This window comes from Granulicella mallensis (assembly GCF_014203225.1).
In the GTDB taxonomy this organism is placed as follows: domain Bacteria; phylum Acidobacteriota; class Terriglobia; order Terriglobales; family Acidobacteriaceae; genus Granulicella; species Granulicella mallensis_A.
In genome coordinates this window covers 57,672-173,014 of record NZ_JACHIO010000010.1, presented here as the reverse complement: position 1 = coordinate 173,014, position 115,343 = coordinate 57,672, and the positions used below count along the sequence as shown (strand labels likewise).

The 115,343-nt window shown below is 59.0% G+C and carries 96 protein-coding genes and 2 tRNA genes (2 of these 98 cut by a window edge); 46 read left to right on the top strand and 52 right to left on the bottom strand.

The window, feature by feature from the left end:
• Positions 1-358, top strand: the 3' end of a protein-coding gene (murQ, locus tag HDF15_RS13185; protein WP_184256243.1) for an N-acetylmuramic acid 6-phosphate etherase. 569 nt of this gene lie to the left of the window's left edge; 358 of the gene's 927 nt are visible here — the last part of the coding sequence; its start codon lies beyond the left edge, outside the window; the stop codon is at positions 356-358.
• Between the two features lie 124 nt (positions 359-482).
• Here murQ and HDF15_RS13180 read toward each other — a convergent pair whose 3' ends face one another.
• Together HDF15_RS13180 and HDF15_RS13175 are read right to left on the bottom strand one after the other, a co-directional pair.
• On the bottom strand, positions 483-956 hold the full coding sequence (locus tag HDF15_RS13180; RefSeq protein ID WP_184256241.1) for a DUF3368 domain-containing protein: 474 nt from the start codon (positions 954-956) through the stop codon (positions 483-485).
• A complete protein-coding gene (locus HDF15_RS13175) occupies positions 953-1,243 on the bottom strand; it encodes a UPF0175 family protein (protein ID WP_184256239.1) in 291 nt (96 codons plus the stop codon). The genes HDF15_RS13180 and HDF15_RS13175 overlap by 4 nt, the downstream gene beginning before the upstream one ends.
• Positions 1,244-1,341: 98 nt before the next feature.
• Between HDF15_RS13175 and HDF15_RS13170 the strand changes: the two genes are divergently transcribed.
• A complete protein-coding gene (locus HDF15_RS13170) occupies positions 1,342-1,773 on the top strand; it encodes a hypothetical protein (RefSeq protein ID WP_184256237.1) in 432 nt (143 codons plus the stop codon).
• A 160-nt stretch (positions 1,774-1,933) separates the two neighbouring features.
• Here HDF15_RS13170 and HDF15_RS13165 read toward each other — a convergent pair whose 3' ends face one another.
• A complete protein-coding gene (locus tag HDF15_RS13165) occupies positions 1,934-2,446 on the bottom strand; it encodes a DUF302 domain-containing protein (protein WP_184256235.1) in 513 nt (170 codons plus the stop codon).
• 76 nt (positions 2,447-2,522) lie between these two features.
• A complete protein-coding gene (locus HDF15_RS13160) occupies positions 2,523-3,275 on the bottom strand; it encodes a hypothetical protein (RefSeq protein ID WP_184256233.1) in 753 nt (250 codons plus the stop codon).
• Positions 3,276-3,560: 285 nt separating this feature from the next.
• On the opposite strand from HDF15_RS13160, the gene HDF15_RS13155 reads away from it, so the two are divergent.
• The 7 genes from HDF15_RS13155 to HDF15_RS13125 all read left to right on the top strand — a co-directional run bounded on the left by HDF15_RS13155 (position 3,561) and on the right by HDF15_RS13125 (position 11,117).
• The gene (locus HDF15_RS13155; protein WP_311733096.1) at positions 3,561-5,606 is read left to right on the top strand and encodes a pyrroloquinoline quinone-dependent dehydrogenase; all 2,046 of its coding nucleotides are present in this window, start codon (positions 3,561-3,563) and stop codon (positions 5,604-5,606) included.
• A gap of 78 nt (positions 5,607-5,684) precedes the next feature.
• Positions 5,685-6,965 (top strand): UDP-N-acetylglucosamine 1-carboxyvinyltransferase, encoded by a 1,281-nt coding sequence (gene murA, locus HDF15_RS13150; protein ID WP_014265357.1) that lies wholly within the window; start codon positions 5,685-5,687, stop codon positions 6,963-6,965.
• A gap of 44 nt (positions 6,966-7,009) precedes the next feature.
• Entirely contained in the window at positions 7,010-7,555 is a 546-nt protein-coding gene (locus tag HDF15_RS13145; protein WP_184256229.1) for a Uma2 family endonuclease, read from the top strand.
• A gap of 8 nt (positions 7,556-7,563) precedes the next feature.
• On the top strand, positions 7,564-9,168 hold the full coding sequence (locus HDF15_RS13140) for a tetratricopeptide repeat protein (protein WP_184256227.1): 1,605 nt from the start codon (positions 7,564-7,566) through the stop codon (positions 9,166-9,168).
• A gap of 61 nt (positions 9,169-9,229) precedes the next feature.
• Entirely contained in the window at positions 9,230-9,718 is a 489-nt protein-coding gene (locus HDF15_RS13135) for a hypothetical protein (protein WP_184256225.1), read from the top strand.
• Complete coding sequence (locus tag HDF15_RS13130; protein WP_184256223.1) at positions 9,715-10,395, top strand: outer membrane beta-barrel protein; 681 nt, start codon at positions 9,715-9,717, stop codon at positions 10,393-10,395. The genes HDF15_RS13135 and HDF15_RS13130 overlap by 4 nt, the downstream gene beginning before the upstream one ends.
• Before the next feature lie 23 nt (positions 10,396-10,418).
• A complete protein-coding gene (locus tag HDF15_RS13125; protein WP_184256221.1) occupies positions 10,419-11,117 on the top strand; it encodes an SPOR domain-containing protein in 699 nt (232 codons plus the stop codon).
• A 38-nt stretch (positions 11,118-11,155) separates the two neighbouring features.
• On the opposite strand, the gene HDF15_RS13120 is transcribed toward HDF15_RS13125, so the two are convergent.
• Positions 11,156-11,842: a 1-acyl-sn-glycerol-3-phosphate acyltransferase gene (locus HDF15_RS13120; protein WP_184256327.1), complete on the bottom strand. Its 687-nt coding sequence runs from the start codon at positions 11,840-11,842 to the stop codon at positions 11,156-11,158.
• A gap of 116 nt (positions 11,843-11,958) precedes the next feature.
• On the opposite strand from HDF15_RS13120, the gene HDF15_RS13115 reads away from it, so the two are divergent.
• On the top strand, positions 11,959-12,618 hold the full coding sequence (locus tag HDF15_RS13115) for a leucine-rich repeat domain-containing protein (protein ID WP_221314408.1): 660 nt from the start codon (positions 11,959-11,961) through the stop codon (positions 12,616-12,618).
• Here HDF15_RS13115 and mpl read toward each other — a convergent pair.
• From mpl to HDF15_RS13065, 10 genes are all read right to left on the bottom strand, one after another.
• Positions 12,615-14,081 carry a UDP-N-acetylmuramate:L-alanyl-gamma-D-glutamyl-meso-diaminopimelate ligase gene (mpl, locus tag HDF15_RS13110; RefSeq protein ID WP_184256219.1) on the bottom strand — a complete coding sequence of 489 codons (1,467 nt, stop codon included), beginning with the start codon at positions 14,079-14,081 and terminating at the stop codon, positions 12,615-12,617. The two genes, HDF15_RS13115 and mpl, sit on opposite strands and share 4 nt — an antisense overlap.
• 2 nt (positions 14,082-14,083) lie before the next feature.
• Positions 14,084-14,977, bottom strand: coding sequence for an LD-carboxypeptidase (locus tag HDF15_RS13105; RefSeq protein WP_184256217.1), 894 nt, complete (start codon positions 14,975-14,977; stop codon positions 14,084-14,086).
• A 55-nt stretch (positions 14,978-15,032) separates the two neighbouring features.
• The gene (dapF, locus tag HDF15_RS13100) at positions 15,033-15,848 is read right to left on the bottom strand and encodes a diaminopimelate epimerase (protein WP_184256215.1); all 816 of its coding nucleotides are present in this window, start codon (positions 15,846-15,848) and stop codon (positions 15,033-15,035) included.
• Complete coding sequence (locus HDF15_RS13095; protein WP_184256213.1) at positions 15,845-16,621, bottom strand: MgtC/SapB family protein; 777 nt, start codon at positions 16,619-16,621, stop codon at positions 15,845-15,847. Before HDF15_RS13095 ends, dapF begins: the two co-directional genes overlap by 4 nt.
• Before the next feature lie 66 nt (positions 16,622-16,687).
• A complete protein-coding gene (locus tag HDF15_RS13090) occupies positions 16,688-18,409 on the bottom strand; it encodes a hypothetical protein (RefSeq protein ID WP_184256211.1) in 1,722 nt (573 codons plus the stop codon).
• Positions 18,406-19,332, bottom strand: a complete 927-nt coding sequence (locus tag HDF15_RS13085; RefSeq protein WP_184256209.1) for a PfkB family carbohydrate kinase — start codon at positions 19,330-19,332, stop codon at positions 18,406-18,408. The genes HDF15_RS13090 and HDF15_RS13085 overlap by 4 nt, the downstream gene beginning before the upstream one ends.
• A gap of 212 nt (positions 19,333-19,544) precedes the next feature.
• On the bottom strand, positions 19,545-20,408 hold the full coding sequence (mtnP, locus tag HDF15_RS13080; protein WP_184256207.1) for an S-methyl-5'-thioadenosine phosphorylase: 864 nt from the start codon (positions 20,406-20,408) through the stop codon (positions 19,545-19,547).
• 59 nt (positions 20,409-20,467) lie between these two features.
• Positions 20,468-21,151 carry an acyloxyacyl hydrolase gene (locus tag HDF15_RS13075; RefSeq protein ID WP_184256205.1) on the bottom strand — a complete coding sequence of 228 codons (684 nt, stop codon included), beginning with the start codon at positions 21,149-21,151 and terminating at the stop codon, positions 20,468-20,470.
• Positions 21,152-21,229: 78 nt separating this feature from the next.
• The gene (locus HDF15_RS13070) at positions 21,230-22,819 is read right to left on the bottom strand and encodes a UbiD family decarboxylase (RefSeq protein WP_184256203.1); all 1,590 of its coding nucleotides are present in this window, start codon (positions 22,817-22,819) and stop codon (positions 21,230-21,232) included.
• Positions 22,820-22,867: 48 nt separating this feature from the next.
• The gene (locus HDF15_RS13065) at positions 22,868-24,166 is read right to left on the bottom strand and encodes an acyltransferase family protein (protein ID WP_409254876.1); all 1,299 of its coding nucleotides are present in this window, start codon (positions 24,164-24,166) and stop codon (positions 22,868-22,870) included.
• A gap of 88 nt (positions 24,167-24,254) precedes the next feature.
• Here HDF15_RS13065 and HDF15_RS13060 point away from each other — a divergent pair, with 88 nt between their 5' ends.
• Positions 24,255-24,995 carry an energy transducer TonB gene (locus tag HDF15_RS13060; RefSeq protein ID WP_184256199.1) on the top strand — a complete coding sequence of 247 codons (741 nt, stop codon included), beginning with the start codon at positions 24,255-24,257 and terminating at the stop codon, positions 24,993-24,995.
• Positions 24,996-25,260: 265 nt separating this feature from the next.
• Here HDF15_RS13060 and HDF15_RS13055 read toward each other — a convergent pair whose 3' ends face one another.
• The 3 genes from HDF15_RS13055 to HDF15_RS13045 form a co-directional block, all read right to left on the bottom strand.
• Positions 25,261-26,217: a VTT domain-containing protein gene (locus HDF15_RS13055; RefSeq protein ID WP_184256197.1), complete on the bottom strand. Its 957-nt coding sequence runs from the start codon at positions 26,215-26,217 to the stop codon at positions 25,261-25,263.
• A gap of 172 nt (positions 26,218-26,389) precedes the next feature.
• Positions 26,390-27,631, bottom strand: coding sequence for an HlyD family secretion protein (locus HDF15_RS13050; RefSeq protein WP_184256195.1), 1,242 nt, complete (start codon positions 27,629-27,631; stop codon positions 26,390-26,392).
• 2 nt (positions 27,632-27,633) lie between these two features.
• Positions 27,634-29,130, bottom strand: coding sequence for a TolC family protein (locus HDF15_RS13045; RefSeq protein WP_184256193.1), 1,497 nt, complete (start codon positions 29,128-29,130; stop codon positions 27,634-27,636).
• Between the two features lie 501 nt (positions 29,131-29,631).
• Here HDF15_RS13045 and HDF15_RS13040 point away from each other — a divergent pair.
• The 4 genes from HDF15_RS13040 (at position 29,632) to ybaK (ending at position 32,492) form a co-directional block, all read left to right on the top strand.
• Positions 29,632-30,750, top strand: a complete 1,119-nt coding sequence (locus tag HDF15_RS13040) for a Gfo/Idh/MocA family oxidoreductase (RefSeq protein WP_184256191.1) — start codon at positions 29,632-29,634, stop codon at positions 30,748-30,750.
• An 80-nt stretch (positions 30,751-30,830) separates the two neighbouring features.
• Positions 30,831-31,280, top strand: a complete 450-nt coding sequence (locus HDF15_RS13035; protein ID WP_184256189.1) for a cytochrome c maturation protein CcmE — start codon at positions 30,831-30,833, stop codon at positions 31,278-31,280.
• Between the two features lie 7 nt (positions 31,281-31,287).
• The gene (locus HDF15_RS13030) at positions 31,288-31,992 is read left to right on the top strand and encodes an ATP-binding cassette domain-containing protein (RefSeq protein WP_184256187.1); all 705 of its coding nucleotides are present in this window, start codon (positions 31,288-31,290) and stop codon (positions 31,990-31,992) included.
• Positions 31,993-32,009: 17 nt separating this feature from the next.
• Positions 32,010-32,492: a Cys-tRNA(Pro) deacylase gene (gene ybaK / locus HDF15_RS13025; protein ID WP_184256185.1), complete on the top strand. Its 483-nt coding sequence runs from the start codon at positions 32,010-32,012 to the stop codon at positions 32,490-32,492.
• 535 nt (positions 32,493-33,027) lie between these two features.
• Here the strand turns inward: ybaK and HDF15_RS13020 are convergent.
• A complete protein-coding gene (locus tag HDF15_RS13020) occupies positions 33,028-33,525 on the bottom strand; it encodes an NADH-quinone oxidoreductase subunit I (RefSeq protein ID WP_014265330.1) in 498 nt (165 codons plus the stop codon).
• A gap of 81 nt (positions 33,526-33,606) precedes the next feature.
• Entirely contained in the window at positions 33,607-33,891 is a 285-nt protein-coding gene (locus tag HDF15_RS13015) for a helix-turn-helix transcriptional regulator (protein ID WP_223295510.1), read from the bottom strand.
• A gap of 139 nt (positions 33,892-34,030) precedes the next feature.
• Between HDF15_RS13015 and HDF15_RS13010 the strand changes: the two genes are divergently transcribed.
• From HDF15_RS13010 to HDF15_RS13000, 3 genes are read left to right on the top strand one after another with little or no spacing between them, the layout of a single operon-like run.
• The gene (locus HDF15_RS13010; RefSeq protein ID WP_184256181.1) at positions 34,031-37,207 is read left to right on the top strand and encodes an efflux RND transporter permease subunit; all 3,177 of its coding nucleotides are present in this window, start codon (positions 34,031-34,033) and stop codon (positions 37,205-37,207) included.
• A complete protein-coding gene (locus tag HDF15_RS13005; RefSeq protein ID WP_184256179.1) occupies positions 37,204-38,457 on the top strand; it encodes an efflux RND transporter periplasmic adaptor subunit in 1,254 nt (417 codons plus the stop codon). Before HDF15_RS13010 ends, HDF15_RS13005 begins: the two co-directional genes overlap by 4 nt.
• A 52-nt stretch (positions 38,458-38,509) precedes the next feature.
• Entirely contained in the window at positions 38,510-39,934 is a 1,425-nt protein-coding gene (locus tag HDF15_RS13000; protein WP_311733095.1) for an efflux transporter outer membrane subunit, read from the top strand.
• 2 nt (positions 39,935-39,936) lie between these two features.
• On the opposite strand, the gene HDF15_RS12995 is transcribed toward HDF15_RS13000, so the two are convergent.
• Positions 39,937-40,773 (bottom strand): hypothetical protein, encoded by an 837-nt coding sequence (locus HDF15_RS12995; RefSeq protein WP_184256175.1) that lies wholly within the window; start codon positions 40,771-40,773, stop codon positions 39,937-39,939.
• 86 nt (positions 40,774-40,859) lie between these two features.
• On the opposite strand from HDF15_RS12995, the gene HDF15_RS26245 reads away from it, so the two are divergent.
• Complete coding sequence (locus HDF15_RS26245; RefSeq protein ID WP_184256173.1) at positions 40,860-43,106, top strand: lipopolysaccharide assembly protein LapB; 2,247 nt, start codon at positions 40,860-40,862, stop codon at positions 43,104-43,106.
• A gap of 269 nt (positions 43,107-43,375) precedes the next feature.
• On the opposite strand, the gene HDF15_RS12985 is transcribed toward HDF15_RS26245, so the two are convergent.
• On the bottom strand, positions 43,376-44,965 hold the full coding sequence (locus HDF15_RS12985; protein WP_184256171.1) for a hypothetical protein: 1,590 nt from the start codon (positions 44,963-44,965) through the stop codon (positions 43,376-43,378).
• Between the two features lie 153 nt (positions 44,966-45,118).
• Between HDF15_RS12985 and HDF15_RS12980 the strand changes: the two genes are divergently transcribed.
• The 4 genes from HDF15_RS12980 to HDF15_RS12965 all read left to right on the top strand — a co-directional run bounded on the left by HDF15_RS12980 (position 45,119) and on the right by HDF15_RS12965 (position 48,635).
• Positions 45,119-46,072, top strand: a complete 954-nt coding sequence (locus tag HDF15_RS12980; protein WP_184256169.1) for a folate-binding protein YgfZ — start codon at positions 45,119-45,121, stop codon at positions 46,070-46,072.
• Between the two features lie 116 nt (positions 46,073-46,188).
• Positions 46,189-46,860, top strand: a complete 672-nt coding sequence (locus HDF15_RS12975) for a DUF1844 domain-containing protein (RefSeq protein WP_184256167.1) — start codon at positions 46,189-46,191, stop codon at positions 46,858-46,860.
• 3 nt (positions 46,861-46,863) lie between these two features.
• Complete coding sequence (locus HDF15_RS12970; protein ID WP_184256165.1) at positions 46,864-47,667, top strand: MBL fold metallo-hydrolase; 804 nt, start codon at positions 46,864-46,866, stop codon at positions 47,665-47,667.
• A complete protein-coding gene (locus HDF15_RS12965) occupies positions 47,667-48,635 on the top strand; it encodes a bifunctional riboflavin kinase/FMN adenylyltransferase (protein WP_184256163.1) in 969 nt (322 codons plus the stop codon). Before HDF15_RS12970 ends, HDF15_RS12965 begins: the two co-directional genes overlap by 1 nt.
• Positions 48,636-49,213: 578 nt before the next feature.
• Here HDF15_RS12965 and HDF15_RS12960 read toward each other — a convergent pair.
• The 3 genes from HDF15_RS12960 to HDF15_RS12950 all read right to left on the bottom strand — a co-directional run bounded on the left by HDF15_RS12960 (position 49,214) and on the right by HDF15_RS12950 (position 53,335).
• Positions 49,214-51,694 (bottom strand): penicillin-binding protein 1A, encoded by a 2,481-nt coding sequence (locus HDF15_RS12960; RefSeq protein ID WP_184256161.1) that lies wholly within the window; start codon positions 51,692-51,694, stop codon positions 49,214-49,216.
• Positions 51,695-51,880: 186 nt separating this feature from the next.
• A complete protein-coding gene (locus HDF15_RS12955) occupies positions 51,881-53,122 on the bottom strand; it encodes a S41 family peptidase (RefSeq protein WP_184256159.1) in 1,242 nt (413 codons plus the stop codon).
• A gap of 136 nt (positions 53,123-53,258) precedes the next feature.
• A tRNA-Met gene (locus HDF15_RS12950) sits at positions 53,259-53,335 on the bottom strand.
• A 216-nt stretch (positions 53,336-53,551) separates the two neighbouring features.
• Between HDF15_RS12950 and HDF15_RS12945 the strand changes: the two genes are divergently transcribed.
• From HDF15_RS12945 to HDF15_RS12935, 3 genes are all read left to right on the top strand, one after another.
• Positions 53,552-53,695 carry a hypothetical protein gene (locus tag HDF15_RS12945; RefSeq protein ID WP_184256157.1) on the top strand — a complete coding sequence of 48 codons (144 nt, stop codon included), beginning with the start codon at positions 53,552-53,554 and terminating at the stop codon, positions 53,693-53,695.
• Positions 53,695-54,465 carry a 3-deoxy-manno-octulosonate cytidylyltransferase gene (gene kdsB / locus HDF15_RS12940; protein ID WP_184256155.1) on the top strand — a complete coding sequence of 257 codons (771 nt, stop codon included), beginning with the start codon at positions 53,695-53,697 and terminating at the stop codon, positions 54,463-54,465. The genes HDF15_RS12945 and kdsB overlap by 1 nt, the downstream gene beginning before the upstream one ends.
• Before the next feature lie 246 nt (positions 54,466-54,711).
• Entirely contained in the window at positions 54,712-58,077 is a 3,366-nt protein-coding gene (locus HDF15_RS12935; RefSeq protein WP_184256153.1) for a TonB-dependent receptor, read from the top strand.
• On the opposite strand, the gene HDF15_RS12930 is transcribed toward HDF15_RS12935, so the two are convergent.
• From HDF15_RS12930 to HDF15_RS12900, 7 genes are all read right to left on the bottom strand, one after another.
• Complete coding sequence (locus HDF15_RS12930) at positions 58,074-58,742, bottom strand: HAD-IA family hydrolase (protein WP_184256151.1); 669 nt, start codon at positions 58,740-58,742, stop codon at positions 58,074-58,076. The genes HDF15_RS12935 and HDF15_RS12930 overlap by 4 nt on opposite strands.
• Positions 58,739-60,181, bottom strand: a complete 1,443-nt coding sequence (locus tag HDF15_RS12925; protein ID WP_184256149.1) for a phosphoglucomutase/phosphomannomutase family protein — start codon at positions 60,179-60,181, stop codon at positions 58,739-58,741. The genes HDF15_RS12930 and HDF15_RS12925 overlap by 4 nt, the downstream gene beginning before the upstream one ends.
• Before the next feature lie 14 nt (positions 60,182-60,195).
• Complete coding sequence (locus HDF15_RS12920) at positions 60,196-61,344, bottom strand: mannose-1-phosphate guanylyltransferase (protein WP_184256147.1); 1,149 nt, start codon at positions 61,342-61,344, stop codon at positions 60,196-60,198.
• A gap of 57 nt (positions 61,345-61,401) precedes the next feature.
• Positions 61,402-62,595: a pyridoxal phosphate-dependent aminotransferase gene (locus HDF15_RS12915; protein ID WP_184256146.1), complete on the bottom strand. Its 1,194-nt coding sequence runs from the start codon at positions 62,593-62,595 to the stop codon at positions 61,402-61,404.
• A 48-nt stretch (positions 62,596-62,643) separates the two neighbouring features.
• Positions 62,644-63,270 carry a bifunctional 2-polyprenyl-6-hydroxyphenol methylase/3-demethylubiquinol 3-O-methyltransferase UbiG gene (locus HDF15_RS12910; RefSeq protein WP_184256145.1) on the bottom strand — a complete coding sequence of 209 codons (627 nt, stop codon included), beginning with the start codon at positions 63,268-63,270 and terminating at the stop codon, positions 62,644-62,646.
• Positions 63,263-63,760 carry a pantetheine-phosphate adenylyltransferase gene (coaD, locus tag HDF15_RS12905; protein WP_184256144.1) on the bottom strand — a complete coding sequence of 166 codons (498 nt, stop codon included), beginning with the start codon at positions 63,758-63,760 and terminating at the stop codon, positions 63,263-63,265. The genes HDF15_RS12910 and coaD overlap by 8 nt, the downstream gene beginning before the upstream one ends.
• 232 nt (positions 63,761-63,992) lie before the next feature.
• Positions 63,993-65,141, bottom strand: a complete 1,149-nt coding sequence (locus HDF15_RS12900) for an acyl-CoA dehydrogenase (protein WP_184256323.1) — start codon at positions 65,139-65,141, stop codon at positions 63,993-63,995.
• A gap of 217 nt (positions 65,142-65,358) precedes the next feature.
• On the opposite strand from HDF15_RS12900, the gene HDF15_RS12895 reads away from it, so the two are divergent.
• Positions 65,359-67,533, top strand: a complete 2,175-nt coding sequence (locus HDF15_RS12895; RefSeq protein ID WP_184256143.1) for a hypothetical protein — start codon at positions 65,359-65,361, stop codon at positions 67,531-67,533.
• Between the two features lie 203 nt (positions 67,534-67,736).
• Here the strand turns inward: HDF15_RS12895 and HDF15_RS12890 are convergent, their stop codons facing one another.
• Both HDF15_RS12890 and HDF15_RS12885 read right to left on the bottom strand, forming a co-directional pair.
• Positions 67,737-68,885, bottom strand: a complete 1,149-nt coding sequence (locus tag HDF15_RS12890) for a PLP-dependent aspartate aminotransferase family protein (RefSeq protein WP_184256142.1) — start codon at positions 68,883-68,885, stop codon at positions 67,737-67,739.
• A gap of 209 nt (positions 68,886-69,094) precedes the next feature.
• Positions 69,095-73,642 carry a glutamate synthase-related protein gene (locus HDF15_RS12885; protein WP_184256141.1) on the bottom strand — a complete coding sequence of 1,516 codons (4,548 nt, stop codon included), beginning with the start codon at positions 73,640-73,642 and terminating at the stop codon, positions 69,095-69,097.
• 203 nt (positions 73,643-73,845) lie between these two features.
• On the opposite strand from HDF15_RS12885, the gene HDF15_RS12880 reads away from it, so the two are divergent.
• The 9 genes from HDF15_RS12880 (at position 73,846) to HDF15_RS12840 (ending at position 82,740) form a co-directional block, all read left to right on the top strand.
• Entirely contained in the window at positions 73,846-74,286 is a 441-nt protein-coding gene (locus HDF15_RS12880; RefSeq protein ID WP_184256140.1) for an arginine repressor, read from the top strand.
• The gene (gene argC / locus HDF15_RS12875; protein WP_184256138.1) at positions 74,279-75,361 is read left to right on the top strand and encodes an N-acetyl-gamma-glutamyl-phosphate reductase; all 1,083 of its coding nucleotides are present in this window, start codon (positions 74,279-74,281) and stop codon (positions 75,359-75,361) included. Before HDF15_RS12880 ends, argC begins: the two co-directional genes overlap by 8 nt.
• Entirely contained in the window at positions 75,358-76,140 is a 783-nt protein-coding gene (argB, locus tag HDF15_RS12870) for an acetylglutamate kinase (protein ID WP_184256136.1), read from the top strand. Before argC ends, argB begins: the two co-directional genes overlap by 4 nt.
• Positions 76,137-77,399 (top strand): aspartate aminotransferase family protein, encoded by a 1,263-nt coding sequence (locus tag HDF15_RS12865; protein ID WP_184256135.1) that lies wholly within the window; start codon positions 76,137-76,139, stop codon positions 77,397-77,399. Before argB ends, HDF15_RS12865 begins: the two co-directional genes overlap by 4 nt.
• A complete protein-coding gene (argF, locus tag HDF15_RS12860; protein ID WP_184256133.1) occupies positions 77,392-78,528 on the top strand; it encodes an ornithine carbamoyltransferase in 1,137 nt (378 codons plus the stop codon). The genes HDF15_RS12865 and argF overlap by 8 nt, the downstream gene beginning before the upstream one ends.
• 36 nt (positions 78,529-78,564) lie before the next feature.
• Positions 78,565-79,905 carry an argininosuccinate synthase gene (gene argG, locus HDF15_RS12855; protein ID WP_184256131.1) on the top strand — a complete coding sequence of 447 codons (1,341 nt, stop codon included), beginning with the start codon at positions 78,565-78,567 and terminating at the stop codon, positions 79,903-79,905.
• A gap of 217 nt (positions 79,906-80,122) precedes the next feature.
• The gene (locus tag HDF15_RS12850) at positions 80,123-80,632 is read left to right on the top strand and encodes a hypothetical protein (protein WP_184256129.1); all 510 of its coding nucleotides are present in this window, start codon (positions 80,123-80,125) and stop codon (positions 80,630-80,632) included.
• A gap of 43 nt (positions 80,633-80,675) precedes the next feature.
• Positions 80,676-82,196, top strand: coding sequence for an argininosuccinate lyase (gene argH, locus HDF15_RS12845; RefSeq protein ID WP_184256127.1), 1,521 nt, complete (start codon positions 80,676-80,678; stop codon positions 82,194-82,196).
• On the top strand, positions 82,189-82,740 hold the full coding sequence (locus HDF15_RS12840; protein ID WP_184256124.1) for an N-acetyltransferase: 552 nt from the start codon (positions 82,189-82,191) through the stop codon (positions 82,738-82,740). Before argH ends, HDF15_RS12840 begins: the two co-directional genes overlap by 8 nt.
• A gap of 196 nt (positions 82,741-82,936) precedes the next feature.
• Here HDF15_RS12840 and HDF15_RS12835 read toward each other — a convergent pair whose 3' ends face one another.
• Positions 82,937-83,728, bottom strand: coding sequence for an ATP-binding cassette domain-containing protein (locus HDF15_RS12835; protein ID WP_184256122.1), 792 nt, complete (start codon positions 83,726-83,728; stop codon positions 82,937-82,939).
• Positions 83,729-83,746: 18 nt separating this feature from the next.
• Positions 83,747-84,346, bottom strand: coding sequence for a histidine phosphatase family protein (locus HDF15_RS12830; RefSeq protein ID WP_184256120.1), 600 nt, complete (start codon positions 84,344-84,346; stop codon positions 83,747-83,749).
• Positions 84,347-84,377: 31 nt separating this feature from the next.
• Between HDF15_RS12830 and uvrB the strand changes: the two genes are divergently transcribed.
• Complete coding sequence (gene uvrB / locus HDF15_RS12825; protein WP_184256117.1) at positions 84,378-86,369, top strand: excinuclease ABC subunit UvrB; 1,992 nt, start codon at positions 84,378-84,380, stop codon at positions 86,367-86,369.
• A gap of 208 nt (positions 86,370-86,577) precedes the next feature.
• Here uvrB and HDF15_RS12820 read toward each other — a convergent pair whose 3' ends face one another.
• The 3 genes from HDF15_RS12820 to HDF15_RS12810 are packed head-to-tail and all read right to left on the bottom strand — an operon-like array spanning position 86,578 to position 87,723.
• Positions 86,578-86,781, bottom strand: a complete 204-nt coding sequence (locus tag HDF15_RS12820) for a hypothetical protein (RefSeq protein ID WP_184256115.1) — start codon at positions 86,779-86,781, stop codon at positions 86,578-86,580.
• Between the two features lie 17 nt (positions 86,782-86,798).
• Positions 86,799-87,143 carry a hypothetical protein gene (locus tag HDF15_RS12815; protein ID WP_184256114.1) on the bottom strand — a complete coding sequence of 115 codons (345 nt, stop codon included), beginning with the start codon at positions 87,141-87,143 and terminating at the stop codon, positions 86,799-86,801.
• 10 nt (positions 87,144-87,153) lie between these two features.
• Positions 87,154-87,723, bottom strand: a complete 570-nt coding sequence (locus tag HDF15_RS12810) for an RNA polymerase sigma factor (protein WP_014265287.1) — start codon at positions 87,721-87,723, stop codon at positions 87,154-87,156.
• Positions 87,724-87,896: 173 nt separating this feature from the next.
• Between HDF15_RS12810 and HDF15_RS12805 the strand changes: the two genes are divergently transcribed.
• Together HDF15_RS12805 and HDF15_RS12800 are read left to right on the top strand one after the other, a co-directional pair.
• Complete coding sequence (locus tag HDF15_RS12805) at positions 87,897-88,400, top strand: GNAT family N-acetyltransferase (RefSeq protein WP_184256112.1); 504 nt, start codon at positions 87,897-87,899, stop codon at positions 88,398-88,400.
• A 94-nt stretch (positions 88,401-88,494) separates the two neighbouring features.
• The gene (locus HDF15_RS12800) at positions 88,495-90,357 is read left to right on the top strand and encodes an APC family permease (protein WP_184256110.1); all 1,863 of its coding nucleotides are present in this window, start codon (positions 88,495-88,497) and stop codon (positions 90,355-90,357) included.
• Positions 90,358-90,413: 56 nt separating this feature from the next.
• Here HDF15_RS12800 and HDF15_RS12795 read toward each other — a convergent pair whose 3' ends face one another.
• The 4 genes from HDF15_RS12795 to HDF15_RS12780 all read right to left on the bottom strand — a co-directional run bounded on the left by HDF15_RS12795 (position 90,414) and on the right by HDF15_RS12780 (position 99,506).
• Positions 90,414-92,072, bottom strand: a complete 1,659-nt coding sequence (locus tag HDF15_RS12795; RefSeq protein WP_184256108.1) for an FAD-dependent oxidoreductase — start codon at positions 92,070-92,072, stop codon at positions 90,414-90,416.
• Positions 92,073-92,204: 132 nt separating this feature from the next.
• Positions 92,205-92,296 (bottom strand) — tRNA-Ser (locus tag HDF15_RS12790).
• Positions 92,297-92,690: 394 nt separating this feature from the next.
• Complete coding sequence (locus HDF15_RS12785; RefSeq protein ID WP_260331044.1) at positions 92,691-96,551, bottom strand: Ig-like domain repeat protein; 3,861 nt, start codon at positions 96,549-96,551, stop codon at positions 92,691-92,693.
• A 117-nt stretch (positions 96,552-96,668) separates the two neighbouring features.
• Positions 96,669-99,506: an S-layer family protein gene (locus HDF15_RS12780; protein ID WP_184256104.1), complete on the bottom strand. Its 2,838-nt coding sequence runs from the start codon at positions 99,504-99,506 to the stop codon at positions 96,669-96,671.
• 298 nt (positions 99,507-99,804) lie between these two features.
• Here HDF15_RS12780 and HDF15_RS12775 point away from each other — a divergent pair, with 298 nt between their 5' ends.
• Positions 99,805-102,048, top strand: a complete 2,244-nt coding sequence (locus HDF15_RS12775; protein ID WP_260331051.1) for a winged helix family transcriptional regulator — start codon at positions 99,805-99,807, stop codon at positions 102,046-102,048.
• A gap of 131 nt (positions 102,049-102,179) precedes the next feature.
• Here HDF15_RS12775 and HDF15_RS12770 read toward each other — a convergent pair whose 3' ends face one another.
• A complete protein-coding gene (locus HDF15_RS12770; protein ID WP_184256100.1) occupies positions 102,180-103,127 on the bottom strand; it encodes a CPBP family intramembrane glutamic endopeptidase in 948 nt (315 codons plus the stop codon).
• Between the two features lie 349 nt (positions 103,128-103,476).
• Entirely contained in the window at positions 103,477-104,550 is a 1,074-nt protein-coding gene (gene recA / locus HDF15_RS12765; RefSeq protein WP_014265278.1) for a recombinase RecA, read from the bottom strand.
• Between the two features lie 135 nt (positions 104,551-104,685).
• On the opposite strand from recA, the gene HDF15_RS12760 reads away from it, so the two are divergent.
• On the top strand, positions 104,686-105,390 hold the full coding sequence (locus HDF15_RS12760) for a queuosine precursor transporter (RefSeq protein ID WP_184256096.1): 705 nt from the start codon (positions 104,686-104,688) through the stop codon (positions 105,388-105,390).
• 87 nt (positions 105,391-105,477) lie between these two features.
• On the opposite strand, the gene HDF15_RS12755 is transcribed toward HDF15_RS12760, so the two are convergent.
• The gene (locus HDF15_RS12755) at positions 105,478-105,867 is read right to left on the bottom strand and encodes a GxxExxY protein (protein WP_184256094.1); all 390 of its coding nucleotides are present in this window, start codon (positions 105,865-105,867) and stop codon (positions 105,478-105,480) included.
• A gap of 7 nt (positions 105,868-105,874) precedes the next feature.
• Positions 105,875-107,452, bottom strand: coding sequence for an FAD-dependent thymidylate synthase (locus HDF15_RS12750; protein WP_184256092.1), 1,578 nt, complete (start codon positions 107,450-107,452; stop codon positions 105,875-105,877).
• Between the two features lie 84 nt (positions 107,453-107,536).
• On the opposite strand from HDF15_RS12750, the gene fabG reads away from it, so the two are divergent.
• Positions 107,537-108,283, top strand: coding sequence for a 3-oxoacyl-[acyl-carrier-protein] reductase (fabG, locus tag HDF15_RS12745; protein WP_184256090.1), 747 nt, complete (start codon positions 107,537-107,539; stop codon positions 108,281-108,283).
• A gap of 183 nt (positions 108,284-108,466) precedes the next feature.
• On the top strand, positions 108,467-108,880 hold the full coding sequence (locus HDF15_RS12740) for a helix-turn-helix domain-containing protein (protein WP_014265274.1): 414 nt from the start codon (positions 108,467-108,469) through the stop codon (positions 108,878-108,880).
• Positions 108,881-109,004: 124 nt separating this feature from the next.
• Here HDF15_RS12740 and HDF15_RS12735 read toward each other — a convergent pair whose 3' ends face one another.
• The 5 genes from HDF15_RS12735 to HDF15_RS12715 form a co-directional block, all read right to left on the bottom strand.
• On the bottom strand, positions 109,005-109,916 hold the full coding sequence (locus HDF15_RS12735; protein WP_260331043.1) for a rhomboid family intramembrane serine protease: 912 nt from the start codon (positions 109,914-109,916) through the stop codon (positions 109,005-109,007).
• Positions 109,917-109,942: 26 nt separating this feature from the next.
• Entirely contained in the window at positions 109,943-110,452 is a 510-nt protein-coding gene (locus HDF15_RS12730; RefSeq protein WP_184256088.1) for a hypothetical protein, read from the bottom strand.
• 95 nt (positions 110,453-110,547) lie between these two features.
• Positions 110,548-111,501, bottom strand: coding sequence for an MBL fold metallo-hydrolase (locus HDF15_RS12725; RefSeq protein WP_184256086.1), 954 nt, complete (start codon positions 111,499-111,501; stop codon positions 110,548-110,550).
• A gap of 52 nt (positions 111,502-111,553) precedes the next feature.
• Positions 111,554-112,009 carry a MaoC family dehydratase gene (locus tag HDF15_RS12720; protein WP_014265270.1) on the bottom strand — a complete coding sequence of 152 codons (456 nt, stop codon included), beginning with the start codon at positions 112,007-112,009 and terminating at the stop codon, positions 111,554-111,556.
• A gap of 62 nt (positions 112,010-112,071) precedes the next feature.
• Positions 112,072-112,938, bottom strand: coding sequence for a 3-hydroxybutyryl-CoA dehydrogenase (locus HDF15_RS12715; RefSeq protein WP_184256084.1), 867 nt, complete (start codon positions 112,936-112,938; stop codon positions 112,072-112,074).
• 174 nt (positions 112,939-113,112) lie between these two features.
• Here HDF15_RS12715 and HDF15_RS12710 point away from each other — a divergent pair, with 174 nt between their 5' ends.
• The 3 genes from HDF15_RS12710 to HDF15_RS12700 form a co-directional block, all read left to right on the top strand.
• Positions 113,113-113,949 carry a site-specific DNA-methyltransferase gene (locus HDF15_RS12710; RefSeq protein ID WP_184256082.1) on the top strand — a complete coding sequence of 279 codons (837 nt, stop codon included), beginning with the start codon at positions 113,113-113,115 and terminating at the stop codon, positions 113,947-113,949.
• An 88-nt stretch (positions 113,950-114,037) separates the two neighbouring features.
• Positions 114,038-115,276, top strand: a complete 1,239-nt coding sequence (locus HDF15_RS12705) for an AAA family ATPase (RefSeq protein WP_184256080.1) — start codon at positions 114,038-114,040, stop codon at positions 115,274-115,276.
• Positions 115,273-115,343 carry the 5' portion of a DUF4276 family protein gene (locus HDF15_RS12700; RefSeq protein ID WP_184256078.1) on the top strand. The gene runs 532 nt beyond the window's last position, so 71 of the gene's 603 nt are visible here — the first part of the coding sequence; its start codon is at positions 115,273-115,275; the stop codon falls past the right edge of the window. Before HDF15_RS12705 ends, HDF15_RS12700 begins: the two co-directional genes overlap by 4 nt.

The window sequence follows — 115,343 nt, the reverse complement described above, 5'->3', positions numbered from 1 at the left end:
GGGCCCTGAGATCGTCTCCGGTTCTACCCGCATGAAGGCCTCCAGCGCGCAGAAGATGATCCTGAACATGATCACCACCGGCGCGATGACTCGGCTCGGCTATGTGTACGACAACCTGATGGTGAACGTTCACATGAAGAACGCAAAGCTCGTCGAACGCGGTATCCGCGTTCTGATGAAGCTCTGCGATATCGACCGCGAGACCGCGATCCGCACGATCAAGTCCGCAGGCAAGTCAATTCCTATCGCGGTCGTCATGCTCAAGGCCAACGTAGACAAGATGGAAGCAGTACGCCGCTTGCAGAAGTCCGATGGCAATGTTCGTCTCGCGATCGACGATTCCAGGCTCGAGCTCTAAGCCTTCCGAGGAATACAGCAAATCTGCTGCGTTCCTCCGTTGATCCGGACTCGACTCATCCGTCGATTGGAACGTCTCAAGCTTTGGCCATCTCGTTGCCTCTGCTCTATCGAGACTATCTTTATCAGCTTGATAGCTTGGTGTATTTATTTACCAGATCGTCGGACACTCTGAACCCCAGACCGCGCAGTTCCGCAATGGCACTCGGCAGATGGAGAAGACCACGCTCGGACGCTTGAATCAGAACAGCTAGCGTCCCTGCAGGAATGAGCGAACGATGCTTGGCAGCTTTTCGCCCTGCACCATCGTCCAGTAGGACGAACGTTGCAGACAGCTTAATCGCCAAACTGATCGCCTCACGCTCTCCTTGTCCGAGTACCACAGGAAGTGTTTTGTCCATATTGAAAATGGAATCAATCGTCACCCAATCTGGCAAACAAAAGGCCCAATTCCGCACTACGTCGGGCGCACCCGCATGACGAAGCTCAGAAACTACAGCAGGAGGCACGATTACACTGCCATAGATTTCATGCAGAAGCACTTCTTTTCCCATCTGCACCAGATAATTTAACGGACTAGTATCTGCGACAACAATCACGGAGTAAGCCGCCGAAGATTAGCGAGATCCTCATCGAGATCTCGCGACGTATAGTCGAAGATTCCGTACTTCAACAGAAAAGGATCTACGTGCATGCGAGTGGGCAAATTCAGTATTTGCTTGACCTGTTCCATCGTCAACTTGCCATCGCGATAGGCCTGTGCCGTGTGATCTTCGAGCAACAACCGTGCAGCGTCCTCACCTACCGGAGCCAGCACTCCTGCAAACTCATCCGGAATTTCGACCACAACCTGCATATCGCTAAGATACACCCGGTGACAGTACAATCGGAGCTCCAATTACCTACGCAACATTCTCCTCAAGCCGTGTTTATTCCAACAGCAAGCGGCGAGCCCCTCCACAGCGCCGCACGAAGGAGCTTTCGATGAAACGCACACTTCTCCCAGCAGCACTCGCACTCGTACTCGCCGGCTCAGTCGCCTTCGCTCAGCAGCCGCAGACAGCTCCGGCGCCCGATGCTCAGCAGCCTGCCGCTCCGGCACACCACCACCATCACGCGCCGAATCCACAACATGAGACGAAGAGACTGGCCAAGCAGCTCAACCTCTCGGCGGATCAGCAGGCCAAGGTCGAACCCATCCTGGCAGATCGCGACCAGAAGCTCACCGCCCTCCACGCCGACACCACCCTCGCCCCCCAGGACATGCATCAACAGATGAAGGCGATCCACGAGGCCACCGAACAGCAGCTCGCGACTGTCCTTACCCCTGATCAGCTCCAGCAGTTGAAGTCCATGCACCACGGACACAGAGGCCACGGCCAGGAGCAGCAGCCCACTGCCCCGCCGACGGCATAATTCCCTCTTTCAAGTAGAAGCCTCCACGAACGACTTCGCGGAGGCTTTTTGCGCTCCCTTCGCTCGAACCATGTCTCGCGGCACGCATTCCTTAGCCGTCTCCCGGCTCTGGTGGCAATCTTGTTCGAGACATCTACTCTCTGCGCACAACAATCCACCTTTAGATAAGGCCGGTGATTGTTCCGATGAGTTCTTCAAGCTTATGGTCCAGCGCCACAGCCGCTTTCAGTAGAGGTTCGTTCTCGGCGATAACCATCAATGAGGAGGGTTGAACATAATAAAGTGTTGAGCCCTCGCCATCCTCTACAAGAAGCACCTCTACGGGCGCAAAGAGGCCTGCGGAAAGGTCTTCACGCATCATGGTGATCGCGAGCAGAGGATTTCCGAGGATGATTCGCAGCACACGACGATGAATCCCATAGATCGTAATCCACCCGCTGTGATCTATCTCAGCGAACAGCATAAAGCCGCTCGGCCCGACAAAACGCCTGGTGACTTCAGCGTCAAACTCTTGCGGCGAATGACTCTGTGAGGCGATCTCATTGATCAGAGGAACGGCAGATTTGCCGGTCTGCTCTCGCAGACGTTTCATAATCTCGTCGAAGGCCAACGAACTCTTCACTTCAATCCGTTTTCCTGCAAAGTCGTGGGTAGTCCGTGTTGCATCACTCATCTGTATCTCCCTTTCGTCTTTTGACCTTTGACGCCACAAAACGTTTCCCTGGAGCCTCTAAGTACTCCTCTCAGATTCATCCCCTTGCGTACTGCATCGTCCATACCGGCGCGACTCCAGGCTGGTATTCGTTGCCGACCCACGGGGTTCCACAGATATGCAAATAGGCATACGGGGTCTCGTTGAACATGACCCATGCACCCGCATCCCTTACTGTCGTCGGCAAACCACATGCCTTCGCATCGAAAGGCCACATGATCATCCAATGGGGGCCGATCGGGATTGCCGGACTGGTCTTGTCGTGCGCATCAGTATTGCTATGCTGTGTCGCTCCACAGAGCATGTAACACAACCCCGGAACAGCGTTGGTCGGCTTCGGTTTACGGAGATGGGCATCCATAAACCATTGCATCGCCATGGGGTCGGCACACATGGGAGGATCGCCGATCACGTTTTCATTTCCTGGCATGCAAACCCATTGATTTGTCCCCTTCCGAAGCACCGTCATCTTGCCGTGTTCGTCTTTGTCCATCACCGTCGCATCTTTGGTGATCTCAGACGGCCCGGCTAGCATAGCCCGCTTAATCTTGATTTCAATGACCTGTTCGGCGGCTGTCTGGTTAGGGCTGGATGTCCCAGATGGAATTCCGCTGATTGCGCTGTTGCTGTAATTTCCCGTTCCCGTCTGCTGGGCAACGCCTTCTCCGCGGAGTGCGGCGAGAGCAGCTCCGGCAAGCGCCGCGTTGCGCACAAACGCACGACGGGAAATGGATTCGATCAATGTTGGATTGGAATTTCTCAGATCATCAGGCAGATTTGCGGTACTCATGTGGATCTCCTTCATATTGATGACAAGTTCGATGCACAAGAAGCGGCGGGAATTGTAAGTTGCCGCAACACCTCAGGACCTAAGAGACAGGGCACGAAACCACTCTGCACGTTGATCTCATCTAAGAATCTATTCGCAATCACAGCACATTTCGAGGCCTCTGTGCAGCGTAACTTCAGCGAACAGACATCGGTCTTGTCGCGGCTCCTGTCCCCCTCCCCTTACACTCGAACAATGTCTTATGGCACGATCTTCTCGGCCTTTTTACGGTGCAGGCCCGTCGTTGTGGCATTGCTTTTGTCGACATCCGCTCTCTGCGCGCAACAAACTCCCGCAGGCGAAGGCTGGCCCACCTACGGAGGGGACGCAGGCGGCACGCGCTATTCCAGCTCCACGCAGATCACTCGCGATAATCTCGCACACCTTCACCCCGTCTGGACATTCCACACCCACGCGCTCGATGCCCAACGCACCGGTCTGAACGACGCCTCGTTTGAGACCACGCCCATCCTCCGTGGCCATGCGCTCTACTTCACCTCTCCCTTCGACGTCATCTTCTCTGTAGATGCCACCACCGGCAAACTTCTCTGGCAATATGACCCACGCGTTAAACCGGAGCACGAAGAGATGATCGTCACCTCGCGCGGCGTGGCTCTCTGGCCAATCTCTCCTGATTCCACCCAGTCCACGGCTCCCTGCTCCACACGGGTATTCCTCGGCACCATCGATGCACGCCTGTTGGCGCTCGATGCCGCTACCGGCAAACCCTGCACGGACTTTGGCCATTCCGGAGAGGTCAATCTTCGCGAGGGCATTCATTACACCGGCATTGGAGGCTATGGCCTGACCTCGCCCCCAACCGTCCTCGGCGATGTCGTCGTCGTAGGCTCGACCGTCGCCGATAACCAGCAGGTCGATGTCGAATCCGGCGTCGTTCGCGGCTACGATGTCCGCACCGGCCGCCTGCTCTGGAGTTGGGAGCCACTGCCCTGGGCTGCAGCACAACACCCGCGCACCGGAGCCGGCAACGCCTGGAGCGTCATCTCCGCCGACCCAGCGCTCGGCCTCATCTTTGTGCCCACCGGCAGCGCCTCGCCCGACTTCTACGGAGGCCTGCGCCCGGGCGACAACCGTGACGCCGATTCTGTCATCGCTCTCGATGCCCGCACCGGTCGAAAGGTATGGGCCTTCCAGACCGTCCATCACAATCTCTGGGACTATGACGTAGCCACAGAGCCGCTTCTCTTCACCTTCCACAACACAACGCCAGCGATTGCCATTGCCACCAAGGCAGGTCAGGTCTTCGTCCTCGATCGACGTACAGGACAGCCGCTCTATCCTGTCGAAGAGCGTGCCGTTATGCAGAGCGACGTGCCCGGTGAGATCACCTCTCCCACGCAACCCTTCTCCAGCCTTCCACCGCTCGCGCCTCTTGCCCCTCCAGAGCAAAACAACACAGGCTGGCAACGCAGCGAGGCCAACACCCAATTTTGCCGGACTCAGCTCGCAGCCCTGCGCTACAGCGGCATCTATACTCCGCCCAGTCTCACAGGAACCCTGCTCTATCCAGGTAGCCTCGGCGGAGTGAACTGGGGTTCGCTTGCCTTCGATCCTGCCACAGGCATTCTCTACGCTAACAACAACCGTGTTCCCTTTACGATCCAACTCGTCGACGGCCGGTCTCCCGCTCTTCTATGGCAACGCGAGATTGAACCAATCCTTCGCGACTGGCCCATCTGGCTGTATTTGGCCGGAGGCACGCTTCTTCTCTTTTGCCTGCGCCATAAACATTGGAATCCCGGACTTCATGGCGTGCTCACAGGCATGGCTATAGCCTCCATCGCCGGATGGGTATGCCTCTTCCCCATAAAGTACGACAACCCGCACTTCGGCGCGGAGATCTCCCCGCAACGCGGCTCTCCCTACCTGCTGAAACGCCAGCCGCTCATCGACCACGACGGTAATCCCTGCACCGCGCCGCCCTGGGGAGCCGTAACAGCGTTAAACCTCAATACTGGTCGCATCGCCTGGCAGTCGCCCCTGAGAACCAACGCCACAGACCAACCTACCGGATCCCTGACACTGGGCGGCCCCATCGTCACTGCCGGAGGAGTCGTCTTCGCTGCGGCCACGCGAGACGCCAAACTCCGCGCCTTCGACTCTTCTACCGGAAAAGAGTTATGGAGCACCTCTCTCCCGGCCCCCGCTCAGGCCACTCCGATGACCTATACCCTGGATGGCAAACAGTTTCTAGTCATTGCCGCCGGGGGACATGCCGGACTCAACGAAAAACGCGACGATACCCTGATCGCCTTCGCGTTGGACGAATAAACCAGTCAACCAGGCCTCTTTTGCCCCTGCACCAACTTCGGCACCCGTTTCCTCATCCCCCTTTCGTAGACTGTACAGATGGACAAGTTCGTTATCCGCGGCGGCAACCCGCTGCTCGGCACCATCAAAATCTCCGGCGCGAAGAACTCCGCGCTTCCCTGCATGGCAGCCGCCATCCTCACCGAGGATGAGGTCATCCTCGAAAACATTCCGCAGGTCCACGACATTGAGACCGAGCGCAAGCTGCTCGAGAGCATGGGAGCACAGGTCGAGCTGGGCTATGGCCGAGCACAGCACCGTACGTCCATCCAGTGCGCCGTGCTCTCCGACCCCGTCGCCAAATACGAGATCGTCAAGACCATGCGCGCGAGCTCCCTCGTGCTTGGTCCGCTCATCGCCCGCACCGGTATGGCCCGCGTCGCCATGCCCGGCGGCTGCGCCATTGGCGGACGTCCGATCGATCTGCACATCAAGGGCCTCGAAGCCATGGGTGCGACGATCACCCAGGAGCATGGCTATCTCGAAGCTCGTGCCGACAGATTGAAAGGCACGCACATCGTCTTCGACAAGATCACGGTCACCGGCACGGAAGACCTTCTGATGGCCGCCACGCTTGCCGAGGGCGAATCGCTCTTTGAGAACTGCGCCCGCGAACCCGAAGTCACCGACCTCGCCGCACTGCTCAATGCCATGGGCGCACAGATCGAGGGCGCAGGCACTTCAGTGATCCGTATCAAGGGCGTTGCGAAGCTCCACGGCGCTCGCCACCGCATCAACCCCGATCGCATTGAGGCGGGAACCTTCCTGATCGCCGGAGCCATCACCGGCGGCGACCTCAACGTCGACTGCTGCAACCCCGAGCATCTGGGCGCACTCCTCGGAAAGCTGGAGCAGTGTGGCGTCAAGCTCGAAATCGGCAAGGAAAACGTGCGCGTCCACTCCGGCGGCAAGCTCCAGGCCGTCGATATCTCTACCGAAGAGTACCCCGGCTTTCCCACCGACATGCAGGCGCAGTTCATGGCGCTGCTGACCCAGGCTGAAGGTACCTCGGTCGTCACGGAGAACATCTTCGAGAACCGCTTCATGCACGTCGGCGAACTGAACCGCATGGGAGCGAACATCTCGGTCAGCGGACGCACCGCCACCATTCGCGGCGGGGCTCAGCTCCAATCCGCCGCCGTCATGTGCTCGGACCTCCGCGCCTCGGCTGCTCTCGTTCTGGCTGCATTAGTAGCCGATGGTGAGAGCATCCTCGACCGCGTGTATCACATGGATCGCGGCTATGAGCGCATGGAAGAGAAGCTCCGCGGCGTCGGCGCACAGATCCGGCGCATGGGTGAGGTCTTCGGCAAAAAGTAGCCGAAGGCCCCATCCCCGGCGCATAATTTCTCTAGAGGTATCCAATGGCGACCACACCCGCGCTGCTCTCCATCGACGAGTACCTCCGCACCAGCTATCACCCCGACGCCGATTTCGTGGATGGCGAGATCGAGGAGCGCCACTTGGGCGAATACGAGCACAGAAAAATTCAAGGCTTCTTCTATTTTGTTTTCACCCTCAACGAGGAGTCCTGGGGTACGGATGCCGTTGTAGAACAACGCATCCGTGTTACATCAGATCGTGTGCGGGTTTGTGACGTAGCCATACTGCGCAGCGATGCACCTCGCGAACAGGTCACAGCCACTCCGCCCCTCCTTTGCATTGAAATTCTCTCGCCTGAAGACCGTATCTCACGTGCAAAGGAAGTACTCGCCGACTACCTCTCGATGGGCGTACAAAACATCTGGCTTATCGATCCGCTCCGCCGCATCGCCTATACCTTCGACGCCACAGGCCTGCACGAAGCCGATTTCACGAACCTCACCGTCCCCGGGACCCCTATCCACGTCGACCTCACGGAAGCGTTTGCGAAACTCGACAAGAAATTTGTCGCCGCCGACCGCCTATAATCGACCTAATGCGGTCCTTGTCGAAGCCCTTCGCCCTGATCCTCGCTCTCACGGCGATCTTCGCCTCCCTCGCCGCTCCGGCGTTAGCACAGTCCCAGCAGGCCGGCGGCCGCGTGGTTCTTGTCCTTCCCTTCGACAATCGCTCTGGCAATCCCTCCCTCAACTGGGTCGGCGATTCCTTCCCGGACACCCTGAGCAAGCGCCTTACCTCTGCCGGCTTCCTCACCATCTCTCACGACGACCGGCTCTTCGCCTTCGATCACCTCGGGCTGCCGGCTGGCTTCAAGCCCTCACGCGCCACCACGATCAAAATCGCACAGCAGCTTGATGCGAACTATGTCATCGTCGGCAGCTACAACATCGCGAACGACCAGATCTCCATTCAGGCCCGAGTCCTCTCCGTCGATGCGCTCAGCCTTACCGCGCCCATCGAAGACGGTGCCCCGCTCAATCGGCTCTTCGACGCCGAAAACGCCATCGCATGGAAGGTCGCACGAAACATCGATCCTCATTTCAATGTGGCCGAAGGCACCTTCATTGCCGCGCCCGGCGCCGTCCCACTCTCCGCCTTCGAGAACTACATTCGCGGCACCAACGCTCCCGCAGCCGATGAGCGCATCAAGCGGCTGCAGGCAGCGGTGGCCATCGTGCCCGATTACGCAGCAGCTCTATTGGCGCTCGGCAAAGAACAGTACACGGTACGCAACTTCCCTGCCGCCGCAGCGACCCTCGCGAAGGTGCCGCACAGCGATCGCCTTGCACTGGAAGCCAACTTCTATCTCGGACTAGCCCACTTCAACTCCGCCAACTATGCAGCCGCTGAACAGGCCTTCGCCTTCGTGGCCACAAGGCTTCCTTTGCCGGAAGTGGTCAACGATCAGGCCGTAGCGCTTAGCCGTCAGGGCAAAGACGGTGCGGCCTTCTTCCAGAGGGCCTCGACAGCCGACCCCTCCGACGAGGACTATCACTACAACCTCGCTATCGCCCTCTTTCGCCGTGGAGACACCGCTGGCGCGCTCAAAGAAGCTGACGCCGCCCTGAAGCTCAAGCCGAACGACAACGAAGCCGGATCGCTGCGGGCTCACCTCAGCCTCGTTCCTGCCGGAACGAAGCTCACCGACAGCGCCACCAACTCCTTCAGCCCTGTCGAGCGCATCCGCCGCAACTACTCGGAGGCCGGTCTCCGCCAGGCCGCCTTCCAGCTCGACCAGATGCGCGCGGCACGCATGGCCACGCTTCCTCCGGCACAGCAGGCGACCGAGTACACCCAGCTTGGCCGCGATTATCTGGCCCAGGGCCTGCTGCCGGAAGCCGAAGGCGAGTTTCAATCCGCTCTAACGGCCGACCCGAACAGCGCCGCCGCCCACGTCGGCCTGGCCCAGGTCCGAGAAGCCAGCGGCAATGCTGCAGAAGCTCGCGATGAGGCTCGCAAGTCTCTCAAGATTCAGCCAAGCGCCACCGCCTATCTCGTCCTTGCGCGGCTCGATCTCGCAGACAATCTTCTGGCTGGCTGCGCCGACGACGTATCGCGAGCCCTGAGCCTTGAGCCCTCCAACACCGCCGCGCAGGCCTTGCGCCAGAACCTTCAGCAGCGCGGTCAAAGTATCCCGTAGACGGATGGGCTCGCACTGAATTTCTTATATTTGACCTGAGCGTAGCGAAGTGGAGATCCCCTTGTATTTCGCCAGCACCGCCATGGCAATCGCTCCGCGGCTTCCGCTCTCTCCGGACACAGCCATCCTTTGCTTCACCCTCGGCTTGCTGATGATCTATCTCGAACTCAATCGGCCTGGATCGATCTTCCCTGGCGCGGTAGGTCTCCTGATGACGCTATTGGCCATTGCAGCACTCCTCCATTCGCCTATAAATGTCTCCGGCGTCGTCCTTATGGCTATCGCTATAAGCCTGCTGCTGCTCGACCTGCTGCGTCAAACGCCTCTGCTACTTGCAGTTTCAGCAACCGCTGCCCTGATCTTTGGCTTCCTGCACCTCACCGCCGGAGCAGTCAAACCTCACGTCCATGTCGCCGTTGCCACGGGCTGCGGTCTCATCCTGGGAGCAGGAACCTCACTACTCACCCGTCTAGCCCGCCGCGCCCGAGCCAACAAGGGTTTAGACTTAGAACGAGCGCGCACTTCGCGCCCCGGAGCCCTCAAGTCTTGATTCGCAAAGTTTCGCTCTTCCTCGCCGCAGCCTTATTGGCATCCACGTTCGGCAACGCCGGCGCTCAGCAGGTGTCGGCGCTCGACCGTCATCTCTCCCGCCTCGACCTCGGCATCAGCGGCGCTGGCATCTTCAACAAGACCGTCTCCGGGCCGGTTCTTCGTCCCGATGCGCCAGACTGCGCCCCAACGCTGCCCTGCTTCCTCACGCAGCAGCCCTCCAACACCGTCGGCGCTCTGGTCAACATTCGCTATATCGTGAAACCCCTCGTCGGCTTCGAGTTCAACTTCGGCTATGCCCGCTATACCGAGAACTTCTCGTATCCACAGCCCCCGATCGCCGTTCAAACGGGCGCTAACGAATACACTCTCGGCTACATCGTCACCCCCGCCCACCACATCTTCGGCTTTCAACCCTTTGTCTCTGCGGGTCTGGGTACTACAGAATTCAAACCGACCCTGCACGGCGGTGAAAGCTTGACCTCGCAGGCTCAGGCTCGTGCCACCTACTACTATTCGGCGGGCATCCAGCAGGAGTACTTCTCCAGCCACTTCGGCCTGCGCGCCTCCTTCCGCCAACTCTTCTACCTGGCTCCCGACTTCGGCCAGAACTATTACACGATCAAGCAGCACACCATCACATCCGAGCCCACTGTCGGCTTTTATATGCGCTTCTGATCTTCCGGAGTCTTCATACTTCCATGAGTCACCTTCTTGACGACGACGATGACGATCTCCAAGGCCGGCAAAACCATCGGGAACTGACCCTGGGTACAGGTTCAGTTCTCGGTATTTTTTTCGGTCTTGCTTTGTTGTGCGCGCTGTTTTTCGCCTTCGGCTACAACATGGGCCATAAATCGGCCCCTCCTGTATCCGCCGCGTCCGACACATCGGATACCTCCGATGCTTCCTCGACCACATTCAATACCTTCAAACCCGCGGCAGGCTCTCCAGCGGGTCACACAAACGCTCCTGCGATTAAACCGGTAGCCGCAACGAACGAATCAGACGACACAGAGGATACGCCGGAAGCACCCAGCCCACGGCCCGCAGCACCCGTTCATGTCCCGGTTACGACAACTGCGACCGAGACGCCTGTCCCCGCCAAAAAGCCGGCTCCTGTATCCGAGTCAGCTTCCAGCAGTCACCCAACGCCTCCACCGACTCCCTCGACAACTCCAGCAGGCTCCTTCGTTGTACAGGTAGCCGCCGTCTCCCATCAGGAAGACGCCAGTCTGCTGGTCGGCGCGCTGCAGCGTAAGGGGTATACCGTCGCAGCCCATAGCGAGCCACAGGATAAGCTGATCCATATTCAGGTCGGCCCCTTCAGCAATCACAAGGACGCAGACGCCATGCGCCAACGCCTGCTCGCCGACGGCTACAACGCCATCGTCAAGTAACTCCCTCGCCACTCAACGCCTCGTTGCTCGTAGCTGAATCAAATCCCCTGTGCCAGGGCCCGTTCCATCTCACCGCGCACAGCAGCCATCAACTCTTCGCGTGTGGCGAAGTCCTCAGGCTCCATCACCGGAAGAAATCGCACAACTACCTCGCCGGGGATAACCTTCAAGCTGCCTTTGCTCATCATGCGTTCGGTTCCACGAATCACGATTGGAACCATGGGCGCCCCTGTCTCCGCCGCCAGAAAAAACGCGCCTTTTTTGAAGGGCAACAGCTTTCCATCCGGCGATCGCGTCCCCTCAGGAAACACGAAGATGTGCATGCCTGAACGCAACGCGTCTGCTGCGGCTTCTACGCTCTTGCGGGCCTCTTCTCTAGAGTGCCCGCGCGACACCGGAACATACTTTCCCATACGCATCGCCGTTCCCAACAGCGGGATGCGCATCAGCTCTTTCTTCAGAAACACACTGGCCATACCCGGAATGGAGGGCAGCAACACCGGCGCGTCGAGGTTCGACACGTGATTGCTCATGAAGATGCAGGAGCGGCCTTGTGGGATATTTTCCAGGCCCTCGATACGCACACGAATTCCCGCCGCGCGTATGCCCAAACGGGCCGTTCCCATTCCCCACCGGTACATGGCGCGGAAGTTACCCCGCAGGGCTGACCACGGAATTCCCACCAGCGCAGCCGGCACGCCTAAAGTTACGAACACAAACAACATCCGAAGAGCAGCAAACATGTTCCTTTAGGATATCGTGCTCTCCAGTGGCCCGATTCAACTTCTCTCTTATGCCTGTTCCCTCTCATCGGTCATAAAAGAGCCATTAGGATGAATCCTTGAGAGATATAGCAAAGACGCTGAACCTCTGGAAGAAGCACCTCGGGTCCGTCCCCGAGTACGTCTGGGAGCAACACGAACTTGAAGCCCTGATCCTGGCTGACAACGACCTCTCTTCGATCCCTGACCAGATCGGACAGCTCCAGGAACTCCGCATGATTGATCTGGGGCACAACCAGCTCACACAGGTTCCAGTATCCCTCGGACAGCTACCTCACCTGACCGACTTTCTTTACCTGCACGACAATCGTCTCGCCTCGCTGCCAGCTACATTCGCAGGGCTGACGCGGTTGCGCTACTTGAACATCAGCAGCAACGCCTTCGAAGCATTTCCTGAATGCGTCAGCGGCATGGCAAGCCTCATCGAACTCCGGGTCACAGACAATGCCATTGCCTCATTGCCTGAATCGTTTGGACAGCTCTCCCAACTGCGCGAGCTTCATCTCAGGAACAACAAGCTGACCAGACTACCTGACGCAATCTCGGCGCTGCGCGAACTCCGCCAACTCGATCTCCGTGGAAACCCAATTGAGCATCTGCCCGCCTCGGTCGCTGAACTGCCGCGACTGGAGAAACTCGATCTCCGCTGGGTCACCGACTTCGTGTTTCCGGAGTGGATCGCCACACTGGAAGCGCGAGGTTGTGCCGTTTACTACTAGAGCAGCGATCCCGCTACAGCAGCCTCCAGCGCCTGCGGCAACTTGGTATAAATCCCGCCAAAACCGCCATTCGACAGGATCGCCACCACATCTCCGGCGCGCACTCGCGGCGTAACCTCCGCCACAATCGCATCGGCATCGGCACACAGCACCGCAGGAACCTGTCTCGCATTCAACGCATCGACAACATGCTCCGGCTCCAACCGCTCCAACACCGGAATCGCATCGCTCTTAAAGACTCCCGCCAGTACCACTTCGTCTGCCAGCGAGAGGCTCTCCACCAGCTCACGCTCAAAGACGTTGCGACGCAGCGTATTGGAACGCGGTTCGAGCACAGCCCACAACCGCCGCCCCGCATAGGCGCTCTTCAGCGCTCGCAAGGTCTCGCGAATAGCCGTCGGATGATGCGCAAAGTCGTCAATCACCGTCACACCAGCCACCTCGGCCCGCACCTCGAGCCGCCGCTTCACGCTCTTGAAGGTAGCCAGCGCTTCGACGATTGCCTCCACAGGAATACCCTGCCCTGCGGCCAGCGCAGCCGCAGCCGTGGCATTCAGTGCATTGTGCTCGCCGGCCATCGGCAGCCGCAGCTTCGCAAACTCCACTCCACCGCGCAACAGCGTCCAGGTGGTGACGACGCCCTCATGCTTCATATCGACAGCCTGCCAATACGAATCTTCCTTGAAGCCATAGCGTTCCACCGCGCAAAACGCCTTCGCCGCACACTCAGTCACGTTTTCGCTGCCATCGAAAGCCAATAGCCGGCCACGCCGAGGGATGAGATTCACCATGCGTTTGAAGGCCGTCTTGACCGCATTCAAGTCCGTATAGATGTCCGCGTGATCGAACTCGACATGCGTCAGGATGGCGGCATCGGGAAAGTAGTGCAAAAACTTCGGCCCCTTGTCGAAGAACGCCGTGTCATACTCATCGCCTTCAAGGATGAAGGGCCGCGTGCCCTCCTGCACCCGGAAGCTCGTGCCAAAGTTCTCCGCCACGCCCCCAATCAAAAACGATGGGGTCCACCTTGCAGCGTCGTCTTCCCTAATCCCTAATCCCTGTTCCCTAATCCCTGCCGTCTCATAGATCCACGCCAGCATGCTGGTCGTGGTCGTCTTGCCATGCGTTCCGCAGACGACCAGGGACTCACGATCCTGCAGAAACTCATCGTGAATCAAGGCAGCCATCGACGTCATGGGAATCCGCTCATCCAGCACACGCTCCAGCTCCGGATTGCCGCGCGAGATCGCATTGCCGACCACCACAAGGTCCGGCCGCGGGTCGAGATTCTTCTCGCTATAAGGCTCCATGATGGGAATCCCCATCGCCCGCAGCTGATCGCTCATCGGAGGATACGCCGCCATGTCCGAGCCCGTGACACGATGTCCCTGCGCCCGCAACATCCCTGCCAGCGACGCCATCGCCGTTCCACACACCCCAATCAAATGCACATGCTTCGCCATCGTCAGCCCGCCACTTCCTTCATCTCAGCTTTCTTCATCGCGACCCAGGCTCCCAGCGGAACAGAACGGTTCCGCATCGACACGTGGCCGCTTTGCAGGCCGATCGTAATGGGGCCCTCAAAATCGCGCAGGGCATGGAGACACGCGGCCTCCAGCAACTCCATCTCGGTCGGTTGAACGTTCGCGCTCATATCACCCAGCACAACGCCCCGCACATTCTTCATCATGCCCGCAAACTTCAGGTGCTGCAGCATCCGGTCCCATTGGTACGGCTTGGTCCCGATATCTTCCAAGAACAACACGGTAGGCTCTTCGAGCCTCAACGACCACGGCGTTCCCAACCCTGCTTCCAGAATCGCCAGGCATCCCCCCAGCAGCCGCCCTTCCGCACTGCCGTTACGCAGAACACGCAATCCATCCTCAGCACCCACGCTCCACGCTCCGTGACCCTCAATCGAAGCACGCCATGTGCGCTCGTCCACGCCGTCGTCCTTCGACCAGTCCGCCGCAACCATCGGAGCATAGAACGTGCGCATGCCGCACTCATTCCAGAACCACGTATGCAGAGACGTGTGGTCGCTATATCCGACAAACACTTTGGGATTCGCGCAAATCAACTCACGATCCAGCAGAGGCAAAAGCTCCGCCGATCCCCAGCCGCCGCGCGTGCAAAGAACTCCCTCAATCGAAGAATCCGCAAAAGCCTCATGCAGATCCGCCACGCGCTGCTCTGCAGTTCCCGCATAGTACAGAGGACCACGAGCCAGGGCATGCGGCATCATCACCGGCTCATACCCAAACCCGCGGAGCCGTTCAACGCCACGCTCCACAAGCTCCGCCTTCGCCGCCGACGCAGGCGAAACCACCGCAACACGACTTCCCTGTCTCAACAGCATAGGAAACTCGCCACTCGAAACTCGACTCTCGAAACTGAAAGCACCAAAACCTCTCTCACCCGCCAAACTCCACTTCGCCCTTGCAGATGATCTCCGCCGGCCCCATCAGCAGCATCTCGCTCGTGCTGTCCGGCCATACGACCTGTTGCGTTCCACCCTGCGCGATCGCGGTTAGAGCCCGTGGAGTCTCACGCAGCGTCATCGCTGCGGCCGCGGAGGCGCACGTTCCTGTACCGCTTGAGTTTGTTGGCCCACAGCCGCGTTCGTAGATGCGGAAGGCAATCTCTCCGTCCTCCAGCACCCGCACAAACTCCACATTGGTTCCATGCGGAAAGAGCGGATCGACGCTGATCTTTGCACCAAGCTCCTGCCAGCTCATGCCGTGGCTACGAAAGCCCTCCTGATCGGTGAAGATCACGTAGTGGGGATTCCCCACATTGACCATCGCGCCTTCGATCACTCCCTGCACACCCTTCACCTGGATCGCCCGCGGCATCACGCGCGGCACACCCATCGAGCTCTCGATCCACCACTGCGCGCCCTGACGTTCTACCAGACGGCAGGTCCGTACGCCGCCGTGCGTTCCCAACGCGACGTTCTTGAGACCCTCACTCGCCGCCAGCCACGCGGCTACACAGCGTGTGCCGTTGCCGCTCAACTCGGCCTCACTGCCATCCGCATTGAAGAGACGCAGGAAATACGTGCCATCCGCGCGGCGGTCAAGAAACTCAATCCCATCCGCACCGATGCCGGTATTTCGCGCGCACAAGGTCTTCGCCAACACGGCATGACGCCCTTTGCCGTCACTCTCATCCATGATCAGAAAATCATTGCCGCACGCATGCGCCTTCACAAACCCAATCCCGCTCACTCTTCCTCCGTATCTCGAAACACTGCCACCTGGTCGGTCGCATCACTCGCACGCAATTCTTTCAGCAGACGATCGTGCGTGCGGCGAGTCGCCACGACCGTAAAGGCAACCCGCTCTATGCCGGCCACGTTATCGCGATCCAGCACGGACAACCGCTGTCCCGCCGAGTCCAGCACCTTCAAGATCGCACGCTGCATCCGATGCAAGGCAGATGCGACGTCCTCCGCCAGTGCCTCGGCTTTGTCCTCTCCTACGATCGCCCGAGGCAGCGGTGACCCTACATCCGCGCGTACCTCATAGATCATCGGGTAGCGCTTCCATCCCAGCTTGCTCTCCACCGCGCCCACGGCCTGCAGCGAGATCAGCACGAGCACTGTAGCGATCAGGGCCTCAATGTACAGCCCAGCCCCGCAGGTCATGCCGATCGCCGCCACCACAAACACCGTCGCCGCACTCGTCAACCCGAGCACACGATTCTTCGTATGCAGAATCAACCCGGCGCCCAGGAACCCAACGCCCTGTACGATATTGGCGGCCACCTGCCCATGGTTCGCCGTGGAATCCCCTGCCAGCACCACGCTCATGATCGTGAACAGCGCCGACCCCATGCAGATCAACAGGTTCGTGCGCAGCCCTGAGTCCTTATGCCGCCACTCCCGCTCGATGCCCACGATGCCGCCCATCGCGCAGGCCATCAGCAGTCGCTTAGTCGCGGCCCCCGAAAGAATGAGCTGCTCGAACGTCGAGAAGTGGATGTGGCTTGGATCTACCATCGGGTCAGGATACTACTCTGACGGCACCGAGGTACGTACCCTGTGTGAGTCCCGGTAATAATTGAACTACTTCGCGCCCGCGCTCCAGACAGTCGAGTGATAGACCTTCGTGCAGGGCTGGCCCGTCGTGCAGATCACCTCTAACTCGGTCAATCCCTGCGGATGCGCTTTCACCGCCGCTTCCACCGGATCACCCTCCATCGCGAAGATGTAGTCAGCCTTACCGGCCGGATCGGCCAGCGCCGCCTGCCAGGAGTCGTTATCGTTCTCGCTGACCATGCTGCGCAGTGTCCGGCCAGCAACCTGAACGACGCCGATATGAGCCGAAGTCGACATCATGATGGGGACATCCGGAGGCAACTCTTCGATCACGATCGCCAGTTGCTTTTCAAACGGGACGCGTGTCGTCGCATTCACAATGCCCTCTTTGAGGACCGGGGGAATGCGATAGACCATCACGGCGCAATTAACCGCGCAAAGCAACAACGCCACAGGCTGCCAGAGCTGTGCACTGGTTTTCAGCTTTCCTTCGGTCTTCGTGCGCAGCCACACATCCAGCCTCTCCGCCGCCAGCACCGCATAAAGACTCAACGCCGGCAACATCTCCATGCCATAGCGAGCGTTGTAATAGGAGTGCGGCCAGAGCTGAGGAATAAAGATCGGCACCGAACCGTAGGCAACCGAGTAAATATAAAACGGCAGCGGCACCCACAGCAGCAGAGCAACAGACTCCGCAAGGCTGCGGGCTTCAGCCGTCGCACGCCGTTTCCATGTCAGCCAGAGACCATAGATCGCGGCCAGCATCAGCCCAAATCCCGTCTCCCACGCCGCTGCATCGATCTGTGCCGTTCGCGTATAAAACAGCGCTGCCCAGCCGACGTTATGCCAGCCGCGGTAGTGCTGCCCTGGAGGCGCGGTCCTGCGCTCAATCTGTTTCGCCGAGTACGGTCCACGCAGGAAGTCGAGCCAGTCATGCTCGAAATGATGGTTGTACCAGAACCATGCCAGCGGCCCCGCAACGCACATGACGGTAAAGATCAGGAATGTGGGCATCACACGCTGTCGAAGCGATTCCTCACTGCGCCAGACCGCAACCGCAAACCAGCACCATACGGCTGCGCCGACGATCCAGCCATCGTAGCGCGTAAACACCTGCCCCAGGATCAACAGTCCTGCCACCACCATGCGGATGCGAGCCACCCCCACCTGCCCGGCACGCAAAGCCGCGATGCCCTCCATCGTTACCACGACGGTCCAGACCAGCAGCCCAAGAAATACCGTCTCGGTCATCGCGGTCGTAGCAAGGTACAGCAGGTTCGGATTGAGGGCGTAGAACGCCGTCGCCACCAGCGCCCAGCGCGGACGCAGCATCCGGCGGCCCAGCCGCCACATGCCGGCAACGCTGGCGGCATAGGTCAGCACCGACATCGGCACCGCAGCCATGCCGCTCTGCCACATCGACATCTTGCCGATGAACGGCAGCATCAGCAGATGCGGCAAGGGCAGCCAAACACCGCCCAACTGCGCAAGGCCCGGATAGCGCGCGTCTACGATCCGCCGGGCGATCCCTAGGTGGGCAACGGCATCGCCGTAGAGCAGCAGATAGCCCTTCGCATAGCAAACCATCAGCGCGAAGAAGCCCAATATGATTCCCGTCGTAAACAGGGCATAAGTCTCCCCGCGGACGACCGGCTGCACCGCCTCGGGGTTATATCCGGGCGCCTGTTCCAGCCAAAATCGCCGCCGCTCTATCTTCCTTGCAAACGGCTCTCGACGGGCTCTCTTCACAGGTGAGATATCTCCTTCAGGTGCGCGAAGCGCTCTTCGATCTCAGCTTTCGTCGTCTTCTGAAGACGCTCCGTACCGAACTGCTCCACGGCGAATGAACCCATGACGCTGCCATAGAACATGGCCGTGCGAAATACCTCCGGCGTCAACGTCTTCTGCGAAGCGATATAACCGTAGAACCCGCCTGCAAACGAGTCGCCCGCGCCGGTCGGATCCATCACCTCGCCCAGCGGCATCGTCGGCGAACGGAAGGGCCGCCGCGCTACGCCGTCACCAAAGCTCCGAGCGCTGAAGTAGGCCGTTGCACCATACTCGCCATGCTTCACGATCAGTGACTTCGGCCCCAGCTCCATAACCTTCTCAGCCGCACGCAGCCCATTCGATTCCCCGCTCAACATCCGAGCTTCAGCGTCGTTAATCAGCAGGACATCCAGTTCGCGCAGCACCTTCAACAGATTCTCGCGATGAGCTCCAATCCAGTAGTTCATCGTGTCGCCCGCCACCATCTTCACATGGGGCATCTGCGACCGCACCTGTGCCTGCAGCACAGGATCGATGTTCGCGAGAAAGAGATAGTCCGAATCCTCGTAGCTCGCCGGAATCTTCGGCGAAAACTCCGCAAATACATTCAGATCTGTCGCCAGCGTGTCCGCTGCATTCAGGTCCTTCACATAACTGCCCGTCCAGTGAAAGCTCAAACCTGGAGCGCGCTCGATGCCCGTCGTATCCACGCCCTTGGCCGTCAACACCGCCTCGTGTGCAGGAAGAAAGTCTTCCCCCACCACGCCGACAACACGCACATCGGTAAAGAAACTTGCCGCCAAGGCAAAGTGCGTCGCCGCACCGCCCAGCACTCGCTCACGCTTGCCGCTGGGCGTCTCCAGAGAATCGAACGCCACCGAACCTACAACCAGAATCGCCAAATCTTCTCCCTCAAATCACCATGCAAGCCAAGCGAAAAGCATTCCTCTTCGCTCAACCCCTCATGGCTCTTAGCTGTTCAAATCCCCAAAACCCGCCGAACTAAAGCAAATCTCCTGTAGGGTATAGCGAAACCACGACACTTATGGCCGTTTTTCCCCAGAAAAACGGCACTGCACGCCCGATTCGACTTCCCAGCAACAGGAGATTTGCTCTACCAATACTTCCCAAACAGCACATCCAGCTTTGCCTTCGTCTCTGCCGGAATAACCGCCTTATCGGTCATGATCGCGAACTTCGCGGCCGTCTGTGCGGGGCTTGCACTCAGATCCGAGGGCATCAGTCGCACGGCCGCCTTCACAACCTTCTGCCCGTTGCCGGAATTCTGATGCATCACCGCAATCACCTGGTCAATCGTCACATCGTCGTGGCCTTCGCGCCAGCAATCGTAGTCCGTCACCATCGCCAGAGTCGCATAGCTGATCTCAGCCTCGCGGGCGAGCTTCGCCTCCTGCAGGTTGGTCATGCCGATGATATCCGCACCCCACGAGCGATACAGGTTAGACTCCGCGCGCGTCGAGAACTGCGGCCCTTCCATGCACACGTACGTGCCGCCCTTCTTGCCGACGACACCGACTTCTTCGCAAGCCTTCATGAACACATCGCTCACGATCGGACACACCGGATCGCCAAAGCCCACATGGCCTACAACCCCGTTGCCAAAGAACGTCGCCGTGCGGTCAAACGTACGGTCGATGAACTGATCGGGAATCACAAAGTCCGTAGGCTTGTGCTCTTCCTTCAGGCTGCCTACCGCGCTCACGCTCAGGATGCTCGTCACACCAAGCTTCTTCATCGCGTAGATGTTCGCCTTGAAGTTCAACTCACTTGGCAGAATGCGATGGCCCTTGCCATGCCGTGCCAGGAAGGCAACGTTGCGGCCTTCGAGCTTGCCGAGAACAAACGGGTCGCTGGGGTCTCCGAACGGTGTCTCGACACGTTCTTCGCGTACTTCCGTAAGTCCTGCCATGCCATACAAACCGCTGCCACCGATAATTCCAATCTCTGCCTTCGACAAGCCCTGTCTCCTACAATCAAAATCAGCGTACTAGTGCCTTGAAAAGTATACCGTCCACGCTATTTCCCGAAGCTGTAAGACACTTTGTACATCACGTTGTCCGTTCCAGGATTGGCTTGAGCCGTGTCCCAATTGGAAAAGTGATGCACACGGCATTCCACCGCAATCGACTTCGTCTTCGAACGAAAAACCTCTACGCCCGCGCCCGCATCGATGAGGAAATTGAAGGACTCCGCATCGGAAACAGGCACCGGTCGGCTCGTATACATGTACCCCAGCGTTCCGATGAGAAACGGCTGTATCTTGTGCCGAGTTCTCATCGAATATTTAAAGCCAAACGGAGAAAAGCCCTCTCCAAAGGTCCATTGTCTGCCGCAGGTGGTGTTATAGGTCTCTGTCTCGCCGGGGAAAATACTCTTTCCAGAACCGGGTTGGCATGGAGACACCACCGCTGTGGTCTGCGTCTCAGAGGCCGGAGATGGCGAACTTATTCCTGAAGGGGTGAACTGGTACCTGGTGATCTGTAAAGGATCGCTTTCAAACATCACCGGACGCAGTTCAATTTGATAGCTCAGGTCAGTTCCCCAAAATCGCACAACACGCCGTGTATACGCAAAGCCCAGATCGGCAAGTTTTCTCTGTCGTGCCGCGCCCGCAACGATATGGCTTGAAGTATTGGAGTACTCCGCGAAAACAGTCCACGTGTTCTTCCTGCTGAATGCGTCTGTTTGTTGAGCAAACATGCTCCCTGCAAAGACTAGACAGCCAAGAACCACTCCGCATATGCGAATTCGCATTCAATCCCCGGTTTCTTGAATTCTTTACTCAATCCCCAGCCCTTTGCAGATACGATCCACCTTCGACTTTACCTCTGCCGGCATCGTCAACATCTGCGGCCAGGGACGAGTAAACCCTTCCGCAGCCCACTTCCGTGTCGCGTCGATCCCCATCTTGCTGCCGAAGTTTGGCAGCCGCGACGCGTGGTCCAGCGAGTCCACCGGTCCCAGCGTGAACTGGATGTCGCGCTCCGGATCAATGTTGTTCGCCACCCGCAGAGTCACCTCGGCTACGTCCTGCACATCGCAGTCTTCGTCGACGACGATCACGCACTTGGTGAACATCGCCTGCCCCATCGCCCAGATGCCGTTCATCACCTTGCGCGCCTGTCCCGCATAGCTCTTGCGGATACTCACGATCATCAGGTTATGGAACACCCCCTCCGCCGGCAGGTTCACATCGACGATCTCCGGCAGCGTCAGCTTCATCAACGGCAGGAAGATGCGCTCGACGGCCTTGCCCATCCATGCATCCTCCATCGGAGGCTTGCCCACTACCGTCGCCGCATAGATTGGGTCTTTGCGATGCGTGATGCAGGTGATGTGAAATACCGGGTACTCGTCCTGCATCGTGTAAAAACCCGTGTGATCGCCGAAGGGTCCCTCGGTACGCAGTTCGCCCAGTTCGACATAGCCTTCGAGCACGATCTCCGCCGTCGCCGGAACCTCGAGATCGACCGTCTCGCACTTCACAATCTCCAAAGCCTTCTGGCGCAGGAAGCCTGCGATCAGGTACTCCTCCACCTCAGGGGGTGCAGGCACAATCGCAGAAAACGTCGTCGCCGGATCGGTGCCGATGGCTACCGCCACCTCCATCCGCTCGCCGCGAATCTTCGTCAGCACGGTCTGAGGAACACTGCTGGTATCGACGGCCGCCGTCGTTCCGCCCGCGGTCAGAGCCATGACATCGACAGCCCCAGCAGCATCCTGGGTCGCCCCACGCATGCGCTCGCGAAAGTGCTCCGCGGCAACCTTCTGACGCTGCCAATGCATGCCCGTGGTCTTTCCGTCATAGACCTGCATGCGATACATGCCGACGTTGCGCTTCCCTGACTTGGGATCGCGCGTCACCACGCAGGGCAACGTAATAAACCGTCCGCCATCCTGCGGCCAGGTCTGCAGCACCGGAAACTTCAGTACGTCGACGTCCTCACCCCGCAGAATGACTTCCTTGCACGGCGCGTTCTTCGCCTCGATCCGCTTCGGAAAGAACCCTCCAACCTCTGCCAGCATCGGCAGCATCTTGAGCTTGTCCATGAAACCCGCAGGAGCGACCGGGTGCAGCAGCGTCTCGATACGCTTGGCGATATCGTCCAGGTTGTCGACCTCGAGCGCCATCTTCATCCGCCTCTCGCTGCCGAACTGGTTCATCAACACCTGCGTGCCCTTATAGCCGGTCACATTCTCAAATAGCAGCGCCGGTCCACCGGCCTTTGCAGTGCCCTTGCCGCTCTTGGACGCCCGATCGGCCAACTCCGCCATCTCCAGGATCGGCGACACCTCCGCCTTGACGCGCGTCAACTCGCCCGCCCGATCCAGTGCCTTCAACCAATCCCGCAAGCTTTCGTATCCCAAAATCTTCTCCTCTTGTTACCGTTGCCATCTTCACTCCCGAACCAAGCCCTACAGCTTCAGAAAGATCTTCTTCCGCCACAACCACCAGTTCGGTAAAAAACAAATCACCACGAAGCTTACCGCGAATGCCAGCGATGTCCAGTTCGTCGATCCATTCCTCGCAAAAACCGACTCATAGATCACACCCCAGAGGTTGTTCTTATCGCCGTCCGAATCCGCAATCTTAAAGAACAGCAGGACCTTCACAAGGATGACCGATACCGTAAACGCTGCAATCGCATTGGACCCAAATACCAGCCAGGGCCAGCTCGAAATGCGCAGCCAGCGCGGCCAGGGCTGAGGCCGATCGTCGATCAGCCACGAGCATCCCGCGAGTGCGAGCGCCGTCCATCCGGCCATGAGCAGCACAAAGCTTGAGGTCCAAAGGTTCTTGTTGATCGGGAACCATCGCGACCAGAGAACTCCTGCGGCGACTCCAGCCACTCCCATCGCCGCCAGTCCAACGCGCATCCGGCGCATTCCATTCGCCACGCGCTGGCCGTTGAGCATCCACATCCCAGCCAAAGCCCCCAGCAGCGTCGTAGCCACTGCGGGCAGGGTGCTCAGCAGGCCTTCTGGGTCTCTCGTCTTGCGATACAGCGTGCCTGTATGCAGCCACCGCAGCGACCAGGAGCTCACCCCGCGGTCTATCCACGAGGCCAGGTTTGCGTTCTGATCCATAAACGGAATGTCCCGCATCGGCATCCCCAGTCCCGGCACAGGGACCCACCGCAGCAGTACCCAGTAGCCCACCAGGAGGAACGCGATGATCGCAACCAGCACACGCACCCGTCGCGTCGCCAGAAGCACCAGGCCCGCCAGCAGGTAGCACAGCGCGATGCGCGGCAGCACGCCAAACCAGCGGATGGTCCAATGCATTCTCGGGAAGAAGGCCAGCACCCAGTACAGTGCAAGAATCTTTCCCGCGCGCGCAAAGAGGTGCCCGGCGAGCGTGCCCTTGCAGTTCCCCCGGGCGATGCGCGACTGCAGCGAGAAGATGATCGACGCGCCCATCAGGAACAGAAATGACGGGAAGACCGTGTCGGTCAACGTCCAGCCATTCCAGGGAGCATGGTCCAACTGCCCAAATAGGTGATCCCAATCTCCCGGATCGTTGACCAGGATCATCAGCGCAATGGTGATGCCACGAAGCACGTCCACCGACAACACACGTCCCGGCTTCGAAACCATTCTCTCTGTTTGCGAAACTGTTTGCGAAACCGTCTGCGTAATAGCCATCTGTCCTATCATCTCGCGAACACCCTGCCCCGTCACGGCGAACTCAAATCGCTTCCTCTTCAGATGCAAGGGGAACATCAAGCTTCACAGCGGTGTCTAAGCAAGTAATCGCATTCCTCGCCTGGATGCGCCATCGATCTCACATCGGGGTGCCGCCATGTTTGAAGGATCTCTCGTCGAATCCACCACACTTTTAAAAGCCCGCAATCGCTGGCCTACCGTGATCTCGGTTGCCATTCAGGCAGCCATCGCCGCCACCATCATCGCTGTGCCGCTGCTCCATCCGGAAGCCATCAAGCTGCGCGCGCCCATGATGACGCTCATCGCGCCGCCGCCACGCCCACCTCAACCCCCGCCGCCGCCGCCTCGTCCACGGGTTCGCATGGAAAGCGCATCCAGTTCCCCCATGTCGGCGCCCACGGCACCCGCTACAAATGCGCCTTCAGGGGTCACTCGCACCTTCATAGAAAGCACCTCCCCCAGCAACGCTCCAACAGCCAACCCACTGGGCCTTGGCATGGGCACACCAAGCCAGCCGTTCAGCCTGGACCCCGGCGGCAGTTCCTCTCCACATGTCGTCGTAGCAACTCCAAAGACGGGAGAAGGAGGCCCCACGCATATCTCCTCAGGAGTCTCAAGCGGCATGTTGCTCGCGCCCATCCGCCCTGACTACCCGCAGATCGCAAAGCTCTCCCGTACCGAAGGCACGGTCATCATACAGGCCGTCATCGCCAAGACCGGCCACATCGAAAGCGCCCACGTCGTCAGCGGCCCGGCCATGCTTCAGGCTGCGGCTCTTGAAGCCGTCCGCTCAGCCCATTACCGCCCGTATCTGCTGAACAACCAACCCACCGAGGTCGAAACTACATTCAGCATCTCTTTTAAAATCAGTGGTTAGATGTCGCTATAGAACCATCCAACATCTGCTTTGTCGTTGCTTCTGAGATAGGTCCGGGCTTGAGCCCGGACATTCAAGACAGTCAATAAAGGGGGCTTCAGCCCCTGGGACATGCACTCCTATCCACAGGTAGAAATACCAACGGATAGAAGGATTGCCCAGGAGCTGAAGCCCCTTCGTGTTTGTCTCGTAATGCCTGGGCTAAAACCCAGGCCTATCTCAGAATCAACAGCAAAAGTGCAGTCGCCGCTTCTTTAGACATTCCCTAGACCAGCTCGATAATCTCTAACGGGAAGCCAGCATCCTTCCATCCCTGCAGGCCACCACGCAGCGGCCTCACCCGCCGCACGCCCATGCGGCGCAACTCCATCGCCACCTTCGCGCTGGTCTCCTCGCTCGGACACGTGCAATAAAGAACGATATCGCGATCGCGCGGGATCATCGTGCTGCGTTCCTTCAACTGATCGGGCCCAATCCGCAGGGCACCGGGCAGCACGCGGGGATCGGGTAGCAGGTCCAGCGGATGCCTCAGATCCACGATGAACGGAAGCTCCTTACCCTCCCGCTTGGCATCGTCGATCATGGCCAGCAACTGGGTCGGCTCCAGCCGAAGTCCGCGCAGCTCTGTGACAAACTGACGCCGCTTTACCAACCGGTAAACTACGACGCCAATCACCATCAACACCACCAGCAGGCCGGCGAAATGCCCCAACACGGCAAAGAAATCGCTGCTGCGCTTGGCCAGATCGCCAAAGAAGCGTCCGGCAAACAGCCACACGCTCGCCCAGATCAGCGTACCGGCCATGTCATAGATAACAAAGGTCGGATAGGGAATCTTTGCCTGCCCCACAATGGGTGCGCACATCGTGCTCAAGCCGGGGACGAACTTCGCAAAGAGCAGCGTGAAGGCGCCGCGCTTGGTCACCGATCCCTGCGTCCTGCTCACGCAGGTTGCAGCCTCCAGAGAAAATCGGCACAGCAGATCCAGTACCTTGGTGCCGTAGCGCTTGCCCAGGAAGTACCACATGGAATCGGCGATCAGACACGCCAGCATCACCACCGGCAGTGCATAGGCGACGTGCACCTTATGGGCCGCGCTCATGGTTCCCGCAGCCAGCATCAGAGGAATACTGGGAATCGGCAGCCCGGCCTGCTCCACAAATACCCAGCCAAATATCACTGAGTACGTGTGACGCAGCAGTAAGCCCATCATCCAAGTCATAAGTGTTCCCTTCCAAGCAATATAAACTTACTTGTTCTGATGCTAAGTAGATGTTCGCAAACCTTGCGAGTCGCATAAAGAAAAAAAGGCCCGGATTGCTCCGGGCCATTGTCTCTTCTCGTCTTGTTTTTTGGACGGCTCTACGTTTCGTCCGTTAGCAACCAGCAGTCGATTATTGTTTTACCGTTACATCCGGTGTGACCGACATGCCCGGCCGCAGCGCGTGGTCCTTATTTTCGGCTTCCAGGTTCGTAAAGTTGATGCGAACGGGGATACGCTGCACCACCTTTACATAGTTGCCCGTCGCGTTCTCCGGCGGAAACAGGCTGAGCCGCGAGCCCGTGGCTCCGCCAATCTGCTGCAATTCGCCCTTGAACTTCCGTCCGCCGAGCGCATCCACCTTCAGATCGACCTCTTGCCCCACCTTCATCTGCTTGAGCTGGGTCTCCTTGAAGTTTGCCGTGACCCACAGGTTGTCCAGCGGAACTACCGTCAATAGATCCTGCCCAACGCTGAGGTTCTCGCCTACATCGACATTCTTCTTGCTGACGATACCCGAAATCGGGGCAACAATCTTCGTGTAGCCGAGATTCAGCTGAGCCTGGTCGACCTTGGCCTGGGCCTGCGCCACCTCGGCGATTGCCGCCTGGATGCGTGCCTGCTGCACCTTCACCTGACCGGGAGCGTTCTGAGCGCTCTGCTGGGCCTGTGAAATCGACTGCGCCACATGCTGCTGAGCGAAGCTTACCTGGTCCTGCTGCGCCTTGACCGAACGCTCCGCCTCAGCCAGCGCGGCCTTCGTCGCCGCAGCCTGCTGCACCGCAGCGTCGAACTGCTGCTTGGAGATCACGTCCTTGGCCACCAGCGGCGTGTAACGGTCCACATCCAACTGGGCCTTCACAGCATTGGCCTGGGCCTGGTCCACGCGAGACTGGGCTGCCGCCACATTGGCCTGAGCCTGTGACAGCGATGCCTGGCTTCCCAGAACATCCGACCCGGAGGTCGAAACGCTGGTACGCACATTCACGTGGGTGATGGGCAGGTTCACTCTCGCCTGCTCGAGGTCCGCCTGGGCACTGGCAAGGTTTGCATTGGCCTGAGCCAGGGCAACCTCAAAGTCCTTGGGATCTACCTCGGCAATCGGATCGCCGGCCTTCACCAACTGGTTATCCGTCACGTCCACATGTACCACCTGGCCGGCAACACGCGCACTGACCTGGTACAGGTCGCCATCGACCTGTGCGTCATCGGTGTCCTCGGTAAAGGTGGAGCGCCAGAAATAGAAGCCCGCAGCAATCGCCAGGATCAAGACCACGACCAGGACAATGCCCCTCTTTGACTTCTTAGGTGCCGGTTCCGCCTCAGGCGCGTTCTCTGCGCCCTGATTATTCTTTTGTTCGTTCTGATCGGCCACGCTTACTTCCCTCCCAGATAATCTTTGTAGTTCGTCGACGCCACACCCAGCGCACGTGCAAGCGAAAGCTTCGCAACGTTGTGCTGGTAGAGCGCGCTGATGTATTGATCGTTCGCCTGCTCGTCCGCAGACAGGGCCTGCGACACCGGCAGGCTGTCTTCGACACCCGCTTTGAATCTTTGCTGCGCTTCGCTCAAAGCTTCGTGCGCGAGGTCCACATTGCTCTTGGTCGCCTCAACCAGCTTGGCCGAAGATTGGATGTCGAGAATCGCATCGCGAACATCCGCATTCACCTGCTGCACCTGGTCGGAGAGCTTCGCCTGCGTCTGATCGAACTGCGCCCCGGCAACCTCTTCCTGGCCGCGCGTCTTGGCAATCTGCAGGATCGGAGCGGATACCTGCCCCGTCGCCGTAAATGTTCCGTGGGAATGACCCGGCGTCGTGCCCATATCGCCGTAGTCGCCACTGAAGCTCGCCGAGGGCAACTGGCTGTCAAAAGCCGCCTTCTTGCCCGCCTGCGCCGCCTTCAACTGCTCGGCCATCGCTGCCAAATCTTTGCGCTGCTTCAGCGCCGCCTGAAAGGCAGTCTCGGGATCGGGAGTATCTAACGCCGCGAAGGGCTCCGTATTGGCCAGCTCGTACTTCTGCTCCAGCGGCAGGCCGATCGCCCGAGCCAGAGCCAGCTTGTCCTTGGCCAACTGGTTCGTCGTCGCAATCAGGTTCTGATCCTCGTTCTGATAGTCCACCTGTGCTCGCAGCACATCGAGCCTGGGACTCGTGCCCGCCTCATGCGCCGCAGTCGCCTGGTCGAGCGATACCTTGGAGGTCGCCATATCGGCCTTCACGGCCTCAATCCGGGCCGCATCCGCAATGCACAGCAGATACGCATTGCCGACCGTCAGCACCACCAGGTCGCGAGCGTCCTGTGCACTGAGTTTTGCCGCTTCAAAGTTGTGTCTTGAGGAGATGTAGTTTTCGAGCGACTGCAGATCCACCAACTTCTGCGTCAGATATGCCCGGAAGTCCACCACCTGGAACGGTCCGATGATCGGGTTCAGCCCCGGAAACTTCAGGCCGTACGCCGCCAGGTTGACCTGCTCCACCTCGATCGAAGCCGAGCCCTTCACGGTCGGCAGAAGCTCCTGGAGCTGCTGCAAACGCTGTCCGTTGGCTGACTTTTCGTTGGAGGTCTGCAATACCAGCCCGAGGTTATTGCGTAATCCACGCTGCATCGCGTCATCGAGCGTCAACTGCAATACGTCGCCGGTCGCCTTGTCACGAACGATACTGCCGCGAAAAGAGGAATCGGCCGCACTCGACGGGGTGACGCTAGGCCCCGGCTGCGAAAGCTGCTGCTGCACCGCCGTCACCGACTGAATATTGCTGGATGAGTCAGTAGTGCTGCTGCCGCCGCTGCTCTGCGCCACTGCCGGAACACATGCCACCGCCAGCAGAAGGGCGAGCGCGATGGGAAACGCACGCTTATTCACTTTGACCATATCTCTCATGCTAAATCGTTTACCACGCCCCGGTTATAAATCTTCCTGCCAGACGTAAAGACTATTCCTAGTACTAGATGCACCCTCCCCCGGGATGTATGCAAAACTTGCTGCGGAAATTCATAAGAGCAGGAAACAAGGAACAGCGAACAGTTCCCGGAAGGAGCTGCGAGGTTTCAGATGAAATGCGACCAGACTGGCACTACGGCTGTACTTACAGACCTACCCAAAAGCCTGTCATTTCGACCGACCAACGGGAGCGGAGAAACCCCTGTATTCGCGGCTGCTCGTATGGCCGAAGAAGCCAAAGGCACACGCTGTAAGGCCTGCCGTCGAGCACAAAGGGCTCTTCGAGTGCAGGCGTCGCAGAATACAGGGGTTTCTCCACTCCCGTTGGTCGGTCGAAATGACAGGCTTTGGCCGTGAGCTCATAAACACACCCGGAGTACCAGGGCACTCCCTGTTTCCTGTTTCCCGTTTCCTTCTCGTACGATAGCCCCTATGAGCACTCCCTCCCCCGCCCCCATTCGGACCGCCGTCCTCGGCTTCGGTCTCGCCGGCAAGGTCTTCCATTGCCCCTTCGTCGCCGCGGTTCCCGGACTGGAGCTCACGGCCATCGTCCAGCGCTCCGGAGACACCGCAGCCGCCGCCTATCCCACCGCCCGCATCCTGCGCTCTCCCGAAGAGGCCTTTGCCGATCCCAATATTGATCTCATCGTCGTCGGCACGCCCAACGAGACCCACTTCGACCTGGCCTCCCAGGCCCTGCAGGCCGGCAAGCACGTCGTCGTCGACAAGCCCCTCACCACCAGCGCCACCGCCGCCCGCACGCTGATCGACCTCGCCAGGCAGTACGGCCGCATCCTCGCGCCCTTCCACAATCGCCGCTACGACACCGACTTCCTCACCGTCAGCAAACTGCATCGCGAAGGCACGCTGGGCCGCATCACCCAGGTCGTGGCCCACTTCGACCGCTTCCGCCCCTTGCAGCGTGCGGGCACATGGAAGGAGATTGGAGGCGACCCCAACGGCCTGCTCTTCGACCTCGGGCCGCATCTCGTCGACCAGGCCGTTGCGCTCTTCGGATTGCCGGCGCGCATCACCGGCAGCGTCCGCACCGACCGGGACAAGACCGATATCGATGACGCCTTCGACATCGTCCTCGAATACGACGTCAAATCCGCCAACGGCGACACCCGCAGCCTGCGCTATGAGTGCCATGCCACCATGCTGGCCGCCAATGCCTCGCCCCGCTTCCGCGTCCATGGAACGCTCGGCAGCTACACCAAGCAGGGCCTCGATCCGCAGGAGTCAGCCTTGCTCGGAGGCGCTCGTCCCCCGCAACTGGGGTCTCCGGAGGCCTGGCTTCCCGAGGCCGAGTCGGCCTGGGGCACGCTGGCTGTCGGCACGGACCTGCAAGAGCCCATACAGATCGCCCGCAATCCCTATCCCAGCGTCACCGGAGACTATCGGCTGTTCTATGCCAACGTCCGCGACGCCATTCGCGGCGAAGCTCCCCTGGCCATCCCGTCCGAGGATGGCTACCGCGTCATCCAGTTGCTGGAGCTGGCACGCCAGAGCAGCCACGAGCGCCGCACCCTGCCCGTTACCTTCGAATAATTGTCAGATTTTTGTCGGGAGCCCATTCATCGCACAGGATTGTCATGCGATGGGTGGGCTCGCGATAAACTAAATGCATTGTGAAGAATCAGAGCCAAAAGTCCCCGGTAAAGTTCGTCATCGCAGGCGTGATCGTTCTGGCGACCGTCGCCTGGCTCGCCCTCTCCGCCTCAGGCGACTCCAAACAGTACTACGTCACCATCAGCGAGCTGCAACAGCTGGGTAACAAGGCCTATACACGCCACCTGCGCGTGGCCGGCAACGTCCAGCCCGGCAGCATCAATCACGTCGGCACCAACGCTACCTTCACTCTGGTGGAACAGGGTAAGCTGCTGCGCGTGAACTACCAGGGCGCAGAGCCACCGCCTGACTCCTTCAAGGATGATGCCCAGGCCCTCGCCATCGGCACCTACGGCCGTGACGGCGTCTTCCACGCGACCCAGCTCCAGGCCAAGTGCGCCAGCAAGTACGCCCCTGCCGCCAAGCCCAACGCTACGCCCACAGGGAACGTCGCAAAGCTCAACAACTAACCCATCCGTGACCAGTCTCCCTGCATCTGACGAAGCCGTCGTCCTCCATCGCGTCTCTCGCCTCTACGGCAACTTCGCCGCTCTCCGCGACGTCTCGCTGAGTCTTCCGGCCGGAGCCAGCGTCGTCCTGCTCGGAGAGAACGGTGCGGGCAAATCGACGCTGCTGAAGCTGGTCGCCGGCCTCGCCACCCCGAGCTACGGCACGATCTCGGTCTTCGGCGGGAAACCGCTCGATCAGCGCCACCGCGTCGCCACCATGAGCCACGCGACGATGCTGTACGACGAACTCACGGGCCTGGAGAATCTCCAATACTTCGCCAGCCTTCATGCCGACGAGGCTCCCCGCCCGCTCTCTCCGGAGCAGGCACTACGCGACGTTGGCCTGGACCCCGCATTACCTCGCCGCGTCGGCGATTACTCCCAGGGCATGCGCCAGCGCGCCTCCCTGGCCCGCGTGCTCCTCACCGAGCCTGACCTGCTTCTACTCGACGAACCCTTTTCCAATCTCGACGCTGCCTCTGCCCGCAGCATGGTTGAGCGCCTGAGAAACTACCTGGCTACGCCCTCGGTCAAGGGCACCCGGCGTACGCTGCTGCTCACCACGCATCAGCCGGAACTCGCACGCCCCTTGGCCAGCTTGGTCCTGACCCTCCGCGAAGGCCGTATCGCGGAACGCGAAGAGATCTCGCAACTCGCTGCTCAAAACTCGTAACTCGTTCTCGAAACCCAATGCCACCGAAGCCTACCAAGACGAACGCCGCGCGCCTGCTCGACTCCCTCGGCATCGCGTACGAACTACGCGCCTACGAGGTCGATCCCAACGATCTCACTGCGATCTCGGTCGCGCACAAGATCGGCCTGCCGCCCGAGCAGGTCTTCAAAACGCTGCTCACCCATACCAGCGACAAGGAACACATCTTTGCCGTCATTCCCGGCGATAGCGAACTCGATCTCAAGAAACTCGCCGCCGCAGCCGGAGCTCGCAACGCCGAACTGGCCGCACTGAAAGAAGTGGAACCGCTCACCGGCTACATTCGCGGCGGCGTCACGGTACTGGCCGCAAAGAAGCCCTTCCGCGCCTTCGCCGACGAGACCATCGAGCTCTTCGACATTCTCTCGATCTCCGCCGGGCAGCGTGGCCTGCAGCTTCTCATGAAGCCCGCGGACTACCTCCGCGCCACCAACGCCGAACTGGCAGACCTCACCAAGTAATCCTTGCCGGCCGCCAAACATCTTGGGTCAACTTCGTTCCCAATATGCGTGGGCAAACTTCCATTACAGAGAGTGATCCGTGCAAAAGCTGATCGAGGCACGAACCGGAAGAGCGCGGTTTCACAGGCCGCTGAAAAATCCGATTTTGATCTTTAGGGCCAAAGGCCCGTCTCATACCAGCCTGGGGTGGAGCGCAGCCGCGAGCGGTTTTTCGCTCGCGGCAAGCGTAGCCCCAGGTACAGGGGTTTACAAGAGAGCAGAGGGCTGTAGGCCCGATTCATCATGCCTGCACAGATGAGTCGGGCCTACAGCCCTCAACCTCTTCTCCCGCACCTGACCTGGGGCTACGCTTCCCGAGCCGCCACGCTATCGCGTGCTGACTCGGGTTCGCTTCACCCCAGGCTGGTATGAAACGGGCCGTTGGCCCTAAAGATCAGGAGATGAAAAGCGAGCATCAAACTCATGACCATATACCCAACGCAATACGGCGAGCCCGAAGGCCCGCCGCTGAAGAATCTTGTTTGCTGCTGTGTCTCTAAGCCAGAACCTCTGCATGCTCTTTGTTCGACTGCGGAAGCCCTGAAGAGATGGCCACCAGCAAATCTTCCTTGCGCATGACCATGCTGGTCGCGTTCAGGCTCGCCAGTTCGAAGCCGTGTCCGTGCGTGATCGCATCGGTGGGGCAGGCTTCCACGCAATAGCCGCAGAAGATGCAGCGGTTGTAATCGATGTTGTAGACCTTCGCATACCGTTCAGCCGAGGAGATGCGGACCTCTTCGGTGTTCTCCGCCGCCTCGATGTAAATGCAGTTCGCGGGGCAGGCTGCGGCGCACAGGAAGCAGGCCACACACTTCTCAAGGCCGTTCTCGTCGCGCTGCAACTGGTGCTTGCCGCGGAAGCGCTCCTGAAGCTGCGCACCGCGCAGCGGGCCTTTACCGTCCGGATAGTTCTCCACCTCGGTTGGCTGGAAACCCTCTCGGAGCGTGATGCTCATACCCTTCGCAATGGCGGCGACGTTGCGGATAATAGACATAAGATCTCCAGTATACGTCTTTGCCCTCACCGCGTTATCGCCCACTTTCAACAAGCGGACAGCAAAGGATCGGACGCTCGATTACCGATTGCGCTTCGAGCCGATCTGGCCTAGATATTTCAGGTAATTCGCAAACTTTTCCGGCAGCGCACGGTAGTAGACGTTGAGTCCCTCTTTGCGAGAGGTGATGAGCCCCAGGTCTGTCAGCACCTTGAGATGGTGCGACAACGTCGGCGCTGAGATCACGTGCTTGGCGTGCATCTCGCCACAGAACAGTTCCTCATGTTCCGCGATTTGGGTGTAGATGGCCAGGCGATTGGGGTCCCCCAGGGCCTTCCCTATTTGCGCGACCTCATCGTCCGTCATTTTTTCCATTTCTATGAGACGCGACAGCCTTGATTTGGAGTCGGAAAACACATTTCTGAATCCAACTATTTCGATAGCCATCTAACTAACCATTGCGCTGATTTGCCTGTGAAGTGCTCTGCAAAGTGGAGAGATCAAGATGTGGATTGTTCGACTTGCGTTAAACCGGCCCTACACGTTCATTGTAGCTTCGATCCTGATCCTGGTTCTGGGATTCTCGGCGATCGCCACAACGCCGACCGACATCTTTCCTGATATCGATATTCCTGAAGTCACCGTAATCTGGACTTACACAGGGCTGCCCGCAAAGGAGATGGAGCAGAGAATCACGGTCTTCAGTGAGTTCGTGATGGCCACGGTCAACGACATCAAGGCCATCGATTCACAGACGACCAGTGGCGCCAGCGTTATTAAAATCTCGTTCCAACCCCAGGTACATATCGACGCCGCCACAGCGCAGATAGGCGCAGCGGTGAACTCCATTCGCTTCCGCATGCCGACTGGCGTAAATCCCCCGTGGATCCTGCGCTTCAGCGCGTCCACGGTGCCGATCATCCAGCTTGCGCTTTCGAGCGATACGCTCTCCGAATCGGAGATCTACGACTACGGGCTGTTCCGCATCCGTCAGCAGTTGAGCACCGTTCCCGGCACCCTTCTACCTACACCTTACGGTGGTGTCGCACGCCAGATCATGGTCGATCTGGATCAAAATGCCCTTCTTGCCAAGGGCTTGACCCCCATCGATATCACTGCGGCAATCAATTCACAAAACGTTACGCTTCCCTCGGGAACAGCCAAAGTCGGCAACAGTGAATATACCGTCAGCACCAACTCCAGCCCGGTCGACGCACTGTCGTTGAACGACGTCCCCATCAAGACCGTCAATGGATCGCTGGTTTATATGCGGGACGTTGCCCATGTGCGGGACGGCTGGTCCGTGCAACAAAACGTAGCTCGTGCCAACGGCAAACCGGCGGCCCTTCTTTCCATCATGAAGACGGGTTCTGTCTCGACGCTGGATATCGTCAACCAGGTCAAGAACGACGTGCTGCCCGCCTCCCGTGCAGCGGCTCCGAAGGGTCTGAAGATCACGGAACTCTTCGATCAGTCGATCTTTGTAAAAGCCGCGATTGTGGGCGTCCTGCGGGAAGGTGTGATTGCAGCCTCTCTGACGGCATTGATGATCCTGCTCTTCCTTGGCAGTTGGCGTAGCACGCTGATCATCGCCATCTCCATCCCACTCTCGATTCTCAGCTCCATCATCGTCCTTAGCGCCATGGGCGAGACGATGAACACCATGACCCTCGGAGGCCTCGCGCTCGCTATCGGCATCCTGGTGGACGATGCAACCGTCACCATCGAAAACATTCATCGGCACATGGACGGCCAGCCACTGCGCGAAGCCGTGCTGATCGGTGCATCCGAGATTGCAACTCCGACGCTCGTCTCCACGCTGACCATCTGCATCGTCTTTGTCTCGGTGGTCTTTCTCACGGGTCCGGCGAAGTTCCTCTTCACGCCGATGGCACTGGCTGTCGTCTTCGCCATGCTGGCGTCGTATATCCTCTCCCGCACACTGGTTCCGGTATTGGTCAACTACATGCTCGGAGCCGAGCACACCTTCGAAGGCCACTTCGATCTCGAGACCCTGGCTAAGCCCACGCGTTCCTTCTTCGGACGTGTGCATGACCGCTTCAACCAGGGCTACACCTGGGTGCAGACGCGCTACATACGGGTTCTCGAAAAAGTACTGGCCCATCGCAAGCCCGCGCTGATCGCTTCCATCGCCATCATGTCCACGGCATTTGTCCTGCTTCCCTTCATCGGTCGAGACTTCTTTCCCTCTGTCGATGCGGGACAGATCAAACTGCACATACGCGCCAGACCGGGAACACGCATCGAGTCCACCAAGGTGCTCTTCAGCCAGGTGGAGGAACAGATACGCAAGACCATCCCCGCGGACGAGATCACACTGATCACAGACAATATCGGGCTGACCCCTGAGACCTTCAACTATGCCTTCGGCGATGGCGCGACCATCAGCAGTGCCGATGGAGAGGTATTGATCGCACTGGATGAGAAACATCACGGCCCGACGCAGAAATATATGAAAGAACTACGGTCGCAACTGCAGCAGCAGTTCCCCGATCTCACGTTCTTCTTCCAGCCCGCCGACATGGTGACTCAGATCCTCAACTTTGGATTGCCTGCTCCGATCGATGTCCAGGTACGAGGCTACGATCCGGCCAACTACGAGGTTGCCCGGCGCCTGCGGGCACGTCTGGCTGCCGTGCCGGGAGCAGTGGACGTCCATATGCACCAGGTCGTCGACGCGCCCGATCTGCATCTCGATATTGACCGCGTGCGGGCAGCACAGTTTGGCCTTACGGAGCAGGACGTAGCCAACAGCATTTACATCTCGCTCAGTTCCAGCGCTCAGGTCCAACCCAACTTCTGGCTGGATCCAAAGATGGGCATCACCTACACCGTCGCCGCGCAGACCCCGCAGTACAACATCAACTCGATTAACGCACTTCAGAATACCCCTATTCCGATTCACACTCTGAGCAATCGCACAGAGTTGCTGGGAAACATGGCCACCTTAACCCCTGCCACTCTGCCCGTAGTGATCAACCACCATAACGGCGCGCCGGTCCTGGACATCTTCGCGAACACACAGGACAGCGATCTCGGCGCAGTGGCTGCAAAGGTCAACCAGATTGTGAAGGAAGAGAGCAAAAATCTTCCTGCGGGCACCACGATCGTCGTGCGCGGACAGGTCGAGAGCATGAACGAAGCCTTCGATCGTCTGGGCCTCGGCCTTGCCTTCGCGGCCATGCTGGTCTACCTGCTCATGGTGGTCAACTACCAGAGCTGGCTCGATCCGTTCATCATCATCTGCGCACTGCCCGGAGCGTTCTGCGGCATCGTGTGGGCGCTGTTCCTGACGCAGACCACCTTCAACGTCCCCAGCCTCATGGGCGCCATCATGTCCATCGGCGTGGCCACAGCCAACTCGATCCTTCTCGTTACCTTCGCCAATGAGCTTCGTGCCAAGGGCGTCGATCCTCTCCAGTCCGCGATCACAGCCGGCTTCACGCGACTGCGGCCCATCATCATGACCGCCTTCGCCATGATCGTCGGCATGTTGCCGATGGCGCTGGGCATGGGCGAGGGCGGCGAGCAGAATGCGCCGCTGGCGCGCGCAGTGATCGGCGGCCTCACAGTCGCGACCTTCGCGACGCTCTTCTTCGTCCCCTTGATGTTCACGTTGATCCACGGAAAAAATGCCAGCACGCCACAGGAGGCAGCATGACCCAGCAGACTCAAACCGTCCCCACCCAGAAGACCCAGCAAAAATCCGGCAGCCCCTTCGTCAAGGTAGTCGGAGTAGTCGCGATCCTGGCCGTCCTGCTCGCTATCGGCATCCTTCCACGCCTGGCGCGGCAGCGAGAGGCGTTGGCCGCAGTCAATGAATCCAGCGTGACACACCCTGTCGTCTCGCTGGTGCATGCGCAGAAGGGCGAGCCCACCTCCGAGCTCGAGCTGCCCGGCAACATAGAGCCGCTCTACAGCGCCAACCTCTTCGCCCGCGTGGACGGCTATCTGGAGAGCAGGAACGTCGACATCGGCACGAAGGTAAAGTCAGGCCAGGTACTGGCGATCATCTCTTCACCTGAAATAGATCAGCAACTGCTCCAGGCCCTTGCCACACTTGCTCAATCGCAGGCTTCGCTCCAGCAGGCACAAGCAGCGCTCGCACAAGCTAAGGCCAATGCCGAGCTGACTCGCCTTACCAAGGAGCGCGATGTTCCCCTGGGCGAAGAGCACGCTATCTCGCAGCAGATCGTCGATGAGGCCGTGCAGGCCCACGATGCCCGGCTTGCCGATGTTGCCGCAGCCAACGCCAACATCACAGCCGCTCAGGCAAGCATCACGGCCAACCACGCGAACGTTGCGCGACTGCTACAGATGCAAGGTTTCGAGCACATCGTCGCTCCGTTCGATGGCGTCATCACCGCACGCAACGTCGAGCGCGGCGACCTCGTCAGCACCGGTGGAGGAAGCACGATCAAACCGCTCTTCAGCATTGCGCAGAGCGGCACGTTGCGCATCCAGGTCGATGTGCCTCAGTCCGAGGCGGTCAACATTCAGGATGGCCAGAAGGCGGCCGTCGATGTCAAAGAACGCCTCGGCCGTCCCTACACCGGAACGGTCATTCGCAACGCTGGCGCTCTCGATAACGCAGCCCGCACCATGCTGACCGAAGTGCAGGTCGACAACAAGGATGGCTCCCTGCTGCCGGGCATGTATGCGCAGATCAAGTTCACCCTGCCTGAGCAGCATACGTCGCTCATCATCCCCACCAGCTCTCTCGTCGTCGACCACGCAGGAATGCATGTCGTCATCGTGAACGCCGACCACACCATCCACTTCGCCCCGGTCTCCATCGGAAAAGACATGGGAACACAGGTCGAAGTTCTTGCAGGGCTACAAGGCTCGGAGTCGCTCGTAGCCAGTCCGAGCGATCTGCTCAACGAGGGTCAACATGTCGAAGTGCGCTGAACATCTTGCCTGCCCCCTGGCGTTGGCTGAACCCTCCAGAAGGAACGTTGTCGTGAAGAGAATCGTGCAAACCCTCGTCGCCGGCGTGCTGACGCTGATGGTGGTCGGCTGCAAAGTGGGCCCCAACTACAAGCGTCCCGTCGACACCACACCACAAAGCTATCGTGGAGTCCTCGCACCGGACATCGCTCCTGAGGCCTCGACGGCCTCTCTTTCCGATCAGCAATGGGCATCGATCTTTCAGGACCCCGTCCTGAAACGCCTCATCACAGAAGCACTCCAAAACAATCTGGATCTGCACATCGCAGCCCAGCGCGTTCTGGAGGCCCAGGCGCAGCTTGGCATCACGCACGCGCAGCAGCTTCCCTCCGTCTCTGCCGGACTCGGCTACACCGCGCTACAGGCGCCTCCATCTCTCATCAGCAATAACGCCAACGGCACGCCGGGCAACTCCTTCTTCAACGGAGGCGGCTTCAGCGGATCGGGTGCATGGAACCTGGACTTCTGGGGCATGTATCGCCGCCAGACCGAAGCTGCGCGCGCTGACCTGCTAGCCAGCGAATGGGCCCAGAAAGCAACCCGCTCCACTCTCGTAGAAGGCGTTGCCGAGGCCTACTTTCAACTAAGAAGTCTCGACGCCCAGCTGGAGGTCACGCAGAACGCCATCAAGGCCCGTCAGGACTCGCTGAAGCTCACCCAGTCGCTCGAACGGCATGGCGCAGGCTCGCTTGCGGATACGCGCCAGGCGGAAGGGCTGCTCCATACGGCCGAGGCCAACCTTCCTGATCTGCGCCGCCAGATTGCAGCGCAGGAAAACACCCTCAGCATTCTCCTCGGCCACAATCCCGAAGCGATCGACCGTGGCCTGCCGGTTGCCGAGCAGCCGCATCCACAGGAGGTGCCCGTCGGCGTGCCGTCGCAGCTTCTTGAACGCCGCCCGGACATCCAACAGGCCGAGGCAAAACTGATCGCTGCCAACGCTCGCATCGGAGTAGCCAAGGCGCAGTTCTTCCCGCAGATCTCGCTTACCAGCCTGGGAGGGTCGTCGAGCAACCAGCTGCAGTCCCTCTTCGCTGTACAAAACGATTACTGGTACGCCGCCGGAACGATCTCACAACCGATCTTCGATGGCGGTCGCATTCGGAACAACTATCACCTCTCTCAGGCACAGGAGCAGGAGATGCTGCTCGAGTATCGCAAGACGATCCTCACAGCACTCAAGGACATTTCCAACTCCCTGGTCTCCTACAAAGAGACCCGCGAGCATCGCGAAGCCCAGGCGGAGCTGGTGAAATCCGCAACAGATGCCGTGCGACTGGCACGGTTGCGTTACTCCGGCGGAAACACCAGTTATCTGGAGGTACTCACGACAGATACGGATCTCTACTCGGCACAACTACTCCTGGCCCAGGCGCAGCAACAGGAGGCTGCTTCCCTGGTACAGCTCTATGCCGCGCTCGGCGGAGGATGGCAGTAACGTCATGGCCCAGGTACTTCGCCAGCAGGAAGAATGCGCGAGGTCACTTCCAGCCTGTGGTAGTTGCGATAAGTGGCCTGGAACGACCAGACGGTCACGTCAAAGGTTCCAACACCACCAACGTTGCGCGAGGTAATCGTAGTGGGCATCCAGAAGCTCTGGCCGCCAAGCAGGACAGGCGCATAATCCACCGTGAGATCCCGCTTGCCGACAACAGCCGATTCATACGCATTCCCGGGGATGATGGTGTGACGTGGGGTAGTGAGTTCCAGATGCGTGATCTGCAGGGATGCAGGATCGATGAAGACGCGGCCCTTGCTCTTTTCCTGTAGAAGGCAGTCGGTGGAGTTCTCAGGGGTAAGAGCCGTGGCGAAGCGAACGATGTAAGGATCTGTCGGCCGCTTCCGATCAATCCGTTGCAGATCGTAGCGCATGCAAGATGTCTGATTATGGGAGACGACGGCGAGACCGCCCTCAAACACGCCGCTCACCAGGGTCGGACCCTTCAGGTCCCGTTTCGTTGGCGGCTTGCCGTTGACGCTCTTGATCTCACGTGACTCAACAAGAGCAGTCGTGTGATCGGAGTCGGCAGTACGCTTGAGGCGGAAGACGGAGTCGGTAATCGTATCCTGATCGCGCACGCCAGGCTCCATCTTCGAGATGACATGCTCATCGCAGAAGAAGCTCGGGACACCCGTGTCGTAGTGGTTCAGATTCGCTTCCAGCCGCTGCAGAATCTCTCCCAGCGTGGGCGTCTTCGCCGCCTGCGCACACAGCGCGGACGAAAATCCAAGGAATGCAACAAGCGAGATGGCCGCGGATAATGTCCTGGAAGTCATAGCGAACCGCATCTGTTGGTGCCATCGTATCAGGAGAGGCGGACTGGAACATTCAACACAGCAATGGCATTCTGGAAGAGATGTCGGTGCGAGATTCTTCCGCCCAAACCCGATCCCCATCGATCCGTCTCATCCTGCTGACGCTCGTGATGCTTTATGGAGCCATTGCCGGTCTCCAGACGGTAGTGGACTTCGATCTCGGCTGGCAGATGGCGGACGCCCGCAGCCCACTAGCCTCCGGCGATGTGCTTTCTTACACCGCACCGGGATCGACATGGGTCTACCCGCCTCTTGCGGGCATTGTCTTTCGACATCTGTTTCACTTTGGTGGTTATGCGGCCATCTCATGGTTCTGCGCCGTAGCTCTGCTCGCAACACTGGCTATCGTGGCACTGCGCAGTAAGACATCCGTACTAATACTGCTTCTGCTTGCCGTCCCCGCACTCGCTGGACAGATGATTCCGCGCTCAGGAATCTTTACCGTTGTGATTGCAGCGGCCTATACCCGTGTGCTCCTTGATCATTATCTGGGAAGGGACAGCCGCCGATTGTGGCTGCTGCCTCTGCTCATGATCTTCTGGGTAAATCTGCATACCGGCTTTATCTCCGGCCTGGGACTCATGCTCGGTTATATCGCAGCGGAAGTCGCCGATTGTGCCCAGCAAGCCAAGCGAGACAGGGCTCTCCGTCAACTGAAGCTGGCTGCTCCGTGGATAGCTGCAAGTTTTGTTTGCACGCTTCTGAACCCGTGGGGTTTTCGCATCTACGCGGCTATCGCAGCACAGGAACACATCTCGACCTTGCAGTCCAACGTCATCAGGGAGCTGACGCCGCTGTATCGCGAATTCTCCTGGCGAGGACTGCAACTGCTCTCTCCTCTCAACGCCATCTGGTGGTTGCTTGCAGCCTCTGCAATTGCACTGGTCTTCCTGCTTTACAAAAGACAGCTCGGACTCGCACTCTTTCTTTCCCTGGCGTTTGGGAGCTGTCTCTGGTCGTCGCGAACGCAGGGCGTCTTTCTCCCCGTTGCCTGCCTGATTGCAGGCGAAGCTTTTGCAGAGAGAGCAGGCTCTCAGCGTCACCTCCAGCGTTTCTCCAGATCGCCGGGATTGCGTTGGGCAGGAATGATTGCCGTTTTATCGTTTGTGGCCTGGCGCTGTTATGACGTCGCGACAGACCGTACCTCTCTCCTCGAGGATCGGATTACGCTCTTTGGCGCAGGAGCTTCATGGTGGCTGCCGCAGGATGCAGCAGCCTTCGTAGAAAAAAATCATCTGCCGACAGAACTCTTTTCCACATTCAACCTGAGCAGCTATCTCACCTGGAGGTTGGGCCCGTACTATCGAGACTTTGCCGATGGCCGCTACCTTCCCTTTGGAGATCGACTTGTCTCCGAGCAATTGAAACTCGCGCATCTCCCTCTCGACTCTGCAGAGTGGAACCAGGCGGTTGCGACATACCACATCAAGACCGTTATCCTGCCTCTCTCCCGCTTCTGGGGAGTCGAAGAGGCCCCACTACGCGAGGATTGCAGCAGCCGAAACTGGGTACCGGTCTACTTCGATACAACCGCCATTGTGTTTGTGCGCGATGGCGCGTTGCCTCAGACCGAGCTCTCTTCTCTCAGGATTGACTGCCAACATCAGCACCTTGTCGAAAATGAAAGTCTTCCCCAAAACAAACGCCTGCGCATGGAGCACTATCAGAAGCTCGCCAATGCGACTGTTCTTTATTTCCTGCTAGGCCGGAACGATGAGGCACAGCAAGCGCTTGAGAGCGCCTCTCGGATTGCAAAGGGCGACCGCTCGCTCGTTCTGCTGAATGGACAACTACAGGCTTCGCGTGGTGAATTCGCCGCCGCCGAAGAATCCTTCCGCAGCAGCTTGAAGATGTCCGAGTCCGATGCCGCCTGGTATCAGCTTGGATTGCTCTATGCGAATCAGCGACGCTATCCCGAAGCGGTCTATGCCTTTCAGAGAGCCTTGCGATTAGCTGCCCAACCCGAATTTTCAGTCGAGTTATCGCTGGCCAAGGCAGAGGTACTCAACGGCCAGGCGAACACGGCATTACAGACACTGCAGGAGGCATCGCAGGTGCTACCAGACAGTAGCCCGGCAAAAGCCGACCTCTACGACGCCGAAGCGGCAGCCTACAGCCAGTTGTCGAACTGGCCTGCGGCCGTTGCAGCAGAAGAGAAAGCCGTACAGGAAACCCCTGCGGTAGCTGGCCGGTGGAAGATCCTGGCCGCAATGTACACGGCCACAGGAAGACAGGATCAGGCTCTGCATGCCCAGGAAAAGGCAGAGTCACTCGTGAGTCAAATCCCACGCTGAAGGCAGCAATGCCCGCAGCACGATAACCTGCCTTTACTGTTGTTGCCTTTGCTTTTCTGGTTGTCATTCCGAGCGGAGCGAGGAACCTGCTGTCTCCCGTTCTTCGCTCGTATTCCCTGAAAACACATGGCCAGAACTATAGCCATGGAAGATGCTGTGGCGACACAAGCGAACAGCAGGTTCCTCGCTTCGCTCGGAATGACAACCAGAAAAACAACACCCAGAATAAAAGCAAGATAGCTTACAGACTGAACTTGTGCAGAGCTACCTTACCGCGAAACTATATCCACACGAGGAAGCACCACCCCCAGCGATCCCATCCAGTGCGAGAGATCGCCAGTCAGTTCCTTCCCCTTTACAGACGAAGCCACCTGGATCGGCCCAACCCCCTGCGCTCCGTCCACCGCATCGCGCAGCTTGCGCGCCAAGGTCAGATCGAAGCCTTCGCTCACCCACACGCGATCGTCTACGACCGAGAGAAACACATCGCCCTCGTGCGTCGAGTACACCCGCTCGGTATCGTCCTTCTCATCCTGCTTGCGGCGCTTTAACCCGTCATACTGCCGGGGCAACTCTTCCTCGAACACCGTAAAGAAGCTACGCGCCGAGTCGTCATTCTTCCATCGCGAGCTGTACAGCAGTGCCAGAGAAGCCGTCGTCTGCTTCTCTGCCTCAGTCGCGTTCTTGCGCTGCGCCGCGTAGTAGATGCCACCGTTCCAGTTCGGAGCCAGCGCCTCGGCCAGCGGGCGGCCGCCAAACAGCTCTGCGGTAATCCGCACATCGAGCTCGCCCATCACGCCGATATCGTACGGCGCATAGCCAGCCTCTTCCAGCAGAGGATGAATATCCGGCATCTGCATTACCGGAACCGGAACATGGGCCAGGAATTTATCCGGATGCATGATCTCGAAGCTGGAACTGGGCGGACTGTCGAGCACACCGGCAAAGGCGCGCGCAGGCCCTTTCTTCACCAGGACCTCCTGCTCGAACGCCAGGCCCTCCGAATACGGGAACAACAAGGACTGTTGCAGCAACAACGGAGCCCGCGCCAGCACCGGTGAATCGCCCATGTCTCCGGCGCCGCTACGCAGTTGCTCGCCCACCTGCGGCATATCCTTCAGGGTCTTGCCCGAATCCCGCAACATGTAGTCGGCGAAGGTCACCATCGCCTGCCCTTCGAGCACGGCCTCGCGAGCGGTGTCCACCTCGTCGGTCTGGATATGCTTGTTGTCCTCGCCTACGTCCTTGGCAATGCCCTCTTGTTCCTGGTTCTCCCACTTCGTCAGCCCTACACGCTGATCCTGCAGCGCATGGGTCAGCTCATGAGCCATCACAGGCTCCTGCTGGTCCAGCGGAACCCAGTCCAGCAGGTTCATGGTCTGGGTCTTGTTGTCGTAGAAGCCGGCGATCTGCTCGGTCAGCAGGCTCAGCATAAAAGGGCGCAGATGGAAGTCGCGGTCCAACAGCCCGAACTTCTTCAGCACCAGCTCACTGTTCTCCATCCGCTTGGTGTCTTTGTCTTCGTCGAACTTCTTGCGCAGAAACTTGCTTACCTCATCCCGAGAGGTGAACTTGCTCTTGATCGGCCGCTTGATCTCGAGCCCGGTGTCCTTGCTGACGAAGTGAAAGGTGTCATCCAGCTTCGCCAGCAACTGCTTCTCCTGCAACTTCGTCAGGCGCGAATCCACAGTACCGGAGGTCTGCCCCGAATCCACTTGCGGGGACGTGGCACTACCCTGCGGCGAAGGCGTAGGCTTGGGATCCTGTTTTGCGGGCGAAGCTGCCTGCGACCAGGACGGCAGAGCCGCGCTCAGCACCATCACCGCCACCAAAGATCCAACCGCTCGCCGTAAGCTCAAACCGCCTCCAATGTACTTTGCCTATTCAAGTGTACCCATGCTTTGACGCCTAAACAGGAGCGCTGTCATCTCATACAGAGATAGTGCCGACGTCCTTCGAGTGAGATGCATTCTGCTCGCCGTTGTGTGAAATCATTGAGAGGTACGAAAACCATGGCCGAAAACACCCAGCACGAACTCCATCAGATCCTCGAAAACGCCGCTTTTGCTCCGCTCCATGACCGGGCCTTCCTGCGTATTACCGGCCCGGACGCGACGCGCTGGCTCAACGGCATGGTGACGAACTCCGTTCAATCGCTCGCTCCCGGCGAAGGCAACTACAACTTTCTGCTGAACGCGCAGGGCCGAATCCAGGGCGACGGCACGATCTATCGCGATGGTGACGAGTTCCTCCTCGAGACCTCCACCAGTCAGGTCGAATCTATCCAGCAGCATCTTGATCGCTTCATCATCATGGACGATGTTGAGCTCTCTCCCGCTTACACCGAGAAGCAAGGATTGCTATTAGTTGGCGCGAAAACCCCTGCAATTCTTGCTGCATCAGAACTGCCTACACTCGACCCGCTGCATCTCAGCCATGCGAAATCGCTTCTGCTGCTTACCCCTGCCGCAGGCTCCGTTCCCCGCTATGAGCTATGGGACGATCCAGCTTCTCTCGCTGTCCTCCGCGAAAGCCTAAGCAACGCCGGAGCAGTCGAGGTATCCGTAGCATCCCTGGAGCAGCTCCGGCTCATCGAAGCCACGCCACGCTTCAGCCAGGACATCCGCGACCGCGATCTGCCGCAGGAGACCGCCCAAGCCCACGCCCTGCACTTCAACAAGGGCTGCTATCTCGGCCAGGAGATCGTCGAGCGCATCCGCTCGCGTGGACAGGTGCATCGCACCTTCACAGCCTTCCGTCTCACCGGCGATCTGCCCACACTGCCTGCGCCCATCGAAGCCAACGGCAAACCGGTCGGCGAACTCACCAGCGCCGCAGTCGTGCCCTTGCCCGAAGGCCCCACGCTGCTCGCCCTGGGCTACATCCGCCGTGAAGCATTGGATACCCACCAGCCCCTTACCTACGCTGGCGGCACAGCCATCCCCCGCAGCCCAGGAAACTCATAGCTCGACCCCTCTTAGCTCGTAGCTCAACCGATCCATTTTCCAGAGCTCACCGCAACAATCAATTCCGGCGGCAATCGCAACGATGACCGCCGGCATCCAATATCATTGAGAACAATATGGCCGAAATCAAAGAGTTTGTCGTCAACGATCGTCGCAAGTTCACTGCGGAAGGTGACATCCGTCCCGACGCGCCCCCCTCCGAACCCAAACCCGCGCGCCCTGAAACGCTCGAAAAGCCCAAGCCCCCACAGGACGCCTACGACTCGTCAGCCCGGCTAACCGGCCCTCAGGCCGTTCCCGACAAGCCCGCTGCTGAAGAAGCCGCCGACGTCGAGACCGGCGAAGAGCTGCCCCCCGCACCCACGGCGGAGCAGAGCGAGCAGGCAGCGCGTGCCTATAACGCCACCGTCGAGCGCCTGGACACCGCCATTCGTGCCACCAATCCGGGCATGGACCGTCTGCCCGAAATGACCTTCGATCGCCTCGTGCAGTCGATCTACATGCAGGCGATCATCCAGCTCGGCGGCACCGCCGAACCCGGCCAGACCCCGCAGGTCGACCTGCTTGGCGCACGCCAGTCCGTCGATATGCTCGCCGTCGTGGCCGAGAAGACCAGGGGCAATCTCTCCGAAGCCGAAGACAAGCTGGTACGCTCGGCCCTCTTCGAGATGCAGATGGGCTTCCTCGAGATCACCCAGGCACTCTCCCGCCAGGCCGCAGGCAGGCAGGGCGCTCCCGGAACCGGCATGCCCCCCAGCGGCCAGAACGGCCCGAGCATCGTTCGCTAGTCAATGCAGGCAACTCTTACATTCCTCGGCAGCGGTACGTCGATGGGCGTGCCCACGCTCGGTTGTGGTTGTGCTGTCTGCAACTCCGCACTGATTCCGGGCTCGCCCAATCGACGCACGCGGCCATCGATCCAGGTCAGCTACGGCGGGCGCAACGTGCTGGTCGATACCGGCCCGGACTTCCATGCCCAGGCGATCAGCGAAGGCATTCGCAGCGTCGACGCCGTGCTCTACACCCACAGCCATGCCGACCACATCCTCGGTATGGACGACCTGCGCCCCCTGAGCTTCGCCACCCCCGAAGGCATCGCGCTCTACGCGGACGACGCCACAGCCCAGGTCATCGAGCGGGTCTTCGAGTACACCTTCCGCAAGGTAGACCGCTATCCCACCAGCGCGCGCGTCCAGATCCATCGTCTCGACACCGCCGCCGGTACGGCCGTCGATCTCTTCGGCACGCAGTTCATTCGCGTACCCGTCATCCACGGGCGCAATATCATCGCCGGATACCGCTTCGGCTCTGCTGCCTACCTCACGGACATGAGCGACATCCCCGCCGAGAGCCTGCCGCTGCTCGAAGGGCTCGATATTCTTATCCTTGACGCGTTGCGGCGCGAACCGCACCCCAGCCACTCGCACCTGGCACGGTCGATTGAGCTCGTGGAGAAGATCGCTCCCCGGCGTGCCTTCTTTACCCACATCAGCCATGACCTGGACCATGAATCCACCAACGCCTCGCTGCCCGATCACATTCGCCTCGCGCATGACGGCCTCAAATTAGACTTCGAAATTCCCGAGATCGCCTGATGCAGATCGTTCGTTCGCTTGCTGAACTCAATTCGTTCCCTTCGCCCTCCGTTGTCTCCATCGGCAACTTCGACGGCGTTCATTGCGGCCATCGCATGGTGGTAGCCTCCGTCATCGCGCGTGCCCGCGAGATCGGCGCACGTGCCGCAGTCGTTACCTTCGATCCGCACCCGGCACACATCCTGCACAACACCTCACGCCTGCCCCTCATCACACCGCTCGCGGAAAAGCTTGAGCTCCTCGATCAAACCGGCGTCGATCTGGCCCTGGTGCTTCCCTTCACCGAGGAGCTAAGGCTATGGACCGCCCACCAGTTTGCCGAGCGCGTTCTGCGCGATGGTCTGCAGGCCGTGGAAGTCCACGAAGGGGAGACCTTCCGTTTCGGCCACAGGGCTGAAGCCGGCATCGACAGCCTGTCGCAGATAGGGCGCGAACTCGGCTTCCTCGTTCGCGCCTACGAGCCCTACATCCTGCGCGGCGCAGCGGTATCTTCAAGCCGCATCCGCACGCTGGTGTCCACAGGAGAGCTCCCCCAGGCACGCGCCCTGCTCGGGCGCTCGTTCAGCATCCATAGCACCCCGGCATCAGGCCGAGGCTACGGCACCCGCTACACAGTGCCGACAGTGAACCTCGCCCCCTATGGAGACCTTCTGCCCGCTCACGGTGTCTACATCACCACCCTGCGCGTGGGCACGGGAGATCAGGCCCGCATCTTCCGGGGAGTCACCAACGCAGGCAATCGACCGACCTTTGGCGCCGACTCCTTTGCGGTGGAGACTCACCTTCTGGACTTCGAACCGATCGATCTGGACGAGACAACTCCGCTTGAGATGACGTTTCTCTACAGGCTGCGCGGAGAACAGCGGTTCCCGAATCCCGAGGCGTTACGCGCACAGATCGGCCTCGACGTTCGGCGTGCGCAACGCTACTTTGCGCTATGCGATGCGCTGCATGTCTCTCTGAGCTAAAGCAGTTCACAGAGTGCCAGGCAGGCCACGTTTCGTTTCAGCACAGCGCGAAGCGCGTTCCCTGATGCTTCAGCATCAGGGAGACGGAGGGTAAGGGAGGCAATCGCCTTTAGGCTACGGAATTCAGGCTTAGCAAAGATGTGGCCTTTAGGTCCGGGCCTTCTTTCGGCTGCGAACAAAAGCCCGGGGCTAGGTAGTGTCTGACGAATCGGAGATAGCAGCGTTGTCTTTGCTTTTGAGATAGGTCCGGGCTTTAGCCCGGACATTCAGGACAGGCGATAAAGGGGCTTCAGCCCCTGGGATAGGCTCTCCTCTCCGCAGGCAGAGATGCCAAGAGAGAGGAAGGCTTGTCCCAGGGGCTGAAGCCCCTTCGTATTGGTCCCGTCATGCCCGGGCTAAAGCCTGGGCCTATCTCAGAGACAACAGCAAAAAAATAGTCGTCGATTCGTCAGACACTACCTAAAGCCCAACTCTTGCCTGCCCCTTATTCCGTAGCCTAAAGGCTACGGCTCCCTCCGTCCCGCGACGCTGAAGCGTCACGGTTTGCACCACGCGCTTTTTATGCCCAAAGCCCTTACTTACCGAGGCCGTACGGCTACATGAGTCTTTGAAGACGCCTTTGCAGGCCCCTTCGCCGTAGGCCCAGCCGCTGGCTTCGCCGGAGCATCATCGTCCGGCGTGTCATTGGAGGGTACCGGAGAAGGCGCAGACTGCGTTTTATCCGTATCGTCGTCCGTATCCTCGTCACGATGGGCAGGCTTAGCCTGTTCGACGGATGGCTGAGCCATCGGCACCTCAAGCTGTTTCTTCGGAGCGTTGAACTTCGAGAACTGCTCGTTCGGTCTGCCCGCGACCGCGACCTTCATAAAGTCCATCCACATCGGCAGAGCGGCCTTGGCACCGGTCTCCTTATCGCCCAGGCTCTGTCGGTTGTCGAAACCGATCCAGGTTCCGCACGTAACAGACGGAGAGAAGCCGATAAACCAGGCGTCCGTATAGCTGTTCGTAGTTCCCGTCTTGCCGCCGAAAGGATGCTTCATCTGCGAAGCCGCTGCCGCTGTTCCCTGCTGCACCACCGATTGCAGCAGAAGCATCATCTGCCGCGCCGTCTCCAGAGAGATGACCTCTTTGACCTCGGGCGTCTTCTGCTCGAGCGGCAATCCGTCGGCCTGCGACACCTTGCGGATGTAATGCGGCGCAATACGGATGCCATCGTTCGGAAAGACACTGTAAGCCGCCACCTGCTCAGCCAGGCTGATGTCGGCAGCACCGATCGCTACCGGCAGGAAGTTCGGCATATTGCTCGTGATGCCAAAGCGGTGCGCCACCTCGATGACCTTCTTGATCCCGACACGGTCCGCGAGCTTCAGCGCCGGAATATTGCGCGATTCGGCAAAGGCGTCGATCAGGGTCATCGTTCCCCTGAAGTTGGCCTCGTAGTTGTGCGGCGTGTACGGGCCATTCGGCGTGTAGAAGCTCGTTGGGCCATCCACGATGGTGTCGTATGGCTTGGCGCCGGCCTCAAAGGCCGCCGTGTACACATAGGGCTTGAACGAAGAACCTACCTGGCGCTGCGCCTGGGTAGCGCGGTTGAACTGAGAGATCGCGAAGTCACGTCCGCCGACCATCGCCAGCACCTCGCCATTCGCGTTGTCCATCGCCATCATCGAAGCCTGTGCGCCGCTGTCCTGTTCGAGCACCACGCGCGGAGTCCCGCCCGCAGGCGCAATCACCTTGACGTACACGATGTCGCCGACCTGCACGAGATCCGTCGCCTTGAAGGTCGCCGTCCAGGCCCAGTCCGGCGTGGCCATCGTCTCCAACTGCTGCCCGATCTTTACGACCATCTTCGTCGCGGAGACGGAGACGACCAGCGCATGAAAATACGCTCCATCGATGAACGGCTGCGTCCAGTCAGCATGCTTATAGGAATCAAGGTCCCCGTCCGGACCCAGCACATTCTGCAGGCGTCCCTTCCATCCGTGACGTCGCTCGTAAGCCGCTGTCCCATCCAGAACCGACTTCTCCGCTACATGCTGCAGATCGAGATCGAGCGTCGTGTACACGCGCAGCCCTGCGCCATGCACCTCGTCGACACCATACTCGGCCTCCAACTGACGCCGAACCTCTTCCACAAAGTAGGGAGCCTCGATGTTCGCGGGAGCTTCAAGATGCAATCCGAGCGGCTCGGCCTTGGCAGCCTCGGCCTGGGCGGCGGTGATCTTGTGATCGCTGAACATCTCGCTCAACACGAGATTACGGCGTTTCAACGCCCGATCGGGAAAGCGCACCGGCGAGTACGACTCCGGCCCCTTCGGCAAGGCAGCCAGCAAAGCCGCCTCCGATAGCGTGAGATCGCGAACATGCTTGCTGAAGTAGTACTCCGAGCCGGCCTCGAACCCGTACGTTCCACGGCCAAGATAGATCTGGTTCGCATAGAGCGTAAAGATCTGCGACTTGGTGAAGTGACGCTCGATCTGCAGCGTCAGGAAGATCTCCTGGACCTTGCGTCCATAGGTCTTCTCGGAGGACAGAAACAGGTTGCGCGCGAGCTGCATCGTAAGCGTCGAAGCGCCCTGCGAGCGGCGAGCAGAGTGCATGTCGTGCCACGCCGCGCCGACCATGCGGATCATATTGATGCCGCTGTTGCTCTCAAAGTCCTTGTCTTCAATGGACAGGATCGCGTCGCGCAGCACCGGAGGAAAGTCCGAGTATGGCACGACAACGCGGCGCTCCAGCGCAAACGAGCCGAAGACCTTGCCATGGATGTCGTAGAGTTCAGTCGTCGTGCTGGGGCGGTAGCGCTCCAGGTCGGCCATCTGCGGCAGATTGATCGAGTAGACCAGCAGCAGGCCCACCATGATGCCGAAGATCGCGGAGGCTCCCAGCAAGAGCAGAAACGCAGCCTTACCAGCGACTCTCCGGCTACGATACTCCGGTTCGCGGAACGGAAAGGTACGCATCGCACGCCACAGAGCAGAGCGGTCGTCGCTTCGACGGGCATCGCTTGCTGATGGCTTCGAGAGCTTCTTGCCCTCGCTGTTCAACGGGCTCGGCACGGTAGCTCCCACCTTACCATGCAGGGCCTTGTGATTTCGCTGGCTTTACCAGGTATCCATAGCAATTGCATAAACATAAACGCGGTAAAGGGTTGCCTGGACGAACATAAAAGCCAGCCCTGAAGAGGCTGGCTTTCGTGTCCAATAAAAACAGGCATAAAAATCCTAAGCAGATAGCAGAGCAGCCTACGCCTGCTTTGCTTTCAGCATGTCGAGAGCCTTGGTGAGCTGATCGTCGACAGGAGCCGAAGGATGTTTCACAGGAGCAGGCGTCTTGGTCGTGTCGGAGCTGGAGGCATCGTCCGAATCCGAATCCAGATCGTCCATGTTGGAGGCTACAAGCGTGCCCGGAGTAACCGCTTCATCCTCAAACTTCTTTCCTGAAGGAGAAGCGTACTTCGCAATCGAGAGGATCAGCGCTGCGCCATCGGGAAGCTCAAATGTCTTCTGCTGTGCGCCTTCGCCAAAGGTCTTCTCTCCAACCAGGTCGCCGCGCTTGTTATCGGCTATCGCTCCGGCCACCAGCTCAGCCGGCCCTGAGGTACCGCGATTCACCAGAATCACCAGGGGCGCTGTCGTGTTGATCGACTTGGCGGCATCCGCGGTAAAGGTCTGCTTGGGGAATGTCTGCCCTTCCAGGGTGGCAATCGTTCCGGACTTCAGGAAGAAGTTGGCCAGACGCGTGGCTTCGGCCATATCGCCCGCCGAGACGTCGCGCAGGTCGAGCAGGATCTTTTTATTGCCGGCCTTATTCATCCCCTTCAGCTTGGCTTCAATCTGCTGCACGTGCTCATGGTCGATCACCATCGGCTTCAGAGAGAGGATCGAGGCATTCTCATACATCGTCTCCGCCACCGCAGGCTCGGAGACAACGGCACGGTTGAGCTTGATCTTGTCCGGATCCACCTTCCGCGGGCGAATAACCGAGATCTGGAGTTCGCTTCCCGGTGCGCCTTCGAGCAGGAGCTGGATCATTGCCAGCGAAAGATCGCGCGTATCCTGGTTGCCGATCGCCTCGATGATGTCGCCGTCCGTCAGGTTCGCCTTGTCCGCCGGGCTTCCTGGAACGACCGAGACGATGGTCGCATAGCCGAAGCGCTTGGAGACGTTCAGGCCAACCTGGGCTTTGCCGCCCTTATCGGCCTTGTAGGCCTTGTAATCGGCGGGTGGCAGGTAGCTGGAATCCGCATCGAGCGACTCCAGCAGGCCACGCAGAGCGCCTTCGGTGACAGCGGGAATGTTCGGGTCGACTACGTAGTCGTTCTGGACGTGCTGCAGCACCTCGCCGTAGACGTTGATCTGGCGGTAAGCGCCCTCCTGGGACTGATCGACCGCAGCGCGAACACCATGCGTATTCACACCGAGAAAGATGCACAGGACAAGAAGAACGGATACAGCGAGAAGCGAAATCTTGACGCTCTTGGGCATATGCGAAAATCCCCCTCCCAAGGGGGCAGTTACGACTATAGAGAATGAGACGCTCTATGGGGACTTTTGTTATACCTTCCCCGATATCGGAATGATACCCTGACTCGAAGAAATCGCGACGCCGAGGCGTAGCAATTGGTGGCGGTGACTGGAATCGAACCAGTGACCTACGGGTTATGAGTCCGTCGCTCTAACCATCTGAGCTACACCGCCTGGTGGGAGACTGTATCAAGCGGCGAGGCCGCGACGACAGCCGCTTCTCCATCATAGAAGCCACGGCAGCGCAGGTCAAACCTCGACAGCCTAAGTCGTATATTTGCCTCCAGTTTCGAGTCGCAAGCGATGAGACTCGACTCTCGCAACTCACGACTCGCAACTGAAACGCATAAAATACGAGACTGGCCGTCAGGATCAGGCCTTGCGTCAGCTATGAGCGATTTTCAGGACAAACTCGGTGGGATTCTGCACTACCTGACCCTCATTGCGATCGGCCTGGGCGTGATCCTCGCGATCATCATCGGCGTGGCCATCTATTTCTATCGCAAGAACAAGAAATCGGAGATCCTGCGCTGATGGCGGTTTCTGCACCTCTCCCCCCGGGGTCGCCCTATGGCCGCGTCGTTGGCGTCATTCCCGCACGGCTGGCGTCCACACGGCTGCCTAACAAGGTGCTGCGCGAGATTGCCGGCGAGCCTCTGCTGGCCTGGGTCTACCGGGCCGCGAAGGCCTGCCCTCTTCTGGATGAAGTCGTCATTGCCGCCGATTCTGAAGAAGTCCAGGCCCTTTGCCGGCAACGCGGCTGGCCGTGCGTGATGACCTCTCCCGAGCTGCCCAGCGGCACAGACCGGCTCTTTGCCGTCTCCCGCACGGTTGAGGCGGAGATCTATGTCAACGTCCAGGGCGACGAACCCCTGCTCCGTCCCGAGCACATCGCCGACATCCTGTCTCCGTTTGCCCTGCCGCAGGTAGAGGTCACAACCCTGAAGGTGCCGTGCACCCCCGAAAATCTCAACAATCCTAATGCCGTCAAGGTCGTGACGGCCCACGATGGCCGCGCCCTCTATTTTTCACGGGCGACGATTCCCTACGACCGGGACGGCTCCGGCCATGCTCCGGTATGGAAGCACCTTGGCCTCTACGCCTATCGGAGAGCGGCCCTGGAACACTTTGCCGCCCTGGCCCCGGGAGAACTGGAGCAGACAGAGCGCCTGGAGCAACTGCGTTTGCTGGAAAACGGACTCGCGCTCTACGTCGCCGCCACGGCACATGACACCGTAGGTGTCGATACCGAAGAAGACTTACGCAGAGTGGCGACGATTCTCAAAGGAAACCGGGCCTCCTAGTATTTCTCCTGGACCTACAGCCATTCGCGCAAAGCCCGAAGACAGTGAGAGCAGAGGCCTTCATGCCCGCGTTTGCGAGGCACTACGATCTTTTTGGGCGAAATAGTTTATTAGTAACGTTGACAAAGTAAGTAAGGTAGTGATTTGATTTAGCCCATACAACATGACTGTCCTGCTTTGTCCGCCTCTTTTCGGCATATTCGGACAGAAAGTTGCATAACGGATTGTTTCAGGGGTTGACTGCTTATGAAGCTGAATTTCTCCAAGACCGTCGGCGCAAGCATGCTTCTTTGTCTAGCGATGTACTTTCCTGGAGCCTCCTCAGCGCAGAGTACGAACTCCGGCGATATCCGTGGCACGGTTACCGATGCCTCCGGCGCACTCCTGCCCGGCGTAAAGGTTGAGGTGCTCAACGTCGATACGGGCGTATCGAAAGATTACGTTACCGACAAGGAAGGACTCTTCGATACCTCGTCGATCGTGACAGGAAACTATACGGTCACCTTTGCAAAGGACGGTTTCGGACGCGTCGTCCGCGGGCCCGTGACCTTGCAGGTAGGGACCACGACGGTCAATGCACAGCTCAAGGTGGGATCGACGACACAGCAGGTCGTAGTCAACGCCAACGACGTGCCTTTGCTTGAAACAGAGAGCAGTGAGCAGTCGACCACGCTCGATGCGAAATCCATGTCGCAACTACCCAATGTTGGCACGGACTGGGAGACCTTTTCGATTCTGTTGCCAGGCGCGCAGGGGAATACCCAGGGTACGTCTCTGGCAAACGGCTGGCAGGGTAGCAACGATCCGCAGCAATTCGTTGCAGCAAATGGCAATCTTCCCTACAGTGCCATTCTTGCCGACGGATCGATGACGACGTTACCTTCCAGCGGTAATGCCGACGTCTCTATCTTCGAGACCGTCTCGGAACTTCAAGTGATTACCTCCGGCTTTTCCGCGCAGTACGGAATCGGCGGCATCATCTTCAACCAGATCAGCAAGGGCGGCACTGGCCGGTTCCACGGATCGGCCTATGAGTATTTTCAGAACGATGCCCTGAACGCCGCGAACTATGGATTCGGAACCCCGGTTCCAGTGACGCCCATCCGCTACAACAACTTCGGTGGATCGATCGGCGGCCCCATCCTCAAGAAGAAGATGTTCTTCTACTTCGACTTCGATAAGACCAACAACAACACGGCTTATTCCGGATTTATAACAGTGCCAACGCTGGCCATGCGCAATGGCGACTTTACCGGGCTGCCGACGATCTACGATCCAACCTCGCAGGTCATCACACAGACCGCGAACGGACCCGTCGTTACCCGTAAATCCTTCGCCCAGGAAGGATACGGCAACAAGATTCCCGCGAACCTGATGGACCCTGTGTCGAAGGCACTGAATGCATACTTCCCTTTGCCAAACGCCACGCCGTCCAGCTTCTCCCAGGGAGTGCCGAACTCGAACTTCTATTACTTCGCGCCGGTTACCCTGCCCTATACAAAGTACTTCGGACGCCTCGATTACGACATTACCCCGAACAATCGGCTCACCATGACCGATACCCAACGGGATAACCCCACCACGAACGACGGGATTGGACTCGCCTATTGCCCCATGGATTGCGTAAAAGGCGACGTCGACAGCAATGCCGCGCAAGTTTCCGATGTGTGGAATATCAACCCTACGACAATCAACGAAGCACGCATGGGGTTTACGTCGGAGTTGAACTACTACATTCCTGAGTCACTGAATCAGGGCATTCCGCAGAAGATCGGCTGGCAGTTCGCCAAGGCCGACATCTTCCCGAATCTGAATTTCTCAGGCAGTTGTTGCTTCGGGCTGAACTCTGGATTCCAGGTCTTCCAGAAAGAATTCGTCTACGACCCGTCGGATGTCGTCACGATGATCCGCGGAAAACACATCCTGCACTTCGGTGGCGAGTTCATGATGTGGCAGGCGAACCAGGTGAACGGCAGCCAATTCAATGGCGGTACCCTCACGTTCAACGGTGCTTACACGCAATCAACGGTTGGGGACGCCACAACGGGCCTGACCTATGCGGACTTTCTGCTCGGGCAGGTGAACTCCTGGAATGCGAGCGTGCAGCCTGAATATGGAGCTCGCCTTAAAACACCACAGCTGTTTATCCAGGACGATATCAAGCTGCTCCCCAACTTCACCCTGAACCTCGGCCTTCGTTATCAGATCCAGCATGGCTGGAATGAGGTAAAGAACAACATTGCCGTCTTCGATCCAACAGTGCTCAATCCGGCAACCAACACGAACGGCGCCATCTGGTATGCCTCTACGCACGCGAACGGGCGCACATCGCTGCAGTCCAATGTCTTCACCACGGTAATGCCTCGTGTCGGCTTCAACTGGTCTCCTGACCCGACGATGACCATTCGCGGCGGTTTCGGCATCTTTTCTTATAACTGGAGCACAAATACCTACGGGGCCGGCCTCGGAAACTCCGTCATCACGCAAGGAAATGTGACCGACCAGACCAACGGCATCACGCCGGTCGTGGTGTTCGATTCGAAGGGATCGAACCTTCCCTTCATCGGCTCCACAACCGATCCCACTGCGCTCAATGGGCAGGGTGTGACGTACAACCAGTACCACACGCCCGTTCCTCAGATTTACCAATGGAACGTTGCGGTCCAGCACACCCTTGGACCAAACATGGTCATTGAAGCCGCCTATGTTGCCAGCCACGGATTCAACCTGAGCTTTCCGGTGGATATCAATCAGGTTCCGGAAAATCTACTGGGTCCGAACGATAGTCCGAACTCCCGTCCCTACCCTGTCTATCAAAGCATCTCGGGCAGCACGAACAATGCTGTCTCCAACTACAACTCTCTGCAGACTTCCATCACCCGGCGCCTGACCTCGGGGCTGAGCTTTAACTTCAACTATGTCTGGTCCCACTTCCTCGACGATCAGGACTCTTCCGCGGAAGGTGGAATCGCAGGAACCCAGATCTACCAGAACTCTTACAAGCCTTCCGCAAACTACGGATCGTCGAACTTCGACGTTCGCAACTCGCTGAAGGGCAATATTGTGTATCAACTTCCTGTCGGCAAGAACAAGCTACTCCTCAATAACAACCGCTTTGTGGATGAAACCCTGGGTGGATGGCAGATCTCTTCGACGATGATCTTTAACACGGGAAACCCGTATACGCCCTCTATTGGCGGCAATAATAACTCCTACTCGCAGGCAGGGAGCTGGTATCCGAACTTGATCGGCAATCCCAGGCCGCAGCATCGCACCATTGAAAACTGGTACAACCCAGCCGCGTTCGGCCTGCCCGCCAACGGTACCTTTGGCAACATGAGGAGAAACAGCCTGACAGGTCCAGGGCTGAGTGTGGTGAATCTCTCGTTAGGAAAGACCTTCACGCTGCACAACGAGATCCAACTCCAGATTCGCGCCGACAGCACGAATGCCTTCAATCACCCGAGCTTCGGGCCACCCAACCAGACACTCATTCCTGACAGCTCGCCAAACGCTCAAGGCATCACGACCTTCTCCGGAACAGGCACCAGCATCTCCCAGGTTACGGTCGGTGGCCGCACGATGCAGTTGAACGCGCGGCTATCTTTCTAAACCGTATCGAAGGTAATCTTCAAACCATCTGCCACAGACTCCGCCCGCACATGCTCCAGCGAGGCGACAACCCAATCCACACTCGCTGCCCGCAGCTCCTCTGCGTTGTGCGTACCCAGCACCCCGAGCACACGGCAACCCGCCGCCTTGCCCGCACTCACTCCGCTCGGGGCATCTTCCACGACGATGCAATCTTCCGGAGCAACCTGGATCAGCTTCGCGCCCAGCAGATACGGCTCAGGATGCGGCTTGCCGTTCACGACCCGGTCCGCGCTGACGATCCACTCCGGCTCAGGCAGCTTCGCCGCTTGAAGCCTTGCGACCAGCAGCCGATGCGTCGCCGACGACACGATCGCCCAGCGGTTCGCAGGAAGACTGGTCAGCAAGGCCCGAACGCCTGGCAGAACTTCCACATCCGCCACGTCCGCGATCTCCATGTCTTCGATCAGCTTCAACCCCTCGACGGGATCGACATCGGGCGCCAGATTCTTCATGATCTCGACCGCACGAGTACCATGGGCGATCTCGACCTTGTCGGCATTGGGAACGCCATAGTGCGCGGCCCAAATCTTCCAGCAACGATTGACGCTGGCGATGGAGCTGACAATAACACCGTCGTTGTCGAAGAGCAGCGCTGCAGCCTCGGTAGAAACCTGATGACTCACTTCGAGTCTCCCTGCAGCACAAACGCCTGCGCAGCCTTTAGTACCTGCTGCACACTCTCCTGGCTGCAGCTCTCGCAGTAGACGCGCAGCAGAGGCTCCGTTCCACTCGCACGGAACAGAACCCAGGTCTCCGCCGCCTTTGGCTTGTCCGCGCAAGCTGGGTTCTCGAGGAAGAACTTGATGCCGTCAAGAGTCTCGATGCGCAGCACCTTCAGGCCCGCAACCTCTGCAACGCCTGCTTTCGCCCGGCGAATCGCAGACTGCTTCAGATCCTCGTCGATATGCATATCCACGCGGCCATACTGATGCTCGCCGTACTCCTGCTGCAACGCAGCAACGAGTTCCCCGAGAGTCTTCTTCTCGTCGGCCATCACATTGGCCAGCAGCAGGCTGTTCAGCAGGCCGTCGCGCTCCGGCAGATGCTTCGAGATACCGACGCCGCCGGACTCTTCGCCGCCAATCATAATGTCTTTTTCGAGCATCAGGTCGACAACATACTTGAAGCCGATCCCGTGCTCGTGCAGCGTGCGGCCATACTTCGCCGCGATGCGGTCGAGCATCTTCGTCGTGTTGAAAGCACGTGTTACATCGCCGGGCCACTGCTTGCGCTCAAGCAGCCACTGCAGTAGGACAGAAAAGATCTTGTGTGCATCAACGACGTTGCCATGCTCATCGACAGCGCCGATACGGTCGGCATCGCCATCGGTGATCAGGCCGGCGGCACACTTCTCCGCGACGACCGCCTTCTGTGTCGCCGCAATATGCGGCAGGATCGGCTCAGGATTTATCCCGAAAAATGTGGGGTTCAGCTCACTACGGAATTCGACATACGGAATCCCCGCACGCTCAAAGATGCCGGCAACATATCCCCGGCCCGCGCCATACATCGTGTCGATCAGGAAACGATAGCCCGAAGCCTTGATCGCCTTGAGATCGACAAAGGACTCCAGCGCCGCAATGTAATCCGGCGCAAAGTCCACCTCTTCAATCTTCGCGGGCGTCGCGGCCTGCGGGACAGGCTTCAGCAGATAGCCCTCAATCGAGCTGATGATAGATGGCTTGCCCGAGCCCCCATAAGTGGCCTTGTACTTCACACCGTTCCACTCGGCAGGGTTGTGGCTCGACGTAATCATGACGCCACCCGCAGCCTTGCGCTCGCGCACGGCAAACGAGAGCTCCGGCGTTGGAGTGATCTTGTTCGCAAGAAATACCGGCACACCTGCGGCGGCAAGCGTCTCGGCGACGATGCGCGCAAACGAGCGCGAGCCAAAACGTGTGTCATAGCCTATGCAGACACCAGCCTTGGAGTCTTCGTGCTCCAGTACATAGAGCGCAATCGCCCGCGCAGCCACACGAACATTCTCATACGTAAAGTCATCGGCGATGATGCCGCGCCAGCCGTCGGTCCCGAACTTCACAACTGTCTTCAAATCATTCATTTTGTCTGGAATCCCTAAATCAGATCGTGGCGTCCGGCTTTTTTCAACTCCGCAACCACACGGCCCACATCCTGAGAGCCGTCGCGCGTGGTGATGAGAAGCGCGTCTCCGGTCTCAACAACGACCAGATCCTTGACACCCACCAGGGCTACAGCCTTCCCCGGAGAGTAGACATAGCAGCCCGAAGAGCCAATCTGCACATCATGCCCTGCTTCAATCACATTGCAGTTCCGAGGTTCCTTGCTCTCGGAGACGAACTCGTGCAGCGCCGCCCAGGAGCCGAGATCGTTCCACGCAAAGTCCGCCGGCAGACAATACAGCTCGGACGCGGCCTCCCCTTTTGCGGAACGCGGTTCGAGAACCGCGTAATCAATCGAGATGGACTCGCACTGCGGATAAAGCTCGGCAAAGACCTGCTCGAACTCTGGTGTTCCAAACGCCGCGGCAATCTTCTCTAACAAAGGCGCCATGGCCGGAGCATGTTCGCGGATCGCATCCGCCAGGGTGCGTGCGCTCCACAGGAACATGCCGCTGTTCCAGACGTAGTTTCCGGAGCGCAGAAAGGTCCTGGCATGCGCGGCATCGGGCTTCTCCGTAAAGCGGCGAACCCGGCGTACAGGAATCGCTTCGCCTCCAACCGTCGTTGGCGTTACGGCAGCACCGAGTTCGATATAGCCGTACCCGGTCTCGGCACGCGTCGGCGGAACCCCCAGAACGACCATGTTCGGCCCGCTGGCAGCAAGCTTGATGCCTGCGCGAAGGATCATGTGATAACGCGCGACATTGCCGATCGTGTGGTCCGAGGGAAAGATTCCGATGATCGTCTCAGGCGCTTCGCGTTCCAGCAGGAACGCCGCCAGACCGCAGGCCGGAGCCGTGTTCCGGCCCTCAGGCTCCCGCAAGATGCGGGTCTCGGAGACCTCCGGCAACTGCGTGGTGATCAGATCGGAGAGCAGATTGTTCGTGATAACCCAGACGTCGTGGTCGGGCATCATGTCTTCCAGACGGGCGACGGTCTGCTGGATCATCGTCCGCTCGCCATCCAGCGGAAGTACCTGTTTGGCGCGGGCCCGGCGGCTGCGCGGCCAGAAGCGTGTTCCGCTTCCGCCGGCAAGAATAACCGCTGCAAATGCTGGTTTAGACTTCGTTGTTTCAGGAGGCATAGATGTTCCTTTAAGGGCCGAACGCGCGACTACAGAAGTAGCCGCGCGTTTATCTCATTAGAGTTTCGAAAGGTACTCCCGAATCCGCTGAACACCTTTATCGATTACATCAGCCGAAACAGCGTAGGAAAGCCGGATATGTTCGTCCGTGCCGAAGGCCTCACCAGGGACGACCACGACATGGGCTTCACTCAAAAGCTTCGCCGCCAGGTCAGAGGCCGTCTTGACCTCTCCCTTGCCGAGGAAAGCCTTGATGTTCGGATAAACATAGAAAGCGCCTTCGGGAACCGTGCAGGTAAGGCCCGGAATCGTCTTGAAGCCTTCGAGCACCCGGTCACGGAGCGTGATGTAGTCGGCACGCATGGTGACAACACAGTCCTGCGAGGCCGTCAGCGCCGCAATGGAGGCCTGCTGCACCATGCTGGCGGTGTTCGACGTGCTCTGCGACTGCAGCTTGCTCATCGCCGAGATGATCGCCTTCGGCCCCAGCGCAAACCCCGCGCGCCAGCCGGTCATCGCGTAGGTCTTCGAGAGCGAGCCGAGCACAACGATGTGCTCCTTGCAATCCGTAAATGAGCCGCCGCTGACCACCTTGCCGGTAAACGTCAGGTAGACGTAGCACTCATCGAGCAGCACATAGATGCCGCGCGAGTGCGCCAGCCGCACGATCGCTTCGAGGTCCTCGGGGCTGACCACCGCGCCGGAGGGATTCGACGGCGTATTCAGAATGATCGCCTTCGTCTTGTTCGTAATCGCCGCTTCGATCATCTTCGCGGTGATGCGGAAATTCTCGCTCTCCGAGCTCTGCACGTAGACGACCTTGCCGCCCGCATACTGGATGATGTCCTTGAAGCTGACCCAGTACGGAACCGGCAGGATGACCTCATCGCCGTGGTCGACCAGGACCTGAATCGCATTGAACAGGGCGAGCTTGCCGCCCGTGGTGAAGACGCACTCCTCTACCGTGTAGTTGGAGCCGAAGTCCGCGGCATGGCGGTCGACGATGGCCTTGCGGACCTCCGGAACGCCCGCAACGGCGGTATAGCGCGTAAAGTTCTTCTCAATGGCGGTAATGGCAGCGTCTTTGATGTGCTGCGGAGTAGCGAAGTGGGGTTCACCCGCGCCAAAGTCGGCCAGGTCGATTCCCTGCGCCTTCATCTTCAGGGCCTCGGCGGTAATGGCCATCGTGGCCGAGACTTCAATACGGTTGATGCGGTCGGACAGGATCTTCTTGCTTGGTTCGGGACTCATACTCCCAGTCTTTCAGATTTGGCGGTGGAGATAAAGCCTATTGCGCGATCATCTCCGCTTCCTTACCACCCAGGTCGTCATACAACGGTAATCCTGAACGATTGTCGTCTTCAGAGGATCGACCAGCAGCCCGTTCATCTGCTCGGTCATCCGCAACAGGACCGCCTCATCCACCAGAAACCATTCGGAACCATCCCCGATCCGAAAGATATTCTTTCTCACCCGCTCAAAATCCATCCCGATCCTGGACCCCAGACGGCAGAAAAGCATCCCCCCAGGCCGCAGGACGCGCCAAAGCTCCTCGACCATGGCAAGAAAATGCGCCTCATCCTGTGCAAAATGCAGTACCGAATTGCAGATCACCACATCTGCGAATCCGTCCGGAAAGTTCATCTTCTCAATCGCACTAACCCGGAAGTTCTCCGCCGGAAGTTGAGGGGCCAACTCGGCAGCCAGAGCGCGTACATGCTCCACGGCTGCGGCATTCCCATCCACGGCGAAGATTTCAACACCCTCTCGCAGCAGATGCACCAGGTTTCGTCCATACCCGCAGCCCGCATCGAGCACACGCATTCCCGGCCCAATATTTCCGCGCAGAATCTGATCGAAGACGTAGATGTCGATCTGTCCAAACTGTTCCTGAATACTTAGCGGCCCCACCCCCTGCTCAGCCACTGATCGCCCCCGGAACTTTGCTCTTCAAGCGGTCCATAACCAACGGAGGGACCAGAGAACTCACATCTCCACCAAGGTGAAATACCCCTTTGATCAGCCGCGAGCTGACATAGGTGTACTTCTCCGCAGGCATCATGAACAGCGTCTCCAACTCGGGATCGAGCTTGCGATTCATCATCGCCATCTGGAACTCGTACTCGTAGTCGGAGACCGCGCGGATACCACGCAGAACAGCCTTCGCCCCCTGCGAACGGGCAAAGTCCACCAGCAGGCCGTCGAAGGTGGCCACCGACACATTCCCCAGGCCAAGCGTCGCCTCGCGAATCATCTCTTCCCGCTCCGAAGCCGTGAAAAGCGGCGCACCTTTTTCTGAATTGCGCAGAATTGCGACAACCAGTTCATCGACAATCTTCGCGCCTCGCGCAATCAGGTCGAGGTGGCCGTTAGTCAATGGATCGAAGGTTCCGGGATAAATTGCCTTAGTCTGCATCGCACTGTGAGCATACCAAGGTGCTGACCGCCCCGTCAGTTTGCCGTTGCTTGTTTCTCGTCGTCATCCTGAGCCGTAGGCGAAGGACCCCCGCATTCGTAGTGGCACCTCAGCATAAGTGGCAACCGCGAGATCGCGCCCGAACACCTTAGGTGGGTATGGGCCTCTGTGGTACCCCCCAATACGGGGTCCTTCGCGTACCGCTCAGGATGACGACGAAAAGCAAAGGCCTCTACCGCCCCTTCAGCAACTCCCGCGCAATCACCATCCGCTGAATCTCACTGGTCCCCTCGCCAATCGTGCACAACTTCACATCGCGATAAAACTTCTCCGCCGGATAGTCCTTGATAAAGCCATAGCCCCCATGAATCTGAACGCCCTCGTCGCAGATGCGGCAGGCCGCTTCGCTGGCATAGAGCTTGGCCATCGCTGCCTCCATCGTCACCTTCTGCCCGGCATCTTTTATGCGAGCCGCGCGCATCGTCAGCAGCCACGCGGCATCGAGCTGCGTCGCCATATCCGCCAGCTTGAACTGGATCGCCTGAAACTCGCTGATGGCCTTCCCAAACTGCCGCCGCTGTTGCGCATACTTCATCGCCGCGCCGAGCGCTCCACGCGCCATGCCGAGCGAGAGCGCCGCAATCGAGATCCGGCCTCCATCCAGCACGCGCATCGCATCCTTGAACCCCTCACCCAGCTTGCCGACGAGGTTCTCCTCGGGGATCAGGCAGTTCTCGAAGATCAGTTCCGCCGTATCGCTGGCACGCAGGCCAAGCTTGTTCTCTTTCTTGCCCGGCCGAAAACCCTTGGTTCCCTTCTCGACCAGAAACGCCGAGATGCCGCCATGCGTCGACTTCTCTTTATCCGTCACCGCGAGCACCAGCGCGCAGTCTGCATAGGTGCCATTGGTGATGAAGGTCTTCGAGCCGTTCAGCAACCATCCACCATCGACCTTCGTCGCCGTCGTGCGCATGCCACCCGCATCGGAGCCCGAACCCGGCTCGGTAAGCCCCCAGGAGCCGAGCCACTCCCCGCTGGCGAGCTTCGGGATCCAGCGTTTGCGCTGTTCGTCATTGCCGCCAAGCATAAGGTGGTTCGTGCAGAGCGAGTTATGCGAGGCCACGATGATGCCGACACTGCCATCGACGCGCGACAGCTCCTCAATCGCCAGCACGTACTCCACGTACCCCATGCCCGAGCCGCCAAGCTCCTCCGGAAAGATGACGCCCATCAGCCCCATCTCTCCCAGCTTCTTCACCACGGCATGCGGGAATTCGCTCTTCTCATCCCACTCCGAAACATGCGGCGCAATCTCGCGCTCCGCGAACGCCCGCACCTCGCGACGAAGCTGCTCCTGCTCTTCGTTCAACCCAAAACCCAGCCCAGATACCGCCACGAATGGCCTCCATTCAGAAAACTTACCACCCTACCACACTCGTGACGGCATAGGTTTCCGTTCGCGTCGTATGCCGTTTTCGGGACCTCCGGTGTCTAAATTCCAGAGCTAAAGAATTTTTATTGCAAGATCTCTCCGGGGCCTCGTTCTATCAGCAGCGGAGTCACAAAATGGCTCCAGCATGTTCCAGCAAAGGAAACCCATGCGCCCGTCCTCGATTACTACCCTCCTCGCTATACACCTCGGCCTTGTTGCAACCGTTGCCTCCGCCCAGAAGAGTCCAACGCCGCATCCTCCTGCAGCTATAACCGCAGCCGAGCACGACACCAATCTGCCCGTCACTCACGTCTCGCTGTACAAAAACGGCGTCGGATTCTTCGAGCACACAGGCCGAGTGACCGGCAATGCCGCCGTCACCATCGACTTCACGACCGCACAGCTCAACGATGTCTTGCAGTCGCTGACCGCTATCGATCTGAATGGAGGCCGCATCTCCGGCGCGGGCTATAACTCCACGACTCCACTCGACCAGCAGCTCAAGAGTCTGCCGCTGGCGCTCGGCACCGACGCGACGGCTGCCGATTTCTATACTGCCATTCGAGGGGCACGCATTGAGGTCAACGCTTCCGGCACTTCCATCACAGGTCGCCTGCTTTCGATGGAGATTCGCAGCGTTCCGGAAAAGGGTGACAATGACTCGAAACCCTCTATCGACCACTACTTCCTCACCGTCGTCTCCGACACCGGTGAGGTTCGCACGCTGGAACTAACCTCAACCAGCAGCGTTCACCTGCTCGACACCGCTCTGCATCAAGACGTCAGCCGCTATCTCGAGCTGCTCGCGGGCAGCCGCTCGCAGGGCCTCCGTCATCTCACCCTCGACGATCGCGGCACCGGCACACGTGAGCTGCATGTCAGCTACATCTCCGAAGTACCCATCTGGAAGTCTACGTATCGCATCCTGTTCACGGACTCTGCCAACGCAGACACCACACAAAAGGCTACGCTGCAGGGCTGGGCGGTCGTCGATAACACCGTCGGAACAGACTGGGTGAACGTACAACTCTCTCTGATCGCAGGTTCTCCGCAGAGCTTCATCCAGCCGCTGTCCGATCCTATCTACTCGCGGCGGCCCGAGATTCCCATTGCGCAGGAAGCCCAGCTTACGCCTCAGACCTTCGACAGCAGCGTCGAAAACGTCAGGGAAGACCGGTCGCCCGCAAGTGCCCCTTCAGCAACAGAGACTGTCGAAGTTTCAGCCGCTCCACAGATTCAGGTGGGCAAAAGTATGTTGCGGAGTAGAGGCATCGTCGCTGGGCTAGCTGCCGCTCCGCTCCCACCGTCTCCCAGGTCCTACGAAGAGGCGGCATCTGCCTCTCTTGTCACAAATACCAATACCGCAGCCTTCGACGATTTCTTCGAGTACAAGCTCACCGAACCCATCACCATCCGCAAGAACGAATCGGCCCTGGTGCCCATCCTGCAGGCCAAGATTGACGCAGACCGCGTCACACTGGTCTCCTCGGACGGCAACCGCATCTCGCAGCCTTTGCGGGCGCTGTGGATCACCAACACCAGCGGACTGACGCTCGATCGTGGCAGCTTCTCCATCGTAGAAGACGGCAGCTTCGGTGGAGAAGGCCTGCTCGATCCCATCCACGCTGGCGAGAAGCGCCTGCTCTCCTACGCTGCCGACCAGGCTGTGCACGTCACGACCGAGAGCCGTCATAACGCAACCCACATCACACAGATCAGCGCAGCCAAAGGCGTATTGAACATCCATCATGCGGATGTGAGCGAGGTCACTTACGTCATCCACAACGCCGCCGCCGACCGGCGCACCGTGGTGCTGGAACATCCCGTTGTGAAGGGCTTCACACTTGACTCCGACCCGAAGCCCACGGAGACGACGCCGACCGTCTATCGCTTCCGCGTAGAAGCCGCACCGGGCGAAACCGTTCGTCTGCACGTCGGAGGCAAACACGAAGGCTACACGGCCTATCAACTCCTGAACTCGGACGACAACCAGTTCACCCTGATCCTGAATTCGGCGAACCACAACCCCGCACTGGAACAAGCGTTGCAACCAATCCTTGAAGCTCGCCGCCATGTAGCCGACGCACAAACCGCAGTCGACCAGACGAATGCAAAGCTCGCTTCCCTGCACAGCGACGAGGAACGTCAGCGCGCCAACATCACCGCACTGCAAAATGCCGATAAAGGTTCAAGAGATCGCTTCGTCGGGGATCTGAACAAAACCGAAGACGCGATTGCCGCTGGACAGAAAGAACTGGAGACACGCACCACAGCGCTCGATGCCGCCCAGGCTGATCTCGCTAACCGCATCGAGGCGTTTCAGTTTCAGGAGACGGTGTAAAGCGGTTCGACAATTTGTCGTTGCTTGTTTTTCGTCGTCATCCTGAAGCGTAGCTGAAGGACCCCCGCATTGGCATCACCTCAGGCGCACAGGCCCACCAAAACGTCTGAGCAGGATCTCGTGGTCTTCACCTTTGCCTCAGTGCAGCCACGAATGCGGGGGTCCTTCGCCTACGGCTCAGGATGACGACGAAAAACAGGCAACTACGCCAACGCCTGCGCCAGATCCGCAATAATATCTTCCACCTCTTCAATGCCCACCGAGATCCGCATCAACCCATCGGTGATCCCCAGCTTCGCGCGCCCCTCTGCACCCACCGCCGCATGAGTCATCGTTGCCGGATGGCAGATCAGCGTCTCAACGCCTCCGAGCGACTCCGCCAGATAGCACAGCTTCAGTCGCGATGCGAAGGCATTGGCCTTCTCCAGCGAACCCAGCTCAAGCGACAGCATCGAGCCAAAGCCCCGCTGCTGCCGCTTCGCCAGTTCATGCTGCGGATGCGTCGCAAGCCCCGGATAGAACACCTTATCCGCGCCAAGCTTCTCAACCAGAAACTCCGCGACGGCACGGCCATTGGTGTCGTGCTGCTTCATGCGCACGGCCAGCGTCTTCACGCCGCGCAACAGCAGGTAGCTGTCGAACGGCGAAAGGATTCCTCCGGTGCACTTCTGCACAAAGCGGAAGCGCTCCGCCTGCTCAGGCTTCGTGCAAACCAGTACACCGCCCAGACCATCCGAGTGCCCGTTGAGGAACTTCGTCGTCGAGTGCATCACAATGTCCGCGCCGAGTTCGATGGGCCTCTGCAGATACGGCGACAGAAAGGTATTGTCGACACTCAGTTCAACACCCTTCGCATGACAGATCTCGGCCACCGCGCGAATGTCCGTCACGGACATCATCGGGTTTGTCGGCGTTTCAATGTGGACGAGCTTCGTCTCAGGACGAATCGCTGCGCGCACATTTTCAGCGTTGCTCGTATCGACATAGGTAAACGTCAGGCCATAGTGCACCAGCACCTTGTCGAAGAGCCTCGAGGTGCCACCATACACATTGTCCGAGCAGACAACGTGGTCGCCGGCCTTCATCATCGTGCAGAGAGCCGTAATCGCCGCCATGCCCGAACCAAAACAGTGCGCCGAGGTACCGCCTTCGAGCGAGCACAGGCTCTCTTCCAGCGCATCGCGCGTCGGGTTGGTGAGCCGGGCGTACTCATGGCCCTTGTTCTTACCGATCGCTTCCTGCTGATACGTCGAGGTCAGGTAGATCGGTACATTCACGGCACCGGTCAAAGGATCGGGCTGCTGCCCGTCATGGATAGCGCGTGTGGCAAAACCGTATTTCGAGTCTGACATGGGTACGCTGAAGTCTCCTTCAGACATGGTATCGGACTGCACAAAATAGAGCGCCAACGGCGCGGCTCATCCCAGCCTGGGCTGAAGGCCCAGGTACGGGTACCACAGAACCCAAAGGGCTGAAAGCCTGGCTCATCGCTGCCCAAGCTATGGTTGCCAAAGGCCCCACTCATGGTGTTTTGAGGAGTGGGGCCTTTGTTAATTGTTTCTCAAGCCTGCGGCTTCGGAGTAAACAACACGAAGTTCTTAGAAGCGGCCTGCCAGTCCTGCAGCAGCCGCGTTCCAAGCGTGCTCTCCGAGCGCTTCACATGCTCCTCGATCAGCGTCCTCAGAGCAGCCTGCTGCTCCGGTTCCGCCTGTCCAAACTCCTGTGCCTCCAGGAACTCCGTGTGATAACGAACGTCGCGAATCATCGTCTGCGCGTTATCGAGCACCCACGCCGTGCCGCCGGTCATACCCGCGCCAAAGTTGATGCCCACTTCGCCGAGAATGACCACCTCGCCGCCGGTCATGTACTCGCAGGCATGGTCGCCCACACCTTCGATCACCGCCGTCACGCCTGAGTTACGAACGGCGAACCGTTCACCCGCACGACCGGCAGCGAACAACTTGCCCGCAGTCGCACCGTAGAGCGCCACGTTGCCCAGCAGCACATGCTCGTCGCTGCGTTCCGCAGCACGTCCAACCGCACGCATGATCAACTCGCCACCGGAGAGGCCTTTGCCCACAAAGTCATTCGCCTGCCCGGTGAGCACCAGCTTCATGCCCGTCGCCGCAAACGCTCCAAACGACTGCCCCGCCGTACCTACCAGATCGAAGGTCACATCCGCGGCATCGAGCTCACCCTTGGCGCGCAACACCGACAACTCACCCGCAAGCCTTGAGCCAACAGCGCGATGCTCGTTGCAGATGACCGCACTCACCGAGTAAGCCTTGCCCTCACGCGCAGCCGCAATGGCAGGCTTCGTCCAGGGCTCATCCAGAGGATGGTCCTGGCCGGGCCGTTCATTGCGTACGCCCATCCAGCGCGTAGGACCATCCCCCGCGGCAGAGAGCATCGGGGTGAGATCGAGATTGCCGTCAAAGCGCACCTGCTCCAGCAGATCGACACGGCCAATCGCCGCTTCGAGACTGGGCAGACCGAACTTTGCGAGCAGGCGCTGCAGATCCGCAGAGAGCTGGCGGAAGAACTGAACAACGTGCTCCGGCTTGCCGCGGAACTTCGCGCGCAACTCCGGCTTCTGCGTTGCAATGCCGGTAGGACAGGTATTCAGATGGCACTGGCGCGCCATGTCGCAACCCAGCGCGACCAGCACAGCGGTTCCAAACGCATACTCGTCCGCCCCCAGCAAGGCCGCAACCAGCACATCGCGAGCCGTCGTAATGCCGCCATCGGTCCGCAGACGAACACGGTCACGCATGCCGTTGGTGCGAAGCAACTGCTGAGCCTCGGCCAGACCAAGCTCCCACGGATTACCCGCATACTTGATGCTCGACAACGCCGCTGCGCCTGTGCCACCGGTGTTTCCAGCGATCACGATAAAGTCCGCATAGGCCTTCGCAACACCCGCTGCTACAGTACCGACGCCGCAGCTCGAAACCAGCTTGACGCCCACCGCAGCCCTCGGATTCACGCGCTTCAGGTCATAGATAAGCTGTGCAAGATCTTCGATCGAGTAGATATCGTGATGCGGCGGCGGCGAGATGAGCGAAACACCCGGCTGCGCATGACGCAGACGCGCGATCAGCCCGGAGACCTTGTGCCCCGGAAGCTGTCCGCCTTCGCCAGGCTTGGCGCCCTGTGCGACCTTGATCTCGATCTCTTCGGCGTGTGCCAGATACTCCGCCGTAACGCCAAAACGTCCGGAAGCGATCTGCTTGATCTTGTTATTCAGCGAGCCATGCACCGCAGGCGCGGCCACAAGCTCCGCGACCGCCGTTCCGCCGCTCTGGTTTGAGGACGCAGCCAACGTGGCTCCGCCGCCCTCCGGACCACCGAGAGGAGTAGCTCCCGCCGGACGATAGACAGCCGGATCTTCTCCGCCTTCCCCCGTGTTCGAGCGTGCGCCCAGCGAGTTCATTGCCTGCGTAATGGTCTGGTGTGCCTCCGGGCTCAGCGAGCCAAGAGACATGGCGCTCGCGATGAAGCGCTTGCAAAGGCTCTCGGGCGCTTCAACCTCGTCAAGTGCAAGCTCTGTACCAGCCGGACGAATCTCCAGCAGATCGCGCAGCGTAACGGCCTCGACAGAGTCCACATTACGGCTGAAGATCGCAAAGGCGCTGGCCGGATCGGTGCTCGCAGCAGTGCCGCGAGCGCTACCCACAACGGTCTGCAAGGCCTTGACGTTGGGCGGCTGCCACATATGCGGCTCCGCGGAATCCGCTTTGCGGAAGCGCACCCAGCCAAAGTCCGGCAGGTCGGTCGAGGCCGCAGCCTCAGAAGGCGGCTGCCAGCCCAGGCGCAAACGGCGATCCAGTTCGGAGAAACCGATGCCCGACAATGGCGCCGGAGTATTGGGGAAACAGGTATTGACCACGCTCGCATGGAGTCCGAGGATGTCGAACAGATGCGCCCCGCGATAGCTGTCCACCACGGAGATGCCCATCTTCGACATCACCTTCGCCAGCCCGGCATCGAGCGCCTTCAACATCATCTTCTCGCCGTCGACACCTTCCGGCTGCAGGCTGCGCGCAGTCTCCAGCGCCAGCCACGGACAGACCACGCCTGCGCCATAGCCAATCAGCACTGCTGCATGGTGGATGTCGCGGCAGTCCCCTGCCTCGACCGCCAGACCGCACAGTGTACGAAGCCCAGCAACAACAAGCGCCTCGTGGACAGCCCCGGTGGCCATAGCCATCGGCACAGGAAGCTTGCTGGTGCTGGCACCACGGTCGGTCAGCAGCAGCAGTTTCGCGCCTGAGCGCACGAGATTGACAGCATTCGCACAGAGATCGACGATCGCCTGTTCCAGCGAGGTCTCCGGAGCATACAGGCATGCCATCTCTTTGAGATGTAGAGCATCGCTGTGCGGATACTTACCGGCACGCAGGGCTGCAAGCTGTCCCAGCGACAGAAAGGGCGAGCTAAGCGAGATGCCCGGCAACGGCGCATTCTTGTCCAGCATGTGTGGCCAGGGGCCGAGACGCGTATGCAGCGAGACGACGATCGCCTCGCGCAGCGGATCGATCGCCGGGTTGGTGACCTGCGCAAACCGCTGCCGGAAGAACGCATACAGAGGCCGCGGCGACCGCGCCAGGAAGGCCAGCGGCGTATCGTCGCCCATGGACCACACAGCATCCTTGCCCGTTCCGGCCATCGGCTTCAGGATCATGTTGACGTCTTCTTTGGTGTATCCGAATCCGCGTTGCAGACCCGCCAGATCGCTGCTTACCTCAGGCGCGTCAATCGCCTCCAGCGGCGCATCTTCCACCAGCAGCGCATAGGTTGCCTTCGCGTCGAACGCGTCCAGCATCTCCTCGTTGTGGTAGATCATGTGCTCCGCCATATCGACGGCAATCATCTCTCCCGGTCCCAACCGTCCACTCTCGATCACGGTCTCCGGATCGAGATCGACCAGCCCGGCTTCGCTTCCAGCCACCATCAACCCATCGCTCGTAATGGCGTAACGACAAGGCCGCAGTCCATTGCGGTCCAGGGCGGCGCCCACCACGACACCGTCGCTGAACGAGATCGCCGCCGGTCCATCCCACGGCTCCGCGCAGTCGTTGTGATACTTCAGGAACGGATGTACGCGCTTCACAATCGCGGGCGGCAGCAGCATACGCACGCTCTCGGCGATGGTGCGTCCATTTTGCGAGAGCAGCTCAATCGTCTCGTCCAGCGACGTGGAGTCTGTTCCGTCCTGGGTCAACACCGGCTTGCACTCCACCGGCAGCGTGGAATCGCGAGCATCCATGCGGGCGCGGTTGCCCCACACGGTGTTGATCTCGCCGTTGTGTCCCAGCTTGCGGCCGGGCTGCGCACGATGCCACGCAGGCAGGGTGTTCGTCGCATAGCGCTGATGAAAGATCGCGAAGCTTGTAACGTACTCCGGCGAAGCGAGATCGGGATAGAACTCAGGCAGCAGACGGCCCAGGCACATGGCCTTGTAAACCAGCGTCGTCGACGAGAGCGAACAGACGTACCCCGTCACTTCCTTCAGCTCTTCCGCGCGCTCGAACTGCTTGCGCGCGAGATAAAGCCTGCGCTCCATCGAATCGGCGGCAGCATCTCTTGTAATGTCGGCGACCAGCACCTGGCGAATCTTCGGCATGGTGCTCAGGGCAATCTCACCAAGAATCTCAGTGCGCGTCGGAACGTCGCGCCACGCCAGAACGCCGAGGTCCTGCGAGGCCAGACAGCTCTCCATCACAGCTTCAGCCCGCGTCTCTGCCTGGGGAAGAAACAGCATGCCGACACCCAGCAACGCGGAGTCGCTCAACTCAACACCGGTGGCACGGAGCAAAAGCTCACGCGGCACGTTGGACATCAATCCAATACCATCGCTGCTGGCGCCATCGGACGCCACTGCGCCACGATGTTCGAGGCGCGACAAAGCAGTCAACGCATCCTGCAAAATCTTGTGGCTTGCTTTACCAAGGACGGAGGCAACAAAGCCCACGCCGCAAGAGTCATGCTCGAAACGAGCGTCAATCAGAGAGCTGGCAACCGTACCGGTAAGGCCCTGCAGAGACTGCTCTTCGTGGACGCGCTCGCTGGAAGCACGCCCTTGTCGTTCTGGATAAGACTGGTCCATGGTTCACTATACGTCCGAAAACTCATCGGAGGAAAGTCCGGACGTTTCTCCACAGGTATTTTTGAGCGGCGCAGCGCGAGGTCTTGACGCAGGGGCTCATGTATATTTATACATAGTGTTTGGATTTTTATGCACAGTGCGTGGCTGTTTTTTCGTCACGCATTTCTCTGCTTAAAAAATCAGGACCAGAAACGGCATAATGCATGAAAAGTCACCGGCACAACGCGATCAAAGACCTCCTGGTAAAGACCTCCGTCACCAACCAGGACGAGCTGCGGCGCAAGCTGGCCGGCAAAGGCATCCATGTAACGCAGGCAACGCTCTCCCGCGATATCCGCGAACTGAAGCTGATGAAAGGCCCCGGCGGCTACGCGTTGCCGAACGGCGCAGAGCATGAGGAGAACGACTTCCCCATGCTCCAGGATGTTTTGCAGAACTTCGGTCTCGAGGTCCGCCAGGCTCAGAACCTGCTTGTCGTTCTCACGACGACGGGCGGAGCACAGCCTGTCGCCGCCGGCATGGACTACGAAGAATGGGACGAGGTAGTGGGAACCATCGCCGGCGATAACACTGTATTGATCATCTGCGCCGATGCTCGTAGAGCAGAGATCTTGAAAACCCGAATTGAGGCTTACATTGCCTAAAACAGTTGCCACTACGCTACGCACGGCGGTGGCCGGCGTCAGCGGATACGCCGGGGCCGAACTCGCGCGTCTGCTTCTCTGCCACCCACGCCTGGTTCTTACGCCGCCCATGTTTCTGGGCCGCATGGACGGTCCCGGCGCCGACGGCGGATCGGTCGCACTCACCAGCCTGCACCCCCAGCTCTCCAGCCTCCTGAACGCCGACAATCTCAGCGTCTCTCCTTTTGACTGGGACCAGCTCCAGCGCGAAGGCATCGAGTTGCTCTTCCTCGCGACTCCGCATGAACAGGCCCGTGAGTGGGCGCCCATCGCGCTCGCACACGGCATCAAGGTCGTCGACCTGAGCGCCGCGTGGCGCCTGCAAGAGGCCGACAATCGCGCCATCTACAAGCTCACAGATTCCGACCCCGCCGCCGCAGCCACCCTGCAGGCGGAGGCTGTCTACGGCTCGCCGGAACTCCACGGTCCTGCCATCGCGAACGCACGCCTCGTCGCGAATCCGGGTTGTTATGCAACTTCCATCATCCTGGCGCTCGCCCCGCTGCTTCGCGCGAACCTCGCGGATCTCGACTGCGGCATCATCTGCGACTCAAAGTCCGGCGTCAGCGGCGCGGGCAAAACCCCAACGCCCACAACGCATTTCATGAGCGCCGCCGATAACCTCTCGGCCTACGCAGTCTTCGGACACCGTCATACCGGCGAGATGCTTGAACAGCTCCACCTCACCACGGAGCAGATCCAGTTCACGCCACACCTGTTGCCCATCCCACGCGGTATCCTTTCAACAATCTACGTACGTTTAAATGAAATGGGCAGCATCAAGAAAATCCAGGATTGCTTCGACGAGTTCTACATCAGTAGTCCGATGGTCCGCGTTCGCCGCTCCCCTATGCTTCCGCAGATTCAGCACGTGGTTCGCAACAACTTCTGCGATATAGGATTTCAACTCTCTCCCGACGGAAAGCGCCTTGTTGTGATCTCGTGTCTCGACAATCTTTTGAAAGGCGCGGCCTCCCAGGCTGTGCAGAACATGAACCTCATGGCCGGATGGCATGAGTCAGAAGGACTGCTATGAAATATGTTGTAAAGCTCGGCGGCGCGGCGCTCGAAAGACCCGACCTGCTGCAGCTCTGCGCCAAGTCCATCGCCGATCTCGCCAGGGACGGCAACCAGGTTGCCCTCGTCCACGGCGGTGGCGTGCAGCTCACGAAGGTGCTCGCGCAGATGGGCAAAAAGAGCGAGTTCGTCGCCGGCCTGCGCATCACCGATGCGGAGACCCGCGATGCCGCGCTGATGGTGCTCGGCGGCCGCGTAAACAAATCTCTGGTGGCAGCGCTTGACCAGTGCGGCCAACAGGCGGTCGGCTTGACCGGCGGCGACGGCCACGTCTTCCGCGCGCGCAAGAAGAAAACCACGCCGGATCTTGGCTTTGTAGGTGAAATCGCCGCAACCGACCCCAAGTGGCTCGACGCCATCTGGACCATGGGAGCCGTTCCTGTCATCTCATCTATAGCGCTCGGTTTCGACGGCGAGTACTACAACATCAACGCCGACGAAATGGCCTCCGCCTGTGCTGTAGCCACACAGGCCGATGTCCTCGTCTTTCTTACCGATGTACCGGGTGTCAAAGGAGCTGACGGCAAGGTGATGCGCTGGCTCCGGCTTAAGGAGGTTGCAGCCTTGGAAGAGCAGTCGGTCGTCTCCGGAGGCATGTTGCCGAAACTGAACGCTTGTAAGGAAGCATTGATGCACGGCGTCAAGCGGGTGCGTATCCTTCCCGCAGAGAGCGCCAAAGTTCTCCCCGATCTCTTGAACTCACGCGTAAACGATGGAACGGAGGTGATGGTCGCATGAACCACGCAACAGGCAATACACTTCAGGAATTACAGGCAGCCGAATCGAAGCTTCTGCTGCAGACCTATGAACGCTATCCCCTGCTCTTTGTCAGCGGAGAAGGCGTGCATCTGCGCGACGAAAAGGGCAACGACTACCTCGACCTGCTGAGCGGCATCGGCGTCTGCGCCCTGGGCTACGGCCATCCGGCCATCACCGAGGCCATCGCCACCCAGAGCCGCCAGCTTCTGCATACGTCGAACCTGTTTCACCATCGCGGCACCACAGAGCTAGCACTGCGCCTGACCGAGATCACCGGCATGGACCGCGTGTTCTTCTGCAACAGCGGCACCGAAGCCTGGGAGGCAGCTCTGAAGCTCGCCCGCGCTCACGCCGGTCTGCTGCGCTCTGAAGGAAAGAACATCGGAACGAAGTTCCTGGCGCTCGAACACAGCTTCCACGGCCGCACGATGGGCTCCGTCGCCACGACGCACAAAGAGAAGTACCGTTCGCCCTTCGCTCCCGTAATGCCCGATGTCGAGTTCGTTCCCTTCGATGACGTTGCGGCACTTCGCGCGGCGTTCTCCAGCGATGTCTGCGCGATTGCGCTCGAAGTGATTCAAGGCGAAGGCGGCATCAACCCCGTTTCGCAGGAGTTCCTGGCCACGGCACGCGAACTCTGCGATTCGACAGGAGCCTTACTATTACTCGATGAGATTCAAAGCGGCATGGGCCGCACCGGCACTTGGTGCGCCTATCAGCAGTACGGCATTCAGCCCGATGTCACCACGCTGGCCAAGCCTCTCGGCGGCGGCGTTCCCATCGGTGCGATGCTCTGCACCGAAGAGGCCGCCCGCGCCATCACGCCGGGAATGCACGGCACCACCTTCGGCGGCAATCCCCTGGCGACCGCAGTCGCCATCGCCGTCATCGATGCGATGAAGCAGGAAAAGGTGCTCGACCATATCAACGATGTAGGCGGCTACTTCCTCTCGCGCCTGCGTGACCTGCAGCAAAAGCACACCGTCATCAAGGAAATTCGCGGACGCGGCCTGATGATCGGCATCGAGATCGAATCCGCGGATCTTGCGAAAGAGATCCTGGGCGGCATGTTGGCCCGCCACATCATCCTCAATCGCACCCACGAAACCGTACTGCGTTTTCTTCCTCCCTATATCCTTCAGCGCGAACACGTCGACCATGCGGTCGCAGCGCTGGACGAGCTGTTCACGCTCCATAGCAAACCCAGCGCCACGCTGGTTGGAGAAGCAAATGGATAACAAGGCCGCTGAAAACGCAGACGACATGATAGACATCAACGAAGAGAACAAGACCACAGCTATGAATCAAAAGAGCCTCACCGATATCCCGAAGCCTGCCATGACCCTTGGCATCCAGTCCGACAGCGCCTTCACCGAGACAGCAAAGGGTCTCGCAGGCCGTGACCTTTGCTCCATCACCGACCTCTCCGTACAGGAGATGGCCGCCATCATGGAACTGGCCCACGCCGTAAAAACCCAGCCCGAGGACTTCCGCCACGCACTCGATGCCAAGCAGATGGTGATGTTCTTCGAGAAGGCCTCGCTGCGCACGCGGCTGACCTTCGAGACCGCGATGAACACCGTCGGTGGCAATGCTGTCTTCGTTGACCAGACAAGCTCTCCGCTCGGCGAGCGCGAGTCGATTCCTGATGTTGCTCGCAATCTCGAGCGCTGGATGAACGTCATTGTTCTGCGCACCTACTCGCACGACACCGTCACCGAGATGGCGGAGAACGCCAAGATTCCGGTCATCAACGCACTCTCGGACATCGAGCACCCCTGCCAGGCCATCGCCGACTTCATGACGCTGGAAGAGCGCTTCGGTTCGGTCATGGGCCTCAAGTTCACCTACGTGGGAGACGGCAACAACGTCTGCCACTCGCTCATGCTCACAGCCGCGCTGCTCGGAGCGCACTGCACCGTTGCGACCCCGAAGAACTTCGGACCCAAGCTGGACATCATTCACAAGACCATCGAGATCGCGGAAAACACCGGCGGCTCGCTCACGCTGACACACGACCCCATCAAGGCCGCCACGGGCGCGGACGCCATCTACACCGACGTCTGCACCAGCATGGGCCAGGAGCACGAAGCCGCACGCCGCGCGCCGATCTTCAAACCCTTCCAGGTCAACGAAGAGCTCATGGCGCTCGCCCAACCGTCGGCGGCGTTCATGCACTGCCTTCCCGCCCACCGCGGAGCCGAGGTCACAGACGCGGTGCTCGACGGGCCGCAGTCGGTCGTCTTCGACCAGGCTGAGAACCGTCTGCACGCGCAGAAGGCCATCATCCTCATGCTGCTCGGCGGAGCCAAGCGCATCCCCTCTCATCGCAATCGCGGCGGCCTGCAGGCCCGCAGCAAACGCTAAGCGCAGTCTGAGCCGTTCGATAGGAAGACTTTTATTATGTCCGTAATCCTCGAAACAGTACCCGTCGGCCAGAAGGTTGGCATCGCCTTCTCCGGCGGGCTGGACACCAGCGCCGCGCTGCACTGGATGAAGCAGAAGGGTGCCCTGCCCTACGCCTACACCGCCAACCTCGGCCAGCCTGACGAAGCCGACTATGACGAGATCCCGCGCAAGGCGCTCGAGTATGGCGCCGAAAAGGCCCGTCTCATCGACTGCCGCGGACCGCTGGTTCGCGAAGGCATCGCTGCCCTGCAGTCCGGCGCGTTCCACATCACCACTGCCGGCGTCACCTACTTCAATACGACACCCATCGGCCGCGCGGTCACCGGTACGATGCTGGTGACCGCCATGAAGGAAGACGACGTCAACATCTGGGGCGACGGCTCGACCTTCAAGGGCAACGACATCGAGCGCTTCTATCGCTACGGCCTGCTCGTCAATCCCGACCTCAAGGTCTACAAGCCGTGGCTCGACGCCGCTTTTATCGACGAGCTCGGCGGCCGTGCCGAGATGTCCGCCTTCATGCAGAAATCCGGCTTCAGCTACAAGATGTCCTCCGAGAAGGCCTACTCGACCGACTCCAACATCCTGGGCGCAACCCACGAAGCCAAGGATCTCGAACTGCTCACCAGCAGCATGAAGATCGTCGTCCCCATCATGGGCACCGCCTTCTGGCGCGACGACGTCGAGGTCAAGCGCGAAGAGATCACCGTCCGCTTTGAAGAAGGCTTCCCCGTCGCGCTCAATGGGACGGAATACGCCGACCCCGTCGCCCTGATGCTCGAAGCCAACAGCATCGGCGGTCGTCACGGCCTCGGCATGAGCGATCAGATCGAAAACCGCATCATCGAGGCTAAGAGCCGTGGCATATACGAATCACCCGGCCTGGCTCTGCTGTTCATCGCCTACGAGCGCCTGATTACAGGCATCCACAACGAGGACACCATCGAGCAGTACCGCGAGAGCGGCCGCAAACTGGGCCGTCTTCTCTACCAGGGCCGCTGGTTCGATCCCCAGGCCATCATGCTGCGTGAAGCCGCACAGCGCTGGGTCGCCAAGCCCGTCACCGGTGAAGTCACCCTTGAGCTGCGCCGCGGCAACGACTACTCGATCCTCAACACGGACTCGCCCAATCTCACCTTCCAACCCGAGCGCCTCACCATGGAGAAGGGCGAATCGACCTTCTCCCCGCGCGACCGCATCGGCCAACTCACCATGCGCAACCTCGACATCACCGACACCCGCGCCAAGCTGATCACCTACGCCCAAAGCGGCCTGCTCACGCTCAGCAAGGGCTCCGAGATGCCGCAACTAAGCAGCGCGAACGACAAGGAGTAACGACCATGTTGATTACATCAGCAATAGATGGAATCAGCGCTGCCAAAAAGGGCCGAAGGCCCGACTTATACCAGCCCAGAGCGTAGCCCTGGGTTAGGTGCGAAAGGAAGATAGAGGGCTGTAAGCCCGACTCATCCTTTACCACCGCGATGAATCGGGCCTTCAGGCTTCACGATTCTTGTTCAATCCCTACTCTCAGAAGGAAAGGAGACCGCCCATGATTACTCGACTCGCTTACGTCTACGTCTATATGATTGCCGCGCTCATGTCCTTACTGTTAGCTGGACTCCTGGTCTTTCACATAGGTTTACTCACCGGTCACCATCTTCAACTGGGAGGGCATCTCTTCGCGGTGTTCTTCGGAATTGCCGTACCGGCTCTTGGGCTCGCTGAAGACAGAAACATCTGGGCACACGAGGTCAAAGACTGCCCTTGGTGGATACGCCTTTTCCTGGGTTTCCTGTTTACCTACACCATCCTCGTGATGATCTTCAAACTTGCCCTTGGAACAGGCCCCGCATCCCCGGACGACTTTGCACTTGTAGGTTCAAGCTTCATGTTGATGTTCAGCGTCGCCTGCGCCTGTGTCCTCTATGCCACGCTCAAGTCTGCCAGGAGTAACCCACCAAACCTGCGCAAACGAACGCAACGATCGCTTCTCTCAACAACCGCCGTTGGCGCTTTTTATCTCTTTTTACTCGTGCTACCTCAAAAGGGTTCGCACTAACACTTATCACCACTAGAGTTGAACTTTGAGGTTTCATCACAAGATGTCCCAGCAACAAAATCCCGAAGCCTCCAAAATGTGGTCCGGCCGCTTCCGTGAACCCCTCAACTACGATTTCGAGCAATGGCAGCGCTCCTTCCCCTTCGACTGGCGCCTCCTCCCTCAAGAAGTAGCCGCCAGCCGCGCCCACGCCCGCACCATCGCAGCTGCCGGCATCCTCACGCCCGACGAGCTCGACAAGATGCTTCGCGGTCTCGAAGCCGTAGGCCAACGCACGGACGCCTGGGCACACCGCATCTCCGCCACCTCCGGCCAACCGGAGTACACCTCCAGCACCCAGCAGATCGGCGCGGCCATCGTCGCCAGCGCCCCGCAGGCGGAGGACATCCACCACTACGTCGAGCTCGAGCTCACCCGCGAAGTCGGCGGCCTTGCGCTCAAGCTCCACACCGGACGCAGCCGCAACGAGCAGATCGCCACGGACATGCGCCTCTTCGTCCGCGATGCTATCGACGCGACGCTCGCAGGCCTGCATGCATGGCTTAACGCCTTGATCTCACTCGCCGAGTCAGCAGGCGATGCCGTCATGCCCGGATACACCCATCTGCAGCGTGCAGAGCCTGTTCTCATCGCGCACTGGCTACTCGCTTACGTCGCGATGCTTGAGCGCGATCTCTCGCGTTTCTCAGACGCTCGCATCCGCATGAACTTTTGCCCTCTCGGCTCGGGAGCCATTGCAGGAGCCACGCTCGGTTTCAACCGCACCATAGCCGCCAAAGCGCTCGGATTTACCGCGCCCACCGCCAACAGCATGGATGCCACCAGTGACCGCGACTTCATGCTCGACTTCGCGCAGGCCGCCTCTACGCTTGGACTGCACATCTCACGTTTTGCCGAAGAACTCACCCTCTACGCGACCGCCGAGTTCGGGTTTGTCGATCTTCCCGAGGCCTACTCCACCGGTTCCTCCGCGATGCCGCAGAAGAAGAACCCGGATCTAACCGAACTCGCTCGCGGCAAATCCGCACGACTGCTCGGAGCAGCCACGGCGCTCGCCACACTCATCAAGGGGCTGCCCCTCGCCTACAACAAGGACTTGCAAGAAGGTCAGGAACAGATCTTCGATATTGCGGATACACTCTCTGGCCTGCTCAGCGTGCTGCCCGGCTTCACCCGCGCACTCACCTTCCGCACCGCACGCATGCAGAGCGCCGCTGAAACCGGCTACCTGAACGCGATGGCCGCTGCAACCTACCTCTCCAACAAAGGGCTTCCCTTCCGCAAGGCCCACGAGGTGATTGGCAATGCTGTCCGTCTTGGCCTCGACAAGGGAGTTGAGCTTAACGATCTGCCCTTGAGCGATCTGCAGAAGCTCTCCGAACTCTTCACCGAAGACTTCTATCCTGCCATCTCCCTTGCCCGCACCGTAGACTGCCATGACAACCCTGGAGGCACCGCTCGGGATCGAGTCGAGATCGTCCTTCAGGAAACTCGCGCACGACTCGCAACTCGTAACTCGAATCTCGCGACTTCTGGCGTAAACCCGGAGGACGCCCATGCCTAGCGACATTCGCGTCCACAAAGCACACGTACAGGACGCCCGCAATGTCTTCGATCTCGTCAACTCCCTCTCGGGCGACGGTACTCTCCTGCGCCGCAGCTATGCGGAGATCTGCGAGAACATTCGCGACTTCACTGTAGCCGAACGCGACGATGAATTCCTGGGCTGCGGCGCGCTGCATCTCTACGGGCCGCATCTCGCCGAGGTGCGCTCCATTGTCGTAAAGCCCGAGGCCAAGGGCCTCGGGGCAGGCGGCCTCCTGCTGAAGGCCCTGATCGAAGAGGCCGAAGAGCACGAAGTCATGTCGGTCTGCCTCTTCACACGCATCCCCGAGTTCTTCGACCACTACGGCTTCCGCGTCGCCGATCGCGCAGCGATGCCGGACAAGATCTACAAGGACTGCCAGACCTGCCCACGCCTCTACGCGTGCGACGAAGTCGCCATGGTACGCGGCCCGCTGCCGAACGTCGCCGTGCTCGGCCCCAGCAAGCTGCAGAGACCCGAACTCGTTACTCTGCAACTGACATCGACGGGCACCGGAAGGTAGCTGCTTTTGTTTGTTTTTCGCCGTCATCCTGAGCCAACGGCGAAGGCCCCCCGCATTGGGCATCACCACAGGCGCGTGGACCAGCCAAAAACGCCTGGGTAGAGTCTCGTGGTTTTCACCTGTGCCTCGGTGTCACAACGAATGCGGAGGTCCTTCGGCTACGCCTCAGGATGACGACGAAAAACAAATAACACCTTTACCACGCGTTCCAATACCCATCCCGCTCGGTCATATGGATCTCTCCACCGAACAACCCACTCAACCGCTCGGCGGTGAGCAACTCCTTCTTCGATCCATCGGCAACAATGCGGCCGTCACGCATCATCACAATGCGCTCGATCTCCGGCAGAATATCCGCGATGTGATGCGTGATTAGCAAAATCGCGACGCCCCTCTGGGCCAGGCCACGCAACATCTCACGCAGGTCGCGCTGGGCCGCAAGGTCCAACGCATTTGAAGGCTCATCCAGCAAAAGCATCTGCGCTTCGCCGGCGGTTCCGGCCATCGCCCTGCCGATCATGATGCGCCGCTGCTGCCCTGCCGACATCTCGCCGACAAACTTATCCCGCAGCTTCTCCCCGCCTACGAGGTGCAGAACCTCCTCCGCGCGCTCGCGCATGGCGTCCGTCACATGGAGATTCGGCCAGAGCGTCGAACTGGAGAAGAAGCCTGTAAGAATGGCATCGAAGCCGGTGGTCGTAAGCGTCTGCCGTCCGGGCAGATCCGCGGCAACAACCCCCATGCGCCGCTTCAGCTCCGTAAGATCCCAGCGCGCACGGCCCATGATGTGCACCTGCGTCTCCGGACTCACGATCGGATAGAGCTCGCAGGTGACAGTCTTCAATAGGGTCGATTTCCCGCAACCATTCGGTCCCAAAATCGCAAGATGTTCCCCCGCTCGCACCGTCAGGCTGAGGTCGTGCAGAATGATGTTGTTGCCCCGGGCTACGTTTACATGCTCAAGCTGGATGATCGAATCGGTCGTCACCTCTCTACTCTAAATCGTCTATTCGGTCTCGAACCCACGGTTCCACCTGGAGATCACACGCGTCTCACGCTCATGTCCGAGCACGCTGACGCTGCCCGTCCCCAACCCGAATAACTTGCCGCCAACAGCGGGCAAGCCGATCCATCGCGCAGCCAGAATCCGAAGAATATGAGCATGGGCAAACAAAGCTACGGCGCCGCCCTGCGGTGCTGCAGCCAGAGCTTTGGCAATCACGCCATCGGCTCTTTCGCCGACCGCTTCAACCGATTCGCCGCCAATGATCGGATCGGTCCAGACGCTCCAATTTGGCCCATGAATAGCGCGCATCTGAGCGGTCGTCTTGCCTTCGCTCTCGCCGTAGTTCCACTCCTGCAAGCCGTCTTCAATGACGGCCACATCGCCATAGCCAGCGATCTCACAGGTCTCGCGCGCCCGCTGCCTGGGGCTCACGAACACGGCGGCAAACTTCTTCCCCGCCAGGAACTCACGAAGCTCTACGGCACGCTGCCGTCCATGGTCGGTCAGTGGAATATCCGTCCAGCTCGTATGCCGGCCATCCAGGCTCCACTCGGTCTCTCCGTGCCGCACCAGCCACAACTCTGTTTTCTCTTCAGGCATCTTCGCCTCCCCTTTGCCTTATCCTACAAGGATGGACTTTCAGCTCGTCTCAGACTACAAGCCAGCAGGCGATCAGCCGCGCGCCATCTCCGAGATTGTCTCCGGTCTCAACGCCGGAGACAAGGATCAAGTGCTGCTCGGCGTCACCGGCTCCGGCAAGACCTTCACCATGGCCAAGGTCATCCAGGAGCTGAACCGCCCAGCCCTCATCCTCGCACACAACAAAACGCTGGCCGCGCAGCTTTATCACGAGTTCAAACAGTTCTTCCCCAACAACGCCGTCGAATACTTCGTCTCCTACTACGACTACTACCAGCCGGAGGCCTACATTCCCGCCGGCGATCTGTACATCGAAAAAGAATCGACGATCAACGACGAGCTCGACAAGCTGCGCCTCTCCGCCACGCGCAGCCTCTTTGAGCGCCGCGATGCGATCATTGTCAGCTCGGTCTCCTGCATCTACGGCCTCGGCTCTCCAGAGGCCTACTACGGCATGCTGCTGCTGCTCGAAAAGGGCCAGAAGATCAAGCGCCAGGACATCACGCGCCGCCTGGTCGAGATCCTCTACGAACGCAACGACGTCGACTTCCGCCGCGGAACGTTCAGGGTGCGCGGCGATGTCATCGAGGTCTATCCGACCTACGACGAAAACGCCTTCCGCATCGAGCTCTTCGGCGATGAGATCGACAGCCTCTCGCAGATAGACCCGCTCTTCGGCACGGTCAAGCAGAAGTATTCGCGCCTGCCCATTTATCCCAAGTCGCACTATGTCGTCGCTCCCGAGCGCAAGAAGACGGCCATCGACAACATCCTCAGCGAACTCGCCGACTGGGAGGCTCAACTCGAAAAAGAGGGCCGCCTGGTCGAGTCGCAGCGCATCCACCAGCGCACCCGCTTCGACCTGGAGATGATCAAGTCGGTCGGCTTCTGCCACGGCATCGAGAACTACTCGCGCCACTTCTCCGGACGCCTGCCTGGCGAACCGCCGCCAACGCTGCTCGACTACTTCCCTCGCGACTTCCTGATCTTCATCGACGAGTCGCACGTCACGGTGCCGCAACTGCACGGCATGTGGCACGGCGATCGCTCGCGCAAACAGAACCTCGTCGACTATGGATTCCGCCTGCCCTCCGCGATGGACAACCGCCCGCTGCGCTTCGAAGAGTTCGAAACTCGCACCGGCCAGATCGTATACGTGTCCGCAACCCCCGGCCCCTATGAACTCACCAAGTCCGCAGGCGTCGTCGTGGAGCAGATCATCCGCCCCACAGGACTCGTCGACCCGCAGGTCGAGATTCGCCCCGTCAAAGGCCAGATCGATGATCTGCTGGCAGAGATTCGCGACCGTGCCGCGCAAAATCAGCGCGTCCTCGTCACCACGCTTACCAAGCGCATGGCCGAAGACCTCGCCAACTACTACACCGAGGTCGGCGTGCGCTGCCGCTACATGCACTCCGAGATTGAGACCCTCGAACGCATCAAGCTCCTGCGCGACCTACGCAAGGGCGAGTACGACGTGCTCATCGGCATCAACCTGCTGCGCGAAGGCCTGGATCTCCCCGAGGTCTCCCTCGTCGCCATCCTCGACGCGGACAAAGAGGGCTTCCTCCGCTCGCAGGGATCGCTGATCCAGACCATCGGCCGCGCCGCGCGCCATCTTGAAGGCCGTGCCATCCTCTACGCCGACAAGATGACCGATTCGATGCGCCGCGCCATCGACGAAACCGATCGCCGCCGCGAAAAACAGGTGGCCTACAACGAAGAGAACGGCATCACGCCTCAGACGGTCATCCGTTCCATCAACGACTCTCTGGCAACGGTGCTCAAGGCCGACTACGCCGACCTCACCGAAGAAGATGCGACCGGAATGCCGGACATCGCAACGCAGGCAGAACTCGATACGTATATCGCCAAGCTGGAAACCGAGATGCGCGAGGCCGCGAAGAAGTTCGAGTTCGAAAAGGCGGCAAAGCTACGCGATACAGTGAAGGAGCTTCGAACCAAAGAGTTCCTGTTTAGCTAAAACGATAGGGTCTGCAACAAGCAGGAAGCGGGCACAGAACTGAGCTTGTCTTTTGCTTTTGCTTTTGCTTTTCTGGTTGACATTCCGAGCGAAGCGAGGAACCTGACAACCAGAAAACCAAAAGCAACCACTTCAGGGCCAGTTTTCTATGCCATTTCCCATAGTGCGTTGATAGATTTACCAACGCTCACGTTCGTACTCCACCGTATTAGCGCGTACTTGTCTTCGCATCCACCAGCACGTGGTACAGCAACTCCGCTAACGACATCTGCTCCATAGCCCTCTCCTCCACAGCCTTTACATCATTGCGTCCGATCACGCGCTCAAACATCCGTCGCACGCGCTCACTCGACTTGCCGGGCACAGCCCAACTAGCCTCTGAAAACTCCAGCTTCATGCTGCTCACGATCATTACAATCCTCTACGCGCCTACTGCGCACTTTGTTCCGCACTCGTCTCAACCGGACGGCCAAACCCGCAGCCTCGGCGTCCGCGCATACCCGAGCGAAACCGCTCGCGCTCTTCAGGAGTCATCTTCTCCCAGCGCTCTTCCATATGCCGCTTCCACCCATGCCGTCCGCCGGCATGCCGATGGAATCCACCCAGCAAAATCTTGCTCAGCACCAGCAATCCGATAGCCTGCGCAAAGGTAATCACCCGCAATCCAAAGATGCTGGGCATCAGCCAGTTCCACAGGTGCATCACTACAAATCCGGCGACGACGCACATCACCACGACAATCGCCACAATCTTAAGAACCTTCAAAGCTTTCATCGTTCGCACCTCACTTCTTCCCAAATCGTTCATCCATCTCCTGCAGCCGCTCTCGCAGATGCAGCACCGCGTAGCGCTTCCGGGCAAGCAAGGTGTTTACACTCACACCTGTCTCCTCGGACAACTCCTTGAAGCTGCGCCCCAATAACTCATGCGCTACAAAGACCTCGCGCTGATTCGCAGGCAGCTCGTCCAATGCCGCATCGAGTGCCTCCAGCAAAAGATTGCGCGCATAGATCGCATCGGGCCCCGCATCCGGCGTTGGCAACAGGTCCTCAAAGGCCAGGGACTCGTCATCATCGGCAATTGGGTCGTTCAACGACACAGCCTTCTGCCTGCGAAACAAATCCGTAATCCGATTGCGTGCCACCCGGTACAGCCAGGCCGTCACCTGCTCCATCGGCTTCATCAGCCGATAGGCTGCGATCAACTCGTAGAAGACATCCTGCAGCACATCTTCCGCGTCAGCGGTGTCAAGTACGCGCTTGCGAATAAAGCTTCTCAAGCGCGGTTCGTCGCGCTTCAATGCCTCTGCAAGGAGCTGGTCCTGTTCGTCGACCGTCCACTCTTTGCCAGGCATCCTGCTCCTCTCGTAGTCATGCAACGAGTGCGCACTCGAGGTCATGCAGTGTTAACGGATGGAAACGCGAAATATTGCAGAGATCTCAAAAATCTTTTCAGAACGTGTAACGAATACCGACCTCGAGAGCAAACCCTCTATGAAAAACTAAGAAAACCATGGAAAGAAGTGCAATGCAGATCAGACTGGCTACCAGCGACGACATTCCAAACATCATGCAGATCGTACGACGTGTCGTCCCCCTGATGCGGGCATCCGGAAACCTGCAATGGGATGACCGCTATCCCAACCCCGAGGTCTTCGCTCAGGACGTACAACTCAGCCAACTCTGGGTCGCAGACGTCGACGGAACCCTTGCCGGCATGGCAGCGATCACCACTGACCAGGCCCCTGAATACGCGCAGGTAGGTTGGGACATCCACGAACTCGCCATCGTCGTGCACCGCATCGCCGTCGATCCGGACTTCGCCGGTCGCGGCATTGCAGTAGCCCTCATGCAACAAGCCGAAACCGTTGCGCGCGAACGCGGCATCGCAAAACTGCGGGTCGATACCAATACCCAGAACCAGGTGACGCAGCGACTCTTCCCCAAGCTCGGCTATACGTTCGCCGGCGAAATCACGCTGGACTTCCGCCCCGGCCTGAACTTCCTCTGCTACGAGAAGCAGCTCAGCTAAACACTATAGACCTGCTTTATGGATTCTTTACGGCTTCTCCATAAAGCTTGTATGCGGCCTTAACTTGGCCTATACAAGGTCAGGTGGAGCGTAGATGTCGTTATTCAGTCTTTTAGCAGGCAAGCCCCTCGCAACGTCCGAGGAACGTGCCGAACACATAGGGCCCATCTCGGGCATCCCTGTCTTCGGCCTGGATGCCCTCAGCTCCGCCGCTTACGGCCCTGAAGCCGCTCTTACGCTGCTGATTCCCCTGGGCGTAGCCGGTATCGCCCACATCGTCCCGATCAGCTTTGCCATCATTGCGCTGCTCGCCATCGTCTTCTTCTCCTACATGCAGACGATCGACGCCTATCCCAACGGTGGCGGCAGTTATACCGTAGCCAGTGAGAACCTTGGCGAAACCGCCGGCCTGCTGGCGGCCTCCGCGCTGATGATCGACTACATCCTCAACGCCGCCGTTGGAATCTCCGCCGGTGTCGGAGCACTGGTCTCAGCCTTTCCCATCCTCCAGCCCCATACCCTCGGACTCTGCCTCGTCATTCTGCTGCTGCTCACACTGATCAACATTCGTGGAGTCAAGGACACCGGAACGGCCTTCCTCATCCCTACCTATCTCTTCCTGGGTTCCCTGCTGGTCGTAATCATTCTGGGCGGCATTCGCGCCCTGGCAGCTCACGGACATCCCGTTCCAGTGATTGCACCACCCCATCTCCCCGCCGTCACCTCGGCACTCTCCCTCTGGCTTTTGCTCAAGGTCTTTGCTAGCGGCTGCACGGCCATGACCGGCGTTGAGGCTGTCAGCAACGGAGTCAATGCCTTCCGCGCTCCCACGCAGAAGAATGCCAAACGCACGCTCACCATCATCATTATTCTGCTGATGGTCTTCCTCGCCGGCATCGCGCTTCTTTGCCGCGCCTATAACATCGGGGCAACGGACCCGACCGGCAACGGGTACCAAAGCGTTCTCTCGCAACTCATCTCCGCGGTCATGGGACGCGGCTGGTTTTACTACGTCAGCATCGGTTCGATCCTCGCGGTACTCGCGCTCTCAGCAAATACCTCGTATGCCGACTTCCCGCGCCTTACCCGCGCCATCGCACAGCGCGACTACCTTCCGCATGTCTTCAAAATTCGCGGCCGCCGCCTGCTGTACTCTCACGGCATCGTTGCCCTGGTAGGCTTTACCGGCGCATTGCTCATCATCTTCGGCGGCGTCACCGATCGCCTGATCCCGCTCTTCGCTATCGGCGCCTTCCTGGCGTTTACGCTCTCTCAGGCCGGCATGGTGGTGCACTGGTATAAGTACCCAGGAAAAGGCACGCGGCACCGCATGATCGTCAACGGCATCGGTGCGATTGCCACCGGCATCACCCTCATCGTCGTACTCGTCACCAAGTTCAGGGAAGGCGCATGGATTACCGCGATCCTCATCCCCGCGCTGATTCTACTAATGGCCTGCGTCAAAAAGCACTACGACCGTGTCGCGCGTGAGATCAATATCGATCGCCCCATGCACGTCGAGAATCTCGCGCATCCCCTGGTCGTCGTTCCGCTCGACCGCTGGACTCGCATTACCGAAAAGGGTCTGCGCTTTGCCATGAAGCTCAGTGAGCGAGTAGAAGCCGTCCACGTCGATGCCGAAGAGTGTCGCGACGAGGTCGAGCAAATGTGGCAGCGCAACGTCGCAGAGCCCATTCAGCTCGCAGGAAAGCCACTCCCCAGGCTCGTCTTCCTGCCCTCGCCTTATCGCTTCGTCCTGCTGCCGCTGGTCGAGTACATCTTCCAGCTTGAACGTGAGCACCCCGAGTGCCAGATCGCCGTCCTCGTCCCCGAACTGGTCGTCAAACACTGGTGGCAGACGCCGCTTCACAACCAGCGTGCACAACTGCTCAAGCTCATGCTGCTTGTCCGAGGCAATCAGCGCATCACGGTCATCAACATTCCCTGGTACCTGTAAGGCTCATGCAATACCTGCATGAGCCTTTAGAAAATGGTCAGGACTGGAGAACTGTATTAGTTCGCCTTCTGATCCAGCGCCAGGTATTGGTGCACAAACGCAATCGCCATACTTCCCTCGCCCACGCCGCTCGACACGCGCTTGATGGAATCGTGACGCACATCCCCGGCGCAGAAGAACCCCGACAGATTGGTCTCCAGCATAAACGGAGGACGCGAGCCGTTCCAGTTCGGCAGGTCCATGACATCGCGTCCCGTGCAGATGTACCCCTTCTCATCACGCTGCAGATTTTTCGGCAGCCAGCCGGTGTTGGCATCCGCACCAATCAGGACAAAGAGAGCATCTGCTTTCCGCATCTGTGGCGCTGAGCCATTCGTGCTGGTGCAGAGGGTCTCGAGATGATCCTCACCCCCCACCGATACGACCTGCGTAAACGGTTCGATGGAGATGTTCTTCTTGCTCGCGAGCTGGTCGATCAGATATTGCGACATGCTGAGGTGAAGCCCTGCCCCGCGCACCAGCATCTTCACCGAGTTCGCATAGTTGGAGAAGAACATCGCCGCCTGCCCCGCAGAGTTGCCGCCGCCAACGATGAAGACATCCTTGCCGATCACTGTCGGCGACTCCGTACGAGCAGCGCCATACAGCACGCCGCGTCCCAGCATTTCGTCGACGCCCTCGGCGTCCAACCGGCGCCAGTCGACGCCCGTGGCCAGAATCACGGTCTTTGTCATCACACGGTCGCCGCTATCCATCTCCACGCAATAGCCGCCCGACATCGGCTCGATGTTCTGTACCTCACGAGTCAGCACCATCTCCGCGCCAAAGCGTCCTGCCTGCCGCAGAGCCCGCTCGCTCAACTCATCACCCGAGATGCCGTTCGGAAAGCCGAGATAGTTCTCAATGCGCGAAGAGGTCCCCGCCTGCCCGCCGGCGGCATTGCGCTCAATCAGCAGCACGCACAGGCCCTCCGAAGCGCCATACACCGCCGCAGCCAGACCGGCGGGCCCGCCCCCGATGACGACGACATCGTAGTTTTCCCTGGTCGGTGTAGTGCGAATCCCCAACGCCTCCGCGACTTTGCGTACCGTCGGAGGCTGTCCGACGCAGAACGCTCTATCGACAATGACTGCTGGACCGCTCGAATCCTTCGGCAGGCATATGGGCACCCGGTCCGGCTCGCGTTCACGGTCTACCCATTCATAGGGGATGCGGTTCATCGAGAGGAACGAACGAATGTCGCGGCAGTCCGTATCGTACTGCGAGCCCACGATAAACACGCGCGAGGAAGGTATCTCCTTCATCCACTCTTGCACACTGGCCAGGCGCGCATTCATGGTCTGGAGAATGATGGCGCTGCATGCGGCCGAATCGCGAATCAACTCCTGCAACTGTTGGCGGTCGAACCGCGCAATGCGACACCAGGACTTTGCCTGGACGGATACAAAGGCGGGAGCGCCCATCAGAATTGGAACCTCTCCGAAGAAGGCTCCAACCTGATATCGATGGAATTCACGCGGCTGTCCCAGAACGTCCTTGATCAGAGCGAGATCACCCTCGAGAAGAACATAGAAATAAGGGATATCTCCTTCACGAATGAGCCATTCTCCAGACTTCAGGTGCACATCTGCAGCTTTGTTGGCGAACCTCTGCCGCTCCGGTTCTTCCAAACACGCAAAGATTGGAATTTTATTCAACTCATCGGACGTAATCATGCCTTTATTGTCCCACCATCCTGAGGCACGCGTCGCGTTAAGAGTACAACAACACGAAAACGAACGCCTCAGCGCCGTTTATCTATTGTCATCATTTACCTATTGTTTAGAGAGAAACAAAGAAAGGTGAAATGGCGGAGAGTGAGGGATTCGAACCCCCGATCGCCTTGCGACGATGTCTGATTTCGAGTCAGGTGCATTCAACCGGGCTCTGCCAACTCTCCGCGATAAAACTCACAAGTCCGTCCTTCAACCAGATACTTTCTTCGCAATTTCGTGCGGAAAATTCGGTTTCAGTGCTGCTGCCAGTCCCGTTGGGCGGTTCTGGAATTAGCCTGACCATAGCGGTTGCACAAAAATCCCATGCAGGCTATGAACAGCGACTCGTACCCGGGTAACCCATCCAAATTTCAGATGTCCACCCCGGTAGTAACAGTCTACCGGCGAAGGCGTATCCATTGCAATGCCTGACAGCCTGGCATCATGCAAGATCGAGACAATCATCGCCTTAAATCGATTCTCCCATTCCTGTTTGAAAAAGAAGAACCTCCTCGTTACAAAAAAGGGCGGAATGAGAGACGAAACCGCTCTCATTCCGCCTTCAAAGAACAACACCCGTTATTTCACAGCCACCCGCACGATCACGGTATGAGTGATCCCCGAGGTAGTCGCCGTCACCGTTGCCGTGTAGTTCCCAGCTGCGGTTGGGGAAGCAGCAGGAAGAGTTGTTGGGACAGGAGTGGGACTGCTTCCAGAGCACCCACTTAGTCCAAGCACGGCAACATTAGCCAGCAGGAGCAGAGCGAACACACCCACAAACCGCCGTCCCCGCCGCCGCATCGGCAGGATGAGCCCCAGCAGCGCCAGGGTCGCGCCTCCGCCAAGCCATTCGCCGTGCAGGTTGAGTTTCGCAGAGGCCGGAGGCACAGCGGTAAAGGTCAGTGTCGTCGTCGCTACCAGCGTCGGATCGGAAGGCAGCGTCAACGTGGAACTGGAGAAGGCGCACGTCAGGTTGGGCGACGAAGTAGCGCACTGCAGTGCAACCAAACCCGTCAGACGCTGCCCATAAGGCGCGCCGACTGCCACAGTGGTGCTCCCTGTGCTGCCACTCTTGAGGCTGACCAGCGAGCTGCCGGGAACCAGGGAGAAATCGCCAACATTCGCGTTCACCGTAACCGGCGCACTTACGCTGGGGGAGTTGTAGTGATCGCCCGTGTACGACGCCGTAAACTGCACCGGCCCATTTCCAAGGATCGCAGAGGGCGGTGTAGGAATGACAGCCGTCCCGGTAGCATCCAGCGGCACAACAATCTGCTGGAAAAACACATCCTGAAAGAGGTCGATACTACCCGTCGGAATCTGTGGCCCTGTCGTTGTTACCTTGACGGTTATGTTCAGCGTTCCATCGGCATTGAGCGAAGTGGCGCTGGGCGTTACGGTCGTTGTCGTTGTTGCCAGCGTGTTGGTATACACCGTAATCGTACTGGGATCGAAAGCACTGCTCACCGTCTGCAGGTTCGCATCGCCGCTATAAGAAGCGTCCAGGTTATAGCTTCCTGCGGCTCCTACGTTGAACGTAGCCGTTCCTGTACCTGTATTGACCAGGCCGCCAAAGTTGAACTGCGTCAAGGTAACTGTCTGAGATTTGCTTCCGAACGTTACAGTTACTGCTCCGCCTACAGGCAACTGACCGTTCGCACTCGAGACCTCAACTGGAACCGACAGCGTTCCATTGACCGGTACAGCCGCCGGTACGGAATTGCCGATATAAATCTGCGGTACCCCCTTCACCACGGTGATGGTGTACGCCGCCGATTGTGAAGCATTGAAGCTGCCATCTCCACCATAGGAGAAGACCAGGCTATGTGTTCCAGCCCCCAGTGAACCTGTCTGGAGTTCCGCTAACCCATATGAGTTCAGGTTCAGCGTCGTGAGCGGCGTGCCGTTATCGATGACCGTAATCACTCCCGTAGCAATTCCATCCGGAGCAGCCGCACTCGACGAAGCTCCATACACCTTCGCATCAATATCGAAGAAGCTTCCATACTGCGCGGTGATGCCGTTCGTGAACGGAACTCCCTGCAGTGTGTTCCCCATCGAATCCAGACCGAAGTAGGTACCCGAAACGGCCACGGCTGAACTCTCAGGCGTCACCGTCAGGCTGACGGGCATGGACGTACTGGCAGCAAAGGTGCCATCGCCGCCGTATTGCGCCACCAGGCTATAGTTCCCCGCAGGAAGAGAGGTAAGCAGCGCCCGCCCTGTTCCGGAGGCCAGGGCGATCGTGCCAATCCCTGCACCGGCCGGAGTGGTCGTGTTCACCAGGGCCACCGAACCGGTGGGTGTTCCGCCGGAGGAGACAACCGTCGACGTCACCGTAACCGGTGTGCCATGCGCAAAGGTTGTCGACGAAAGCGTCAGGTTCGTGGCCGTGGATTTGAAGGTGACCTTGTTCCAGTTCGTCAGCAGAACATTGGCATCGATCGATCCCAGGCCAGTGGCAAGATCGTATCCGACGCCTGCGGGATATACCTGCAGAGAATAGAAACCATCGCCATTCGTATCCAGCGTGCAATTGGCGGAACCCGTCACACAGGGAACGTTGTTGCTTCCCACCGTCACATCGTGGAAGGCCGAAGGCACCTGGGCCGCCAGGGCATACAGCACATAGTTCGGATTTCCCTGCCGGCCCTTTTGTGCCTGATCGATCAGCGTCATGATACCGGCCATGGCTGGAGCAGAAGCCGAGGTTCCACCAATACCGGTAATCGTGACAGCGCCCGTAGTCGGATCAAGATTCGCTGTGGAGCAATCTGTCGGCGCAACACAGATAGGCCAGTAAGAGAAGTTATATCCATTCGCAGCAAACAAGCTCACGTCGGGGATATCGCGCGCGCCATCCTTCGGCACACCCGCACCCGTCTGCCATGAAGGCTTGGCATACCCACCGCTGCAGGAGATGTACTTGCCCGTCGGGGAGAGGATGCTGGCGGTAGACGGGTCTTCCGTACCCTCGGTACAGCTACTCATGCCGCCACTGCCGCTGGAGGTCGTCTGGTCGGTAGGACCACCGGCTACATTCAAGCCGAAGGCATTATTCCATGGCTGCTCCGGCACAGGCTGCAATAAGGAAACCATCGGGCCGGTACTTCCGGTGGTGTTCCAATATTGATCGATCTGGCTTTGGAAGTTGCCCGAGTTGTAACTGCTGTAGTAGAAATCCGTTCCGCCTACGGCAACGTTATAGGGGGTGGAGGCGATGCCATTTACAGCAATCCCACCCTGTGCCTGTGTCTGTCCATTGTCGCAACCTGCCGAACCGCTATCGCCGCTAGATACAAAGACAGACTCGCCCTGAGCCGCAGCCTGCGACCACAGGTTATTGAAGAGAAGATTGCCGGACAGCCCCAGCGTCGGCTCGCAGATGCCGTAGCTCATGCTGATCACATCCGCCGTATCGTCATCTACGGCATGGATCGCCGCAGTAAACAGACCCGAGGTCACCGAGGTGTCATACCCCGTATACAGCAGGATCTTTGCATCGGGAGCAACGGAGCCACTTACTTCGACATCCAGATCCGCCTCATCTCCCGCACCATCCCCGTTGGTTCCAGGATCGAATCCATCCACAATCGTCGAAGGCAAATTTGTAGGGGAGAAACCAAAGAGCTTGCGGTAGTTGCTCACCACGGTGTTGTCGACATTCGCCTGGCTCACAATGCCGATGGTCTCGCCGGTTCCGGTATAGCCCGCCTTGTAGATGGGGTTTACGTCGTACTGCAGAGCAAAGTCACCCGGTGCCACGGTGAGGTACACTCCGCCCGCATCAGCCGGATAGCTCCACTGCGGCACGGTTGCATGGGTCTTCGGGTTGAAACTGGCCTTACCGAGGATGCGTGTATGGCTCTGGGGCTGGATGTCGTTCAACGCAGCAATACCCGAGACAACAGGAGCCAGCGCGGAAGGAATCTGCGGGTCCTGGTTGTTGGAGTGGAAGGTGACACCGTTCCTTACATACGTATGTAGCTCCGTGTGAAACGAATTGCGCACTAGCCCCGCCGTACCCGAAAACTGAATCGCGGCTTTGCCCTTCGAGACCTGATTTACCGTAAAGCCCTGGCTCGCCAGCCAGTTCGACACCGCCTGAACATCCTGGTCCGCGGGAGCAAACTGCTGCGCGAAATCCGACGGCTTCAGCCACTTGTGATAGCTGGCCGACGCCGGATTATGTAGGTCATTCATGGTCTGCCGAAGCTGCATCTCCTGCGTCTCCGAGCGCTTCAGCACGATCAGCATGCTGTTGGCCGGCGTAGAATCCGGCAGCGCTCCACGATCGGAAGAAGCCTGCACCTGAAAGGGAGTATTTCCCTTCAGCGTTGTACGAACGTTGTTGTCCACCGCGGCGGTAACGCGCGAGGCGACCTTGACGCTCTGAGCTGACATCCTCTGAACCGACACCATGGAGGCGCCTAACAACATCAACGCCAGGGAACTCCTGCAGCAAGCTGAAGTAAAAGAACGAATGCGCGTCATGAACCATCCTTAGAGAAAGAGAAGTGGAAGAGGGTCAGTATCGACTGCCCTGCATTCGTGTCTTTACTGCACGGTCAACGTAATCAGGGTGGAAGCCGTCTGCGATCCCACAGTCGCTGTCACCACGACAGAGCTGGTTCCCTTCGGCGAATCCGCCGTGGCAGGACTGCCTCCAGAGCATCCACTCAGAGACGTCGTAGCCACCAGCAACAGGGCCGCTATTCCCAGCAGTACGATCCGCCGTCGCTTGCGCGTGAAAGCTCCGAGTGCAAGCATTCCGGGCAACAACCATGCGAGATTCAGAGCGATGGACCGTCCGCGCAACTCAGGCCGGGACAGGCTGGCTGTGGTGTAAGCGGCAATCTGTAGCGACGTCGTACCCGAGGAGCTCAGCGGGCCAAAGTTGCAGACAGCATTCACGGGCAATCCACTGCACGCAAACTTGATCGCCGCACCATTCGCGTTATAGACCGCGATGCTCGTCGTAGCCGACGCTCCCGACGTTGCACTCAGCACGCTGGGCGTCGCCTGGATCGCCAACGCCGGAGCTGTCGTCACCGCCAGGATGGCGGGCGGAAAGTTCAGCGCCATGTAGTTGGGGTCGCCTGTGTAGTTCGCCGTAATCTCATAGCTGCCCGTCGCGTTGAACGCCGGACTCGTCAGAGAAGCCGAGCCATTCACCACCGGCACCGGCGAGCCGAAGTTCGCACCATTGGCTACGAACTGAACATTGCCCGTCGCAACAGGAGATCCTGCCGGAGCCGAGAGGTTCAGCGTCACCGTGGTCGTCTGCCCGATCGAGATCGTCGACGGACTCAGGGTCACAGCACCTGTAGGAACGATGAGCGGCTCCGCAACGATGCTCAGGTTGCCCGTCACAGACTGTGCAACGGGAGCAGCAGAGTCCGATACGCTCACGGCAAACGTCGCGGGACCTGCCGCCGTCACCGTACCCGAGATCACACCAGCGGACGACAGTTGGAGACCTGCGGGAAGATTTCCGCTGGATTGTTTCCAGATATAAGGCGGTGTGCCGCCTGTAGCCGTCAGGGTCTGCGAATAGGTCGATCCCACCCGCACGGCGGGAAGGCTCATTGTCGTAATCACCAGCGGCTGAACAACCGTCATGCCCAGGCTTGCCGTGGCCGTCGCCGGAGTCGGATCGGAGTCCTTTACCTGGACCGTAAAGTTCGCCATGCCTGCCGCTGTCGGCTTGCCTGAGATCACACCCGAGCTTGCATTCAAGGTAAGTCCCGCTGGAAGCGAACCCACCGTCAGGCTCCAGGTGTAAGGTGGCACGCCTCCCGAGGCAACCAGTGCCGTCGAGTAAGCCACATCAACGCGCGCCTGCGGCAGGTTGCTGGTAGTGACAACCAGCGTCTGCGCTCCACCCACGGTAACCGTAGCGGTTCCGGACTCAACACCACCGCAAGTCAGACCATAGGTATAGGGGCCTGAGGCCGTCGGTGTAATCGTGGCCGAACCCGAGTAGATATGGGTTGTAGCGTTATAAGTGCCGGTCTGCAACCCTGTCCAGGCACCAGGACCAGAAGCCGTCGTCTGCACGCTCGCATAGCAGTAACGCATCGTGTTTGAAAACGCATTCAGAACCTGCCAGTTCAGAGTTACAGGATCGCCCAGGGGAATCATGCTGGCACTCGGAGTGATTTGCACGGGAGCAGGGAGCGCTGTCGCTGGGCTTAGCTTAAAGACTGTACCGGCTGCATTCGCACCACCGGCAGAAGTCGTTCCATAGAAGTTACCGTCGCTCGCTTGAAGCAGAGCAGCGGGGATATTCCCGTCTGTCGCCGTGCTGCCAAAGGAGTATAGGACCGTAAACGTCCCTGTGGTCGTAACCTCGAAGAGCGTTCCATTGCCGTTGGTGCCACCGCTGCCAGCAGCTCCGTACAAATTGCCATCGCTTCCCATAATCAGACCTACGGGACCCGCTCCATCCGTCGTGCCGTTGAAGGTATGTAACGTGGTAAGGACCCCGCCGGGTGTCATCCTGTAGATCGTGCCATTCATGTCAGGTGTCGTAACGGATGCATTCGAACCGGTCGCACCGTAGAAGTTGCCGTCACTTCCAGCAACTGGCGTGCCGGCAGGAGAGGCGCCGTCACCCGTTCCTGTAAAGCTATAGAGCGCGGAATACGTACCTGCGGGCGTCAGTTGATAGAAGACCCCAAAATTGCTGACTCCACCACTGTTAGTTGTGCCGTAGAAGTTGCCGTCCGTGAACTCGACTGGCGGGCTTGTAAGAAAACTGCCAGTCAAGCCGCTGCCCGAAAAGCTAACCAACGTGGTCAGCACCCCAGCAGGAGTGACCCGGAAGAGCGTGCCGCCTATCCCCCCTCCTGAGGTCGTGCCATAGTAGTTGCCATCGCTGCCCTCTACCAAACCCGCGAAAGGAAAACCTCCATTCGCATCGCCCGTAAACGTAAAAAGCGTATCCAGCGTAGTGCCCCCAAAGGGCAACTTGAAGACCGAACCATCGGTACCCGATATCAAGTTGCCATAGGTCGTTCCATAGAGTCCCCCATCACTGCCCTGAATCAAACTTGCAAAGGGTGTGGCGCTGTCACTGCCGCCCGAGAACGAATAGAGCTGAGTTAGCGTGCCGGAGGGTGTGATCTGGAAGAGCGAGCCATAATCTGTGAAAAGATTTCCGAGGGTTGTACCGTACAGATTCCCATCCCCAGCCTGGATCAATGCGGCATTCGGTGCTTGGCTATCCGTAGTCCCTGCAAACGAGTGCAGGATCGACACAGTCGCCGTCTGAGCCCTCAAGGCAGAAGGCGTAAGCAGCAATCCAAGTTGACACACAACAGCGACGGTTAGGCCACAGATACGTCTAAAGGACATCGCAAAGGCGCGGGCACTACGATTGGTTGTCGGCATTGCCCCCTAATAAACTTTCCTCCCCCCTGGATGTCAAAGAAATTGATTATTAAGAGCCCATTAACAAACAAACTATTCTTTTTCATAAACTTACTTAATCGGCTCGACGAGTTCTAACCCCGTTTCTGGAGCCTCTTCCACATCCAACCCGGTTTCATGTCCAGCCTTATCTGCCATTTGGGGTTGATATCATGATTCCGTGACCCCCGCTTCAACTCCATCTCCCCGGCCTTGTGACGGCTATCGTTTCGGCCCCTTTGAGGTCAGGATCGGTGCGGGAGTACTTTTCCACAACGGCATGAGGGTTCGCCTTCAGGAGATCCCCTTCCGGATGCTGCTCGTTCTACTCGAGCAGCCGGGCCAGATCGTCACCCGGGAAGAGCTGCGCAACCGGCTTTGGGACGAGAAGACCTTCGTCGAGTTCGACAATAATCTCCGCGTCGCCGCCGCCAAGCTTCGCGAAGCACTCCGCGACGACGCAGCCTCCCCCCAATTTATCGAGACGATCGCCCGCCGCGGATACCGGTTCATCGGCGATGCCTCTCCGATCTTCGACACCCCGGCCCTCTCCCCAGCGGAGCCGCTACCCCCTGTCGCACGAAACCTCCAGATCGTTCCATCTTCCCAGATAGCTTTGGAGGCAACCCCACCGCGCCGAGGACGACGCCGCCTCCTCCTCGCTCTCTGCGGAGTGGCTCTTCCGCTCGCGACAGCACTCTTTTACATCTGGCGTCAGCGTCAGCCGCTCATTCATAGCCATGACAGCGTCGCCATCGGCGGCTTCCTCAACCGCAGCGGCAATCACAACTATGACGATGTGCTATCGCTTCCCTTCCGCATCAAGATGGAGGAGTCGCCCTACCTCAGACTGGTATCTCGCGACAGCTTTGCGCATCTCCTGAAGAACGCCGATGCCAGCCTCGCGGAAGAGATGCAGGCCTGCCGGCAGAGCAACGCACATGCCTTGTTGACCGGCGAGCTCACCTCGCACGGCCAAGGCTACGAACTGGAGATCGACGCCTGGCGATGTTCCAACGGCCGCCGTCTTGGCACAGAGTCGGTAAAAACCGACTCCCAGGCCGGCATCCTCGATGCGCTGGGTCAGGCCAGCGAGAAGATGCGTCTCAGGCTCGGCGAGTCTGAAGAATCACTGCAAAAGTTCAGCGTTCCGCTGGTCCAGGCCACGACCAGTTCCGTCGCCGCTCTGAATGCCTTCCGGCTCGGCGAAGAAAAACATGCCACCGGTCTGTACACCGAGTCGCAGACCTTCTACAAACTCGCCATCGACTTCGATCCGCAGTTCGCACTCGCCTATCTCCAATTGGGCCGCAGCTATTCCAATGCCGGAGAGAGCTCACTCAGCCGCATCTACGCCCAGAAGGCATTCGACCTTCGCGAGCGCACCACGGACCGCGAGAAACTCTACATCTCCTCCGCCTACTACAGCTTCTACACAGGCGAAGTCCACCGGGCCATCGAGGTCTATCAACTATGGATGAGCCTCTACCCGCGCGACATCGTTCCGGTCAATAATCTCGCGGTCGAGTACAACATACTCGGACAACCCCAAAAGGCCGTCCCTTATGCACGGAAGGCGATTGAGCTCGACCCGTCCATCCTTTTGCCCTATTCGGTCCTTGCCGAGGCCGACCTGCGATCGGGCAACTACACGGAACTCAACCGCCTCTGCAGTGACCCCGCCCATGCAAACGATAACGCCGTCGCCTTCCATGTCGTCTGCTACAAGAGTGCGTTCGTGCAGAACAACGAAGCCGTGATGCAGCACCAGGCACAATTCGTGCAGGGCGCAGCACAACAAAGCGCCATGCTCAATGAAATCGCTGCCGTATCTTTCTACCGGGGACGGCAGGCAGAAGCAGACCGCGGTTTCAATACCGCCAGGCAAAACGCCATTGCCAACAATCTGCCCGAATTCGCCGCGGAGATCATCGTTGAACAGGCAGGCCTTGACGCAGATGCCGGACACCCCACCCAGGCAGCACAGCTCGCGGAAGAAGCCTTGCACTACGCACCGCACAATATCGAGGTAGAAGCCGGCGCGGCGCTAGCCCTGGCCAGAATCGGACAGATCCCTCGCGCGGAGGCAATCTCCAGGAAAGTCACCGCCGAATCTCCGCTCGACACACAGCTTCAATTTGTGGAACTGCCCTCCGTAAATGCCGCGATCGCCATGCAGCACAACCAGCCCGACGAAGCCATTAAAGCCCTGGAACCAGCTCGTCCCTATGACCAGGTCGTCGTCATGGGCCTCTCCCCTGCCTACTACCGAGGCCTCGCCTATCTCCAGGGCCGCCACTGGCAACAGGCGTCCGCCGAATTCCGCAGCGTGCTCGACCACCGCGCCGCCTCTCCCAACTCGCCCTACATCCTTCTGTCGCAGCTTGAGCTGGGTCATACGCTACAACTCAGCGGCAACTCTCAGGAGGCCGCCGCGCAGTTTCAGCAACTCGAAGAGGTCTGGAAAAATGCCGACGCCGACTTCCCTCCGATGAAGCTGTTGCACCTCTACGAGCACCTGTGAAAAATAACCCATAATTTGGCCACCGTGGCCAGCTTATGTCGGGGTGGACGACGTTCGAAAGGCGACTCGGCGATTTCGTGCCAATCGCAATGAAGGCTGGATTTCTCGGACGGTCCGACGATTCAGCAGTGTTACCCCCTCAAGGTTGCAGCCGACATTCGAGGGCGGCAGGTTAGATAAATAGCGAGTCCTACGAGCAGGACTATCGGCAATACAAAAACACTTCCCTCTGGGCCAGCCGAGCCTCCGCTGGTAATCGAAGCACCCTCAGCTCGAATGGACAAAAGATGTCCCTGAGCGAGCAAACCACTGTTTGGAGTTCCGTAGAAAAACGTCTCTCCCCAGTTCCATGCGGTGTGAAAGCCGACAGCCCACCACAGGGAACGCGTGTACCAAATACTCAGGCTGAGAGCGAGGGAGATCGCAGCGGCGGAAAACAATCCAATATGCGATTCCCCAGGATTCGAACCGTGGGCAGAGCCGAAGATGATCGCTAGAACGGCGGCGGCACCCCAAAATGTTATGCCGCGTGCGAGTGTCCATTGTAGATAGCCGCGAAAGATCGTCTCTTCGAAAGCTCCAACGAAAAACATACTGATAAACCACTCAACGCCGTAGAGAAATGCAGTGCCAAGACGGATCGGGTGATTTTCAAAGACCAAATTGTGTGTTTCAAACAGTACAAAAACAAGGAGACTGATAAAGAAAAAGCCCCAACCTGCGCCGGAAAAGAATCGCCCGAGTTCGTTGCTTCGCCCGAAACCATAGTCTGCCAATTGCCTTTTTTCGAGTCGTGCCATGATCGAGGTCGCAATCACAACGATCACAAGTAGTACCGCATCGACGATTCCCTTATTAAAGGGTGTCATCGTGACAGAGCCGCCGCTTTCGAAGGCGGGGAGTGGGAGAATGCGGACTAAGCCGTAAGTTATCGCTCCGAGAAGGATCAATAGGGCCACAAAGCTAAGTGCACCCCATCCTGCCCGAAGCCCACGAGGGCCGACTAATATACGGCGTAAATTGCTTTGCGGATAGGAAACCTTGAGCGGTGGTGAAGCTTCGGGGGAACCAAACTCCATCGAGTCATATCTCCTTATTCTTCAATAAGCTCATAGCGTAGCACCCTCACACAAAGAATATTCTCTATCGTGAAAGCATCTGGACATCCGCCTAAATCTGATCCCCCTCGAAACGCTGAACTAAGCTATGGTCCGTTAGAAACGTTTCGGCCAACTTATGATCTCAGAGGCTGCGAACGGTGCTGTAAGGGGGCACTCATAACAAAGGAGTTTTGTTGGCCACCTTTTGGTCTCAATTGGCAATGATTCGAGTTCTTTTCAACCTGCACCCAGCCCGCTGAGAAGGAATTTAAAAAAGTAAGGCCGTGACGATCTTCCGTCACGGCTTTTACTTGGGTTGCAGGCAAAATTATCCGCGGCGTGTCTTTACAGCTTCAACCGCCTGGGCTGGGCCATCGACGGGTGCAGCGGGGATCTCAACATCATCCGCGGGCTTGATTCCGAGCTTCTTGCGCAGTTCGCTATCGATGCGGCCGAAGACCTCTTTGTTTTCCTTCAGGAATCCGCGTACATTCTCGCGGCCCTGTCCGATACGCTCACCCTGGTAGCTGTACCACGCACCCGCCTTGTCGACGATATTGTGCAGCACCGCAAGATCCAGCGAGTCGCCTTCACGAGAGATACCTTCTCCGAAGAGAATGTCGAACTCAGCATCGCGGAAGGGTGCCGCGACCTTGTTCTTTACAATCTTGACCTTCGTGCGGTTGCCGACGACAACATCGCCTTCCTTCACCGCGCCGACACGGCGGATATCGATACGCACTGAGGAGTAGAACTTCAGTGCACGTCCGCCGGTCGTCGTCTCCGGGTTGCCGAACATGACGCCGATCTTCTCGCGGACCTGGTTGATGAAGATCAGGCTGGTGCGCGACTTCGACACTGTTCCAGTCAGTTTGCGCAATGCCTGCGACATCAGCCTGGCCTGCAGGCCCATGTGCGAATCGCCCATCTCGCCATCAAGCTCAGCCTTCGGCACCAGCGCAGCCACCGAATCCACGACCAGTACGTCGATGGCGCCCGAGCGAACCAGCGCTTCGACGATCTCCAGTGCCTGTTCGCCGTAGTCCGGCTGGCTCACGAGCAGATTGTCGGTGTCGACACCCAACTTCTTTGCATAAGCTGGATCGAGAGCGTGCTCCGCATCCACAAACGCCGCCAGGCCGCCGTTCTTCTGCGCCTCAGCGATGATCTGCAGTGTAATGGTCGTCTTTCCCGAACTTTCCGGCCCAAAGATCTCGATCACGCGCCCACGAGGCACGCCACCTACACCCAACGCCGCGTCAAAGGAAATCGACCCCGTGGAGATTACCGAAATTGGCCCAATCGCCTCTTTCGCGCCGAGCCGCATCACCGACCCCTTGCCAAATTGCTTTTCAAGCTGAGAAAGTGCGGTTTCTATGGCTTTGCTGCGGTCATCTGCCACGATGTTTATCTCCTTAAGATAGGTTCAAGCTGGGGTCACGCCGAGGTGAAATGTCAAAGCCGAGTCTAGCACTAACCCCCAGGCCATAGCAAAAGAAAAGCGAAAGTCGCCAACATCCTGCGATACCCTGATCTCATGTCTCGATTCCGCTATCTCGACGCCCTGACGACCGCCTTCGTCGTGATCCTTCTGGTATCGAACCTGCTCGCGCAGAAGGTCATCCGCATCGGGCCGTTCTGGCATATTCCGGCCTTCTCCACCAGCGGCGCGATGGTACTCTTCCCCATCACCTATATCTTCGGCGACATCTTCACCGAGATCTACGGCTACGCAGCCTCACGGCGCGCCATCTGGCTGGGATTCTTCGGGACCGCGCTACTCTACGCCGTCTCAGCCCTGGTCATCGCGCTGCCCTCCGATCCGGAGTTCCATAACCAGGCGGCCTTCGTTACGGTCTTCGGCTTTCTGCCGCGCATCCTCATCGCCAGCCTGATCGCCTTCTGGGCCGGTGAGTTCGCCAACTCCTTCACCATGGCCAAGCTCAAGCTCCTGACGAAAGGCCGCATGCTATGGACTCGCACCGTGGGCTCAACGGTCGTAGGCCAGGCCGTCGATACCACGCTGGTCATCGTCATCACCTTCGGAGGGGTATTCTCCGCCCATAAGCTCGTCGAGATTATCGTCGTGGGCTACCTGCTGAAGGTCGGCTATGAGGTGCTGGCGACGCCGCTGACCTATCTCGTGATCGGCTGGCTAAAGCGTGCCGAAGGCATCGATACCTTCGATGCGCATACAAACTTCAATCCGTTCCGCTTTACCGGGCAGCAGGAAAAGCTTTGACGCAAAGTTCGCAAAGGGAGCCAAGTTTCGCCACGATAGCCGTGGCGAAACTTGGCTCTTCTCTTAGCGCCCTTTGCGTCAAGGCTTTCACAGGCCATTTACCCGACGATAGATTCCATCCTTAAACCGCTCCACGTTGAAGTTCAGCAGCAACCCAAGACGACGGTCTGAAAGCTTGAGATACGAGATCAACTGAGAGAGATGCACAGGTGCAATTGCCTCCAACGACTTCATCTCAATCACGAGTTCGTTCGCCACCAGAATGTCGCTCCGGTATCCCACATCCGTTAATTTCACGCCTTCGTATACGACAGGCACGGGTACCTCAGTCTTGACATCCAGTCCCGCACGGCGCAGTTCATAGATAAGACACGCGGTATAGGCGTTCTCTAAAAGCCCCGGCCCTAATGTTGTGTGAACGCGAAAGGCTGCATCAAGCACTCGCCTTGCCAGCGTGTTTAGCTCTTCAGGCGACATGCGTAATTTACCTCTTCAATAAGTCCATCGGCACATTCACATCCTCAATCCGGAACAGCCCCGCCAGCGCCGGATGCCGCGTAGCAATCGCCTGATACATCTCCCACGCCACACGCCGATAGCTGAAGTGTCCCGCAATCCCCGAACGCAGCTCGGCAATATAAAGCGCCTCGGCAAAGTCCATCTTGAACAGGCTGCGGCAACGCATTCCCAACGGCAGCAGATACTGCGCGCTCTGCTTTGCCTCGGCTTCGCCACTGTCGCAGACTGTGCGGTAGGCAGCCAGCGCTGCATTCATCGCGTCGCGGTATTGCTCTCCGAGGCCCGCCTCGGCGAGCGTCGGCTGGCCTGGGCAGACCGGCTCGTCATAGCCATGAACGTCCGAGAACTCCTGTAGCAACTGCACGCAGCGGCGATGGCGGTGCATATCCCGGAAGCCACCAATATCCATGAGGATGTCGAAGCGGAAGCCATGACCGGCATTGAAGGCGCGCACCAGCTCATCATGGCGTCCGCGATGCACCGCTCCCAGCTTCAGCAGCTCATTGCGCCGCGTCTCGGTCAGAGACGCCACTGCCCCACGAAGCTGGCGGTACGAGTAATGGCAGTGCGGATAGACGAGCGAGGTCGCAATCTCCACCTCAAGGTCCTCATCATCATCCAACAGGTCGACGATAGGAGCCGGATAGATCGGCGCATCCTTCATCAGCTCACGCGCGGCCTGGGCCAGTTCTGCACGGCTCTTGCACTGGTAGTCGTTCTTCTCGGCATACTTCACCAGCGTGGGAGCGGTGCGCACAGGAGGCATCAGTTCGTTGAGGATCTCCGTCGTCGCATCCGCCGCGACGCTTCCCTCGCCTGCAAGCTGCTCCAGCTTGTCGCGCTGCACGTTCCATGCGGGTTCGCTGGCCGCGTTACGCAGCTTCGTGCCAAGATCGCGAATCTCCGCAAACGGGCTGGAGAGCAACCGCGAGACCTGCGTCTCCAGCGTGCGCGCGTTCACAATCTGTCCGAGCGAAGTATTCGTCGCAAGCGGCAGCAGATAGCGCGCCGCATCGAAGGCACGGGCCTTCAACGTGCGCTCGTAGCTGTCAGCCTTCATCGACTCCGGCTGCGGAATCGCACGCTTGAGCGCACTCAACATTCCCGCGCTCAGCGAGTCGTACGCCTTGAAGAGATCCTCAATCGCATGCGTGTATAGCTTGCGCTGCTTCGTCGCGAGCTCCGGCGTAAACCATCCGCTGCGGCGGAAGTCCTGGTAGCGCGTGGAGCGCTCCTGCCCATCCCAGCGCGTCTCATCGACCAGACAGATCGCCGCCAGAAGCGATAGCTTCTCCACGGCAAACGGAATGTGCGCCAGGTCGGCGATGGAGCGATGGCCGTACTGGAAGTAGAACGTATTCAGGAACTGCTCAGCCCGCTGCGAGCTGATCTCAGCCAGCGATTCACGCAGGGTCAGGGCCGAACGCGAGTACTTAGCCATCGCATAGGCAAGAACCTCCGGCTCCGCGCCATGAATAGCGTAGACTTCGGTGGTATTTTCGGGATGTTGGGCGGCGGGGTGCGGTGTGGGGCGTTCGGACATGACTCGCACAAGAATATCGTGCCTGAGATACTTTAATAGTGGAGAATTCCAACTGATTTATAGGCAACAGAAACGAGGAACATTGTGAGTGAAATAGCAGGAAGAATCGCGCTGGTAACCGGTGCGTCGCAGGGTATCGGTCGGGCATGTGCCCTTGAACTCGCCAAAGCCGGAGCAACCCTCGCCTTGGCGGCGCGAAACGCGGAAAAGCTCGAATCCGTCGCCGCCGAGATCGTAGCCGCCGGTGGCCAGGCCAAAACCTTTGCCCTCGACGTCGCGAATGAAGAGTCGATCAAAGCCTGCGCCAAGGCCGTCATCGCCGAATTCGGCAAGATCGAGATCCTCGTCAACAACGCCGGCATCACCAAGGACGGCCTGATGCTGCGCATGAAGCGCCAGGACTGGGACGACGTCCTCAACACCAACCTCACCGGCGCGTACCTGCTATCGCAGGCCTGCTGCTCCTCCATGCTCAAGGCGCGCTGGGGCCGCATCATCAACATCACCTCCATCGTGGGCGAGGTAGGACAGGCCGGACAGATCAACTACGCTGCCTCCAAGGCCGGAATGATCGGCATGACCAAGGCGATGGCCCGTGAACTCGCCAGCCGCAGCATCACGGTCAACGCCGTCGCCCCGGGCTACATCGAGACGGCCATGACCGCCATCCTGCCCGACGAACACAAGGCAGCCATGATCGCGCAGGTCCCTCTCGGCCGCGTCGGCACGGAACAGGAAGCCGCAGCCGCAGTCGCCTTCCTGGCCTCCGAAGCCGCCAGCTACATCACCGGACACACGCTGGACGTCAACGGCGGCATGTACATGGGGTAAAGCAGAGTGTAGAGAATAGAGTGTAGAGCGTAGAGAGAACCGCTTTCGTCTACGCTCTATCCTCTACTCTCTACACTCTGCTTTCCCAGTGCCGTCAAATGCACGAATCTTGCGTGGTACAAAGCTGACGATTCTTGAACTTAGCTCTTGCTACCTTCGTAAGAGATCGTTACTTTACCGCTAATGGCACATATGCAAACAGCTCTGCCGTCGGAGATGGCGGTTTCACCCGGACCAGCACCGATCAATATCGGAATGACGATTCGTGACTTTCGTCTGCAGAAGGGCATGTCGCAGGGAGACATTGAAAAGCGCACAGGTCTGCTGCGTTGCTATCTCTCGCGTGTCGAAAACGGCCACACCGTACCCTCGCTGGAGACACTGCAGAAGATCGCCGCGGCGCTTGATCTGCCGTTAAGCCAGTTCTTCGCGGAGGATTCCGTTAAGGATGTTCCGGGCATAAGCCTCAAGGAGGACGAGATCCGCTTCCTCACTCAGGTACAGCGCTACTCTTCCAACCTTGGCGAAAGCGACCGGCGTCTACTGCTGGCGATGGTACGAAAGTTTGCCGCCACCGCGACGCTCTCCATCAGCTAATTCTCAGGCATTAATTTCAGACAAGGAAAAGCCCCCGGCCACCCGAGGGCTTTTTCCTTTGGCGCAAGTATAGGCCTCTATTGCCGGAGCATGCCTGTGGAGATGTCGGCACAATTGTGGATTTCTAAGCAAATTTAGCCAGGCCATAGCCGAACAGGCAAAGCAGGAAAGCGGCGACGGCAAACACCCATGCCTGCCGGGCGCGATAGCTCGACTTCCCCGAGGTCATACGGGGAAATAAAGGAAATCCAAGCGCCAGACCACAGAGGAAACCGCCGAGATGGGCTGAATTGTCGATGTGCGGCAGCGAACCAGGATCAAGATGCAGCCTTGCAAGCTGACCGTCTGAGAACGACGGCAGCACCTGCGGCACAATCCCAATCACCAGATTGAGCACCGCAAACCAGATTACCGAGCGCCGGAGGCTGCGCAGCTCTTTCCACGGTGCGGCAAGCTTGCGGTTGGACAGCAGAACAATCAGGATTCCTGCAAGACCGAAGATCGCCCCTGAGGCCCCTGCCACCAGGGAGTCCTGCTGCTGGGCGACACTCAAAGTGAGCGAAAGCATCATGCCCGCCGTGCCCGTCAGGAGATACACCGCAATCAAGCCGGGCCGGCCCAGAAGGGGCTCGCCAAAGAGACCCAGGTTCCACAGGCACCACATATTCAAAACAAGGTGCAGGATCGTCACATGGACGAAGGTGGAGGTAATCAGCCGCCACCACTGACCGTTCATGACATAAGCGGCATCGCTGCCGCCGAAGCGGAGCAGCGTATTCACGTCAAAGGAGGCGGTAAGAATCTGCCAGCCCGCATGCTGCCGGATCAACGGAAGCGCAGGGCTATACCGGAACATCATCGCGAAGACCAGAAGATTGATGCCGATCAGCAGATATGTCGCCGGATAGTCGAGCAGAGAGGAGTGCCTGTCGTCGTTGCGCCTCCGCGTTGACTCCCGCGCAGCCCTCTCCGCTTCCACGGACAGAAGCTGCCCGGTGGAGGAAGGAGTAAGGGAAGATGAATTGGGGTCGCTCAAATTTGATGCCGAAATCGCGGGGCGGCTCAGGCTGCCTGCTTGCGCAGGCGATCGCGCTCTTCCGGGGAGATACGTTCGCGGAACATGGTCGACAGCATGCCCGGAATCGGCGTTGCGATGGCTACCAGTACCCAGAGCAGCAGGGAGACGAAGACGCCCGTGCAGGCAACAGCCTCCAGGCTGATCGCGATGCTGTCGGGAATCCGGGCCAGGGCCGCTCGGCCTTCACCGTGCAGATGCACATGGACGCTGCCGCTAATGTGGCTGTAGGCCTCGATCTTGTGCATGACCAGCGCTGCCATCAGGAACGCCGCAAAGGAGAGAGTAGTCGCCGCCAGAAGCAGGATATCGACCGTCCGGTGCAGACGCTGGCGTCTCCGGCAGTAGGTGCAGCCGCGAAGATGGGCCTCGTAGTCGCCACGAAGGTCCTTGGGAATGCCTGAGATGTCATAGCGCCAGCCCGAGAGAATGGCTCCGATCACCTGATCGTTACAGGTCTCGTGGCGATGGGAGCGAGGATAGGGTGCGATCGGCATTCGTGCAGTACTTTCTAGTTTAGATGAATTCAGGGAGCAGCAGGAACCACCTTTTTCTTCCGCATGTGGGAATCCCGGGTGATACCGCGCTCATTCTAAAGACAAATAGGTTCGAGAGGCGTGTCCTGGGCAGCCAGTAGCACGCGATTACCCAGCAGCGTCATGCGGCTGCCGATGGCCTGTTCGGCGGCCAGACGGGCAAGCTCCGGGAGGTTGTTATGGGCCGAGAGATGGCCAAGCACGATGGTGTGCGCACCGCCATCGTAGTCGCGCATCAGGAACTCCGCGGCAGCATCGTTGGAGAGATGTCCAACCCGCGAAAGCACACGCTGCTTTACCGACCACGGATAGGGGCCATCCTTGAGCATCTCCAGGTCGTGGTTCGACTCCAGCAGCAGCACATCGACATTCCGCAGCGCCTGCTTCACGTTGGGCGGAATATATCCAAGGTCAGTCGCAATCGCCATGCGGATGGACTCGTGCCGCGCATGAAAAACAAAGCCGCAAGGGTCAACGGCATCGTGAGGAATCGTAAAGGGATTGACATCGATATCACCGATGCAGAAGTTCTGCCCTGCGCGAAAATATTCAACCGCCGGAAGAAACGCGGCATCGGCCTTCGCCGCAGGACGAGCTTCGTCTGCTACCGGTGATTCCTCCTCGGTTGGCTTCTCCTCCACTAGGACGTTGGCTTCCACCTGCGCAGCCACTGAAGCAGCACGAGACTCTTTCTCCCGCTGCATCATCTCCATCCACTTGGTGTAGGACATCGTCGTTCGCGGCGTAAGCATCCGTACCCAGGCGCGATGCGTCTGCTCGGTAAAAAAAACAGGAATGCGAAGCCGCCGCGCCAGCACAGCCAGACCCGAGATATGGTCTACATGCTCATGCGTGATCAGGATCGCGTTCAGCTCGGCGGGATCTTCGCATGCCAGGGCCATACGGCGCAGGATCTCACGGCACGAAAGGCCCGCGTCCACCAGAATGCGCGTCGAACCTGAGGCAACTACCGTAGAGTTGCCCTTCGATCCCGAAGCTAAAACTGTCATCCGCACAACTTACAGAATACGCCCGCTTTCTGTGCAAGATGAACCAAACTAGCTACGCCGGATGACGCAACGGTGCCAGGAAGTTCACCACCGAACGCATAATGATCTCGTCGCGCTGATTGAAGACCAGGGTCCGTGAGCGCACAACGCCAAACGCAGGCCGTGAGGCCGAGTGCCGCACATTCAGAATCTCCGCTTCGGTACGCAGCGAATCTCCAGGGCGCACAGGCTGCGTCCAGCGAATCTCCTCGACGCCCGCGCCGATCATGCCACCCGCAATGTGGATGGACTCCACGCGCAGCCGCATCACGATGGCCGCCGTCAACCAGCCCGACGCTGCCAGCCCCTTGAAGAACGAGCTTTCGCCCGCCGCCTCGTCCAGGTGAAACGGCTGCGGATCGTAGCGCTCGGCAAACTCCTTGATCTCTTCCGCGGTGACCTTGTAGCTGCGGCTGGAGTTGAACTTCAGCCCCGGATGTAAATCTTCAAAGTACAATTCGTTCGACAAAGCACTTCTCCTGCAACAGTCTGCCTATGAGATGTAGTTAAGTGTAGTTCAGGTTCGGCCGATCAGAGCTTCACGGGATAGGTATAGAAGCCCTGCCCGGATTTCCGCCCCAGCCAACCGGCATCGACCATGCGCACCAGCAGCGGACACGGACGATACTTCGGATCGCCCAGCCCGTCCTCCAGCACACGCATGATGTCCAGGCAGACATCGAGCCCAATGAAGTCGGCCAGCGTCAGTGGCCCCATCGGATGCGCCATCCCAAGCCGGAAGATCTCGTCGACCGCATCGGCCGTCGCGACCCCTTCCATTACGGCAAAGATCGCCTCATTGATGAGCGGCATCAGCACCCGGTTGGAGACAAACCCGGCCGCATCGTTGACCGCAACCGGTGACTTCCCTGCCTCCAGCGCCAGCAGCCGCACCGTCTCGTACGTCGCGTCCGAGGTCTGCAGGCCACGAACGACTTCCACCAGCGACATGATCGGCACAGGATTGAAGAAGTGCATGCCAATCACCCGATCAGGCCGCGTCGTGCCTCCCGCCAGCTTGGTAATCGAGATGGAGGACGTATTGGTCGCGAGAATACCTTCAGGCGCAAGCAGCGCGTCAAGTTCACGAAAGATCTGCTGCTTGACCGCAAGGCGTTCGGTGGCCGCTTCCACAACAAGCGTGCAGTTGCCCAGATCGCGCAGCTTCAAAGTCGGTCTCAGGCGCGTATGGATCGCGGGCACCTCAGCCGGATCGATCTTGCCCTTGGCCGCTTCACGATCGAGGTTCGTGCGAATCGTCGCCATTCCGCGATCGAGCGCCAACTGATTCACCTCGTAGAGCACCACATCGAAACCCGCCCGCGCAAAGACATGCGCAATGCCGTTCCCCATCGTTCCAGCTCCGATGACCCCAAGACGATGCTGTGTCACATTCATGCGCTCGCTCCCTGCAAAGATGAGAGTGTAGCAAGAACCGCGAAAATGTGCCTTCAACATCCTGCGAACCATTCACGAATCTCGCAACTCGAAACTCATGGCTCGTAACTGGAAGCGCAGACATCTCCGCCAAAGTACCGCGGCCGATAATAGACTGCTTGCAGAGGCTCCCCTTTGAACCGCATCCTCCATCGTGAAAACCTCACCGCGCTGCGTTCCCTGCCGGATGCCAGCGTGCAGTTGATCTACATAGACCCGCCCTTCAACACCGGCACGACCCAGCGGCGCGCCCGCATGAAGACCGTTCGCGACGATGCGGGCGATCGCATCGGCTTCGGCGGCAAACGCTACCGTACCGAGAAGCTGGCCATCGCCCCCAACTATACCGACCGCTTCGACGACTACCTCGGCTTCCTGCGCCCGCGCATGGTAGAAGCGCACCGTGTGTTGTCAGCCACCGGTTCTCTCTTCTTCCACGTAGACCCGCGCGAGGTGCACTACTGCAAGGTCATGCTCGACGAGGTCTTTACGACGCAGGGCGTCTCAGGCCGCGCCTGCTTTCAGAACGAGATCATCTGGGCCTACGACTACGGCGCACGCTCCACCAAACGCTGGCCCGCCAAGCACGACAACATCCTCTGGTACACCAAGGACCCGAAGCACTACACCTTCAACCTGGAAGCCAGCGACCGGATTCCCTACATGGCTCCCGGCCTCGTGGGCGCTGAAAAGGCACGTCGCGGCAAGACACCCACCGACGTCTGGTGGCACACCATCGTCTCGCCTACGGGCAAGGAAAAAACAGGCTACCCCACCCAGAAGCCTCTGGGCATTCTGGAACGCATCGTCCGCGTGCATTCGAACCCAGACGACACGGTGCTGGACTTCTTCGCAGGCAGCGGCACCACAGGCCTGGCCGCCGCACGCAACGGCCGCAGTTACATCCTGGTGGATAAAAGCAAGGAAGCCGTAACACTGATGAAGAAACGCCTCAAGCTACGTTTACGTTAAATGTGTTCGATCTGCCGTCCTGTGTCCTGTAAGGATAGCTCTACCGTAGATGGTCGCTGTAGGCTATAAGTGACACAAGAGAGTGCACATGACGCATCCATTCATAAAATCCATTCGTCCCGTCAATCTTCTCTCCTTTGGGCCCGAGGCGGAGCCAATCGAACTTCGCAGCCTCAATATACTTATTGGCCCAAATGGCAGTGGAAAATCCAATTTCATTGAGATAATTCGTCTTCTGCATGTCCTCCCCAATAAGGACCCGTGGAGTTCGGTGCTTGCTACCGGAGGAGTAAGCGAATGGGTTTGGAAGGGGAAGAAAAACAAGAGTTTGCTTTGCGCCCTGCACGCACAGCTTTCCCTTGGCGATGTACGAACAAGTCAAATCGGTGACAAGTCCGAATACTTTAATCTCTCTATAAACTTGGAACTATACGAATCTTCTTTTCGTATTAAGCGTGAATCAATAGGCACCAGTGACATCGGCGGTAACATAAATACCCTCCAAAGCTGGTTTGAACGCGACGGCCCTTACGGTACCCTTCACCTGCGAATGGCAAGAGCCGATGAAGGGCCCATTGTCTTCGGCCTTAATACCGATAGATCTGTCATTGCACAATTGGCCTCACCGTCCGTGCAAGCATCGAATATTGGTCAGATTCTTCCTGAACTTTTCGAAATCGCTGAATTTCTTGAAAGTTTTGACTTCCACCAGGATTGGGAGTTCGGCGTTGATTGTCCCCCACGCGACCCACAACCAGTTGGCCAATCCATCGTTCGGCTAGAAGAAAATGGAATCAATTTAGCCCAGATGCTGGCGCATTATAAAGATGATCACAAACCTGTGTTCGAACGGCTTACAGATCTTGTAAGGCGATTCTATGAGCCCGTTAAGAGTGTGGAGGTCAGGGTAGTTAGCACACATCTGCAAGTCGCCATTGAAGAAATCGGAGGCTTTTCGGTACCTGCCTATCGACTCTCGGATGGAATGCTTCGTTGGCTCGCAATTCTGGCAATTCTGCTCAATCCGACCCCCCCCCCCGTTACGTGTATTGACGAGCCTGAGCTTGGACTTCACCCTGATATTATTCCGACCCTGGCCGATCTACTTCGAGAAGCATCAATGCGCACGCAACTCATTGTTACCACGCACTCCACAGCACTCGTGGATGCTTTTTCTGACGACCCCGAAGTTATTTGCGTTTCAGAAAAAATCGACGGGTCCACTGTAATCAGACGCTTGAGCCAACCAGACCTCGCTGTCTGGTTGAAAGATTATTCTCTTGGAAATCTTTGGGCCAGTGGGGAAATCGGAGGGAATCGCTGGTGACGATTAAAATTTACGTTGAAGGAGGCGGAGACAACAAGGATACGATAGCAAGGTGTAAGCAGGGTTT

What these genes read in the sequence shown, in the direction of transcription:
- HDF15_RS13160 (WP_184256233.1), bottom strand. Translation starts at nt 3,275, where the DNA reads ATGAGTACCGCAAATCTGCCTGATGATCTGAGAAATTCCAATCCAACA.
- HDF15_RS13040 (WP_184256191.1), top strand. Translation starts at nt 29,632, where the DNA reads ATGAGCACTCCCTCCCCCGCCCCCATTCGGACCGCCGTCCTCGGCTTC.
- HDF15_RS12750 (WP_184256092.1), bottom strand. Translation starts at nt 107,452, where the DNA reads ATGTCCGAACGCCCCACACCGCACCCCGCCGCCCAACATCCCGAAAAT.
- HDF15_RS13005 (WP_184256179.1), top strand. Translation starts at nt 37,204, where the DNA reads ATGACCCAGCAGACTCAAACCGTCCCCACCCAGAAGACCCAGCAAAAA.
- HDF15_RS12895 (WP_184256143.1), top strand. Translation starts at nt 65,359, where the DNA reads ATGCGCCCGTCCTCGATTACTACCCTCCTCGCTATACACCTCGGCCTT.
- HDF15_RS12840 (WP_184256124.1), top strand. Translation starts at nt 82,189, where the DNA reads ATGCCTAGCGACATTCGCGTCCACAAAGCACACGTACAGGACGCCCGC.
- HDF15_RS12975 (WP_184256167.1), top strand. Translation starts at nt 46,189, where the DNA reads ATGGCCGAAATCAAAGAGTTTGTCGTCAACGATCGTCGCAAGTTCACT.
- HDF15_RS12800 (WP_184256110.1), top strand. Translation starts at nt 88,495, where the DNA reads ATGTCGTTATTCAGTCTTTTAGCAGGCAAGCCCCTCGCAACGTCCGAG.
- HDF15_RS12755 (WP_184256094.1), bottom strand. Translation starts at nt 105,867, where the DNA reads ATGTCGCCTGAAGAGCTAAACACGCTGGCAAGGCGAGTGCTTGATGCA.
- murA (WP_014265357.1), top strand. Translation starts at nt 5,685, where the DNA reads ATGGACAAGTTCGTTATCCGCGGCGGCAACCCGCTGCTCGGCACCATC.
- HDF15_RS12890 (WP_184256142.1), bottom strand. Translation starts at nt 68,885, where the DNA reads ATGTCAGACTCGAAATACGGTTTTGCCACACGCGCTATCCATGACGGG.
- argG (WP_184256131.1), top strand. Translation starts at nt 78,565, where the DNA reads ATGTCCGTAATCCTCGAAACAGTACCCGTCGGCCAGAAGGTTGGCATC.
- HDF15_RS13060 (WP_184256199.1), top strand. Translation starts at nt 24,255, where the DNA reads ATGTTTGAAGGATCTCTCGTCGAATCCACCACACTTTTAAAAGCCCGC.
- HDF15_RS12820 (WP_184256115.1), bottom strand. Translation starts at nt 86,781, where the DNA reads ATGATCGTGAGCAGCATGAAGCTGGAGTTTTCAGAGGCTAGTTGGGCT.
- coaD (WP_184256144.1), bottom strand. Translation starts at nt 63,760, where the DNA reads ATGCAGACTAAGGCAATTTATCCCGGAACCTTCGATCCATTGACTAAC.
- HDF15_RS12795 (WP_184256108.1), bottom strand. Translation starts at nt 92,072, where the DNA reads ATGATTACGTCCGATGAGTTGAATAAAATTCCAATCTTTGCGTGTTTG.
- mpl (WP_184256219.1), bottom strand. Translation starts at nt 14,081, where the DNA reads ATGGCGAAGCATGTGCATTTGATTGGGGTGTGTGGAACGGCGATGGCG.
- HDF15_RS13045 (WP_184256193.1), bottom strand. Translation starts at nt 29,130, where the DNA reads ATGGTCAAAGTGAATAAGCGTGCGTTTCCCATCGCGCTCGCCCTTCTG.
- HDF15_RS12925 (WP_184256149.1), bottom strand. Translation starts at nt 60,181, where the DNA reads ATGAATGATTTGAAGACAGTTGTGAAGTTCGGGACCGACGGCTGGCGC.
- HDF15_RS12760 (WP_184256096.1), top strand. Translation starts at nt 104,686, where the DNA reads ATGTCTCGATTCCGCTATCTCGACGCCCTGACGACCGCCTTCGTCGTG.
- HDF15_RS12785 (WP_260331044.1), bottom strand. Translation starts at nt 96,551, where the DNA reads ATGTTGTTAGGCGCCTCCATGGTGTCGGTTCAGAGGATGTCAGCTCAG.
- HDF15_RS12880 (WP_184256140.1), top strand. Translation starts at nt 73,846, where the DNA reads ATGAAAAGTCACCGGCACAACGCGATCAAAGACCTCCTGGTAAAGACC.
- HDF15_RS13140 (WP_184256227.1), top strand. Translation starts at nt 7,564, where the DNA reads ATGCGGTCCTTGTCGAAGCCCTTCGCCCTGATCCTCGCTCTCACGGCG.
- HDF15_RS13010 (WP_184256181.1), top strand. Translation starts at nt 34,031, where the DNA reads ATGTGGATTGTTCGACTTGCGTTAAACCGGCCCTACACGTTCATTGTA.
- kdsB (WP_184256155.1), top strand. Translation starts at nt 53,695, where the DNA reads ATGGCGGTTTCTGCACCTCTCCCCCCGGGGTCGCCCTATGGCCGCGTC.
- HDF15_RS13125 (WP_184256221.1), top strand. Translation starts at nt 10,419, where the DNA reads ATGAGTCACCTTCTTGACGACGACGATGACGATCTCCAAGGCCGGCAA.
- uvrB (WP_184256117.1), top strand. Translation starts at nt 84,378, where the DNA reads ATGGACTTTCAGCTCGTCTCAGACTACAAGCCAGCAGGCGATCAGCCG.
- HDF15_RS13020 (WP_014265330.1), bottom strand. Translation starts at nt 33,525, where the DNA reads ATGTCTATTATCCGCAACGTCGCCGCCATTGCGAAGGGTATGAGCATC.
- HDF15_RS12995 (WP_184256175.1), bottom strand. Translation starts at nt 40,773, where the DNA reads ATGACTTCCAGGACATTATCCGCGGCCATCTCGCTTGTTGCATTCCTT.
- HDF15_RS12980 (WP_184256169.1), top strand. Translation starts at nt 45,119, where the DNA reads ATGGCCGAAAACACCCAGCACGAACTCCATCAGATCCTCGAAAACGCC.
- HDF15_RS13105 (WP_184256217.1), bottom strand. Translation starts at nt 14,977, where the DNA reads ATGCTGTTGAGACAGGGAAGTCGTGTTGCGGTGGTTTCGCCTGCGTCG.
- argB (WP_184256136.1), top strand. Translation starts at nt 75,358, where the DNA reads ATGAAATATGTTGTAAAGCTCGGCGGCGCGGCGCTCGAAAGACCCGAC.
- HDF15_RS13170 (WP_184256237.1), top strand. Translation starts at nt 1,342, where the DNA reads ATGAAACGCACACTTCTCCCAGCAGCACTCGCACTCGTACTCGCCGGC.
- HDF15_RS12770 (WP_184256100.1), bottom strand. Translation starts at nt 103,127, where the DNA reads ATGGAGTTTGGTTCCCCCGAAGCTTCACCACCGCTCAAGGTTTCCTAT.
- HDF15_RS12740 (WP_014265274.1), top strand. Translation starts at nt 108,467, where the DNA reads ATGGCACATATGCAAACAGCTCTGCCGTCGGAGATGGCGGTTTCACCC.
- HDF15_RS13055 (WP_184256197.1), bottom strand. Translation starts at nt 26,217, where the DNA reads ATGACTTGGATGATGGGCTTACTGCTGCGTCACACGTACTCAGTGATA.
- HDF15_RS12865 (WP_184256135.1), top strand. Translation starts at nt 76,137, where the DNA reads ATGAACCACGCAACAGGCAATACACTTCAGGAATTACAGGCAGCCGAA.
- HDF15_RS12775 (WP_260331051.1), top strand. Translation starts at nt 99,805, where the DNA reads ATGAGGGTTCGCCTTCAGGAGATCCCCTTCCGGATGCTGCTCGTTCTA.
- HDF15_RS12815 (WP_184256114.1), bottom strand. Translation starts at nt 87,143, where the DNA reads ATGAAAGCTTTGAAGGTTCTTAAGATTGTGGCGATTGTCGTGGTGATG.
- HDF15_RS13075 (WP_184256205.1), bottom strand. Translation starts at nt 21,151, where the DNA reads ATGTTTGCTCAACAAACAGACGCATTCAGCAGGAAGAACACGTGGACT.
- HDF15_RS12705 (WP_184256080.1), top strand. Translation starts at nt 114,038, where the DNA reads ATGACGCATCCATTCATAAAATCCATTCGTCCCGTCAATCTTCTCTCC.
- argH (WP_184256127.1), top strand. Translation starts at nt 80,676, where the DNA reads ATGTCCCAGCAACAAAATCCCGAAGCCTCCAAAATGTGGTCCGGCCGC.
- argF (WP_184256133.1), top strand. Translation starts at nt 77,392, where the DNA reads ATGGATAACAAGGCCGCTGAAAACGCAGACGACATGATAGACATCAAC.
- HDF15_RS12970 (WP_184256165.1), top strand. Translation starts at nt 46,864, where the DNA reads ATGCAGGCAACTCTTACATTCCTCGGCAGCGGTACGTCGATGGGCGTG.
- HDF15_RS13145 (WP_184256229.1), top strand. Translation starts at nt 7,010, where the DNA reads ATGGCGACCACACCCGCGCTGCTCTCCATCGACGAGTACCTCCGCACC.
- HDF15_RS12730 (WP_184256088.1), bottom strand. Translation starts at nt 110,452, where the DNA reads ATGCCGATCGCACCCTATCCTCGCTCCCATCGCCACGAGACCTGTAAC.
- HDF15_RS12915 (WP_184256146.1), bottom strand. Translation starts at nt 62,595, where the DNA reads ATGAGTCCCGAACCAAGCAAGAAGATCCTGTCCGACCGCATCAACCGT.
- HDF15_RS12965 (WP_184256163.1), top strand. Translation starts at nt 47,667, where the DNA reads ATGCAGATCGTTCGTTCGCTTGCTGAACTCAATTCGTTCCCTTCGCCC.
- HDF15_RS12935 (WP_184256153.1), top strand. Translation starts at nt 54,712, where the DNA reads ATGAAGCTGAATTTCTCCAAGACCGTCGGCGCAAGCATGCTTCTTTGT.
- HDF15_RS12780 (WP_184256104.1), bottom strand. Translation starts at nt 99,506, where the DNA reads ATGCCGACAACCAATCGTAGTGCCCGCGCCTTTGCGATGTCCTTTAGA.
- HDF15_RS12885 (WP_184256141.1), bottom strand. Translation starts at nt 73,642, where the DNA reads ATGGACCAGTCTTATCCAGAACGACAAGGGCGTGCTTCCAGCGAGCGC.
- HDF15_RS12805 (WP_184256112.1), top strand. Translation starts at nt 87,897, where the DNA reads ATGCAGATCAGACTGGCTACCAGCGACGACATTCCAAACATCATGCAG.
- HDF15_RS13015 (WP_223295510.1), bottom strand. Translation starts at nt 33,891, where the DNA reads ATGACGGACGATGAGGTCGCGCAAATAGGGAAGGCCCTGGGGGACCCC.
- HDF15_RS13120 (WP_184256327.1), bottom strand. Translation starts at nt 11,842, where the DNA reads ATGTTGTTTGTGTTCGTAACTTTAGGCGTGCCGGCTGCGCTGGTGGGA.
- HDF15_RS12955 (WP_184256159.1), bottom strand. Translation starts at nt 53,122, where the DNA reads ATGCCCAAGAGCGTCAAGATTTCGCTTCTCGCTGTATCCGTTCTTCTT.
- HDF15_RS12850 (WP_184256129.1), top strand. Translation starts at nt 80,123, where the DNA reads ATGATTACTCGACTCGCTTACGTCTACGTCTATATGATTGCCGCGCTC.
- HDF15_RS13165 (WP_184256235.1), bottom strand. Translation starts at nt 2,446, where the DNA reads ATGAGTGATGCAACACGGACTACCCACGACTTTGCAGGAAAACGGATT.
- HDF15_RS12830 (WP_184256120.1), bottom strand. Translation starts at nt 84,346, where the DNA reads ATGCCTGAAGAGAAAACAGAGTTGTGGCTGGTGCGGCACGGAGAGACC.
- HDF15_RS12725 (WP_184256086.1), bottom strand. Translation starts at nt 111,501, where the DNA reads ATGACAGTTTTAGCTTCGGGATCGAAGGGCAACTCTACGGTAGTTGCC.
- HDF15_RS12945 (WP_184256157.1), top strand. Translation starts at nt 53,552, where the DNA reads ATGAGCGATTTTCAGGACAAACTCGGTGGGATTCTGCACTACCTGACC.
- HDF15_RS12810 (WP_014265287.1), bottom strand. Translation starts at nt 87,723, where the DNA reads ATGCCTGGCAAAGAGTGGACGGTCGACGAACAGGACCAGCTCCTTGCA.
- HDF15_RS13095 (WP_184256213.1), bottom strand. Translation starts at nt 16,621, where the DNA reads ATGGTAGATCCAAGCCACATCCACTTCTCGACGTTCGAGCAGCTCATT.
- ybaK (WP_184256185.1), top strand. Translation starts at nt 32,010, where the DNA reads ATGCCACCGAAGCCTACCAAGACGAACGCCGCGCGCCTGCTCGACTCC.
- HDF15_RS12715 (WP_184256084.1), bottom strand. Translation starts at nt 112,938, where the DNA reads ATGAATGTGACACAGCATCGTCTTGGGGTCATCGGAGCTGGAACGATG.
- HDF15_RS12920 (WP_184256147.1), bottom strand. Translation starts at nt 61,344, where the DNA reads ATGCCTCCTGAAACAACGAAGTCTAAACCAGCATTTGCAGCGGTTATT.